Origin of the sequence: Streptomyces sp. NPDC126499 (assembly GCF_040302485.1) — a bacterium.
GTDB lineage: Bacteria > Actinomycetota > Actinomycetes > Streptomycetales > Streptomycetaceae > Streptomyces.
On the sequence record NZ_JBEOUO010000009.1, the window covers coordinates 111,506 to 217,730 of the forward strand.

A 106,225-nucleotide genomic window follows, 5' to 3' on the forward strand; every position below is an offset into this window, starting at 1 on the left:
GTCGCCGGGGCGGATGTCGCGCAGGAGGCTCTTCTTGTCGCCGCGGGTGTCCTTGTAGACGGGCTTGAGGGCCATGATCGGGTTCTCCTTCGAGGGGTGGTTTCTGTCGGTTTGCACCCCGGACGGGGGCATGGTTTGTACCGGTATGCACCCTGGACGGGGGCCGGACGCTGGGTGGACGTGCCCCGGGTCGCGTCCGGGGCCTGTCCGGCCCCTGACCAGGGGATATACCGGGGTAAAGGGGGCGTTGTCCGGGTGGTCAGGCGCCCTTCAGGAAAGCCAGGGCGTCCTTCAGGTCTGCTCGGCGGTAGCCGTTCACCCGCCCCGTCTTGTGCGGCACGGTGATCTTGACGGTTCCGCCGGCGCCGGCCTTGCGGAGGAGCTCGCCGAGTTCGTCGGCGGTGACCCCGTTCGCGATGAAGCGGGCCATCTCGTCGAGCTGCGCCTCGTCCCGCCCGAAGTGATCCATAGCCATGAGGGCACCCTGCAGGGCTCCGACCTGGTCACGCTGGGTTTCCGTCATCTCGTGAACTGCCCGACCGGGGACACCAGCGCGCTTCGGACCGCCGGACGCCGAGGACAACCCGGTCACGTCGAGCAGGTACTTCTCGATCGGGTCGTCCCACTGGCCTGCGAGACGGCCCGCGGCCTGCCGGAAGCCGGCTGCCCGCTGCAGCAGCTCTGTGATCTCGCCACGCTCGTCCTCGTCCAGGTCGAAGGAGCGGGCGAGGTCGGTGACACCGGCGAACGGGTCGACGAGCCAGCCGAGACCGGGGCGCGGGGGGTCGAACTTCGACGCATCCCGTCCGGCGCCGGCCTGGCCGGATCCGAGGATGGCGTTGGACTGGCTGGCGTTCTCAACGAGCATGGCCCACTTGGTGCCGCAGTTCATGCTGATGGCCTGCGGCAGGACATCGACCTCCGGGTACTGGGTGATGAGCACAAGGAGGATGCCGGCGCCGAGGGCCACCTGTGACAGTTCCTCGATCGCAGCGAGGATCTCGTCACGCAGCGGCTTGCCGGGCCGCGTGTAGGTGGCGAGCTCGTCGATGACGAGCACTTCGACGCCGCCGATCTCGCCGATGAGGCTGTGAATCAGCTTCGACTTGGCGCGCTTGCCCAGGTCGCGCTCACGGCGGTCCTTGTCTGACAGCAGGGCCTTCAGCAGTGCCAGGAGGCGCTCCGGGCTGGGCTTGAAGTAGGTGGATGCGATGCCGGCGCGGGCGTAGGGGTCCCACTCACCGTTGTGCTTCCCTGCGACAATCCGCAGGTTGACCATCGGGTCCATGGCGGCGCCCACGATCAAGTTGGAGGCTCCGACACCCTTTCCGGAGCGGCTGCGGCCGCCGATGACCGTGCTCTGGTTCGTAAGGAGCAGCCGGATGGCGTTACCGCGCTTGCCGTAGGCGACGGGGATGCCGTCGCGCCACGAGTCGAGCGGCGTTGTCTGCGTGAGGAGGGGTGAGCGGCGGGCGGTCTCGAAGGGGTCGCTGTTGGCAAGCCACATGCGCGCCTGGCCGAGGTGGTCGCCCTTGGTGATGTCGACCATGGTGACGTCGCGCTTGAGAGCGGCGGCGATCGACTCGATCTTCTTGCGCAGTTCGGGGACGGTGGTGGCGCCGCCGAGGTCGAAGGTGATCTCTCGGCTGCCGTCCGCCCGGATAGGCGTGGCCTCGATGATGTGGATGGCGTTGGTGAATCCGGCTGCGGTGAGCGCCGCTCGGAGCTCTGCCTCGTCCTGCTCGGGGTCGGCGGCGACGCCTGCCGTGAGCTCGTCGATGTCAGCAGCGCCGGCAGCGAGGGCGATCTGGGCGGCGGGCCGGCCGTTCCAGGCGCCGATGCCGAGGGCGGTGAGGGCGAGGCCGAGGTCGACGAGGAGTCCGCCGGTGGCGGCACCGACGAGGGTTCCGGCGCTGGCGGTGGCTGCCCAGCCGCTGGTCTTCAGGCCGTGGAAGAGGCGGTGCCGGCGGTACTCGGCGCGGTGCTGCTGCAGCATGGCCCTCGCCTTGGCCTCGGCGGCGGAGTCGCCCTTGGCGGCCTTCAGGTCGGCCTTGGCGGTGGCGATCTGCTGCGGCCAGCCGTCGCGGTAGCCGTCGACCCAGCGGCGGGTCAGATGCCAGTAGCCGCGGCCGATCTGCGGGACGTACAGGCGGTGCTGCCGGGCGTGGTCCCACACGGCGGTCAGCCACGCCGGCCGGGCGGCAACGACGTCGCCCTGGTGCTCGACGACCGTGCCCTCGACGGGCTGCTCGGCGTTGTCCTTGACGAGGGTCAGCGCGGGCCGCTCAGCGGCCGGCTCGGAGTGCGGGGCGGTGGTCATGGCGGCGTACCTCAGCTCTGCTCGGACTGGATGGCGTCGCGGAGACGGATGGCGTAGTCGGTGCGGCAGCCGACGGCTTCCCGGACCTTGCGGGCGCTGAGTCGGTCGGCTCCGCCGAGGGCGTCGGCGAGCTTCCTGACCGTTTCCAGGTGGGCCGCGCCGAGGGGCTTCAGCGCCTCGTCTCCGGCCGATCCCCGATCGGGGCGCTTCCCTTTACCCCCAAGGGCTCCGGGCGTCTTGGAGGGCCCCTGAGGCCCCTTGTTGGAAACGGCTCCAGCGGGGCCGTCCTCGCCCCCGGTCTGAGTCGGGAACAGGTCGGCGAGGAGGTGCTCCACCGCGACCCGCTCGGGGGTCATCTCGGCCGCAGCCATCACTCCCGCGAGTTCGGCCTCGGCCTTCAGCCGTCGGTCGAGAACGTTCGCGGTGACACCGAGCGGCCCGCCGTACAGGTCCCGCCACGCGGCGGCGAACGCCTCGGCCCGGCGGGGCGCCCCGGGCAGGGACATGAGGGCCTGCATCCGGTCGTACACGTCGGGGAAGCGGACAGCTGCCGCAGCTTCCTTCCACGCCGCATCGCGGTCCATGGAGTCCGCGGGCGCCGAGGCCAGGATTCGCCGGTAGGCCTCGTACTCCTTCGGGAACATGGCCCGCCGGTCGCGGTCCTGCTTCTCCAGCTTCTTCGCCTGGGCCTGCTCCTCGCGGGCCTTGGCCTTGTCGGCTGCACGCTGGGCGGCGTCACGGTTGTCTCCGGCGGTGCGGGCGTCGATGAACTCGCGGACCTCGACCAGGGCGGGCCCGACGATCGATGTCGCTGCGAGCGCCAGGCCGGCGATCGGGCCGAACAGCTCGGCGCCCTTGCTGCCGTTGATGTAGCCGGCGAATCCGGCCAGCAGCCCCGTCATGATCCAGAACGGCCAGCGGGCGAAGCCCTTCCGCACCGCCCACTGGGTGCCCTTCACCGAGGTGAAGGCGAGCAGCTCCAGGAAGAACGGCAGCGACAGAAGGTACAGAGAGGGCTCGTCGGCGCCGCCCGGCGCCCGCAGCCCGAGGAAGTACATGGTCAGAGACGGCAGCGAGGTAACCAGACCGAGAACGAAGATGACGGTGACCAGGCGCTTGAACGTCTCGCCCTTGTCGAGGGCGGCCTCTCGGCGCTCGTTCTTGCGGCGCCTCTTCTCGTCGTCCGCGTCTTCCTGAACGGCATGGAGCTGCTTGGCGAGGCGGGCCTGCTTGACCTTCTCGGCCAGTTCGTCGGTCTTCGTCTTCGCTGCCCCGGCGGTCAGGCTCTGCGCGGCAGCCTGAGCCTGCGCTTCGAGGAACGCCGCCTCGGCGCGGGTCTTCGCGGCGTCGGCCTCGCGCTCCTCCCAGGAGCGGTAGCTGCTGCTCACGGTGATCAATCCCTTCAGGTTCCGGTGGTGCGCTGCTGCGTCGGGATGGTGGTGGGCTTGACGAGGCGGATGGTCGGCGGACCCGGCTCGACGCTGGACGCGACGACCGCGAGGGCGGCAAAGATGACGAGGGCGAGCCGCCACAGGAGCGACACCTGCGCGCCGAAGATGAAGGCCAGGCACCCGAAGACGGCGAAGGCGATGGCGGGTCGGCGGGCCTGCCGCCAGTCGACGATCACGACCACACCCAGAGCTCGTTGGCATCGGAGGCGCGGACGGCGGACTCTCCGATCCGGCGGGCGATCCGGTCCCAGCCGCGGGGAAGGCTTCCGGCGACCTTGAGGAGCGCCTTGCCGTACTTGACGGCTCGCGCAGGAGGGATCTCCTCGTAGCCGTCGCGGCGGGGAGAGAACAGCGGCCGGAGGGTCACCCAGGTGGTGAAGCTGGCTGCTCGCTTCACCTCCACGCCCAGCTCCATGATCTGGGTGGCCGACAGGGTCGACTCGGTGCCGTCGTGGGAGATGCGGTAGCCCATGGGGGCTCCTTCCGGTTAGTCGGTGGTCTTCTTGTCAGGGCGGCACCAATCGCAGCCCTCGTCGCACTCTTCGATGTGGCCGCCGAGGACTAGGTCGGACACGGTCGCGGCGATCCGGACGCCCACCTGCCTGCCAAGGGCCCAACCTGCGTTGTGGATGACGACGGCGGCCGTGTCCTTGGCGGCCCGCAGGCGGCTCACGCGGCGGCGGGCTGGGTGAGGCCAGCGAGCTGGTCGAGGAGACGGCCCTCCGGGTTGTGGGCGTCGTAGTCGGCGGCCTTCGCCTCGATCCGGGCCATGTCCAGCAGGTCGCCGGCACGAAGGGCGGTCAGGTACTGCTCGATCAGACGGTTCTCGAACTGCATGGCGGGTCTCCTAGGCGGCGTAGTTGCGGGCGGTGAGGTAGGCGCCGACCTGGTCGGCGGCCTTCGCGAGGTAGTGGTCGGCGGTGGCGAGCGACTGCGGGGTGGTCTCAGCGTCGAAGAGGTGGCCGGCGGCGATGTCGAGCAGCCCAGACCCTTCGATGCGGGCGTCGAGAAGCTCCTCGCTGGCCGCCATCACCTGCTCGGCGAACGCGACGAGTTCGGTGGCCGGCGCCTGCCGGACGACGGCAGCGATCGGGGCGGCGTAGGTGGCGAGGATCGACTGCGGGGTGGCGGCCATCGGTCAGCCCTCCATGCCGGCGACGAGCGCGTCGCGGGCGGCGGCGAGGGTGGCGATCTGTCCGGCCAGCCGCGGGTCGGACGAGAGGAGCGCGATCGCCTTGTTCGCCTCGGCGACCGCACGCTCCAGGACCGTCTTGGAGGCGCCCCGCGGGTCACGCAGGGCGGCGTCGAAGTCGGCGGTGGACAGGCCGGCCTCACGGGCAGCCTGCAGGAAGTCGTTGCTGGGCATGACGGATCTCCTCGCGGTGGGTCAGGCGGTGGGACGGGCCAGGGAGCGACACTTCTCCGCGTGCGCCTGGGCTTGCTCGTGGATCTCGGCGAGCGTGAACGGGTTGCCGAAGGGGCCGGTGTATGCGCCTCGGCTGGTGCCGGGACAGGCGGTGCAGTGCCAGTGCGGGGTGGCGCCCGAGGTGATGTCGACCGTTGCACCGCCGACGGTGACGTAGCGGCCGATAACACCTTCCGGCCAGGCGGGCGAAGCAGTTCCGGGCATGACGGATCTCCTCGTGTCGAGGTACGGAAAGGGAATGGGGTGCCGGGGCCGCAGGCAGGGGGTAGGACCGCCGACCCCGGCGGCAAAGGGGGGAGCTAGCGCTTGCTGCCGGAGCGCTTGTTCTGCTCGGCGAGCTTCTTCGACAGCTCCTCGCGCTCCTCGTCCGTCATCGCGGACGGGCTGACGAAGGAAGCGGCGGCGTGGGCGTCGATGTCGGCCTGCGACATCGGATACGACCAGGCGATGCGGCCGGCGCCGACTTTCTTGCCAGCGGCGATCAGGCGACGCTGCGGGACGGCGGCCTCGACCGTGGGGGCGCTCACAGGGCACCACCGAAGGAACGAGCCTCCAGGGATGCCGGCAGCGGCAGCATCGGGGTGCCGAGCAGGCGACCGACGAGGTAGCGGGCCATCGTGTCCCGCTCGCGGGCGCTCTGCTTCTTCGGCAGCACGACCTGGATCGGGCCGGCGCTCTGCCTCAGGGCCACGCCCTCGAAGTGCTCGTACTCGGTCGGCGCGTCGATGATCTCCGCGTTCGTCTCCGCCAGAAGCTCCGACAGCGGAGCCGAGAAGAGACGGGCTGGGGTGAGGGGCAGGGCAGGTGCTGCTTCGGCGCGCAGGTGCGCGCCGCTAAGCTTGGCGTTAGCCATCAGGGTCTCCCTAGCAGGTACCTGATCGGTCAGGGCCGGCACGCGAGGTGAGAGTCGCAGTGTTCGGCCCGCTTTAAGTTGTGGCTGCCGTCCGCGGACTGGGTCCGGTGAGAGTGAACGACGACTGACTTCAAGCGTTTGCTTGGAGCCCGCTGGTGAAGACAGTAGGCCGGTCTCGGATCCCCGTCAAGCAGAAGCTTGTAGCGAGTCGAAATGTTGCCTACGCTCTCCCCATGACCGAACTCCTCGAGCACCAGCGCGCGGCGCTGATCAGCGATCTGGCCGCCCTCGCCGATGGCCCTGCCGACCGCTTTCGGAAGCTCGACGAGCTCGGCAAGCTCCTTGCCGCCGACATCAAGAGGGCCAAGGCGGAGGCGGTCGTCGAGCTGCATGAGGGGCGCTCCTGGAATCAGGTGGGCGCACTCCTCGGCGTCACAGGCTCGCGAGCAGAACAGCTCTCGCGAGCCTCTAGATAGTCGCTGTAGATGCACGCCTGGTAGTCAAGCCGATGCAGCCAGAGGTAGCCATGAGCGCCCGGTGCAGTGTGAGCGCAGCGACAGTGCAAGATCCCGGATCCGATCAAGCGAGGGGCGGACAGTGGAAGTCATCGAGTGGACCGGCCGCACGGCGTGTGCTTTGCAGCAGGCCCTCCGAATGACCAACGAGCAGTTCGCTCAGCACCTCGACGTCGGGGTCCGCACCGTCGCCAGCTGGCACAGCCAGCCCGACATGGTCCCGAAGAACGACAGCCAGCAGCTCCTCGACACTGCCTACGAAAGGGCCCCTGCTTCGGTGATCCGCCGCTTCGCTGCCTTATGCCGGCCAGCCCCTGAGGCTGCTCAAGCTCAGGCCTTCCGCGTGGCGGTGGCAGTGGTGACCCGTGACGAGGACGTGCTGCTCGTCTGCCGCCGTGGTGACGACGCCCTGTCGTGGCAGTTCCCGGCCGGCACTGTGAAGCCTGGGCGGCCCGGCGCCGTCGTGGCGGTTGAGGAGACCCGGGCGGAGACCGGCGTCCGGTGCGCGGTCCGCCAGCGACTCGGCGAGCGAGTCCACCCCAAGACAGGGGTCCTGGTCGAGTACTTCGCCGCCGACTACCTGATGGGCGACGCCGAGAACTTGGACGTCGAGGAGAACATCGAGGTCGCCTGGATTCCCCGCCGCGACCTGACCCGCTTCATCCCTGAGCAGCAGATCTATCCGCCGATCCTGGAGGCGCTGGCATGACCGAGACCACGACTGAGCAGGGCATCTCCACGGCGATCATCACTCGCGGCGACGCCGTCTTGATGATCCGGCGCCGGGAGCGCGAGGGGAAGCTGCTGTGGGCGTTCCCGGGCGGCGGCATCGAGGCTGGCGAGACGCCGGAACAGGCCGCAGTGCGGGAGACCGCGGAGGAGGTCGACCTGGAGGTCAAGGCCGTCCGCTCTCTCGGTGAGCGCGTGCACCCGCAGACCGGCCGGCACATGTCCTATGTCGCCTGCGAGGTCGTAGGCGGCGAGGCCCGGGTCGCCGACGACGAGGAGCTGGCCGAGGTCGCCTGGATCCGGTTGGCGGAGATCCCGGCCTACGTGCCGTGGGGACTGTTCGGGCCGGTGCAGGACTACCTCGACGAGACGCTCGGCGCCTGACCGCAGACGCAGAGACGGCCCGCCACCAATCGAGTGGCGGGCCGTTCGTGTTACCCCATCAATCTGTAAGTGCTCTATGTGCAACCTGAGTTGTGTCCCTGGACACATTGCCCGGCCGTGCTGTTGTAGGCGCCCGGCGCAGCGGGCAGCGTTCGGTGGTTCACTGCCAGTGTTCAGGGGGTTGGTGTGGTCGTTTGTCCGCAGGGTGGATGTGGTTCGTCGAACGTTGTGGATCTTCCGCATTACTGGAAGTCGCTTCCGGCGGAGTCGCCGTTGAAGGGCGAGTACGCGCCGCCCGCGGGCGGCGAGGCGAGCTACTGGGTGTCGGTTGCTGTGGTGGTGCTGGGCATTGCGACTGCGGCATCGGGTGCGGTCGGGTTGGGGTTGGCTGTGATCGTGGCTGGGGTCGTTTGGGGTGCTGTCGTGTACCGGCAGGCAGCGGAGGCAGAGGCCCCGCTCGAACGGTTGCACGACTCGCGGGTCTGCCTCGCCTGCGCGAGCAAGTTCTGACGGCCTGACCCGTAGCGCCAGCGAGCCCTCCACCCGTTTGGGTGGAGGGCTTTGTCGTGTCAGTGGGTGCCGGCCCAGTTGATCTGTACTGGGGTGATGCGGCCTGTGTCTCGGTTGACGAGGAGGCTGATGAGGCCGAGGCCGTCTCCGAAGATGCCTTCGCGGGTGAGTTCGTCTTCTTCGCCCCACGGGTGGGTGGCGGCGATGGGGTCGTGTTCGAGTTGGTCGATGTACTCGAACAGGGCGACTTGCCCTTCGAAGGGCAGCCCTTCGATCATTTTCATCGTGTGTGGGCTGCGGCTGAACTGCCAGTTCACGCTGCGTTGTGTCCTTGACGGCGTTGGGCTTCGATCCGGGCCTTGATTTCTTCGTACCGGGAGACGCTCTCTCGGGTGTCCTGATCGTAGCCGTCTGGTAGCCGTCCGTGTTCCCGAACGTGGTCGCGGACCCTCTCGAGCTCGGCGTGACCTGCTTCGATGTCGGTGATGAAGCGGACCCAGCGCGCGAGGATGTCTGGCAGTTTGCTCACTTCTGTGAAGGAGACTTGCTGCTGGAAGGTGGCGCGGAGCTCGGGGTACGGCAAGGCGTGAGTGATGCTGTCGATGGTCCACGTGTGGCTGCTCATACCTCGACCTTTGAAATCACGAATCCCATAACCAGTGCAGTGGGTTCGAGGTTAGCGGCAGCTGTCCCAGGTTGGACGCCATCACCTCCGGATTTTCGTAGGTGCCTTGTGTGGTCTGTGGCCGTGTACGGCGTGTGATGCCGTGGCCTGAGGCGTGTCCTGACCTGCTGTTCGTCGGTTGTCTGGTCGTGGAGACTGCTGAGCCGATCACTGGCGACTACCCCGTCGAGCCTCGTCTGCCGTTGTTGACTGCTGCGGAGGCGCGGCAGGCGGTCGGGTTCCTGCAGCTGCTGGAGTCGTTGGACCTCACCCCGCGGGGCCAGGCCGCCGGCCAGCTGGCGGCAGACCTGGCCCGGCGGCTGCCTGCGGAGTAGTGCTGCTGAAAGTCGGCGTCGCCGAGCCCGTGCCCTGGACAAGCGCTGGCCGTTGACCCGGCATGGGGCGTAAGGCGCGTATCCGAGGCCGGTTGAAGTGTGGGCGCTGTGGGCGGTTGGCTCCGCGCGACTTGAGTTCCGCGGCTGCGGAGGACTGGAACGGCAAGTGGGAGGGTGGCCGTCTGGTTCTGGTGTTGTGTCCGCTCTGCCAGACGCCGGTCGATTCGGCTGAGGCGGAGGCGAATGCGGCGGAGCTGCGCGTGGGAGTTGAGGCTGGGGCGCATTTCGTTCCCGACCCGGTGGTCTGCCTGACGGGGACCTGGGACCTGCCCGGGACGCTCTTGTACGGCGCGGAGCATTTGCGGCGTGTGGTGCTCTCTGGCCAGTCGGCAGGCCTCCATGTGTTGGAGAACCTGCCAGTTGGCACTCGTTGTGTCGCCACGGTGGGTGGAGTGATGATCCACTTGCCTGGTGGGGCGGTCGGGCGGTAGGTCTACGCTGCGGCCCGCCTGTCTGTGAGGTTCATGCGCAGGATGTCTCCGCGGCCGTAGTCGGCGCCGCAGGCCAGGCAGGACTCGCCGCGGGTGTTGAGAGTGAACGGCACTGCATGCCCGCAGGGGCAGGCGACGTGGAGCTTCCGGGCCGGCTTTTCGCCGCCAGTGATGCCGGCGAGGGTGCGGTGGATGGAGCCGACCTCGTTCGCGAATTCGTCTGCTGCGGCGTGGTGTTCGACGGCCCAGGCGAGGTTGTACCTGAGCGTCCTGCAGGCGCCGGTGACGCGGTCCTGGAGGGTGCCCGTCTCGTGCAGCTCGGCGTGCCCGTGGTGCTCCCAGTCCCGGACCCAGGACTGCAGGGGGGCGAGGATGGGCCCAGTTTCGAGCTGCAGCTCGAGGACGTCTTCGCGGAGGGGGGCGGGGGCGGTTTTGCTGCCGGAGACGGAGGGCCCGGTGGAGGCGCCGCGGTACAGATGCTGGGACAGCTGGCCGTACATAGCCGGGATGGCGACGAGGGCAGTAGCGATGCGGTCCTCGCAGGGCCGGCACAGGTACCTGCCCCATTCGTGATCGCGGAGGTCGCGGGCGCAGCGGGTGCAGAAGGCGGACTCGTTCACGGCGGCTCTCCTTGCGGCGGTGCGGGTGCGGGCGGGGCCGGGTCAGGCGGTGAAGCGGCGGGTGGGGATGCCGGCTTTCTCGGCGAGATCGGCGGTGTGGGTGGCGCCGCGGCTGCCGTTGCGGATGAACGCGAGGCACAGGTCGGCGCCGAGCTGGACCATTTCGGCGTTGCGGCGGAAGCCTGCGGAGCGGTCGAGATTGCCTCCTGGCCGCCAGTTCGCGGGGTGGGCTTCCTCAATGACGTCGTCACCGAGGAAGGCGCGGTTGAAGGCCCATGCCTTGGCGATGGCGTCGGCTCCCTTGAAGCAGTCGCCGTGGACGATGACGAGCGTCCGGTCGGTGGGCAGGTCGGCGAGCGCGCCGTGGATGGCGGCCTCGTCGGTCCACTCTCGACTGCCGGTGATAAGGACCCTGTACGGATGAATCACGGCTGCTCCTTGGGTTGGTAGGCGGTGAGGGCGTCGAGTACGGCGTGGGCGCAGTCCGTGCCGTTGTGGTCGTCGATCCAGGTGCGGGCGGCGGCTTCGGCGAGTTCGAGGGTGTGTTGGAGTCGGCCGAGTTCGAGTCCGCGGTCGACGGCCTTGCGGCGCCACGTCTCGGCTTCGTCGTTGCGGAGGCCGGTGAGTGCGTGGGCGATGGCGTGTTGGCCTTCGATGGGGAGCCAGTAGCCGCTGGCGTTGAGGGTGCGGGCGATGGTGTCGCGGATGACGTCGCGGGGGTCGGGGCCCTCAGCGCCCGTCTGCGGGCCGTTCGGCGCCTCGTTGGTGTCGTTGGTCATTCGTTGGCTCCTTCGTCGCTCTGGTGGCTGCGGAGGGCTGTGTAGCCGCCTTCGGGGGCGGGCCAGCCCCACAGTTCGCCGTAGGGCTTGTGGCGGGCGATGAGGCCGACGTCGGTGGGGTTGTTGCAGCGGCCGCCTTTGCGGTGGGCGTCGAAGGCGCTGAGGCTGCTGAAGGTTCGGTGGCAGCAGCTGGCGTGGGAGCGTTCGGTGCCGGTCCACCAGCGTCCGCAGGTTCCGTGGGTGATGGCGTTCTTGGGGAGGGCGGTCTGTCGGTGTTCCACGGGGATGGCCTTTCCTGCTCGAAGAGTTTTGGTCAGGAGCGCTTGGGGGCTCGCGGCGGTCCATCGCTGAGTCCGGACCGCTCGCGCGCCGTCTGTGGCGTCAGGGGCTAGGCCGCTGCCTGTGGGATGTGGATCTGGTCGATGCCGAGTTCGCCGACGGCGAGGGCTATGGCTACGGCTTGGGCTCGGTCGGCGGCGCCGAGTCGGCGGTAGGCGACGGTGAGGATTTCGGCGACGCTGTTCGGGGTGATGCCGAGCCAGGCGGCAATGGCGGCGTTGGTGTTGCCGTTGGCGGCCAGGGCGAGGACTTCTCGTTGGCGGCGAGTGAGGTCTGCCATCACAGGCTCCTGATGACGTCGTGTACGGGTCGGTGGGTGGGGGTGTGGGGGCGGGCGACGCTGCGGCCGTAGTCGGCGAGGATGTGCCGGGGTTCGCAGCTTCGGCGCCAGGTGCCGTTGCGGGCGTCGGCTTCGGCCTCCCAGTCGTCCGGCCAGAGCGGGGGCTGGTGCATGGGTTCCTCCGTGTGGGGCGCGCCCGCTGGTCTTGGCGGACTGGGCGCGCCCCATCGCTGTGCGCAGCTACTGCTGGGGCTTCTGGTGGGGGCAGGGCTCGGGCGTGGGGGTGATCCAGGCGCTGGTGACGGGGAGTTCGGGGCCGTTGCCGAAGCGGACGTGGGTGATGTCGAGGCGGGCCCAGCTGGTAACGGTGAGGCCTTCGCAGTCGGGGCAGAGGGCGGGTTCGTCGCGGGTGTCGCTCACGTCTGCTCCTGCTGCTCGTCGAGGCGGGCGCGTAGGTCGGTCGCGACGCAGCGGTACAGGCGTCGATCGGGGGCGCTGGCGGTGATGTTGTAGAGGTGGTCGAGGAGGTCGGCGAAGGCGCGGACGCGTTCGATGGCGGCCTCGGCCCGCTCGGCGCGCTGGGTGGCGGTCTCCAGCTCGGGCACGATCTCCCGGACGTGCCGCCGGTTGCTGCGGGCGACGTCGGTCATGGTGGTCAACTGCCCGTCGAGCTTGTCCCGCTCCTCGATCAGGTCGTTCACGCGGGCCTCGGAGGCGTCGTACATGGTGCGGAACCGGTCCTGCTCGGCTCGCGCCTCAGCGAGTTCGGCGCACAGCTGGTCGAGGGCGTCGTCGGTCATGTCGTCGAGCGGGATGCGGTCGGTCACGGCTGGTCTCCGAGGATGGCGCGGGCGACGGTGAGGGCGTCGTGGGCGTTCTGATCGAGGGCGCCGTCCTGGAACTGCTCGCCGAGGTACTCCTGCATCTCGCTGGCGATGTTGGCCTGCCGTTCCAGAAGTACGGCGAGGGCGCTGCCGACGCCGGGGTGCATGGCGGCGATGTACGGGAGGTCGGCGTCCTCACCGGTGTCGGCGCAGCTGCGATCGGCCACGATGACGCCCTCGCCGTCGCCGCAGCGGATGACGCGCTCGGGGGTGATGGTCCAGGTGCCCGGCGAGGCGAGCGAGGCGGCCTTGGCGTATCCGCGGAGGCGGATGGCTGCGGCGCGGAGGGTGTCGGCGGGGCTGGGCTGGGTCACAGGTACTCCCCGGGGTCGATGGTGTCGACGGGCCGCTGCTCGGCCTCGTCGTCGTGGAGGTGGGCGTAGGGGTTGCCGTGGCCGGGCGCCGGCTCGGGCGGGACGGTCATCGGGGGCTCCGGCCACTGCCACCCGGTCACGACTCGGCCCCGGCGGCGGGCTGCTGTGCCCGCTGAAGTGCGGCGTCCCAGAAGTTGCGCAGGGCGTCGATGGCGGTGTGCACCTCGCGGGTCAGGGTGCCGCCGCTCTCGGTGATGGCGCGCTGCAGGGCGAACAGTTGGGGCATGTCGTTGGGCGGCTCGGTGGCGGTCTGGGTGTCCTGCCGCCCGACGGCGCGCTGCAGGTGCCACACGTCGCTGTAGCCGAGCCGGCCGCCCTGGCAGTCCATGTCCGGCGGACAGGCCGCGTTCGCGCCGACGAGGTTGAGGCAGAGGCAGCGGTGCCAGCGCTTCGAGCCGTGGTTGACGCCGTCCTCGCACTCGGTGCCCGGGGCGTGGGCGGCGTGCCCGCAGCCACAGCGCTCGTCGGCGGCCGGTTGTGCGGTGGCCTGGCGGGCGGCGGACGGCGTGGGCCAGACTGCCGGGCACGAGTGTCGCGTTGTCGTGCCGCACTGTCCGCAGACGTAGTTGACGGTGGTGGCGGTCATGGTGGTGCTCCTGTCGTGGGATGGTGGTGGGAGGCCGCCCCGCCATGCCCGCGGGGCGGCCGGCTTACGTGCTTAGGACGGGGTGTTATCGACAGCGGTGCGGAGCAGCCAGACGACGAAGGCGGCGTGCTCGTCACCGGCGCTGCCCGGCAGGGCCTCGATCTCGTCGGCCGCGCGCCGCAGGATCCCCCGGAGCGAACCGAGGCACTGCTCGCCCTGGTGCCACTCCATTGCCGGGTTCTTCCGCGTCCCGTGGTCGGGACAGGACGGGTCGGGGATGATCCCGCCGCACGCCTGCACCGGGCAGCGGCAGGACGACGACGCCGCGGCGTAGGGGATGGCGTGGCGGATCATGCCGGCCGCCCGGTGGTGAGGAGCAGGTGCACGCGGGCCGCGGTCTCGGTGATGGTGTCGGCGCCGAGGGGCTGCGGGTCGGGGACGTGTCCAGCGTGGCCGAGTCCCCAGTCGATGCCGGCGCGCTCGGACCAGCCGATGTACAGCTCTTCGCCGGGGTCGGCGCCGAGGGGCTGCATGGCGCGGGGGGTGAGGGCGATGGTGATGGCGGTCTCGTGGGCGTCGGTGACGGTGTGGTCGTAGGCCTCGATGGCGTCGGTGAGGGCGCGGACCCAGGTATCGGGCATCTCGTCGGTGATGGGCAGGTCGGTCACGGTGGTCTCCTGTGGGTGGTGGTGGAACCGGATGAGCGGTCAGGCGGCGGGCTTGCGGGGCTCGACGATCCAGCCGGGTCCGCCGTCGCGTTCGCGCTCGTCGCCGTAGGGGGGCCGGTAGCGGAGTCGGTAGGTGTGGTGGTCTTCGGCGGGGTCGAGTCGGACGATCTTGTTGGTGCCGAGCTGGTCGGCGAGGGCGAGGAGAGGGTCGGCGCCCCATTCGGTGAGGGCGTTGAGGGCGTCGGCGAGGTCCTGCCATCGGGTGTGTTCGATGGCGTCGTACATGCGGGCGATGGTGGTGTCGTCGTGCTCGGGCATGTGGGTCTCCTTCAGGCGGTGGGGGTGCAGAGGGGGCAGGTGGGTCCGGGGCTGGGTCCGGTGGCGGCGGTGCCGCAGGGCCAGGCGCCGGGGCGGGCGATGTGGTAGCACGGCTGCTCGTCGTGGGCGGCGGTCCGCTGCTTCGGTGCCTTAGGCGCGATGCCGGCGGCGAGGAGCAGGAGGCGGGTGACGTCGCCGTCCTTGCGGGCCTCGGCGAAGTCCTCGGGGGTCAGTTCGGTCATCGCAGCCTCCTAGGTCTGGGCCATGTCGACGAAGCGGGCGTAGTGGCCCTGGAATGCGGCCGTGATCGTTGCCGTTGGGCCGCCGCGGTGCTTGCCGACGATGAAGTCGGCCTCTCCAGCCCGCGGGGACTCGACCTCGTAGGCGTCCTCGCGATGCAGCAGGATCACGATGTCGGCGTCCTGCTCGATCGATCCCGACTCCCGCAGGTCAGACACCATCGGTTTCTTGTCGGTGCGCTGTTCCGGGCCGCGGTTGAGCTGGGCCAGGACGATCACGGTGATGCCAAACTCCTTGGCCAGCAGCTTCAGCTGCCGCGACAACTCAGAGACGGCGACCTGGCGGTTCTCCGCTTTCGGCGCCTGCATGAGCTGCAGGTAGTCGACGATGACGAGACGCAGGCCGGCGGTACGGACGAGGTGACGGACGCGGGCCCGGAGGACCGGCATGGTCAGGTGGGCGTTGTCGGAGATGTAGAGCGGCGCCTCTTTGATCGCCCGACCCCGCTTGGCGAAGCGCTGCAGGTCGTCATCGGTGGCAATGCCCTGCTTGATGTGGTGAAGGGCGACGCGGGACTCGGCGGAGACGATCGAGGTGCCGAGCTCGTCACGTCCCATTTCCAGGGACTCGAAGAGCGTGGTGATCCCGTGCTTCACTGCGGCGGCGCGGGCGAGGCCGAGACCGAAGGTGGTCTTGCCCATGGCGGGCCTGGCGCCGACCACCACCATCTGACCACCCGCCCACCCGCCGGTGAGCAGCGCGTCGAGGTCCATGAATCCGGTGGGAACTCGGTCGTCGGTGGTGGGCGGGGTGACGGCCCGTTCGAAGACTGCTTCGAGGACGTCGCCGACCTGGATGTAGCTGTCGTCGGCGGCCTGGCGGACGACGCCGTCGAGTTCGGCCTGCGCCTCGGCGATGTCGGCGTCGGGGTCGAAGGCTGCGGAGCGGGCTCGGGTGATGGACGCGTGGCCGTGGGCGTTGAGGCGGGCGGCGACGGCCATCTTGGTGATCCGCTGGGCTGCCCAGGGGGCGGTGCTGGGGGCGGCGTCGATGTAGAGCTGGGCCAGTTCGTTCTTGTCGGCGGGAACGGTCGGCATGCGGCCGTCTGCGCGCCAGGCCTGGAGCTGCCGGTCAATGGCCTCCCAGCGGATGGCGCCGGGCTGAAGGTTGGCGCGGATCTCTTCGACGGCGTACCAGATCCAGCGGTAGCGGTCGATGGTGAAGTCTGCGGGGTCGAAGCCCTGCATCGCCAGCTCGTCGACGAGGTCGGTGCGGGCCATGATCGCGGCGGCGAGGATCTTCTCCGCGTCGGGATCAGCGAGGACGAGGCTGGCGGCCGGCTGGTCGTCGAGGGGGGCGTCCCACATGTCGGTGCTCATGCGGCGGCCCCAGCCCGGCGGTCGGCGCCTTCGAGGAGGAGCACTCCGCCGCGGAACATCTCGCGGAGCCGGGACTGGACGCGGTCGCCGACGATGTCACCGGTCGCGCCGGGCAGCACATCGCAGGTGACGAGACAGGGGCGGCGGTTGATGTACCGCTCGTCGAAGATCTCGTAGAGGCGTTCCTGGGTCCAGCCGGTCGGGGAGACGCGGGCGGCGGCGAGGTCGTCGATGTACAGCAGGTCTGCCTCCTGAAGCTGGCGGGTGAGGGTGCGGACGTTCCAGTCGGGGTTGTCGTGGCGGAGGGCGTCGAAGAGGGCGGTGGAGCGCCACGTCTCGACGCGGGGGCGGCGGCTGGTGCGGGTGATGTGGGCGGCGACCCAGTTGCGGGCGGACTGCCAGGCGGTGTGGGTCTTGCCGACGCCGATGGGCCCGGTGAGGAAGAGGCTGGTGGCCGTGTTGTCGGTCTGGGCGGCCCAGGCGGCGGCGTGGGGGTGGATGCCGATGTCGCGGCGGTAGAGGGCGGGGGTGGCGCGGAGGAAGGCGTTGACGGCGTCTTCGCGGCGCTCGGCGAGCACGGAGTCGCGGCCGTCGTCAGAAGTTGAGGGCATTCTGGATTTCCTCTTCGGTCATGTGGCTCATGTCGCGGGGGGCGGTCTGTGCGCCCACAGCCCGAAGGCGGGGCCGACCGTTCGGCTGGGGTGCGTGCTTGTCGAGGTAGCCACGGGCCTTCAGCCAGTTGGCGGAGAACTTGATGTAGCGCCAGTCCTCACACGCCTTCTCCTTGGCGTAGGCGACGGCGGCAGCGGTGATCTGCTCGGGGTCGACGCCAGCGAGGACGGCAGTGGTCCATTCCTCGAGGGTCTTGTCGTAGTCGCGGCTCTTCGGGTACAGCGCCCAGAAGTTGCCGAACTCCTGCTTCTCGGCGGCGGTGATTTCCCGGGCCGAGTGGGAGGCGGAAGAAGAGTCTTCTTCTTCCTGGTCTACCTGGTACTGGTTATGGGGTCCGGTTTCCGGACCCCTAGGGGTCCGGTTTCCGGACCCCTGGGGTCCGGTTTCCGGACCACTAGCGTTTCCGGCAGGGGTCTGGTTTCCGGACCCCTGGGAACCGCTAGGGGTCTCGTTTCCGGACCCCTCGCCGTGGCGTAGTGGTCCGGATTCCGCACCCCTAGAGCCGCCCTCGGGTCGGACATAGCCCACTGCTCCCGGGATCCGGTACAGGGCCGACCGCGTTCCTCGGTGCCCTTCCAACAGCTGCAACTCGCCGGACTCCAGCAGCCCGTCCACAGCCTTGATCACGGAGGAGCGAGCCGCGTTGGAGAAGCGAACGAGCTCGGTCGTGCTGGCCCTCACCGTGCAATCGGGACCGGTGATCCAGTTGGCGCAGGCCAACATCACGTGCCGGCCGGTGCCTTTCGACTGGGAGTAGTTCCACACCCAGTACATGGCGTCGATGCTCACGGGGCCTCTTTCAGTGCGGTGGGTGTTCTAGGCGGCGAGTGCTGTGGCGGGCTCGGCGTGCCGGTCGAGTTCTTCGCCAGTGACGGCTTCGACGAGGGCGCAGACGAGGATCTCGGCGGCGTTCGGGGTGACGGCGTTGCCGTACTGGCGGACCTTCTCCCGCTTGTTGCCGAGGACGATGTAGTCGTCGCTGAAGCTCATGGCCCGGCCGATCTCGTGCGGCTCGAGCATCCGAAAAAGCACGTCCTCGACGCAGATCTCGCCCTGGACGAGGGCGTACCTGTCGCGTGTGGTGAGCGCGCCGATCGGCTCGTGCACGGACCGCGGGGCCCCGTTGCCGTAGTACGGGATGAGCATGTGCTCCCAGGTGAGGAGCGACTGGTGGCCGGCCGTGGTCAGCGTCCGGAACGGCTCGGCCGGGGTGGTGCAGTGCTCGCCACCGTCACCCTTGCTGCCGTTGTTCCGCATGACCATGGCGGCGGGGGCGACGAGGCCGTGGTGGTTGCCGGAGGCGGTGACGGTGGCCAGCGACTCGGACACCGATCGGGCAACGGAGCCTCCGCCGCGGAGTTCGGCGATGAACGGCAGCCAGGCGAGACCGGTCTCGTTCCGCGTCGTCATCGCGCGCAGTGGGCTGCAGGCAGACGCCGCGCTCTTCCCGTCCCGCCCTTCGACGGGGACCATCAGCGGCGGCACCATGAGCGCGTCGTTCTCCCGCGTGGTCCGGGCGGGCATCGGCTCCGCGACGGACACGGCCGCGTCGCGCCATGTCCCTCCGGCCGGGACCATCATCGGCACCGGGCGGGCGAACTTCTTCAGGCCGGCCTCGATGCGGGCGATCGTCTTCTCCGCGAGGGGCTTGGCGCGGTCGCCGATGCGCTGCCCGGGGATGGACCAGTCGATCGCCGCAGCTGCGGGGAGCGCTTCGGGTTCGACGATCTGGTTGCGGCAGGACGTGTTCGGGCAGCGGTAGACGTACTGCTGCCGGTAGCGGCCCATGTCCCGCTTGGGGTCCTTGAACACCTGCATGGCCTGCACGAACGTGTCGCAGCCGGGGCACCAGGCACGCGGGCGGAGCCACTTGTCCCAGTTGGGGGTGCGGCCGAGGGACTCGTGCCAGTAGCCGACGTACAGCCGGTCCCGGGACTGTGGTGCGGCGTGGACGGAGCGCGGGTTGGCGTGCATGGAGTTGAGGGCGATGATCCGGGTGCGGTATCCGAGCTTGTGGATCTCGCCGATCCACCGGTCCCACTGGTCCCAGGCGCGGACGTCGGTGACGTTCTCGACGATGCCGGCCTTCACCAGCCCGCCGCGTTCCTGCACGCCGCGCAGGTACAGCGGCACTTCCTCCATCAGTGCGCGGGATTCCTCCTCGGGGGACGGCTCGTCGTCCTCGTCGACCGTGGTGAGGAGGTCGAGGAGGCTGCCCTGCATGGCGCCGGCGAAGTCCCGCTTCTTGCCCTTGGCGACGGACCAGTTGGTGCACTCGGGGGACGCCCAGAAAATGTCGGTGACGGGCCAGTCCCATACGGGCGCCTTGCGGATGTCGCCCTGGTAGTGGCTGGTGGTGGGGAAGTTCGCGGCGTGCGATTCGATGGCGAGCTTCCAGTGGTTGGCGGCACGCTCGACCCGGATGCCGGGTACGGCGTGAACGCCCTGACTGCTGCCTCCGGCGCCGCAGAACCAGTCCATGACGGTGAGGGCGTCGTTGTCGTGGCGGAACATTAGGCGGCCCTCCTGTAGTCGTCGCCGAGGCCCCGACCGATCAGGTCTCCGATGTACTTCTCGTTGGCGTTCATCTGCTTGGCGATGGAGGCGACCGACTCCCCGCAACCGAGCAGGTGGCGGATCTCCTGGCGCCGGAGGTCGTCACGGCCGCCCTTGGGGATGGGCCTATACGGCTCGCTGATTTCGGGCTGCTCGTTCGGGTTGTCGATGTCGTCCCAGGCGAGGGGGCCGTGCCAGTTACGTCGGCGGGCGCTGAAGACGGCGAAGTGAGAGGGTCCGGGGCGTCCGCTCCACTGCCTGTAGATCACAGCCATGCCCTGGGCGACAGCAGCCGAGACGGTGGGCGGCTCGTGGTCCAGGAGGCGACCCAGGTGGTTCGTTGCCATCGGCACCTGGGCCGCGACGAGGTAGATCGGGTAGCCGATGGCGTGCAGCGCCCGTCCGCGTCGGATCGTGCCCGTGCTGTCGACTCGGGCGTGAGCGGGGAGCCCCGTCGGGCCGGGTGACTGGAGGATCTGAGTGGCGATGCGGGGTGCGACGGTGGGTTGCCCGTTGAGGAGCTTGGAGATGTCGCCCGACGACTTTCCTACGGCCGCGCCGATCTGGGTCTGGGTGTACCCCTGGTCGACCCACTGCTGGAGTCGCTGCCGCACCGGTGTTGCGTCGACCCGGAGGGGCTGGCGGATGGTCTGGACTCGGTACTGCTTGCAGTACCGCTTGTTGGCTTCGACGCATTCGGGGCGTCGGCAGCCCTGGAGGTAGCAGCGGCGTTCTCCGTGCTGGCGGGGTGTGCGGGTCACTGTCCGTTCTCCTTCCGGGGGTTGGGGATGGTGGGGAGTGCGGCGATGGCTTCGCAGGTGGCGTGGTCGCGCTGGGCCCGGTAGTGGGCCATGTCGGCCCGGACTTGTTCGGGGGTGCGGACGAGGTGGCTGTGGCTGCTGGCCCAGCAGACGAGCCCGACGCCGGCGAGGAGGATCGTGCAGGCGAGCGAGATGGCGATCACGCGGCTGCCTCCGTGGGGGTGTGCCGGGCGCGGCGCTGCTGGGCTATGACCCAGCCCTTGACGCTGAGCTTCCAGACACCGATCCGATGGCCGTGGGTGTTCGCGAGGGTGGAGGGCACGACCCGCCCGGTGTGCTCGATGACGCCAGCGGTCCGCAGGCTGTTGATCACGGCGCCGAGGAAGCCGTGGGCCAGCTCCGGCAGCACGTCGCGAAGGTCGTTGGCGGAAAACTCGTCGTGGCGGGTGCCGTAGTGGAAAACGGCCTGCTCGACGAGGAAGCGGTCCCAGGACGACTGGTCGGCGATGTCTTCGAGCAGCAGGTCCTTCTCGGCGGAGGCGAGGCGCTCGGCCGGGGAGAGGCGGCGGGTCATGGCGGTGTCCTTCCGTTCGTGCTGTCCTGGGTGGTGGCGGCCCGCGATTCGGGCGCGGGCCGCCTTGGCGCTACTGGGCTGCCTTGAGGGCGATGCCTCGGGCCTGGATGTAGTCGCCGAGCGTCGTGGCCTGGCCCGTCGCGGGGTCGAGGAACGGCGTGGCCTGCAGCCCGCGGGACTCGACCTCGGTGCGCAGCTGGCCCAGCTCGTCGAGCGTCGCGTTCTTGGCGGTGGCCCGGTCGATGTATGTGGCCGGGTCGACGCCGACCGCGCCGTCGTTCAGCCAGTCCAGGAGGGTCTTGGCGATGTTGATGCCGTCCGGCCGCTCGACGACGAGCGCGTGGAGCTGGGGGCAGCGGGACTTGATGATGCTGAGCGTGTTGTCGGTGTCCATCTGGCCGACGACGTCGAACTCGTACTCCACGCCGCGTCGCTGTTCGGGACGGGTGCCGACACGGACGGGCTCCTTGCGGCCGTTGGCGCTGGTCTGCAGCGACCACTCGGTATGGGCGCGCATGGTGGCGACGACGTGGCCCGGGTACGAGAGCAGCGCGTCGACCATGGAGTTCTGGAGTGGGGTGCCTTCCTTCCAGCCGGCGAACGTGTTGCCGCCGTAGCCCTTCTTCGCTGCGCGGTCGACCTGCTCGAGGGTGCCGTCGGTGCCGGACCAGAAGTGGGTGAGGGAGTCGACGAGGACGGCCTCGTAGCCGGCATTTGCGGCGGCGGCCAGGGCGCCGATGAGGTTGCTGGGGTGGTAGGTGTGGAGCTGGAGGGTGTCGAAGGTGACGCCGTTGATGCCGGCGTACTTGGAGGCGGCGCCGCGTTCGGTGTCGATGACGGCGAACCGCTGGGCGAGGCCGTGGGCGATGCGGAGTCCGGTCCACGTCTTGCCGCTGCCGGAGACGCCCATGAGGGCCAGGCGGGCCTTGGCCTTCTCGCGGGTGGCGGGGGCGAAGGTGAAGTCCGCCTGCGGCGCCGTGGCGGCTGTGGGGCGCTGGTTGACGTGGTCGCTGATGCGGGACACGGGTGGCTCCTATCGGGCGGGCTGGAGGGAGCGGGTGGTGCCGTCTTCGTGGGCGGTGCGGTAGGCGATTCGCCGGCCGAGGTGGGTGGCGTTCCGGCCGCCGCCGAGGGCGTCGAGGAGCAGCGACTTGGCGTGGGTGTGCTCGGTTTCGGCGGCCTTCAGCTGCTGGTGGGTGACCTCGTAGCGGGAGGCGATGGGGCCGGGGATCTCGACGTCTTCAGCCGTGAAGCGGTCGACTTGTCGGCGGAGCGTGTCGTAGGTGCTGGTGCTGGCGTCGATGTCGGGCCGCTGGCCGTTGCGGACGCTGTCGAGGAATCGCTCGGCGCGTTCCCGCATGAGCTTGGCGTCGGTCTCGTCGTACTCGACGACGTGCTCGCGGTAGTCGTGGCCGGAGATGAGGACGGCGACGTGACACCGCTGGAGCCCGAGGGTGTCGAGCTGCCACTGGATCTGGCAGTAGTAGTGGAGTGGGACGCCGTTCTCCCAGCCTTCGCCGGTGGGGCTGGTCTTGACTTCGAGGAGTTCGGTGACGGCGCCCTGGCTGGTGGTGAGGATCCGGTCGGGGGTGGCTCGCTGCCAGTCGCGGTGGCGGTGTCGCCATGTGCCCGTCGGTTCGACGCAGTAGCCCTCGTGTTCGTCCTGCCACTTGGCGGCGACGGCCGGCTCAAGGCGGTTGCCCCACTCGACCTGAGAGGTGACGACGAAGGGCGGGACGGGCAGGCCGCTCTTCTTGTGCCAGAGGACGAAGGGGTTCGACCAGGGCGACAGGTTCATGACGGCGGCGATCTCGGTGGCGGTGATGCAGAGTCCGCCGCGTGCCTGCTCCCATTCGGGGGTGCCGGGGGTGTAGCTGCCGAGGAGGACCCCGGTCGGCGTATGGATGGTCACGCGGCGACCTGCCCGGCGGCGATCTGCTGGAGGCGGGTGACGCCGGCGGGGTCGTACTGAATGGCGACGACGGCGGCGACGTAGTCGGGGAATCCGGCGGCGAGGCGGTCGCGGTTGCCGGGGTCGGCCATGTCGATGGTGGTGATGAGCTGTTCGGTGAAGCTGCCGGGCTGGTAGCCGCCTTCGCGGCCGTAGTGGAAGAGGACGTGCGCCGCGGTCTCGGCGGGGATCGTGTGGTCCATCTGGGGCTCCTTGAGGGTGTGCGGGGCCAGGGCCGCCCCGGGCGGGGGATAGGGTGGGGCGGCCCTGGCTGGCGTGGAGCCGGTGGCTCGACACGCCGTTTGTGGGATTAGGCGGAAGGTCGGGCGGTCTTCCAGTCCGCCGCGGTGGCGCTGGCCTCGTAGCTGAGCAGGAACTGGAGGCTCTCGCCATCGACCGCGATCTCGGATCGGATCGGATCGGCGGGCATGGTCCAGTCCACCCAGTCGGCGATGAGGTGGGCGGTGTCCTCGGCGTGCTGCTGGTTTCGGCAGTAGGCGAGAACGAGACCGGAGTGGTGGGCCAGGCGCCAGTCGTTGCTGCCGGGCTCCTGGTAGGCGAGGAGGCCGGGGGTGGGCTCGATGGTGTCGGCGGTGGGGCGGGTGCTGTGCATGGGGTCTCCTGGTGGTTGCTGCGCCGGGGCGGCAGGACGGGGCACCGCCGGCCCGGCGGGTCTAGGCGGCGCGGGGCGCCAGGATGGGAAGCAGGTGGCTGGCGGCGTAGCTGGCGCTGGCCTCGGGCAGCCCGTGCTTCTCGATGAGGTGGTCGGTCATCGCCTCGATGGAGAGGACCTGGGCCGGGAGACCGACGCGGTGAGGGCACTGCGGCATCGGGCAACGCAGGTACTGGTCCATCACGACTCCTTGGAGAGGTGTCGCCCGAGGAGGAGCAGGGCGAGGGATGCGGCGGCCGTGGCGGCGACGGCGCGGACGGTGAGGAGGCGGGTCACTGGGTGCCTCGCAGGTCGTCGGGGATGTCGATGAAGCCGGCGAGGATGCTGGCGACCATGTCCGGGTCGGTGACCCAGGCCGGGACGACCGTGCGCGGCGCGAGGTCGAGACCGGCGAGCAGCTGGTGGCCCGCAGCAGGCGGTATCTCCGGCGCCGACAACAGCGGCGACAAGACATCCACCACCGGGCGGGTCATGACACGGATCCCGGGGTCCAGCCGGCGTAGTCGGCGTCGGTGGAGCAGCGGTCTCCGTGCTCGCAGGCGAGGCGGGCGAACGCGGCGTCGATGGGGTCGAGCTGGTGGGCCTGCTCGGCGAGACAGGCGCTCTTCTCGCGGCGGGCCTGCTCCGACTTCAGGTCGGTCAGCAGCGCTGGCAGCGCGACGTCCAGGCGCTCGATCGGGTTGATGCTCATGCCGCCACCCCGTTCGGTCGGACCGGGAGCTGCGGGTGGTGCGCGGCGAGGATCTTGTTGGCGCGGTGCAGCTCGGAGAGCGCGTACTCGCGGGCCTCGGCGTACTCCGGCTTCCGGCAGAGGGAGATGCAGTAGGCCTGGTTCGTGGCCTCGACCTCGGCCTGCAGGATGTGCTCGGGGATCTGGGAGCCGATCAGTGCGGCCACCCGGTCCGGGATCGGGACGGGCACCAACTGGAGGTGCGCGTGGTTCAATCGAGACATGTGAAGCCTCTTCCTTGGTTTGAGTGAGGGGTGGATCTAGGGCCGATCGCCGGTGTGTCAGAGCCCGGCGGCGGCCCGCATACCGCGCTAGGCGGCGAGGGATGCGAGCGGCTTACGGCCCCGACCGCGTCGGCCGCTGGGCGGCTGCACCAGGCTCGACTCGATGAGAGCGGCCCGGTCGGCCTTGGTGGTGATGACCCGGCGGCCAGGCTTGCGGGTGAGCCCGAGCTCCTTGAGTCGGCGCCGGACGGTCGGGACGCTGCACTTGAGGACGAAGGCCGTCTCCTGCACGGTCATGAGATCCGCGTTCGGGTCGTCAGGGGCGGTGGGGGTCTCGTACTTGAGGAACCGCTCGGACCTGTCGTTGTCGGCAGGCATGTCACTCCTTCTCTTCTTCGCCCCTGAGTGGGGCGGTTCGGCCGTGTTCTGCTGCTTCGAGTGCGTCGAACAGGCGCTTGTAGCGGGTGGGTCGCATCCGGGTGCGGGACCCGGTCTCCAGGTGGCTGAGGTACGACCGGCTTATGCGTGCGGCCTTGGCGAGGTCGTTGATTTCGAGACCCGCAGCCATACGCCGTTTGCGCAGCTCCGGCCCGTCCACCGGGAGGGTGGTTGGGGGTTGGTGCATGCCTTGAAGTTAGACCTACCTAGACCGTCTTGTCCAGCACTAGTTGGACTCCAGCTGGTGCTTGTTGGTCAAAAGATCGGCCTACCTGGGCGTTCGGTCGCGGTTCGGCACCCTTAGGTGGGGGTTAAGGGCAGGTCAAGGAATCGTCCTTAGTCGCCCCTGGTCCTGGCTGGCCCTAGCTGGCCCTGCCAATATGGGCTCATGGCACCCCGTGACCTGGACGCCCTCGCGCAGGCCGTCAAAAACCGCCGCATCGAGCTCCACCTTGGCTACAAGACCGCAGCCAAGGCAGCCGGCATCGCCCCCGACACCTGGAAGCGCATCGAGACCGGACAGCCAGTTCGCGAGCTCACCTACGCCAAAGCTGACCCAGTGCTGCAGTGGGCGCCCGGTAGCTGCGTAGCCGTCCTCGAAGGACGGTCACCCGTCCCCGTGACACCCTCAGAGACTGCACCCGGTGTCTCGATCTCGCCCGTTCCACCCGAAGCCCTCGACGCAGCGAAGGACGTCGTGCAGCTCGCCGCCATCGCCACCACCAGTGGACTGACGGCCGATGAGATCCGCGCTCTCAGCGAGAAAGTGGTTCGCGACCTCAAGGAGAAGGGGCTCCTCGGCGGCTGAAACTCGTCCGATGGTCGTACAACCTTTTCCGTTGCTCAGATGGTGACAAAAAAGGCTTCACAACTTCCGCCACAAGTAGTTCCAACTTCCACTTCTCGTGGCAGAGTCGTCACACACCCTCGAAGGCTCCCGCACCAACCCGACAGGGGGAGCCATGTTGAAAACGGACGCACTCATAGTCGACTACGGGCCAACCTTCCACGGGACGGCCGTCAAGACCGACAACGGGATCGTCTGCGTCATCCCTCGGCAGCTCCACCCCCACAGCGAAGCCGGAAACGTCTTGCGGGAGTTGGTACAGGGACTCGGAGGAAACTGTGAGCAGTGCAGTGGTTGCCCTCTCGGCGGCCGGCACTGAGATCATGGGAATCGTGGTGGCCCGGCGGTTGGGGAACCTGCCGGGCGCCGCGTCCTCCAGCAGCACAGAGGGGATCGGCGCATGGCCCGGATCGATCAGCACGTCCACATTGAGTGGCGAGGCGGCACGTGCAGAGTCAAGTGGTGGAGCGGCGAGTACCTCCCGAACGGGCGCAAGCGCTATGAGTCCAAGGGCGGCTTCACTGACGAGGAAGAAGCCTTCCGGCATGGCCAGGACAAGCTGTACGAGATCCGGCACGGCACCCACGTCAAGAACCGCGACGGCGCCACGCTGATGACGGACTGGCTGGACGATTGGCTTGCCGCCATGGATCACGCCCATCTCACGGAACGCCAGTACCGTTCGGTGATCGAGAACCACATCCGCCCGTACTTCAAGAAGCAGAACGCTTCGGTAGCCGACATCGACGTCCTCGCTTACCGGGCCTTCAAGAAGCACGTTCACAAGACCCTGAAGGAAGGCAGCGCCAGAAACGTCATGATGGTGCTGGGGATGGTCCTGGACGACGCCGTTCCGCGCCTCATCAAGACCTCCCCTGTCGAGCGCACGAGACGACGCGGGAAGTTCAAGAAGAAGCCCAAAGAGCGTAAAAAGGACATGGCGCCTGAGGCCGTTGAGCAGTTGGCCCGCAACGGGCGCACCTACTTCGGCGATGCAGGCTACGCATTCTTTTGGACGATGGCGATGACCGGCATGAGGCCCTCCGAGTTGTACGGCCTGACGAGGGAGTACTGCTATCCGAACTGGCCGGCATCGGACCCGCGTCTCGACCCGGACGAGGAAGAGCGCTACGAGGACGACGCGGCTCGCTACGGCGCCGCCGACGGCCTGATGCCAGCGATTCGAGTGGAACGTCAAGTTCAGTACGAGGGCAGTGAACTAGGCTTCTTCCCGCCCAAGTACCACTCCTCTCGGTCGCTCGTCATCCCCCCGTTTCTGGCATCGCTCCTCGTTGACCTGCTCAAGTCGCATGACAGCAAGTGGGTCTTCCCCGCCATACAGGGGGGCTGCCTGGGTGCGGTGAACTTCGACTACAAGTACTGGCGCCCCATCGCGGACGGCGCTGAGGAGCGAAGTGGGCCCCGGGTACGCAAGCCGCGGCAAGCGATGCCAGCGGTGCCGACCTTCAAGGGCAAGCGCCTCTACCTATTGCGGCATGGCCACAAGTCGTGGCTCGACGAAGACGGGCACAGCAAGTTCGCGATCGAGAGCCGCATGGGTCACGAGGTGCCAGGCGTGGAAGGCATCTACTCAAGCGTGACGGTTCCGATGGAGCAGGCCATCATGAAGAAGCTGCAGGAGCGCTGGGAACTGCTACAGGAGCGCCTGCGGGAGGAATCCGGGTCCTAGATCATCTCCCACTCGTTTCCCACGCCCCCTCCCCCATCTAGGGAAACCGCAGGTCAGGCGGTCAATGGCCCCCGATGGACCGACTTCCAAATAAACTTCCAGATGAAGTTGAGGGCCGTGATGGCGAGGGCGACGGGCCGGAGCGCGGGCCAGGTCACCGTGCGGAAGCGGCGCCACGCTCCGGCGCCGTCGAGGGCGGCGGCCTCGTGGAGCTCGTGCGGGGTGTTCTGGACGCCCGCGAGCAGGGCGACCGTGGTCTGCGGCATGCCGGCCCAGACGCCGACGAGGATCACGGCGGGCAGCGCGGTGCCGAGGCCGCTGAGCCAGGCGCGCCCGTCGCCGAGGCCGAGGTCGCGCAGCGTCTCGTTGAGGATGCCGGCGTCCGGGTCGTAGACGAGCCGCCACATGATGCCGACGACGACCTCGGGCATCGCCCAGGGGACGATGGCCAGCGCCCGCGCGAGCCAGCGCAGCCGCAGCTTCTGGTCGAGCAGCAGCGCGAGGCCGAGGGAGAGCAGGAACTGCGGGACGGTGACGCCGACCGCCCACACCAGGCCGATGCGGAAGGAGTCCCAGAAGAGGGTGTCGTGGAGCAGGTCCTGGAAGTTGAGGGTGCCGACGAAGCGGGTGGCCTGGGTGCGGCCGGACTGGGCGTCGGTGAAGGCGAGCGCGATGCCGTAGAGCAGCGGGCCGACGCTCAGCAGCAGGATCGGCAGCAGCGCGGGCAGCACGAGGAACCAGGCGCCGTGCTCGCGGAGGGGGCGGGGGGACCGGGTCCGCCCGGGGCCGGTACGGCGCTCCGCGGACCGCTTCGGCGCGGTCGTCACACTCACCGATCGACCCCCTGTGCCCGGTTCGCGACCTTGCCTGGGACTCGGTCATCGTCCTGACGTGCCGTCGGTTCGTCAAGGCGACCTGCGTGGATGGGAGACTTTGGCGCAATCGCACCGGCTGTCGCCGGGGACGTGAGGAGAGAACGATGGACGAGGCCCGGGCCCGGGAGATCCTGGCCGCCGCGGGACTGCGGGCGGCCGACGCGGCGCTGCTCGCGCTGGGCGAGAACGCGGTCTTCGCCCTCGGCGACCTGGTGGTCAAGGTGGGGCGCGACCCCGAGCTGCTGCCGCGCGCCGAGCGGGAGATCGCCCTGGCCGGCTGGCTGGAGAAGGCCGGCATCCCCGCCGTACGGGCCGCGGAAGCCGCGCCGCGGACGGCCGAGGGACATCCGGTGACCCTCTGGCACCGGCTGCCCGAGGCCGTGCGGCCCGCGGAGCCCCGCGACCTCGCCCCGCTGCTGCGCGCCGTGCACGCCCTGCCCGAACCGGCCGGTCTCGACCTGCCGCGCCGCGAGCTGCTCGGCGGCGTCGAGCGCTGGCTGCGGCTCGCGGGCGACGCGATCGACCCGGCCGACGCGGCCTTCCTGCGCGAGCGGCGCGACTCCTTCGCACCGGCCGCGGCCCGGCTCACCCCGCATCTGCCGCCGGGCCCGATCCACGGCGACGCGCTCCCCCGCAACGTCCATGTGGGCCCCGACGGGCCGGTCCTGGTGGACCTGGAGACCTTCTCCTCCGATCTGCGCGAGCACGACCTGGTGGTGCTCGCCCTGTCCCGGGACCGCTACGGCCTCGAACCGGCCGCCTACGACGCCTTCACCGCCGCCTACGGCTGGGACGTGCGCGACTGGGAGGGCTGTGCGGTGCTGCGCGGGGCCCGGGAGACCGCGAGCTGTGCCTGGGTCGCCCAGCACGCGCCGACGAACCCGAAGGCGCTCGCCGAGTTCGAGCGGCGGGTGGCCTCGCTGCGGGACGGCGACCCCGAGGTGCGCTGGTACCCCTTCTGACCCCGCCGGAACCGCCGGGACCCGCCGGGACCCGCCATCATGGTCCGGCGTGACCTGACATCATGATCCCCTGGGGAAGTGACCTTCCGGAACGGGGTGTTGTCATGCGGATGGAGTTGTCCGACGTCACGCTGGACGTCGAGGTGAGCGGTGAGGGACCCGTCGTGCTGCTGCTGCACGGCTTCCCGGACTCGCACCGCCTGTGGCGGCACCAGATCCCGGCGCTGAACGCCGCCGGATACCGGACCGTCGCGCCGACGCTGCGCGGCTTCGGCGGCTCGGACCGGCCGGAGGGCGGCCCCGAGGCGTACCACCCGGCCAAGCACGCCGGCGACGTGCTGGAGCTGCTCGCCCGCCTGGAGGTCGACCGCTTCCACGTGGTCGGCCACGACTGGGGCTCGGGCATCGCGCAGGGCCTCGCCCAGGCCGTGCCGGACCGGGTGGCGAGCCTGAGCATCCTGTCCGTCGGCCACCTCGCGGCCATCTTCGGCGCGGGCGGCTGGGAGCAGCGCCAGCGTCTGTGGCACGTGACGATGTTCCAGCACGAGGGGCTTGCCGAGGAGTGGCTGTCCCGGGACGACTTCGCGAACCTGCGCACCATGCTCGCCGACCACGCGGACGCGGACGAGGTCCTTCAGGTGCTGCGCGCGCCGGGCGCGCTGACCGCGGCGCTGAACATCTACCGGGCGGGCCTGCCGATCGAGGTCCAGCTTGCCGCACCGTCGGCGGAGGTGCCCCCGCTCACCGTCCCCGTGATGGGCGTCTGGTCGACCGGCGACCGCTTCCTCACGGAACGCCAGATGACCGGCACCGAAGCGCATGTGAACGGCCCGTGGCGCTACGAGCGCGTCGAGGACGCCGGGCACTGGCTCCAGCTGGACCAGCCGGCGAGGGTGAACGAGCTGCTGCTGTCGTTCCTGAAGGAGAACGGCTAGGAGAACGACGGGGAAAGCGGTCAGACGGACGGCCGGCACCGCCGGGACAACGGCTAGCCGGTCACCGGTGCGTGCGTCGGCACCGCCCCGCGCACCGGCCAGACCGGGTCGACGACGGCCTCCGGGTCTCCCTTGCGGCGCAGGAAGGCCTGGAAGTCCTCGGCCCAGTCGCGGTACCAGCCGATCTGCCGCTCGTGCAGCTCGGCCGGGTCGAGGGCGGCGACGGAGGCGTGCCGCCCGGCTATCGCGACCGCCACCCGGACCGCGGCGAGCGCGTCGGCCGCGGCCTGGTGGGCCCGGTCGAGCACCACCCCGTACTCGGCGCAGACCGCTTCCAGGGTGCGCTTGCCGCGCCGGTAGCGGTCGACGGCGCGGTCGATGGTGTACGGGTCGAGGACCGGTCCTATGGAGGCGCCGCCGAGCCGCTCGCTCAGCGAGGGCAGTCCGTGGCGGTGCAGCTCGGCCGAGAGCAGGGTCAGGTCGAAGGAGTTATCCGCGCACGACCGTGTCTCACGATCTCCCTCGTCGTTGATCGGCCAGGGGGGTGCGATCAGATGGAGATCTTCTTCACGGACCCGGGAGCGCTAGAAGCGGCTGGGGTCACCGATGCACAGAGAGCACTGGAAAAGCACGGGCTACATGCCGGTGCGCCTTTCGTCCTCAGCGATGACGGCAGCTACGACGTTCACCTGAACCGCTTCCTGTGGTCCTTGCCCACCCTCGGAGTGAGGTCGGCAAACTCCTGGCGGGCGTACGCTCTCGACCTGCTGACGTGGGGGCGGTTCCTCCACGAACATCGCGGCAAGACCGTCTGGCAAGCCGACCGTGACGACGTGACGGCCTTCCACCGGGCCCGGCGCATCTCGCCCGACCCCACTCAGGTCGTCTCGGCCTCCACCTGGAACCGGTCCGTCGCGGCCTTGGACAAGTTCTACACATGGGCGGCGGACGAGGGCCTGGTCGCGCGGACGCCGTTCAAGTACTACGAGAGCTCACGGCGAGCGGAATCCGGCCGGCAAGTGCCCGTCCGTAGCAACCGCGCGGCAGAGAAAGCCGCCAAGCGCGGGTCCGTCAAGTTCCTCTCCGTGACTCGATATGCGGCTCTCCGTGACATCGGGCTCCGCGGTCAACTGCCGGCAGGAGCGGCCGATCCATCCTTCCGTGGCCGCAACGCGGAACGCAACGCCGTCATGGCGGAGCTGCTGGTCACCACCGGCTTGCGCATCGAGGAGGCCGCGTCGCTCTGCTGGCCCGAACTGCCTGCCCCGGACCGCCAGGACGGAAAGAAGAGCGTGCCGTTCGACCTGGCGCCGCCGACCGCAAAACGGGACAAGGGGCGCAGGATCCTGCTGCCGAATCGGATCGTCGCGGCCCTGGCCGATTACGTGGAGATCGAGCGGTCATTGGTGCTGGACCGCTGGAATGCCCGAGGCCGCCCACTGCCTGCCGATGCGGTGCTGGGGAGTCAGCCCGACCGCCGGGGCGTACGGATGCAGACGAAGGACGGTCGGCTGCGAAGAGTTGCCTGGTCACGTGTGCCGCCATCTATCCGGTCCCGGCTGTTCCTCATGGACGAACAGGACCGTCCTCTCGGTCCGGCGTGCGTATGGCTTGGGCAGGAAGCACGACCCGTGTCTCTGTCCGCTTGGGAGTCCGTCTTCGTGCGCGCCTCAGAGAGGTGCCAGACGTTCGGGGTCGATGTCACCACCACGCCTCATGTGCTCAGGCACACCTTCGCGGTTCATCTGTTGTCGGCGCTGATCCACGAGCAGATCGGCTCGGTGGACAGGCATGAAATGGCCGACGGCGTGTACCGCCGGGTCATCGGAGACCCCCTCGATCACCTGCGCCGATTGCTGGGGCACTCGTCGATCACGACGACGTACGTCTACCTCGACTGCACCGACCAGGCTCAGTCCTTGATCGACGGTGCGGTGGATGCTTGGACGTCCGAGGTCGCAGCCACGGCGACGCAGGTCTCACAGGAGGATCAACAGTCCGCAGCACGGGTACGGGGAGAATGGTCATGGTAGGGCGGGGGCGGCGTCGGGCCCGACTGAGTGTGCCCGATGAGCAGGCTGTTGCTCCCACTCCCACAGCGTTGGGACTGCTGAAGATCGAGGTCACATTCCCGGACAACCGATCGGCCGTCGTGGATTGGACCATGGAGCCTCAGCAGCGACTGCTGCGGGCCCTTGGCGCAGAACTGGCGGGTTCGTGCGCCGTGGGCCAGGGAACAGGGTCTCCGCACACGCTACGGAATCGCGCCCGCTCATGTCGCGAATGGGCACGCTGGATCGCATCGACGGAGCAGGCGGAACTACGCGTGGGTGATCTCCTACCCCACCACCTGGATGGGTTCGAGAGCCATCTACGCGAAAAACATCCGGAGTCTTCAAGGACGCCCTACGCACGCATAGCCGACATCGTATGGATCTTGCGGCGTCTGAACGACAAGGAGGGAGGCCTGTCGCCTGCCATGGTCCGGCGACTCGCCCATACCTCAGCAGGTCCGGTCGGCTCATACGCCCCTCGCGACGCCTATTCACCCCACATCGTGGAGCGGTTACGCACTGCCGCACGATCCGACATCGACCAGGCAGTTCGTCGACTGACGGTGAAGGGGCCGTCGCTCCTGGCGCAGGGGCGCGACCCTCGGGCCGCTGGATGGAGTTCCGATGCCAACGTGCTGTGGGAGATCCACCGGAGCCAGGGGCAGTTCACGCGTCAGGAGCTGGCCGACCGGGTCGGCCAGGCCTTGGCTGACGAACATTCCCCTGGCCGACTCGCCCCCCTCCTTTACCCCACCAGTCGCGACCTGTTCGCCCTGCTCCTTCTGTTCTGTCTCGAAAGTGGCATGGAGCTGGAGGCAGCCAGGGAGCTGACCTCCGACTGCCTCAAGAACCCGAACCGTGGCTATGTGCAGGTCGAGTACCTCAAGCGCCGTCGGCGTGGCCAGGAGTGGAACACGATCCGGGTAAGGGACGGCTCACCCAACTCGCCGGGCGGACTGCTGCGGCTGGCTCTTCGACTCACGGCCTCCGTCAGGGAGATCACCGGATCATCGGCCTTATGGCAGTTCCGGATGAAAGAAGGGGTGATGGCCACCGGCTTCAGTGCGAGTGCGGTGGCGCGCATGGCACGGAGTTTCACCTCGACACATGAGATCAGCGACGAGGGACGACCCGTTGAACTGCGTTTGTCCCGGCTGCGAAAGACCTACAAAGCGGCCGTATACAAGGTAACTGGTGGAAGGATGTCGGCCTTCGTGCAGGGACATTCTCCCGACGTCGCCGCAGCGCATTACGCGAACATCCCCTCCCTGCGCGACCTCCATGAGCAGGCCGTGGCAGACGGCTTGCAGGATGCGCTCGACGAGGCCCGTACTCCGTCGGTCCTCACACCGAAGGAGGAAGCACTGCTCATGCAAACGCCCTCTGAGGCACCGCAGTTACTCGGAGTCGCGCCCCAGGAAGTCGAGTCACTCCTGTCCGGCGCATCCGACCTGTGGCTGTCGTCCTGTCGCAACTTCTTCGACTCGCCCTTCGGCACCAAGGGCAAGGCATGCCCGGTGTCGTTCTTCGGCTGCCTCGGCTGCGGAAACGCTGTCATCACCCGGAGGAAGCTGCCGGCCATCCTGGCCTTTCTCAACCACATCGAGAACGAGCGGGCCAGAACTCCCGAAGCCGAGTGGACAGCGCGTTTCGGCGGAGTTCACCAGCAGATCCTGCGTCTGATCCTGCCAAGGTTCAGTGAGAGCGACGTCCTCAGCGCCAGGGCGGTGGCCGAGTCCACCGAGCCCCTCCTCTTCCTTCCCTCCAACCTGTTCGGAGGCCACTGATGCTCGCACAGCCGCTACCGCTTGGGCCCGGCGCTGATCGCCCTTGCGACACCACACCCGTTCTGTCCGGACGCCCTACCGTCGACGACCCATCCCTTATGCCACGGTTTGGAGACAATGTCTGGAACCTCGGTGTGGCCGGCTTTGCCGGAAACCGGTACGCCAGCGAGTTCCTGATCGACTTCAAATCCCTCGACCATCCGGTGCGACGCGAGGCCGCCCGCGAGTTTCTCTTCTGGAGGCTCAATACTCGTCCGGGCCGGGGCCCTCTGCCTTCCATCTCAACGGTGGCGGCAGAGTGGTGGAACCTGCGGTGCTTCTTCCGATTTCTCGACACCGAGCACGGAGGCCTACGCCTGGACGCGGTCACACAACCGGTTCTCGACGCCTACCTCGTTCACTGCCGAGGTGAAGGACTGGTCACGAGCAGCATTCGCCATCGGCTCCAGGTGATCTCACGCCTGCATCTCGCAGCACAGGCCGTCGTCACCGACGCATTGCTCATCAACCCGTGGAACGGCCGTCCCCTCACCCGTGTCATTGGCATCGAACCGACGAGCAAGCATGAAAACGAGACCCCCCGCATCCCACCGAACGTGATCGCTCCATTGGTACAGGCGGCACTGTTCTATGTCCGCATCGCAGCAAAGGACATCATCAACGCCCGTACCGAGCTCACGGAACTGGAAGCCTCCATCGAAGACATCCACGGTCTGTCCCTCAATCGGCTTGAGCACTATCTCCACGGCCTTGCCGACGACGGACGAGGAGTCCCCGTACTGGACGGGGTTGGGCGGTTGGTACACCTGGCCGGTTCGCCGGCCTACACATACGTCATGCGGAAGTCCGGAGCCGGCCGCGGAGTCGCCGGAGGCGTCTACGACGAGCGTATCGACCGAGCACTGGAGCTACTGGGCCCTGAGCCCGGCGGTATGGACACACCCGTCACTCCGCACCCCGAGACCGGCCTCCCCTGGCGGGGCAGATTCAGCCCCGCCGCCGTACCTCACGAGGAACGGCTTCTGCGAACCGCCTGTTACGTACTCATCGCCTATCTGTCCGGCATGCGCGACTCCGAGGTCAAGGAACTGCGAGACGACTGTCACTTCACCGAGCGGAGTGCGGATGGTGTCATCGTTCGCCACAAGGTGCGCTCGCAACTCGTCAAGGGCGGGCGTGGCACAGCGGAAAGCTGGGTGGTCATCGGGCCCGTTGCCGAAGCCATCGATGTGCTTCAGCAACTACCCCATCGTGACGCGCTGTTCTGCCGACCGGTCACCCGTGATCGGTATTCAACGGTCTCAGCCAACCGAATGAATGAGAACCTCAACAAGTTCCGAGCACACTGCACGCACATCGGCTTCCCCGTGCCCGACGTGGACGGGGAACCATGGAACCTCACCACCCGTCAGTTCCGCAGAACCGTGGCTTGGCACATCGCCCACCGCCCCTACGGCACGGTCGCGGGGATGATCCAGTACAAGCACCTCTCCGTGGCCATGTTCGAGGGATACGCCGGGACCTCAGCCTCCGGCTTCCGCGCGGAGGTCGCCGCCGAAGAAGCCATGGCGCGCTTGGCGGACGTCGTGGAGCGCTACGAAGACTTCAAAGCCGGTGTCCGCTCATCCGCACCCGGCGGCACGCGGACCGACAACGAATTCGCGCGCGTGCAAGAGGAACTCCAGGACTTCCCCGGGCGAGTGGTCGATGAGCGCCGCCTCCACGCCATGCTCAGAACCTCGGCGAACACCCTGCACGTCGGGACGCTGAACGACTGCTACTACCAGCCCGAAACCGCCCTCTGCCGAACCGCTGGCGGTGCGGACCAGCCCATGCTCAACAACTGCCGTCCCGATCGTTGCGGGAACTCGACCATCGCGATCCGCCACCGCCCAGGGTGGGAAGCCGCGCGCGGGGACACCGAGCGAGCCCTCGCCTTCGTCGGGCTGTCCGACCTCCAGCGCACAGCTCTGCGGCAGCACCTGAACGACATCAACAAGGTGATCGAAGGCGTCGACCATGCCAACAACTGAACGCATCGCGGCCGCCCTCCGCGCAGCCGGTGAACGCCTGCTCAAGGGAGAACCCATGCGTAGCGACGGTTCGCTCACCGTCGCCTCCCTGGCTGCCGAAGCGGGCGTCAGCAGGGCCAGCGCCTATCGCTGCCCCGATGTTGTGGACGAGTTCCGAAACCTCGTAGCCGAACGAGAAGACGCAGCCGCTCCCCCAGCGTCCCTCCGGCAGGAGGTCCAGGCCCTGAAGGCTGCCGAGCGTCGGCTCCGCCAGGAGCATGCGCGCGAGGTGCGGGAGCTACGCTCCTCGATCAACGTCCTCGCACAGCAGGTGCAGCTCCTCACACTGGAGAACCAGCGTCTCTCCGAGGCAGCCAACCGAAACGATCGCGTTACTCGCATCGATTGCCGCTGATCGATTCGGCCTGATGCGGCAAGCTATCCCGCTTGCAGATGGTGATCTCGATGGCCATCCTCGAAGGCGGCGATGTGCCAGCCCCGCCCTACGCTCCCGATCATGAGATCGGCCGCTGAGCAAGCATCGCCAACAACCACGGGGAGTAACGTGCCGCCTTTCGTCTACCGGATCACCAAGTACGACCCTGCCGACCGCGACGAGCACGGCAGCTACATCGGCGCCGAGGACTCGACCAGCGACCACGGACCGGTCGAGGCTGCATATCTGGAAGCGGTTGCCGCCTTCGCCGAGGACACCGGCATCGACCACCTGGCCATTCGCGAGCCGGGGATCTCCGGCCTTGCCCACTTCGGCCTGGAGCCGGCGGTCGACGGCCACGGCCTTTCCGGGCTCTTCCCACCCGACCTCAGTGGGTTCCACGACGGTGCGGAGGTGCCCCTCTCTGTCGGTCTGGAGCTGGTCCGTGTCATGCTCCGCGAAAACGGTGCCTGGTGCCGTCTGGCGGTGGAGGACAAGTTCGAGGTGCAGGTCGGCTGGGACCAGTACGTCTACGTCAGCAGCGACAAGCCCTGCGAGCGCGCCGTTGCCCGCACCCGGGCTCTCGGTCTCTTCCCGGAGCGGCTGGAGACCTCGCCCTACGACGCGGACTCCGACGAGCCCGGCGTGCAGCGGCCCGCCGACGAGGACTTCTGGGCCCGTCTGCGCTGGTCCATCGCCATGCGGCACGCAGCGATATTGGAGGAGGGGTATCTCCACAATGCCTCCCGCTGGCACCGCCTCACCGAAGACACACTCGATGCGGTACGCACCCGACTCACCCCGCGTGCCCAGTTGACCGTCTGGCCTGACCTGTCCACCGATGTCGACGCGGTCCTCGCCTCGCTTCCCGACGAAGGTCCGGTGGAGTTCGTATGGGAGGACGAGAACGCGGCTCTCTCCAGCACGATGGCCGACGAGTCCGACTACGAGGAGCTGGCCGCCCGCGTGGCAGGCGCCCGTGCTGCCATGGCCCTGTCTGTGACCCTCGACGAACGTCACCCGCTGTTCACAGCGGTCATGCCCGACAGCGACGGCGTCTTGCGAGCCCGGTGGAGGACCGAGCCGACGCCGAGTGACCGGAACTGGGCCTTTCTGAAGACTCTCCACCGCGGGCAGATCTGCACCGGCACGGTCACGGAGATCGCCAGCTTCGGTCTGACCTTTGTGGACATCGGCGGCTTCACCGCGATGATCAACATTCCCGAGTTGTCCTGGCGCCGTTTCGATCACCCCTCCGACGTCGTCAGTGTCGGCCAGGAGATCTCGGCCGAGATCCTCGACGTCGACCTCGTGAGGGAGCGCGTGTCGCTGTCCCTGAAGGCATTGCAGGAGGACCCGATGCCGCAGTTCATTCAGCAGGTCGGCCAGATCACGAACGGCGTCGTGACCAAACTCGTCCCGTTCGGAGCCTTCGTCCGTATCGAAGACAGAGAGGACGGCCTCGAAGGCCTGGTGCATCTCTCCGAGCTGACAGAAGGACATGTAGACCGACCCGAGGACGTAGTACAGGTCGGAGACATCCTCACCGTGAAGATTGTGGACGTCGACCTTCCACGGCGCCGAATCACTCTCTCCCACCTACAGGCGCTCGCCCCTGGAGAGCACTGACCGGTGCGGTCATCGCATCCGGGGAATGAGCGGCCAGGCCGGCTCGACAACTGCCGCCGGATCCGCGGTACGCCTCAGATAAGCCTGCAAAGAGACCGACTGTTCAGCCGCCGCGCGCACCTGAAGGTCATGCAGGTCCGCCAATGGCATCAGGCCGACGGGCTGGTGCTTCTCACCCATGCGTCGCACCACGCGGGCGGCAGCCACGGCATCGGCCCTCGCGTTGTGCGCGTCGCCGAGCGACACACCGTAGTGAGCACACAACGCGTGGAGGGCCCGCTTGCCCTTCCGGTACTTGTCGACGTGCTTGTCGATCACCAGCGGATCGATGATGGGCGCAGGCACACTGCCCAGCCGCTCGCTGACCGACGCAACCTCGTAGCGCCGACACTCGCGGTCCAGCAGTGACAGGTCGTAGCGTGCGTTCATCACCACCAGCGGCGTCCCAAGACGCAGCCCCTCGGCGACGGCCTGCGCGATCTCCTCAATGGCGGAGGCAGCAGGTGCCCCGTGCTCGCGAGCATGGGCCGTCGAGATGCCATGGATCGCCGATGCCTCTTCTGGTATCGCCACTCCTGGATTGAGCAGCCAGGTCCGTTCCTCTGCGACGGTTCCGTCCGGATCCAGCTGCACGACCGCCGCCGTCACGATGCGGTCGGTCTCGACGTCGGTGCCCGTGGTCTCCAAGTCGAAGGCCATCAACGGCCCACTGATCCAGCTCATCGCGCGGCCCTCATTCCGACGTGGACTGCCGGCCGGCGTCGCACCTCGCCATGAGACGCCTGAGACGTGCCTGGCGTGCGGGGATAAAAGGAGGCGTTGTACGCCACGACCGGGACGCCGCCTTCCCAGTACCGCACGAGCGTGGCGGCGATCTCGTCGGCCACCTCGCGCACCGGGCGGCCCTCCGCGGCGGCGCGCTCGCTGCTGATGCCGTGGATCGCGGAGGCCTGCGCCGGGATGCGGATGCCCGGGTCGGCGAGCCAGTCGTGCTGCCGCACCACCCGCCCGTCGTGGACCTCGACGACCGAGGCCGTCACGATGCGGGCCTCCGTCGGGTCCGTACCGGTCGTCTCCAGGTCAAAGCCGGCCAGCTCTTCCCCGTACCAAGCCATCGGGTCCTCCTTCGCTGATCTCCCCCGTGGTGATGCACACCCTCGCACGCGCCACTGACAATCCGGCCGGCACCCGGGTGCGGAGGTCAGGAGACGGGGCGGGAGTCGAGCCACACCGACTCGAACTCCTCCCGGTATGTCGCGAAAAGTCCGTTGTCTCCGTCGCGGTCGTGCTGCCCGGAGCGCACCACGTTCCGGCCGCCGCCGCGCAGCACCAGGACGGGCGCCTCCATGCCGCGCGCCTTGCGGAGGTAGGACTGGACGACCGCGACGCCGTCGGGGCCGTCCCCGTCGACCAGATAGGCGGTGAAGCGCGGGGTCTCGTCGAAGACGTGGATCTGGAAGGCGCCCGGATCGCGCAGCTTGGAGCGGACGCGGCGCATGTGCAGGATGTTCATCTCGACCGAGCGGCTGAGCTCGCCCTTCTTCAGGCCGAGTTCCCGCTCGCGCCGCTTGACCGCGCTGCTGGCCGGGTTGAGGAAGAGCAGTCGTATGCGGCAGCCGGACTCGGCGAGGCGGACCATGCGCCGCCCGGAGAAGTTCTGCACGAGCAGGTTGAGACCTATGCCCGTCGCGTCCAGCCGCCGGGCACCGCCGAACAGGTCCTCGGCCGGCAGCTGCCGCTGGAGCCTGACCCGGTCGGGGTGGACGGACACCACGTCCGCGTAGCGGTCCCCCACCAGGTCCTCGACGGCGTCGACCGGCAGCCGGTCGGCCGACGGCACTGCCGCCCCGCTCCCCAGGATCTCCAGGAGCCGGGCGGAGGCCCGCTCGGACTGGGCGAGGACGGTCAGCGACAGGGCCCGGTTGCGGGAGACGACGTTGCGGGTCACCTCCAGCTCGTCCAGGGCGAGTTCGACCTCGCGCCGGTCGTCGAAGTAGGGCTCGAAGCAGGGCCAGTGCTGCACCATCAGTTCCCGCAGCTGCGGGAGGGTGAGGAAGCTGAGCACGTTGTCGTCGGCCGGGTCGAGCAGATAGCCCTTGCGCCGCGAGACCTCGCGGACGGCCACCGCCCGCTGCACCCACTCCTGTCCGGCCGGCCCGGCGGCGGCCACCACCCACTCCTCGCCGTGCACCGGCTCGTACACCGGCCGCAGCACCGCCGCGACGACGGCCCGCAGTCGCTGCTCGACGAGATTCAGCCAGATGTAGGCGCGGCCGGCCCGCTGGGCCCGGGTGCGCACCTCGCTCCACGCCTCCGGGCCCCAGTCGAGCTCGGCCCCGATCTCCACCGGCCGGGCGACGGACACCGCGCCGGGCGGCGCCTCCGCGGGCTCGGCCGGACCGCCGTCGTGACCCGCCTCACCTGGGGGCAGCTCCAGACCTCCCGAGCTCACCCACGCACCGCCTTCTGCTCCCGGACACCCGTTCCGGCCGACTGGACCACCATCTGACAATGATCGGCAACGATCAAGGAAGGGTACTCCGGGAGCGGGAGGCGATGCAGCAGGATCGACCGGCCCGTTGCTCAACTGCCCTGAGGCGGAGCCCCGTTCTGGCCGGCGAGATCGGCCGGAGTGAGCGGATTCATAGCGGTTACGTCCCGGGGCGCCAGCTGGAATCCCTGCCAGTGGACCGGCATCGGCTGCTGGTCCTCGTCGCGGGCGACGTGGTGGAACCCGATGTTGACCCAGACCGACGGGTTCTTCAGCGTCTCCCCGTTGACCCACTTGTCGACGCTGTCCGGGGCACCCTGACCGCAGTTGAGGATGTTGTTGCTGGCGAACTGCTCACAGGCCCGCGCCTGGGTGAAGTAGACGTCGTGCCGGGTGTAGGGGCGCCCGCCGTAGGTGTTGGTGTGGCCGGGCACGATCTCGTACGAGCGCGGGTGGCCGTCCTTGTTCTTGCCGGTCTCGCTCACCACCCGCCACCAGCGCATGTTCTTGGCGTCGCCGGCGAGCTCCTTGGTGACGGTGGTGCGGGTGGTCTTCACGGTCGGGCTGCCGCCGCGGGCGGGCGGGGTGACCTTGGAGTCGTACTGCTCGATCCGGCCCTTGGAGCTGCCGTCCAGGCCGAAGTCCAGCTTCCAGAAGACGTTGTGGGCGTGGCTGGTGGCGTAGTCGCGGGCGCCCTTGCCGATGGGCCAGCCGCGGCCGTCGGTGGCGTTGTAGTCGACCGGCGAGAGGCTGCCGGTGGCGCCGACGTTGGCGCCGATGGTGCCGTCGGAGGAGAACCGCCACTCGGTGATGTACTCGTACCAGCCGACCTTGTTGACGGTGTAGACGAGCAGGTCCTTGCCCTGGGCGGCCCAGACCTTGCCGCCCTCGTCGGCGGCCATGCGGTAGGCGTGGCCGCGGGCCCGGGTGGTGGTGCACAGGCCGTTGACCTTGCCCACCTCGGGCACCTTCACGGAGGTGATGGTGCCGCCGGGGCACTCGCCGGGCTTCAGGCCCTGCAGGCCCCAGCCGAAACCGGCGCCGGTGAGGTCGTCGTACTCGGCGTTGCCGTCGTCGTACGGGACGTGGATCTGGGCGAGCTTGGCGCTGTTCAGCACGCGGATGGGGGCGCGCTCGCCGGGCGGCTGGTAGGTCACCTTGTCCAGGATGAGCCCGGAGTCGGTGGAGTAGCGCCAGCACATGCGCCACACGGTGCCGCCGTCGAGCTTCTGCTCGATGCGGTACGCGGCGGAGCAGTCGGCCGGCGGCGGGGCGGGGGCGGCCGGGGCGGCGGCGCTCACGGGCGAGGCGCCGGTCAGGGCGACGGTGCCGAGCAGGGCGCCGGCGGCGAGGACGGTGCCCGGTGTGCGGGCATGCCGAAGTCGCGAAGAGGACATGGGTGCGTACTCCCTCGGTACGGGCGTGCGGGGTGGGCCGCGGCGGTGGTCAGCCGACGCGGGTGACGGTCCGGGCGCTCAGGTCGACGATCAGGTTGCGGGTGTCGATCCAGGAGCCGTTGACGACCTTGGTGACGAGGCGGACGCACCGGTGCTCACCGCACTTCGCGAGGCTCGCAGGGACGTTCTTCTCGCGGTAGGTGCGGTAGACGTCGCCGTTGAACCAGAGCTGGTCGGTGGAGGTGAGCTCCTTGCCGGTGGCGTCCTTGTAGTCCTCCTTGACGCCCTTGCCCAGCGGGCTGTCCAGGATCAGCCGCAGCGCGGCGCGCAGTTCCTCGGGATGGGCGGAGGGCTGCACCCCGCGCTGGGCGCCGCTCTCCTCGACCTTGCCGGTGTCGAGGTTGACGGTGCGGGTCAGCAGCGTGTCGCTCGTGTAGTCGTAGAAGCGGACCTGGGCGCGGCGCGGGCCGCCGGCCGTCTCGCCGGGCCGGGGGTCGGCCAGCTCGGTGGCGAGGTGCTGGGGTCCCCGGCCGCCCTCGGCGTTCCTCCCCCGGGCCTCGGCCGGGGGCTCCCCCGCGGCCGAGGCGGCCGGCGGGGTCAGCGCCAGGGCCTCGGCCCGCTTCAGCTCGTCGTCGGTGAGCGGGTCGGTGCCGATGCCCTTCTTCCCCTCGGGCGGCGCGGAGGCCAGGGTGGCGGGGCCGGGCGGCTGACCGCCGGCCGAGGGCTCGCCCCCCGGCGTGCCGGACGCGGCCTGTCCGGTGCCGCCCGGCGTGGCGCCGGGGGCCTCGTCGGCGCCGGCGCTGCCCGGCAGGGTGACCGCGACGGCGACGGCCGTCCCGGTGACGGCCATGGCGGTGCCCGCCACCACCTTCCCCAGGTGACGGCGCACTATTTTGAACACACTTCCCCCCATATGTTCACGTTTTCCCCCTATGGAGCGATGGTCACCCGGTAGGACGGGTCGAAGTCCTAGGAGGTTGCTCATGTTTCGGGCAGGATCTGGCCGAAGAAGGACCCTTGCCCGCGGATCGGAAATGGAAGAGTTTCGTCTATGCAGGTCTGGCCGGGACAGGCGTACCCCTTGGGCGCCACCTACGACGGCGCAGGAACGAATTTCGCGGTCTTCTCTGAGGCCGCGGACAGGATCGAACTGTGCCTGCTCCATGACGACGGCTCGGAGACGGCGGTGGAGCTGCGCGAGACCGACGCCTTCGTGCGGCACGCCTATCTGCCGGGCGTGATGCCCGGCCAGCGTTACGGCTTCCGGGTCCACGGCCCGTACGCGCCGGAGCGCGGGCTGCGCTGCAACGCGGCGAAGCTGCTGCTCGACCCGTACGCGCGTGCGGTGTCGGGCTCGGTCGACTGGGGCGAGGCGGTGTACGGCTACCACTTCGGGCGGCCGGACTCGCGCAACGACCTGGACTCGGCGCCGCACACGATGTCCTCGGTCGTGGTCAACCCGTACTTCGACTGGGGCGACGACCGGCGGCCGCGCACCGAGTACCACCACACGGTGATCTACGAGGCCCATGTGAAGGGCCTGACCATGCTCCACCCGGACCTCCCGGAGGAGCTGCGCGGCACCTACGCGGGGCTCGCGCACCCGGCGGTGATCAACCATCTGAAGGAGCTGGGCGTCACCGCGCTCGAGCTGATGCCGGTCCATCAGTTCGTCAACGACCACCGGCTGGTCGACGCGGGCCTCGCGAACTACTGGGGCTACAACACGATCGGCTTCTTCGCCCCGCACAACGCCTACGCGTCCTGGGGCGACCGGGGCCAGCAGGTGCTCGAGTTCAAGTCGGCGGTGCGGGCGCTGCACCGGGCCGGCATCGAGGTCATCCTCGACGTGGTCTACAACCACACCGCCGAGGGCAACCACCTGGGGCCGACGCTCTCCTTCCGGGGCCTGGACAACCCCTCCTACTACCGGCTGACCGACGACCCGCGCTACTACATGGACACCACCGGCACCGGGAACTCGCTGCTCATGCGGTCCCCGCACGTGCTCCAGATGATCATGGACAGTCTGCGGTACTGGGTGACCGAGATGCACGTGGACGGCTTCCGCTTCGACCTGGCGGCCACGCTCGCCCGCCAGTTCCACGAGGTGGACCGGCTGTCGTCCTTCTTCGACCTGGTGCAGCAGGACCCGGTGGTCAGCCAGGTGAAGCTGATCGCCGAGCCGTGGGACCTGGGCGAGGGCGGCTACCAGGTGGGCAACTTCCCGCCGCAGTGGGCCGAGTGGAACGGAAAGTACCGGGACTGCGTGCGGGACCTGTGGCGCGGCGAGCCGCGGACGCTCGCCGAGTTCGCCTCCCGTCTGACCGGCTCCTCCGACCTGTACCAGGACGACGGGCGGCGGCCGCTGGCCTCGGTGAACTTCGTGACCTGCCACGACGGCTTCACGCTGCGGGACCTCGTGTCGTACAACGAGAAGCACAACGAGGCCAACGGGGAGGGCAACCGGGACGGCGAGAGCCACAACCGGTCCTGGAACTGCGGCGCCGAGGGCGACACGGACGACATCGGGATCCGTGAGCTGCGGGCCCGCCAGATGCGCAACTTCCTGGCCACGCTGATGCTGTCGCAGGGCGTGCCGATGCTCAGCCACGGCGACGAGTTCGGGCGCACCCAGGGCGGCAACAACAACGCCTACTGCCAGGACAGCGAGATCGCGTGGGTGCACTGGCCGAAGGCGGGCAGCGAACCGGAGGCCACGCTGCTGCGGTTCACCCGGGCGATGGTGCGGCTGCGCCGGGAGCACCCGGTCTTCCGGCGGCGCCGCTTCTTCCACGGGCGTCCGGTGGAGGGCACCCACGACGAGCTGACCGACATCGCCTGGTTCACTCCGCAGGGCGAGGAGATGACGGCGCGGGACTGGCAGGCCGCGCACGCCAAGGCGCTGACGGTCTTCCTCAACGGCAACGCGATCTCGGAGCCCGGCACGCAGGGCGAGCGGATCTCGGACGACTCCTTCCTGCTGATGTTCAACGCCTCGTCGCAGGAGCTGGAGTTCGAGGTGCCGGACAGTCACGGCGAGTGCTGGAAGGTCGTCGTGGACACCTCCCACCCGGAGGGCATGCCGCCGGAGGACGGCCCGCGGGTGACGGCCGGTGAGCGGGTGACGCTCCCGCCGCTCACGCTGACGGTGCTGCGACGGCCGGCCTGACCTCCTCCGCCGGGGCCGTGCGGACGCGCACGGTCCACGACAGCACGGCGCACGCCACGGCCGCCCCGGCCGCCACCCCGAAGGCGGCCGGGGCGCCGTGCGTCTCGGCGAGCCGGCCCGACACGGCGAGCGCGAGGGCCTGCCCGCCGACGATGCCGCTGGTGAGGAACGCCATGGACTCGGCGAGCCGGGCGGGCGGCACGGTCCGCTCGGTGAGGCCGAAGACGGTGATGAGGTGCGGCGCGTAGGCGACGCCGAGGACGACCACGCCCGCGTACAGCCACCCGAGGCCCTCGACGAGGACGAGGGGGGCGGCGAGCACGACGAGCAGGGCGGTCGAGGCGCGCCAGCGGGCGGTGAGACCGATCCGGGCGGGCACGGCGGCCATCGCGAACCCGGCGGCGGCGCTGGTCACGCCCATGGCGGCGTAGACGAGCCCGGCCTGGTCGGGCGCGCCGAGGCGTTCGGTGAGGGCGGTGATCCCGGCCTGGGAGGCGCCGAACATGGCGCCCTGGAGGACCATCGTGACCCTGAGGGCGTACGTGGAGGCGGGCAGCCTGCTCCGTTCGGCGGCACTCGTTCGGGTGGCCTTGCGCACGGCTTCCGGGTCCGTCTCCGGCGTCCGGGCGGTGGGGTGCAGCGCGAACGCGGTGCCGCAGCCCGCGAGGAGCGCGGCGGCGGTCAGCAGCGCCGCCGCGGGGTGGGCGACGGCCGCGGCGAGACCGACCAGGGCGGGGCCGAGCACGAAGGAGACCTCGTCGAGGGTGCCCTCGAAGGACAGCACGGTGGACACGGCCCGGTCGTCGGCGCCGGCCGCGCGGGCCAGGCGCACCGAGCGGGTCCGGGCGAGCGGGCCGATCTGCGGGACGGTGGCCCCGGCGAGGGCGCCGAGCAGCATCAGCAGGCCGGTCGCCGCCTGGGCGAGGGCGGCGAGCACCAGGGCGGTGACGGCGACGGCGTTGGCGAGGGACGCGGCGAGCACCACCGGCCGCTGGCCGCGCCGGTCCGCGAGCCGTCCGACGAGCGGCCCGGCGACGGTCTGCCCGGCGGCGAGCGCCCCGCCCGCGAGGCCCGCGGTGGTGAGGGAGCCGCTGGTCTCGGCGACCAGCAGGAGGCTGCCGAGCTGGCACATGGCGGTCGGCAGCCGGCCGAGGAAGGAGACCACCGGAAGGACCGGTCCGAGCAGGGAGAGGGTGTCGCGATACATCCGGAGCATCACGCGAACGTAACGCGATGCACACGAACGGGTGCATGGGGCGATGACACAGAAGCCTCCGCGCGGGGTACGTACGTTCGCATGACGTCCTCTTCGCCGGGCTCCTCCTCTGAGCGGACGCTGCCCACCGCCACCTACCGGCTCCAGATGCAGCCGGAGTTCCCGTTCGCCGCGGCCGAGCGGGCCGTGCCCCACCTCGCCGCGCTCGGGGTCTCGCACCTCCACCTGTCGCCGGTCCTGGAGGCGGTCCCCGGCTCCACACACGGCTACGACGTGACCGACCACCGCAGCGTACGGGCCGAGCTGGGCGGCGAGGCGGGCCTGCGGGCGCTCGCCGCCACCGCCCGGGCGCACGGACTCGGCCTCGTCGTCGACCTGGTGCCCAACCACATGGCGGCCTCGCCACGGCACAACCACGCCCTGCGGGAGGTGCTGCGCGAGGGTCCCGACTCGCCGTACGCCCGCTGGTTCGACATCGACTGGGCGGCGTGCGGCGGGCGCATGCTGCTGCCCGTGCTGCCCGGCCGGCTCTCCGAGGTGAAGGAGCGGATGCGGGTCACGGACCGGGTGCTCAGCCTCGACGGGCAGGAGTTCCCGCTGCGGGAGGGCACCGAGCGGCTGCCGCTGGACGAGCTGCTGGACGCCCAGTGGTACCGGCTCGCGTGGTGGCGCCTCGCCCGCACCGAACTCAACTACCGCCGCTTCTTCACCATCTCGGACCTCATCGGGGTGCGGGTCGAGGACCCGGAGGTCTTCGAGGCGACCCACGGCAAGATCCTGGAGCTGGTGCGGGACGGGATCGTCGAGGGCCTGCGGATCGACCATCCCGACGGCCTCGCCGACCCGGACGGCTATCTGGAGCGGCTCGCCGAGGCGACCGGCGGGCGGTGCTGGACGGTGGTGGAGAAGATCCTCACCGGCACCGAGCCGCTGCCCCCGTCCTGGCCCGTGGCCGGCACCACCGGCTACGACGCCCTGCGGTACGTGGACGGCCTGTTCACCGACCCGGTCGGCGCCGACGAACTCGCCGACGTGTACCGCGAGTTCGTCGGCCGGGCCGGGGACCGGGGCGGCTACTGGGAGGCGACCGCCCGGCGCGCCGCGTACAAGGTGGTGACGCATGAACTGGCCGCCGAGACCGCCGCGCTGACCCGGATCGCCGAACGGATCTGCGCCGCCGACCCCGCCCTGCGCGACCACGCGCCCTGGGCGCTGCACACGGCGGTGCGCGAACTCCTCGTCCGGGTGCCGGTCTACCGGCCGTACCGCACCGGCGGGGAGCGGGTGCTCACCCCGGAGGCGGCGCGGGGCGCGAAGGCCGCGTTCGCGGTGCCGGAGGAGGCGACGGCGGTGGACGTGGTCCGGGACCTCGCTCTCGGCCTCCACGGCGACGGGCCGCAGCACCGCGCCTTCCGGGCCCGCTTCGCGCAGACCTCGTCCGCGCTGCGGGCCAAGTCCGTGGAGGACACCGCCTTCTACCGGTACACGCCGCTGCTCTCCGCGAACGAGGTGGGCGGCGACCCGGGCCGGCCGGCCGTGGCGCCCGACGAGTTCCACGCCTTCTGCGCCCGGATCGCCCGCGACTGGCCCGGCACCGGCACGGTGCTGACCACCCACGACACCAAGCGGAGCGCCGACGTACGGGCCGGGATCGCGGTCCTGTCCCAGTGCCCGCAGCGCTGGGCGGAGCTCCTGGAGGAGGTCGCCGGGGTGCCCGCGCCCGATCCGCATCTGGCGTGGACGGCGTGGCAGACCGCGTTCGGCCTCGGCACCCCGGACGCGGCGCGGCTCGGGCCCGCCGTCCTGAAGTCCGTACGGGAGGCGGGGCTGCACACCAGCTGGACCGAGCAGGACGCCGGGTACGAGCGGGCCGTGGCCGAGTTCGTGGCGGCGGGGCCCGGCCGCATCCCGCTGCGGACCGCGTCCGAGGCGGCCTTCGCGCTGGAGCCCCACATCCGCTCGCACGTCCTCGGCGCCGCCCTCGTCCAGCTGACGATGCCGGGCGTGCCGGAGCTGTACCAGAACACCGAGCGGGAGTACCGCGCGCTGGTCGACCCGGACAACCGGGCGCCGTTCGCGATCGGCCCCGACGACGACAAGACGGCCGTGGTGCGGGCGGCCCTGCGGCTGCGCCGCGCCTACCCGGAGCTCTTCGGCCCCGGGAGCGGCTACGCCCCGCTGACGGCGACCGGCCCCGCGGCCCCGCACTGTCTGGCCTTCACCCGCGCGGACCGGGTGCTGACCGCCGTGACGCGGCTGTCGCTGCGGCTGGCGGAGGCGGGCGGCTGGCAGGACACGTCGCTGCGGCTGCCGGAGGGCCGGTGGACCGATCTCCTGGACGGGATCCGGGAGTTCACGGGCGGGGCGGACACGCCGGTGAAGCTCGCGGAGCTGTTCGAGGAACGGCCGGTGGCGCTGCTCGTACGGGCGTGACGCGGTGCGGACCGGCGGAGAGCTGGGTGGGGCGAGGAGAGCGAAGGGACTGTGGACGATGGGTTTCGTGAGAAGGAAGCCCCTTCATGGCCTCGCCCCGTCAGGACCGTAGCACTCAGGCGGGGATCAGGTCGCGCAGATTTTCGGGTGTGATCACGCGCGAGCCGGGGGCCAGACCGTCGGGGCGCTCCAGACCGATGAACGTCACCGGGCCCTCGGGCATGGTCCGGCCGTCCCAGAGCGTCGTCCGCGCTCCCGCCCCGGCCATCAGTTCCGTCAGGTGCCGGACGGTCAGCGGGGTCCGCTCGACGAGGGCGCGGACCAGCACCCCGAAGGTCACCAGGTGCCCTTCGACCCGGTTCTCCGCCGGCTGCCCCTTGAGGTACAGGTGCAGCCAGCGGGCCTGCCAGCGGCCCTCCTCGTCGCGCCGGAAGGCGAGCGGCAGCGCGATCCGGCCGGGGCCGCGCAGATCGGACTTCATGCGGACGGTGCGCGGCTCGAAGGGCCGGCCCCGCTGGTCGGCGTCGCGCAGCATGAAGCCGAAGAACGACTCCTGGACCCGGTCGAAAGGCTCGCCGCTGAAGACGTGCACCTGCGGGACGACGAAGGCGCCGCGCACGGCCCCGAGGCGCAGGTCGATGAACTCCGAGGCGCCGTCGGGCGCGTCGGTCATGTCACCGGAGTGCACGCCCTCGACGGTCGCGAGGGAGGTGTACGAGAGCCAGGTGACGGCCTCGTAGTCGTCGTCCAGCACGAGCGCGGACAGGTCGTGGTCGGTGCTGCGCTCGGTCTGCTTCCAGTACGTGAAGAAGCGCAGCAGGTCGCCCTCGACCGGCGAGAGCGAGCCGCGCGGCAGGACGCCGAGGCCCGCCGTGCTCGCCCGGCCGCTCAGGGGCAGCGCCACGTCGAGGACGGCGGGGTCGACGAGCAGCCGTTCCGGCACGTCCAGGCGGCGCTGGGTCTCGGCGTCGAGCAGCGCCGCGAGCCGGTCGGTGACGGCGGGCGGAAGGGGATCGCGCGTGTCGCCCGTGACCCAGGCGCCGCCCGTCCGGTTCACGAACACACGGCTCGGGCCGCCCCGGCCCGTACGGTTCCGCAGGTGTTCACGGACGGAGAGGACCACCCGGCCGGACACGCGCGGCGCGGCCCGCTCGGCGGCGGCGAGGACGCCGCCGAGCTCCTTGTCGTCGGCCGCGGTGCGCAGCAGGCGGTCCAGGGAGCGGAACAGCATGCCGGGCGCGGCGTCGGCAAGGAGTCCGGCCGCCCCGGCGACCTCGTCCCGGGCGAGCAGTTCCTCGACGCGTCCGGCGAGCGTCGGCGCCTTCCGCTCGCCCCGGGCGACCGCGAACACCTGGGCGGCGTGCGGCCACTGCGGGTACTCGTGCGGGTGCAGCCGTTCCCCGAGCCGCTTCCACGCCTCGCGGTGGGCGGTGACGTCGGCGAGCTTGGCGGGGTTCGCGGCGACCACCGCGTCGAGACCGGCGAGCAGGGCACGGCGGTGGGGCCGGGAGGGCGCGCGGAAGCGGGTGCGCTCCCGCAGGGTGACGTCGCCGTCCGACAGGGCGCAGGCGAGGCGCAGGACGTCGGTGACGGTGTCCAGGAGGAGGTCCCGGCCGGCGCGGAGCCGGGCCATGTTGACGACGGCCCGGTTCTCGCGGACCGGGATCCGCTCGGGCTGGGGCCCGTCCGCGCGGTGCTCGGCGAGCACGGCCAGGTCGGCCAGGTGCTCCGGGCCGAGCGGGGTGACGCTGCCGGCGAGGGCCAGATAGAGGGCGGTGGCCTCCTCGTCCAGGGGCGCGCCGACGTGCAGCACGGTGACGCGGTCCCCCGCCGAGGCGATCAGCTCGTCGTGGGCGGCGGCCATCTCCTCGTAGGTGTGCCGGTAGCAGCCGTACGCCGGCAGGGTCAGCAGGTTCACGTGCCCGGCGCGCAGTTGCGCGAGGGTCCGGGCGCGGGTCGTGTCGTCGGCGGACAGGGCCTGGGCGACGCACTCGGTCCAGAAGTCGGCGGTGTCGGGGACACCGGCCGGGAAGTCGGCGAAGTAGACGTTGTGCCGGACGTGGTCGCCGACCAGTTCGCGGACGGTGTCCAGGGTGCGGGCCGCCGTCGCGACGACGGTCTCCTCGGTCCGTCCGGACAGCTCGGCGAGGAGCCGGGCCGAGAGCTTGAATCCGACGGACATCAGGGCGACGTCGAACTGCCGTGCCGCGGCTGCCCCGTCACCGGCGGTCCGGTCACCGGCCGCCGCGTCACCGGCGGGCCCGGCCGGGGCGGGCAGGCGGAGGGTGTGCCGTACGACCAGACGTTCGAGTGCGGAATTCATGCGCGCATGATCGCAGGCGCCCGCCTCCGGCCGCACACGGTTTTCGTCCCGCTTTCGGACCCGCTGTCCGTCCCGCCGGCCGGCTCGCCTCCGGCCGTGCCCGTTTCCCTCTCGTCCATTTGGCTTGCGGACGCATACGTCGGGCCGCAGCGGTTACGCGCACAGGAGGCGAGAGCAGGCGGAGAAGGGAGAGCGAGATGTCCGAGCCGCGGCGACGCGACGAGAGGGCGGGGCGCACGGCGGTGCCTCCGGTCGTCCCGTGGCGGACGACGGGACACCGGGTGCACGGCGAACTGGAGGTCCCCATCGAGGTGGTGTTCTCCTACGATCCGGCCGACCCGTGGGCGGTCCGGGCCAGCTTCGGGCAGCTCGGCGGGGCGGTCGACTGGACGCTCTCCCGCGAGCTGCTGCATTGCGGCACCCGGACCTCGTGCGGGCTCGGCGACGTCCAGCTGTGGCCGATGCGGCGCGGCGGCCGACAGGGCCGGCTGCGGATCCGCCTCGGCGGTACGGGAGTTCCGGTCCTGGTCGACGTCGACCGCTCCGCGCTGCGCAACTGGCTGTCCACCACCTTCCACGCGGTCCCGGCGGGCACGGAGTCGTCGCGGATCGACTGGGCGGCGGAGGCGGAGCACATCGGCCCGGGGGTCGCGCCCGATACGGAGCGGGAGGCGGGGTACGGGGACGAGTGAGGCCGGGGGCCTGAGGTTTCCGATGAGTGTGTCCCGCGCGGGAGGAGCGCCAGTCCGGCCGAGCGGAGGGCCTAGCCGGCCGGGCGGACCAGGAGGCTTCTGGGCGCGCGGGTGACGAGGCCCGTGCGTTCGGGGCGGAAGCCGTCGGCGAGGCGGAGCCGGGGCATGGCGCCGAAGAGGGCGCGCACGGCGTACTCCGCCTCCAGGGCGGCGAGGGTGACGGCGGGGCAGTAGCCGGAGCCGAAGGTCAGCTGGCCGGGGTCGTCGCGCAGCAGGTCGTAACGGTCCGGGTCGCGAAAGCGCTCGGGATCGCGGCCGGCGGCGCCGATGAGGAGGGCGACGGGGGCGCCTGCGGGGATGGTGCCGCCGGTGACCCGGATGTCACCGCGGGCGCGGCGCATGACCATCTGCACCGGCGGCTCGCGCCGCAGGGACTCGGTCCAGGCGCGGGCGACGAGGCCGGAGGGCGCGTCGCGGAGCGCGGCGACCAGGTCGGGGTCGGTGAGGACGTCGGCGAGGAAACCGGCCAGGGCCTTCTCGCGTACGGCGATCTGGCCGGTGCACTGCCCGGCGAGGGCGGACGCGGCGCGGCCCCGGACGAGCCGCATCATGTCCCGGTAGGGGACGCCGACGGCGGCGGCGACGGTGCCGGCGGGCAGCCAGTGGCAGAAGTCGGCGACCAGATCGGCCTGCGGCCGGTCGGCGATGCGGCGGGCGAGGACGAACGCGGTGCGTTCCGCGACCTCCCGCAGCTCGGCCTCGTCGACGTCGGTATGGGTATCGGCGCACGGCGGGTCGCCGGGCCGGTGGCCGTGGGTGAAGCGGGCGTCGGTGAGGGCGCTCGCCACGTCCGCGTACCGGCTGAGCACCCAGGCGCGCAGCAGCGGGTCATGGGTGAGCGGGAACTCCTCGCGCAGCACCCGGTAGGTGCGGTACGGGTCGCGGCTGGTGCCCGGTTCCAAGGGGCTGGGGGCGACCCGGCGGGCCGTGCGGTCCGCCGCGGCGGTGGCGGCCGGGCTCCCGGCGGAGGCCATGGCGGGCAGGGCGGCCCAGTGGTCCCGCCAGGGCGGGCGGTACGGCTCGTCGCTCATCTGGCCCCCTCGTCGGTCAGCGGCGTGTGTCACCCCAGCCCACCACCGGGATGCGGGGGTCGCAGCAGGACACCGCCGAACGGGTGAATTCGGGCGCGGTGAAGCGCGCGGGATTCGCCCCCGTAGCGCGCGCCGTCAGTTCAGGGACAGCCGGAACGCCATCTGGCCGAACCCGACCGCGTCCCCGGCCCGCACCACCACCGCGCCGGTCACCCGACGCCCGTTGACCGTCGTGCCGTTGGTGGAGCCGAGGTCCCGCAGCACCCACATGCCGCCCTGCTGGAAGAGCTCCGCGTGCAGCCGGGAGACCGTCTCGTGGCTGAGCCGCAGGCCGTTCACGGGGTCGCGCCCGATGCGCAGCGGGTGCGGGCCGGGCTGGGGCAGGAGCAGCTTCGGCAGCCGCTCGGCCTGCCAGGCCCGGCCGAGCCTCGCCGTGAACGCGGACATCTTCTCGACGGCCCCCACCACCCGCCGGGTCCAGGTGGACTCGGTGGTGAGATCGGCGGTGAGCAGCGCGAGTTCGTCGGAGCGGCGGGCGACCAGCGCCCGCTCCATGCGGAAGAGGAACGTGTCGTGCGACAGACGTCCCTGCGCGGCGCCCTCGCGCAGCACCGCGAGCGCGCGCTCCCGCTCGGCGTCGGTCAGCCGAGGGGCGTCCGGCGGGCCCGCCGGGAGCTCGAATGGGGTCGTCACATCCAGGATTGTCGGCCGGAAGGCCCGGGAGTGTCCAGAAGGGGCCTCGACAACCGCCTCGGGCCCGCCGGACAACTCCCGTGCCCCTCGCCGTGATCGCTGCTACGGTCGGCCGTCTGTTCGACTACCTGGGGGAACCCTTACATGACGCATGACCCTGCGCCGCTCGTCGTCCGGCCGCTGTCCGGACCGCAGGAGCTCGACCTCTTCAACCGCCTCGACTACGTGCTCGACCACGAGCTCGCCGACGACCTCGCCACCGGCCGCCGCCTTCCGCGGTGGCTGTGGGTGGCGCTGCGCGGTGACCGTCTGGTCGGCCGCATCGGCTGGTGGACCGGACGGCCCGGCGCCGAGCCGCAGGCGCTGGACTTCTTCGATCTGGATCCGGAACTTCCCGCCGAGGAGGCCGCCGAGGTCGGCCGCCGTCTCCTGGAGACCGCCACCGCCGCCGTCCTTCGGGGCGGACCCCGTCCGGAGTTCGGGCGGTTCATGCCGGCGGACTGGCGCGAGGTACCTCAGACCCGGGCGCGGCTGGAGACGCTGTTCGGTGTCCTCGAGGCCTCGGGCGCGCGCCCGCTGGTGGAGCGGCTGCGGCTGGAGTGGCGGCCGGGGACGCCCGTCCCGGAGCCGAGCGACCGTCTGGTCTTCCGCCCGGTGAAGGACCGCGAGGACCTTCTGGCGCTGATGACACCGGTGATGGAGGGCACTCTCGACGCCCACGGCCAGGCCGATCTGAAGTCGGGTCTGTCGCCGCGCGAGGCGGCCGAGCTGCACTACGACGAGGAGCTCGCGCACTACACCACGCCCCGCGACTGGTGGCGGATCGCCGAGCTGCCGGGCAGCGGGGAGCCGGTCGGCTTCGTGGTCCCGGCGCGGAACAACTACCACGCGATCATCGCGTACATCGGTGTCCTGCCGGCGCACCGCGGCCGGGGCTACATCGACGACATCCTCGCCGAGGGCACGCGTGTCCTCGCCGCGCAGGACGTGCCGCGGATCAGGGCGGCGACCGACGTCGGCAACGTGCCGATGGCGAAGTCCTTCGGCCGGGCGGGCTACGTCACCTTCGAGCGGGCGGTCAACTTCGTCTGGGACGCGCCAGGCACGTCCGGCGACTGACTGTCAGGATGGTCCCGTAGCCGTGATCCAGGTGTGCGGATATCGGATCCCGGATATTGGATCCGATGGATGGATCCCATATCCAGAAGATTGGATCCAATATCCGCTCGCTCTCGACGAGGGGACCGTCGCGTGCTGTTCGAAGTGTGGGCGCCGCACGCCCGTGACCGGGTGACGCTGGAGCTGAACGGCGCCCGTCATCCGCTGGAGCGGGACGCCGAGCGCCCCGGCTGGTGGACCGGGACCGCACCCGCCGCCGACGGCGACCGCTACGGCTTCGCCCTCGACGACGGGCCGCCGCTGCCCGACCCACGGGCCCGCCGCCTCCCCGACGGCCCGGACGGCCTGGCCGCGGTCGTCGACCACGACACGTACACCTGGCGGAACGACACCCCGCGGCTACGGCTGCGCAGCGCCGTCCTGTACGAGCTGCACGTCGGCACCTTCACCCCCGAAGGCACCCTCGACGCCGCGGCGGAGCGCCTCGGGGAGCTCGCGGGCCTCGGCATCACCCATGTGGAGCTGATGCCGCTGTGCCCGTTCCCCGGGGTGCACGGCTGGGGGTACGACGGGGTCGCGCCGTGGGCGGTGCACGAGCCGTACGGCGGCCCGGAGGCGCTCAAGCGGTTCGTGGACACCGCGCACGGCCTCGGGCTCGGGGTGGTCCTGGACGTGGTGCACAACCACCTCGGCCCGTCCGGGAACCACCTGCCGTCCTTCGGCCCGTACTTCACCGACACCCACCACACGCCGTGGGGCGCCGCCGTGAACCTGGACGCGCCCGGCTCGGACGAGGTGCGGGCGTACTTCCTGGGCAGCGCGCTCGCCTGGCTGCGGGACTACCGCGTCGACGGCCTGCGCCTGGACGCGGTGCACGCGCTCGCCGACAACCGCGCCCTCACCTTCCTGGAGGAGCTGTCGGCGGCCGTGGACGAGCTGGCCAGGGAGCAGGGCCGGCAGCACTTCCTGATCGCCGAGTCCGACCAGGGCGATCCGCGCACCACCACCCCGCGCCCGGCCGGCGGGCTGGGCCTGCACGCCCAGTGGAACGACGACTTCCACCACGCCCTGCACACCGCCCTGACCGGCGAGTCCCAGGGCTACTACGCCGACTTCGCGCGCGCCCCGATGGCCGCGCTCGCCAAGACCCTCACCCGGGTCTTCTTCCACGACGGCACCTACTCCTCCTTCCGGGGCCGCCACCACGGCCGCCCCGTCGACCGCGAACGCACCCCCGCACACCGCTTCCTCGGCTACGCGCAGACCCACGACCAGATCGGCAACCGCGCCACCGGGGACCGCCTTTCGGCCACCCTCTCCCCCGGCCTCCTCGCCTGCGCGGCGACCCTCGTCCTGACCGGCCCCTCGGTGCCGATGCTCTTCATGGGCGAGGAGTGGGGTGCGAAGACGCCGTGGATGTACTTCACCGACCACACGGACCCGGAGCTCGCCGAGGCCGTACGGCGCGGCCGCCGCCGGGAGTTCGCGTCCCACGGCTGGGCGGAGGAGGACATCCCCGACCCCCAGGATCCCGCCACCCGCGACCGCTCCGTCCTGGACCGCGCCGAACGCGAACGCGACCCCCACAAACGCCTGCTCGCCTGGCACCGCGAACTCATCGCCCTGCGCCGCACCCAACCCGACCTGACCGACCCCGACCTCGCGGGCGTGAAGGTCGCCTACGACGAGGACGCCCGCTGGCTGGTCTTCCGCCGCGGCGACATCCGCGTCGCCGTCAACCTCGGCAAGGAACCCGCCACCATCCCCCTCGGCTCCAACGGCCGCGACCGCCTCCTCGCCACCTGGACCCCCACGGACCCCCCGGGTCCGGACGGCCTGCTGCACCTCGCGGCGGAGTCGGCGGTGGTCCTGACGGACGGCTGAGCACGGCCTCCTCAAGGGTGTGTCGCCCCCAGGAGTCGCATCATCCGGCATGGGATCCCCGGGTGGCCACACATGCCATGCTTGAAGTATGGCAACTCGGAAGATCACCATCACCGTGCCGGAAGAGCTGGTGGAGTCGATCAAGGAGCGCGTCGACGCACGCGGGGTGTCCGCCTACATCGCGGCCGCCGCCGCTCACCAGGACGCCATGGACCGCCTGCGCGAGCTGGCCGAACGCCTTGAGGAAGAACACGGCGCCGTGACGGACGACGAGCAGCAGGCCGCACTGGACCGCATCGCCGCCGTTGACGGCTGGCATGACGAGCAGCGATCACCTTCGGACGAGGCCGCGTGAGCCGCACCGCCCGGGCGAAGCCGCACCGGCCGCGACAGCGTGTGTTCGTGTTCGCCTCCGAGGCCCTCTCCAAGGCAGTTCAGGGCGATCGGGAGATGACCGCGCTGATCAAGACGGCTCCGCGGCTCGACATCCCGATCGTCACCTCAGCGCTCACGACCTTGGAGGCATGGGACCCTCGCGACACGTCGAGGCAGGCATTGTGGAACTGGACGCTGTCCCGGGTCCGCGTCGTACACACGGACGACCAGGTGATCGCCATGGCACGCGACATGCTGAAGACAGCCGGCCTGCATGGGCACAAGTACGCCATCGACGCGATTCTGGCGGCTGTGGCCGGGCGGGAGGCCGCGCAGGGAGCTGAGGCAACCGTCTTCACGTCCGACACCGACGACATGAATCAACTTCTCGCGGGACGCTCCGTGCGAGTCGAGAAAGTCTGACGAGGCGCCGCCAACAGCTCACTTTCGATACGGGCCTCGGCGCGAGCTGATCTAGAGAGATCCCGGCACGCCGTCGGCGATGAATTGTGTCAGTGCTCGCTCAAGCAGTTCCAGGAACTGCCGCAGGTCATCGGCCACCTTGTCGAGTTCCGGTTCGTCCAGCGACGCGGTCCGCGTCCGGTGAACCGACCCATCAGGGGCCGCGACGTAGGAGAGGCCGCCTCCATCCGAGCCGATCACCAGACCGTGGGACTGATGATCCGCGCCGATGGCGACGGCGCCGTCCTCCTGGAGTCGCAGAAGGACGTCACCTGCGGTGTCGAGGAAGTAGCCGTTGCCGACGTCCGCCCAGGTGACTTCACCGATGCTCCCGTAGAAGGTCGACAGGTCAACCGAGATGAGGCTCTCTCGGGCAAGGGTGCGAGCCGCGGCTTGGTCCTCGCGGTCGGCGGTCCGGACCTGATTGATGCCAGGAGGAAAGCCGTACCGACGTTCGAACTCGCCTGTCATTGCCGAGAGCGTCTCGGAGACTCTGTCCGTCCACGAGGCCAGCCAGGCGGGTGAAAGCGCAGGGCGACTCATGAGCGGATCATGGCATGAGCGACGGACAGTCACGAGGTCGTGCAACCCCACGTTCGCGCAACGCTTCCGCGCCCGGTTGGCCCGGGCCGTGGAGGTCACTCGACGATCGCCATCTCGCGCGGCGTGTTGTTGAAGCGGTGGCCCGTGCCCTCGGCGGTCAGGGTGACGATGTCCTCGATGCGGACGCCGAAGCGGCCGGGGAGGTAGATGCCCGGTTCGATGGAGAAGCACATACCGGGGACGACGGGGCGCTCTTCGCCCTCGATCATGTACGGGGGTTCGTGGGTGGTGACGCCGATGCCGTGGCCCGTGCGGTGGATGAAGTACTCGCCGTAGCCCGCGTCCGTGATGACCGCGCGGGCGGCGCGGTCGACGTCCTGGCAGGCGGCGCCGGGGCGGACCGCCTCGAAGCCGGCCTGCTGGGCCTCCCGGACGATGTCGTGGACGAGGCGTTCCTCGGCCGTGGGTTCGCCGACGTGGACGGTACGGGTGGTGTCGGAGCCGTAGCCGTGCTTGAGGCCGCCGAAGTCGAGGACGACCATGTCGCCGGGTTCGATGACCCGGTCGCCGGCCTCGTGGTGCGGATTGGCGCCGTTGGGGCCGGAGCCGACGACGGTGAAGTCGACCTGGGAGTGGCCGTGTTCCAGGAGCAGGCGGGCCAGGTCCGCGGCGACGTCGGTCTCCTTGCGGCCGGCGAAGCGGACCCGCAGGATCTCCTCGTACGCCCGGTCGGCGGCGGCTCCCGCGGCGGCGATCCGGGCCAGTTCGTGTGCGTCCTTCACGGCCCGCAGCATCGGCAGCGCCTCGGTGAGCGACACGTACGAGGTGCCGGGCAGGGAGCGCTGGAGGCCGAGCAGGTGCATCGCCCAGGCGTTGTCGCTGACGCCGAAGCGGCCGTCGATGTCGAGCAGCGGTGCGGTGACGGCGTACGGGTCCTTGCCGTCGGTCCAGTCGCGCAGCGTGAGCGCCGCGGCGCCCGGGGCCTTCTCGGCGTCCGGGGCCTCCAGGGTGGGGACGACGAGCACCGGGTCCCGTCCGGGGGCGACGACGAGGACGGTGAGCCGCTCGGTGATCGCGGTGGGCTGGTAGCCGGTGAGGTAGACCAGGTCCGGTCCCGGTGCGACGAGGATCCCGGCGAGCCCCGCCTCGGCGGCGGATTCGGCCGCGCGCGTCATCCGGGCCCGGTAGTCATCGGCGGTGAACGGGGCGGGGGCGGTGTTCTCGGGCATGGGGTCCTCGGGTGTGGGGTCCGCAGGCATGGGGTCCTCCGGCATGGGTCTCCTCCTCGACGTACAGCATCCTGCCGGGCGGTCAGGGCGGCCGCGACCCGCAGCGCCGGGCCGCGCGAGGCCCGGCCGCGCGAAGCCGGGCGTCACAATGCCGGGGCGCGGGCCAAGGCGGCCGGCCCCCGTGGTGAGCTCAGGACGCCTCCGGGTTCTGCACGATGAGCCGTTCCAGGAGGGCCTGGAACTCCTCGCCCACCACGATCCGCAACCGGCCGTCCTCCTCGTCGTGCTCGCTGAGCTGGGTGAGCGTGCCGGCCCGCCACCAGAAGACGTACGGGCTGATGGCGCCCGGCGTGTCCTCGTACCCGGACGCGGCGAAGGAGGCCATCGCGCCGAGCGCGGGCACGATCGTGGTGTCCCGGATGGGGTGGAAGGCGAGCTGGTGCCGGAACGGCAGGGCGACGAGCGCGCCGTCCTCGCCGAGCGGGCGCCCGGTGACCCGGCGGACGACGGCGTCCAGGTCGAGGACGCGGCTCGCGGTGTAGAAGGAGTCGCCCAGGATGACCTCGAAGCGCATGCCGTCGGCGTCCTTGACGGTCTCGTGGCCCTCGACGGGCAGCCCGCGCAGGTTGTTCAGGGCCCGCTCGCGCAGCCGGGCCGGGTCACCGAGGCGTTCCAGGGCCTCGTCGGTGAGGGTCATGACGCTTTCCGGCAGGTCGAGGGCGAGCACCTCGTACAGCCCCGGCGCCACGGTCCGCGCGTACGCGAAGGTGCCGGGGTCGATGCCCTCGCCGCTGACGACCCGCGGGTACAGCTGCGCGCGGATCTGCTCGGGCGGCAGGGTGTCGAGGGCGGACGGCCCGTCGAGCGCCCGGACCACGAGCCGGACGTGCCGGGCGATCAGCTGGGGCCAGATGCGGGTGCCACGCGGGTCCTGGTGGCAGACGGCGGCGAGGTTGCCGAGGCCGAAGCGGCGGCCGGAGTCGTCGATGACGGAGTCGGCGTAGACGGTGACCTCCAGGCCCTGTTCCGCGAAGGCCGCGCGGACCCCGCCGCGGAAGAGGGCCGCCTCGCGCTCGGAGAAGTACGAGAACTCGGGGTCCCTCGGCGCGTCCTCGCCGTCCCGCCTGGGCCCTCGCCGGAACCACCCCACGTCACCCCGCCTTTCGTCTTCGCGTCCGCGCCGCCGTTCTCTCCGCCTTCCCCCGCAGCCTAGCGACCACCCTCCGGGCGGGTGGTGAGTCGGCGGACCAACTCGACGGCCGGACGAGGCGGTTCGCCGCCCGCGTGGAGCAGTTCGACGCGGTGGACCAGGCGCGGCGCGGCGAGCGGCACCAGGACTCCGTCCCACGCCCTTCCGACGGCGGAGACGGAGGCCGGGGCCGAGGCGGCCGAGAAGGGCAGCAGCGCGAGGCCGTGGCCCGCGGCGGCGAGGGCGGCGACGGTACGGGCGTCGGTGCCCTCGAAGCGCAGCGCGGCCCGGAAACCGTGCCCGGCCGGTCCCCCGTGCGCGGCGCGCAGCCGGTCGAGCGGGATGCCGGCGTCGGGGGCGTCCAGCCAGCGGGCGTCCACGAGGTCGGCGAGGTCGAGTCCGCCACGCCCGGCGAGCGGGTGGCCCGCGGGCAGGACGACGGCGAGAGGTTCCTCGGCGACTCTGCGGGCGGTGAGCGGGGCGACGTCGGGGAGCCGGAGTGGGTCGCTGGGCGCGGCGGCGCCGTCGACGAGCCCCAGGTCCGCGGCTCCGGTGGCGACGGCCGCCGGCACCTCGTCGCGCGGCAGGGTCCGCAGGGTGACACCGGTGGCGGGCAGGGCGGCGAGCGTACGGGGGTGGAGGGCCAGCGGGGAGGCGGCGACGGTCAGCGTCTCCCGGGGCGCGGCGGCGAACCGCGCGAGGTCCGCGCGCGCCGCGTCGAGCCGCAGCAGCAGCGAACCGGCGTGTTCGAGCAGCCGCTCGCCCGCCGGGGTGGGGACGACGGGCCTGCGGGTCAGCAGCGGCACGCCGAGGTCGCCCTCCAGGGCGGCGATGTGCTGGGAGACGGCGGACTGGGTGTAGCCGAGCGCGCGGGCCGCCTCCGAGAAGGAGGCGAGCCGGGCCACCGTGACGTACGTACGGAGGAGGTGCGGGTCCATGGGCGGGGTGCGGGCTGCTCTCGGGCGGGCGGGTCTCGGGCGGGAGCTTTGAGGCGGGGGGCCACGGGGCGGGCGGCTCCGGGCGGGTCGGCCTCGGGCGGGCGGCTCTCGGCCGGGCCGCTTACGGGCGGGCGGCCCCGGCCGGGCCGCTCACGGCGGTCGTTCGGCGTCGCCGCCGGGGTCGTCAGGAAGCGTCCGGGCCGGCCAGGAGGTCCTTCGCGTAGTGGGCGAGGGAGCGGTTGTAGCGGGGCAGGAGCGGGGCGAGGGCGCCCAGTGCGAGGGACACGGCCTCGCGGTCGCGGCCGGTGTCGGCGAGGGCGAGGGCGAGGAAGGCGTCCACGGCGGCGGACAGCGCGGCCTCGTCGGCGTCCAGCCGGTCGGCCGGAAGGGCCCTTTCCTCGGTGAGGAGTTCGACGCTCCGGTCGGGCCGGCCGAGGTTGCGCAGGCTGCTGGCGAGCTGGATGACGGCCCGGCGGCGGCGCAGTCCGGCGAGTCCGCCGTCGAGGGCCCGCTGGTAGAACCGTACGGCCTCCTCGGGCTGCCCGGTGGAGTCGTGGGCGGCGCCCTGCTCGAAGAGGCCGACGGGGTCGTCGGCGGGACGCTCGCCGGCGAGCTCCGCGACCCGGGCGCGGAACACGGCCGGGTCCTCGTACGTGTCGAGCTCGTCCCACAGGGCGGCCAGCCGCCGCTCCCAGTCCTCGATGTCGCTGGTGGTCATGGCGGCACCCTATCCCCGAAGGACATAAGCGTTCCTGATGGCGGATGCAGTCTTCATCGTTGGACGTGAACGCCGGTCCCGCCAAAGATGGTGCCCATGAACACGCACATCCCCACCAGCAGCGCCCGCCTGTCTCGTATCCCCCGTATCGCCCTGGTCGGCGACCGCTCTCCGCACGTGAAGTCCCACGTCCGCATCCCCATGCTGCTCGACGCGCTCGGCGAGCGCGACGGGCTCGTCCTCGACGCGTACTGGATCCCGAGCGGGGACGCGGAGGAGCCGGGCGCGGTGCGGGGGTTCGACGCGGTGTGGCTGATCCCCGGCAGCCCGTACGCCAGCGAGGCGGGGGCGCTCGCCGCCGTCCGGACCGCCCGTGAGGACGGCATCCCGTTCCTCGGCACCTGCGCGGGCTTCCAGCACGCGCTGATCGAGTACGCCCGGGACGTGTGCGGTCTGACCCGGGCCGCGCACGCCGAGAACGACCCGGCGGCCGACACCGGCGATCTCCTGATCGCCCCGCTCGCCTGCTCGCTCGTCGGCCACGAGGGCGCGGTGCGGGTGACACCCGGCTCGCTCGCGGCCTCCGTGCTCGGCGCCGAGCGGACGACCGAGCGCTACCACTGCAACTACGGCCCGGACAGCCGCCACCTGGACACGCTTCGGGCGCATGGGATGCGGTTCACGGGCGAGGACGAGGACGGGCAGGTACGGATCCTGGAACTGCCCGGCCACCCGTTCTTCATGGCGACGCTCTTCCAGCCGGAACTGGCCGGCGACGGCACCCGGCCGCACCCGGTGGTCCGTGCCTTCGCGCGGGCGGCTGCGGAACGGGCGGCCGCGGAACGGGCGGGGGCGGAACGGGCGGGGGCGGAAAGCGCGGCGGAAGGGGCGGCCGCGGAAGGGGCCGCGGCGCTCACGCGAGCGACGGTCACGGACGCGAAGGCCCCGGTGGGCTGAAGTCCACGTCCGCGCCCGGCAGTACGCGGATCGACCGGCCCGGGAAGTCGAGGTGGCGGAAGATCTCGTTGTGGTGCTCGACGGACACGTCGGGTGCCGCGTAGGGGCCGGTTGCGTCCCGTACGGAGGTGGTGTGACCGTCGGCGACGAGCACGAGGTCGTAGCGGCGGCTGAGGGCCTGCCGGGCGGTGGTGTCGACGCAGATCTCGGTGGCGAAACCGGTGACGACGAGCTCGGTGGTGCCGAGGGACCGGAGGACGGAGTCCAGGTCGGTGTCGAGGAAGCTGTCGGCGCTGGTCTTGGCGACGACCGTCTCGCCGTCCGCCGGGGCGAGTTCGGGCACGATCCGCCAACCGTCGGTGCCGGGCTCCAGGCCGCCGCCGTGGTGCTGGACGGTGACGACGGGGACGCCGGCGGAGCGGGCACGGGCCCGGAGGGCGGCGATGACGGCGATGGTGTCGCGGGCGCGGTGGGCGAGGGCGGCGAGGGCGTTCTGCATGTCGATGACGAGGAGCGCCGGCGCGTGGGTCATGGCGTCACGCTACCGGCTCGCGGTCGGATGAGGTCCGGACCGGCTCAGGTCATCCGTACGACGAGGTCCGCGCGGTCCCTGCCGCGCGCCACCAGGCGGGCGTTGGCCTCGTCCGACTCGGCGACCCAGCGTTCGGCGTGGGCGGGCTCCTTGCCGAAGCCGACGTGCCGGGCGACGAGCCGGGGCACCCGGCTCCGGTCGTCCAGGTCCAGATACCAGACCTCGTCGAGCAGCGCCCGTACGGCGGCCCAGGGGCCCTCGTCGTGGAGCAGGTAGTTGCCCTCGGTGATCACCAGGGGGACCTCGGGCGGGACCGGGATCGCCCCGGCGACGGGTTCCTCCAGGGCGCGGTCGAAGACGGGGGCGTAGACGGTGACGCCGGGTTCGGGCGCGCGGAGGCGGGTGAGCAGGGCGGCGTACCCGGCCGCGTCGAAGGTGTCGGGCGCGCCCTTCCGCGCGGCGCGGCCGAGCCGTTCCAGCTCGGCCTGGGCGAGGTGGAAACCGTCCATCGGTACGAGGACGGCGAGCCCGTCGAGCCGGTCGGCCAGCCGCCCGGCGAGCGTGGACTTGCCGGCCCCGGGCGGCCCGGCGATCCCGAGCACCCGCCGCCGCCCGTCACCGGCGAGCGCACGGGCCCGCCGGGTGAGACCTTCCATGTCCCGCGCGTCCATGCGGGTCATTGTCCCACCGGGAGGCGGGCGGGCGGCGGCGAACGCCGTACGGGCCCGGTGTGGCCGGGTGTGGCCGGTCGGCGCGGCTGGGGCCCCTGGGGCGGGTGGGGCGGGGGCGGATGTGCCGGGTGTGGCCGGAGGTACCCGTGGTGCCCGTGGTCGACCCCTCGGGCGCTCCGTGCCATCGTGGTGTCATGACCATCGAAGTCCGCCCGGCCTCGGTCTTCGAGGACGTCCGCGCCGTCATCGGCCCCAAGTCCCCCACGGCCAACGTCTGCTGGTGCCTGAGCTACCGGATCCCGTCCAAGGAGAACAGGGAGCTGGTCGGCCCCGCCCGGGGGGCGTACGTCGCCGAGCTGTGCCGCGCCGAGACCCCGCCCGGGGTGCTCGCCTACGACGGTGACGAGCCGGTCGGCTGGGCCGCCGTGGCGCCGCGCGCGGACACCACCTTCGCGCGCAACCGGAAGATCCCGCACGTCGACGACCTGCCGGTCTGGTCGCTGTGGTGCGTCCGGGTGCGTCCCGGTCACCGGAAGCAGGGCGTGTCGCACGCCCTGATCGCCGGCGCGGTCGAGTTCGCCCGCGCGCACGGCGCCCCGGCGGTCGAGGCGTATCCCCTGGACAACGGCGACGCCCGGGTGGATCTGACCATGGCCTACCCCGGGCTCCGGAAGAACTTCGAACGCGCCGGGTTCGTGCACGTCGCCGACACCACGTCGGTGCTCGCGGGCCATCCCCGCGTTCTGATGCGCCTCGACCTGCGCTGACGGCGCGCCGCCGCGCGTCACCGCCCCGCCTCGCCTCCCACCGCGCCACCGCCACCGCGCCACCGCGCCGTCGTACCGTCGTGCCGTTGGCCGCTCGGCCGTCATACGTATTACGTTGACCCCATGACCTCCTCCACCCCTCCGGCCGCTCCCCCGCTGCCCGCCCTCGCCCTCGTCACCCTCGTCGTGCGCGACTACGACGAGGCCGTCGACTTCTACACCCGCGCCCTCGGCTTTGAACTGGTCGAGGACACCGACCGCGGCGACGGCAGCCGCTGGGTCGTCGTACGGCCCCAGGGCAGCGGGCAGGGCACCGGGCTGCTGCTCGCCCGAGCCAAGAACGAGTCGGAGGCGGCCGCCGTCGGCGCGCAGACCGGCGGGCGGGTCGGGTTCTTCCTCCACACCGACGACTTCCGCCGCGACCACGCCCGGATGACCGCCGCCGGGGTGCGGTTCCTGGAGGAGCCGCGCCACGAACCGTACGGCTCGGTCGCCGTCTTCGAGGACCTGTACGGCAACCGCTGGGACCTGCTCCAGCCGGCCGCCGGGGCCTGAGCACCCGCCAAAATCCGTGGTCCCGCTCCCGCGTCCCGCTAACGTCCCCGCTCCCACCGGCATCGGATCCCGGATCCAATATCCAATGTCCGGATCCAATGTCCTGGATCCAACATCCGGATCCAACATCCAGGGGATCTAACGTCCGGGATCCAATGTCCAATGTCCGGGATCCGCCGGATCCAATATCCCGGATCCAATATCCCGGATCCCGTACGAGAGAGAGCGAAGCCATGACCAGCCGCCGCGCGACCACCACCCTCTGGCGCCCCACGGGCCCCGAGGAGCTGGAGCTCGTGCGCGCGCTGGACTGGCGGGCGTGGCCGCCGCGGTTGCCCGAGCAGCCGATCTTCTACCCGGTCCTGAACGAGGACTACGCGGTCCGGATCGCCCGGGACTGGAACGTGCCGCACAGCGGCGTCGGCTACGTGACCCGTTTCGAGGTCGACACGGAGTTCCTGGCCCGCTATCCGGTCCGGCAGGCCGGCGGCGAGACGATCCTTGAGCTGTGGGTGCCGGCCGAGGAACTCGATGCGTTCAACGCGCACATCGTGGGCGTGATCGAGGTCGTCCACGAGTTCCGCTGAGCCCCGCCTCAGGCGGTGCGCCGGGCGAGGAAGTCCTCGAAGGTGACGCGACCCTCGGCCCGTTGCGGCGCCAGGTGGCCGCCGTCGCGGAAGCCGCGGTACGCCTTCCCGGCCAGGGGCACGTTCAGCAGCGCGCGGCGCCGGCCGGTGGCGCGCAGGTAGGCGCGGGCCAGTTCGGGCAGCGGGCGGACCGCGGGGCCGCCCAGGTCGGGGACGTGGCCCGCGGGGGCGCCGAGGGCCAGTGCGCACAGGCGGTCGGCGACCTCGGAGACCTCGACCGGCTGGTCGCTGACGCCCGCGGGGAGCAGCATGAGGGGCAGTTTCGCCGTGGCCTCCAGGACCTGGAGGACGAGGTCGTGGAACTGGGTCGCCCGCAGGATCGTCCAGCCGAGGCCCGACTCCTCGACGATCCGCTCGACGGCGAGCTTGGACCGGTAGTAGCCGAGCGGCACCCGGTCCACGCCGACGATGGAGATGTACACCAGGTGGCGCACCCCCGCCCGTCGGGCCGCCGCGACCAGGTTCCGGGCCGCCCGCTCGTCCCCGCCGCGCGGCGAGCTGGCGCAGTGCACGACGGTGTCCACGCCCGCCAGGGCCTCGTCGAGGCCGGGCCCGCCCGCGCGCAGGTCGACGGCGTAGGGGTGGGAACGCCGGCTGAGCACCCGCACCTCGCGCCCGGCCCCCTCGTCCGTGCGCCCCTCCCCCTCCCCGTGCGCGCGCAGTCGCTCGGTGACGAGCCGGCCGAGGGTGCCGGTGCCACCGGTCACCAGGATCGTGGTCGTGGTCGGAGTCGTCGTCATCGCGGTCGCCGTCCTCTCTCGTGCCGCACGACGCTCGTACGACACGCGTCCCGTACGCGTCCCGTACGCGTCCGGTACGAAGAGGACCGGCGACGGCTCAGGAATGTGACAGCGCGGCGAACTGCCGTTCCGCGTAGACCAGCTTGTCGGGGTTCGTCACGGCCCGCACGCCGGTGACGACACCGTCCCGCAGCTCGAAGGAGGCCACGGCGACCAGCCGGTCCGCGCGGTGCGCCACCAGGGCGGGGGCGCCGTTGGCCTCGACGGCGAGGAGGGCGACACCGCCGAGGCCGCCGTCCGGCCGCATGATGCCGGCGAGGAAGCGCAGGACCTTCTCCCGGCCGAACAGCGGCCTGCGGGCCGCGGTGACCTTGCCGCCGCCGTCGCTCCACCACACCACGTCCTCGGCGAGCAGCTTCTCCAGTCCCGCGAGGTCGCCTTCACGGGCGGCCGCGACGAAGGTCTCGACGAGCGTGCCCCAGCGTTCCTCCGAGGGCGCTTCGAAGCGCGGCTCCTCCTCCGCGATCCGGCGCACCGCCCGGCGGTACAGCTGGCGGCAGTTGGCCTCGCCCAGGTCGAGCACCCCGGCGATCTCCCGGTGGCCGTAGCCGAACGCCTCGCGCAGCACGTACACGGCCCGCTCGGTCGGGGTGAGCCGTTCGAGGAGGACGAGCAGCGCCGTCGAGACGGAGTCGCGCAGCTCGGCCGACTCCAGGGGGCCGAGCGCGCCGGGCCGGCCGTCCCGGTCGGCGCCGGTGAGGACCGGTTCCGGCAGCCACGGACCCGGGTACTCCTCGCGGCGCGCGCGGGCGGAGGTGAGCCGGGTGAGGCAGAGGTTGGTGACGACCTTCGCGAGCCAGGCGCCCGGCCGTTCGATCGCCGTCCGGTCCGCCCCGCGCCACCGCAGATAGGCGTCCTGGACCACGTCCTCGGCCTCCTCGGCGGACCCCAGCATGCGGTAGGCGAGGCCGAACATCCGGGCACGGTGGGAAAGGAACTCCTCGGCCCGGACCTCCTCGGCCCCGACCTCCTCGGCGGAGGTCTCGTCCGAACCTGAGGAGGGCAGCGCGTGTGACGTCACACGGGAAGAATTCCACACGCGCCGCAGGTCGGCGCATGCGGAGGCCGGCGCGTGCGCAGGTCAGCTCAGCCCGTACGGACGTCAGCGCACGCGCAGCTCAGCTCAGCCCGTACGGAGGTCAGCGCACGCGCAGCTCAGCTCAGTTCACGCGGTCGGCGAGCCGGGCGAGGGCCTCGGCGTCCGGGCTGCCGTCCGCCGCGCCGTACACGTGCACGACGAGGCCCGGTTCGCCGGGCCCCGCCGGCACGTGCAGGATCTCGAAGTCGAGGGTGAGGAGCCCGGCCTGCGGGTGGCGGAGCCGTTTGCGGCCCGCGGTGCACATGACGACCTCGCCGGTGGCCCAGATGGCGCGGAAGTCGGCGCTGCGCTCGGAGAGTTCGGTGATCAGGGCCGTGAGCCCGGCGTCGTCGGGGTAGCGCCCGGCGGCGACCCGCAGCTGCCCCACGGCCTCGGCTGCCCGGTCCTGCCAGTCGGGCTGGACGTGGCGAGCGGCGGGGTCGAGGAAGAGGAAGCGGGCGTTGTTGCGGTCGCGGCGCCCGGGGGCGCCGACGCCGCCGATGAGTTCGCCGCCGAGGGCGTTCCACGCCACCACGTCGAGCCGGTGGTCGGTCGCGAAGGCGGGCAGCCCGGCCATGCCGTCCAGGATCCGCCGCAGGAGCGGGCTCACCCGCGCGTCGGGAGCGGATCCGCGCCGGTCGCCGGCGAGGGTGGCGAGATGGGCACGCTCGGCCGCGTCCAGGCCGAGCGCCCGCGCCAGCGCGTCCAGCACCTCGGGCGACGGCTGGGTGGCCCGGCCCTGCTCCAGGCGTACGTAGTAGTCGACGCTGATCCCGGCCAGCTGGGCCAGTTCCTCGCGCCGCAGCCCGCGCACCCTTCGCCTGCCGCCCGCCTTGATGCCCACCCGCTCCGGCGCCATCCGCCCCCGCCGGGCCCGCAGGAAGCCGCCGAGCGCCCGCCTGGGGTCGCCCACCCCGTCCACAGTCTCCATGCGGCAAGTATGGGTGGCCCTGTCAGTACCAGGACTGCCGGTCCTGTGGTGGCGGAGGGTACTGGTTACGGGCGTGCGCCCGCGAGAGCGTGACGTCATGCAGAACGCACCGAAGAGCGCGCCGGGAACCACACCCACCGCACCCACCACCACACCCACGACCGCACCCGCCGCACCCACCACCACACCCGCCACACCCACCACCGCACCCACCGCATCCACCCCGCCCAAGAAGGTCCTCGTCGTCAGCGCCCACCCCGAGCCGCGCTCCCTCAACGGCGCCCTCGCCGGCTTCGCCGTCGACCGCCTGCGGGTGGCTGGGCACGAGGTGCGGGTGTCGGACCTGTACGCGATGAAGTGGAAGGCCGGGCTCGACGCCGACGACTTCCCCGACCGCCTGCCGGACGACCGTCTCGACGTGCTGGCCGGCCAGGAACGGGCCACCCTGGCGGGCCGGTTGACCGACGATGTCGCCGCCGAGCAGGAGAAGCTGCTCTGGTCGGACGCGCTCGTGCTCCAGTTCCCGATGTGGTGGTTCTCCGTGCCCGCGATCCTCAAGGGCTGGATCGACCGCGTCTTCACCAACGGCTTCGCCTACGGTCCCTCCGTCCCGCCGCCGTACAGCGAGGGTGCCCTCGGCGGCCGCCGGGCCCTGGTGTCGGTGACGATCGGGGCGCGCGGGACCGCGTTCTCCGACCGGGGCATCCACGGGGACCTCGGCAGCGTGCTGCACCCCGTGCAGCACGGACTGCTGTGGTTCACGGGCATCCGGCCGCTGGAACCGTTCGCCGTGTACGGCACGGTCGACCTGTCCGAGGAGCGCTTCGCCGCCGCGAAGGAGGCGTACGCACGGCGCCTCGACGGCCTGTTCACCGACGAGCCCGTCCCGTACCGCTCCCTCACCGGCGGCGACTACGACCACGACATGCGGCTTCTCCCGGGCGTGGAGGAGGCGGGCACGCGCGGCCTGGACCTCCATGTGCGCCCGGTACCGCCGACACGGGCCTGACCGGGGTCACCGCCTCCGGGCCCGGTCGAGGTCGGCGATCTCGACCGCCGTCGCCGTCGGGGGCCGGCCCGCCTGGACCTGCTGGAGGCGCTTGATGGTGGCGGCGAGCACATGGCGGGCGTCGGTGGGGTCGCCGGCCGCGTCCTCGACCTCGACCCGGGCGATGACGGTGCCGGAGCGGGTGTAGCCCCAGACGATGCCGCTCGATCCGGTGTGCACGAGGAAGAGGGACTCCTCGCCGACCGGGGTCGGCGCCTCGGAGGGCGGGGCCGTCTCCTCCCGGTCCGGCCACAGGGCGTACGCCGCCTTCGCGTGCGCGACGGTGTCGAACTGGCAGACGTCCACGTCGATCCCGCGCGAGATCGTCGACCCCTGGTAGTCGTAGTCGCCGCTGACCGACCGCTGCCACCCCGGCGACGCCGGGCCCTTCCGGGGAGCGCAGTCGTCGGCCTCGCCCGGCATGCTCTTGTGCAGGCTGCCGGGGTAGTAGCCGGGCAGGATGTCCCCGGCGTCGGGGACCGCCCGGGTGAGGTCACTCTGGCGGAACTGCTCGGTCAGCGGGACGTCGGAGTCGTCCTTGAACGGCTGCGGTTCGCCCTTCGCGCCGCCCGACGGCTTCGCGGTGACCGAGGTCGGCGTCGCCGTGGCCCCCGGGGCATGGTCCGTCGAGCAGGCGGAGAGGGCGAGGCAGGCCATCAGGGCGGCCGTAAGCGTCACGTGGCTGCGTGTCATGTGACTGCGTGTCATGTGATCAACACTAGCCCGGCAGGCCCGAACGTGAGATCGAGTTCCGCGCGGACCGTCTTGCCGACGGGGAGGCGGTCCAGGGTCTCCCAGCGGGAGGCGAGGGCGTCGACGATGAGGAGACCGCGACCCGTCTCGGAGAGCGGGGCGGCCGACGGGGACAGGTCGGGGCGGCGTTCGGTACGGGTGTCGGAGACGTCGATACGGAGTCGGTGCTCCGGCTCGTACGCGAGGGCCAGCTCGAAGTCCCGTCCGGGGACGCGGCCGTGGGTGACGGCGTTCGCGGCGAGTTCGGCGACGATCTGGGCGGCGGATTCGGAGACGGCGGTGCCGTGGGCGATGCCCCACCGGTCGAGCTGGTGGAGGGCGAGCCGGCGGGCGAGGCGGGCGCCGCGCGGGGTGGAGCTGAAGCGCTGGGTGAACACACGTACGGTGACCGGCTCTTGGTGCGTCTGCGGGGGAGTCATGAGGCCACTGTGACGGCGCGCGGGGCGGTCTCCCAGGTCAGAAACTCGTACGCTCCGTAAGCGTACGAGTGCGAACAGTGGACAGTACTCATCACGGGCCGTGACCATACGGGGTGGGAGGTGTGCGTGATGACAACGGACGACAACGCGGAACCGGAGACCTCGGACAGCCTGAAGACCTTCGGGGAGGTGCTCAAGGCGTTCCGCAAGCGGGCGCGGCTCACACAGGAGGAGTTCGCGCCACAGGTGGGCTACTCGGTGGAGACGGTCTCCTCCGTGGAGCAGGGACGGCGGTTCCCCTCGCCGAAGCTCGTGGACAAGTCGGAGGAGGTCCTCGACGGATTCGGGGCGATCAAGGGCGCGGCGAAGCACCTGTCGCGGGAGCCGGGCCTGGCGAACTGGTTCCGGCGGTGGGCGGCGCTGGAGAGGAAGGCGTTGTGCCTCTACACGTACGAGAACCGGCTCGTGCCCGGACTGCTCCAGATCGAGCCGTACCAACGAATCCTCTTCGAGCAGCAGTTGCCGCCCATGGGGGACGCCGAGATCGAGGAGAACCTCGTCGCCCGGATGAAGCGGCAGAAGCTTCTGACCGAGCGGCCCAACACCTCGTACAGCTTCATCATCGAGGAGCACGTGCTGCGGAAGCCGACGGGTGGTCCGGAGGTGCACCGGGCACAGATCGAGCACATCCTGCGGATGTCGGAGCAGCGGAACATCGAGATCCAGGTGATGCCGCAGAGTCACACCCATCATGCGGGACTTGCCGGGCCGATGCAGTTACTGGAGACGCCCGACAACCGCTGGCAGGCGTACTGCGAAGGCCAGGAGCACGGCATGCTGATCTCCGACTCCAAAGTCGTCGGCATCCTCCAGATGGGTATGCCAGGATGCGGTCACAGGCTCTTACCCTTGAAGACTCCCAGAGCCTGTTGCGGCAGATGCGAGGAGCGACATGAGCACCACAGACCTGGCCTGGTTCAAGAGCAGTTACAGCAGCAGCGGAAGCGGCGACTGCGTCGAAGTGGCGCTCTCCTGGCACAAGTCCAGCTACAGCAGCGGCGGCGACGGCGACTGCGTCGAGGTCGCCGCCTGCCCCACCACCGTCCACGTCCGTGACTCCAAGCGGCCCGAGGACGCGCAGCTCTCCCTCGCGCCCGCCGCCTGGGGCGCGTTCGTGGCCGGGTGCGAGCGCCTGTAATGACTTATCTGGACGACCTGTTCTCCCTCTCCGGCCGCACCGCCCTCGTCACCGGCGGCAGTTCCGGCATCGGCAAGGCCATCGCCCGCGCGCTCGCCCTCGCCGGGGCGTCCGTGGTGATCGTGGCGCGGCGTGAGGCCGAGCTGAAGGCCGCCGTCGACGAGCTGACCGCCGGCGGTGCCGAGGCGAGCGGGGTGAGCGGGGACCTCTCCACCCGGGACGGCATACGGGCCGCGGCCGAGGCCGCCGCAGCCGTGTACGGGGAGCCGGACATCCTGGTCAACTCGGCCGGGATCAACCTGCGTCCGCCGCTGCCCGAGCTCAGCGAGGACGTGTGGGACCGGACGATGGCCGTGAACCTGGAGGCGCCGTTCCTCCTCGGGCAGCGCTTCGGGCCCGGCATGGCCGAACGGGGCTTCGGGCGGATCATCCACGTGACCTCCCAGCAGGCGCACCGGGCGTTCGTGCAGTCGGGGGCGTACGGGGTGTCGAAGGGCGCCCTGGAGTCCCTGGCCCGTTCGCAGGCGGAGGCCTGGTCGCCGTACGGGGTCACCGTGAACACCCTCGTACCGGGCTTCGTGATGACCCCGCTCAACGTCCGCCTCTCCTCCGACCCCGACAAGGTCGCGGAGCTGGCCGCCCGCACGATGGTCGGGCGGAACGGGCTCGCCGAGGACTTCGAGGGGGCGGCCGTCTTCCTGGCGAGCCGGGCCTCCGCGTACCTCACGGGGCAGGCGCTCTTCGTGGACGGCGGCCTGTCCGTCCACTGAGGCCACGGACGGCTACGGCCGCGGTTCCTCCTCCTGCGGGGGGAGCGCCGCGGCCAGCCGGGCCTTCAGGTCGGCGTTCTCCGCCTCCAGGGCGTGGATCCGCTTCCGGGCGAAGTAGAGCTCGACGACGGCGTCCTGGAACTCGCCGACCAGCTCCTCGGGGGTGAGCTGCACCATGATCCGGTCCCTCCCCTAGACGAGTGCGATCCGGCGCGGGGTGCCGCCGCTCTCGCGCCACCACAGGTCGCCGTCCTGGGAGTAGAGCACGCCGCCGCCCGAGGCGGAGACGGTCCCGGTGGGCGGCGTCGTCACGTTCCCGATCTCGACGGTGCCCTCCACGAGGAGGCCCGGCTTGTCGGTGCGCTGCACGATGTGGACCTGGGCGCGCGGGTTGGCGCCGCGGTCGATGCCGATGCCGATGAGGCCGTTGCCCTCGACGGTGAGGTCCTCGCGACCGGCGTTGTTGCGCAGGACCAGCAGGGCGCCGGTGGTCGGGCCCGTGGTCGCCGTGACGAAGATGCCCTGGGAGGCGGTGCCCGCGGTCTGGAGGTCGATGGAGAGGGCGGAGGCGCCGGCGTCGGAGCCGTCGGCGTAGCCGACGTGGGCGATCTTGAGGGTGCCGCGGTCGGTCCGCTCGTGACCCTTCAGGTACATGGCCGAGTTGTCGGCGTTGTTCGAGCTGACGTTGAGGGCGGAGCCGGCGCCCGAGGTCGCGTCCAGGAAGACGGTCGCCGCGTGGCCCGTGGTGTTGGTCGACTTGACGTACAGGCCCTCGCCGGGCGCCGCCGCGTAGTACCGCGGTGCGGTGACCTGGCCCTGGGCGACGACCGGACCGGTGAAGGTCGTGGTCTCCCCCGCCGCCTCGGCCTCGGTCGCCGTCCCCCCGACGGCGACGGTGACGGCCCCCGCCGTGAATCCGCCCATGAACAGCCTTCTCGTGACGGCCATGCGCCCCTCCCCTTGATCGTTCGGCTCGATGAGGGCGCCATTGTGCCAGGGCGGGTTCATGTCATGCCCTGATGTCATGTCTTGATCATTTCCCCGTGGCCGAATGGAATCGTACCGTCCGGTTTCAGCCCCCACGCTGGCCGATTGGTGCCTGGTACAGCAACTTCCCGCATGCAACCGTTCGTGATCCGTCCGTGCGGCCCGTCCGCTTCGCTCTGCCTGTGCCAGGTGATGAAATGACGTTGAAGGTCCTGCTCGCGAACGCCCCCAACCCCACGGCCAACAGGAACGCGTCGAACTACGCCTGTTATCCGCACATCGGGATCGTCCAGCTCGCCACGGCCACCCGCGACGCCCTGGGCGACCGGGTCGACATCCGCGTCGTCGACGGCGGCATCAGCAACACCGAGACCGTGCGGCAGGCCGTCCGGGACTACGCGCCCGATGTCGTGGGGATCAGCGCGCTGACCCCGACCTACTCGGAGGCCCTGAAGATCGCCGAGACCGCGAAGGCCGGCGGGGCGAAGGTCGTCCTCGGCGACGATCACGCGATCTTCTTTCCCGAAATGATCCTCCGCAACAGGCCGCAGATCGACTACGTGATAGCCAACGACGGCGGCGAGATACCGTTCGTGCAACTGGTCCGCGCTCTGGTGGACGGCGCCGACGTGTCGGAGGTGTCCTCGCTCGCCTACCGGAAGGACGGCCGGATCCACCTCAATCCGGCACCGAAATACGCGCTTTCCCTGCGCAACACCATTCCGGACCTCTCCTTCATCGACGACGTCCTCGACGTCTATGCCGACAATTACCGTGAGCAGTTCGGCCACCTCCACGGCCACACGGTCCGGCCCGTGACGGTGAACAACGCGCGCGGCTGCGAGAACGGCCACAAGCGCTGCACGTACTGCTCCATCGCCGACCTGACGGTCAACACCGGTGACCCGCGCGGTTTCTGGACGGCGATCGACCAGTACAACCGCGAGCACGGCATCAACCTGTTCTTCGAGGTCTACGACAGCTTCACCGCCAGCCCCCGCTATGTGGACGCCCTCATCGACGCCATGCCGCCGCATCTGAAGCGCCGTATCGACCACGGTGAACTGCAGGTCATGGTCTACGCGCGCGCCCTCGGCCTGACCAAGCGCAACAACGTCGACAAGCTCCGGCGCCTCGGCGTCACCCGCGCCAACATCGGCCTGGACGCCGCCGACCCCGAGATGCTGGAGGCCCAGCGGAAGAACAAGACGACGGGCGAGACCAACCTCGAAGCCATCCGCATGCTCAACAAGGCGGGGATCTCCGTCCACGCCTCGTTTCGACAGCTACCTGGCCGCTCTCGGAATCACGGTGACACGGGAGGACCGCAAGGAGATGTTCGCCAGGTTCGGTGATCAGGACCTGCTCGACATCGACGAGCTGGGAGCCTTCTGGGCGGACAACCTCACCCACATCAGCGAGAAGTACGCCCTGGAGCGCATCGGCGAGGTCGACGAGATGGTGAGCGCGCACAACGTGCGTACGGGAAACAACGTCGGTTAGCGGCGAACCCGCCGGGGTTCCAGGAGGAAGGTGCCGGAATGCTGGGAGTCGAGAACCTGCTCACGTACACCGCGGGCGCTCTGCTGATCATTCTGCTGCCGGGGCCGAGTTCCCTGTTCACGCTCTCGGTCGCCGCGCGGCTCGGGGTGAGGGCCGGATACCGTGCCGCGGCCGGGGTGTTCCTCGGTGAGACGCTGCTCATGACGGCGACGGCGGCCGGCCTCGCCTCCCTGCTCCAGACGAACGATCTGCTGTTCGCCATCGTGAAATACGCCGGCGCCGGCTATCTCACCTGGATCGCCGTGGGCATGATCCGGGCGGCCTGGGCGATGTGGCGGCGTCGTCAGGAGAAGAGCGAGACGGACGCCCCGGAGCCGTCGCCGGCTCCGGGGCGGCTGTTCCGGCGCTCGCTGCTGATCACCGTCCTCAACCCGAAGGCGATCCTGTTCTTCATCTCGTTCTTCGTGCAGTTCGTCGACCCCGACTACGCCCACCCGGGCCTGTCGTTCGTGCTGCTCGCCCTCGTCTACCAGGTCATCAGCGTCGCGTACGTGACCGCGCTGATCCTCGGCGGCACGTACCTCGCCGCGCAGTTCCGCCGCCGCCGGAAGCTGTCGGCCGGGCTGACGACGGGGGCGGGGGCGCTGTTCCTCGGCTTCGCGGCGAAGCTGGCCACGACGAGCAACTAGCGAGGAACAACCGACAGGGCCCCGGCGGAAAACCGCCGGGGCCCTGTCTCACTCAGCCCGATCAGACGACCCGATCAGACCAGGTCGAACCGGTCCAGGTCCATGACCTTGCTCCAGGCCGCGACGAAGTCCTTCACGAACTTCTCCTTCGCGTCGTCGGAGGCGTACACCTCGGCGAGCGCGCGCAGCTCGGAGTTCGAGCCGAAGACCAGGTCGGCGCGGGTGCCGGTCCACTTGACCTCGCCGGTGGCCGCGTCGCGGCCCTCGAAGGTGGTCTGGTCGGCGGAGGTGGACTTCCAGGTCGTGCCGAGGTCGAGCAGGTTGACGAAGAAGTCGTTCGTCAGCTTGCCCGGGGTCTCGGTGAAGACGCCGAGCGAGGTCTGCGGCTGGGTCACGCCCAGGGCGCGCAGGCCGCCGACGAGGACCGTGGTCTCCGGGGCGGAGAGGGTGAGCAGGTTCGCCTTGTCGAGCAGCAGGTACTCGGCGGGGAGGCGCTGGCCCTTGCCCACGTAGTTGCGGAAGCCGTCGGCGGCCGGCTCCAGGGCGGCGAAGGACTCGACGTCCGTCTGCTCTTGGGAGGCGTCCACGCGGCCGGCCGTGAACGGGACCTCGACGTCGAGGCCGGCGTCCTTGGCGGCCTTCTCGACGGCCGCGGTGCCCGCGAGGACGACGAGGTCGGCGAGGGAGACCTGCTTGCCGCCGGTCTGGGCGGAGTTGAAGGACTCCTGGATGCCCTCCAGGACGCGCAGCACCTGGGCGAGCTCGTCCGGGTTGTTGACCTCCCAGTTGCGCTGCGGCTCCAGGCGGATGCGGCCGCCGTTGGCGCCGCCGCGCTTGTCACTGCCGCGGAAGGAGGAGGCGGCGGCCCAGGCGGCGGAGACCAGCTGGGTGACGGTGAGCTCCGAGCCGAGGATGCGCTCCTTGAGGGAGGCGATGTCGGCGTCGTCGATCAGCTCGTACGTGCGGGCCGGCAGCGGGTCCTGCCACAGGAGGACCTCGGAGGGGACCTCCGGGCCGAGGTAGCGGACGACCGGGCCGAGGTCGCGGTGCGTCAGCTTGTACCAGGCGCGGGCGAAGGCGTCCTCGAACTCCTCCGGGTTCTCGTAGAAGCGGCGCGAGATCTGCTCGTAGACCGGGTCGAAGCGCAGCGACAGGTCGGTGGTGAGCATCGTCGGGCGGTACTTCTTCTCCGGGTCGTACGCGTCCGGGATGACCTCCGGAGCGTCCTTGGCGACCCACTGGTGGGCGCCGGCCGGGCTCTTGGTGAGCTCGTAGTCGTACTCGAAGAGGTGCTTGAAGAAGTCGTGGCCCCACTTGGCCGGGGTGGTGGTCCAGGTGACCTCCAGGCCGGAGGTGATCGTGTCGGCGCCCTTGCCGGTGCCGTACGAGTTCTTCCAGCCGAGGCCCTGCTGCTCCAGCGGGGCGCCCTCGGGGTCGGCGCCGACGTTGTCCGCCGGGCCCGCGCCGTGGGCCTTGCCGAAGGTGTGGCCGCCGGCGATGAGGGCGACGGTCTCCTCGTCGTTCATCGCCATCCGGCGGAAGGTCTCGCGGATGTCGCGGGCCGCGGCGATGGGGTCCGGGTTGCCGTTGGGGCCCTCCGGGTTGACGTAGATCAGGCCCATCTGGACGGCGCCAAGCGGGCTCTCCAGCTCGCGGTCGCCGCTGTAGCGCTCGTCACCGCCGAGCCAGGTGGTCTCGGGACCCCAGTAGACGTCCTCCTCGGCCTCCCAGACGTCCTCGCGGCCGCCGGCGAAGCCGAAGGTCTTGAAGCCCATCGTCTCCAGGGCGACGTTGCCGGTGAGGATCATGAGGTCGGCCCAGGAGATGCTCTGGCCGTACTTCTTCTTGACCGGCCACAGCAGACGGCGGGCCTTGTCCAGGTTGCCGTTGTCCGGCCAGCTGTTCAGCGGGGCGAAGCGCTGCTGGCCGGCGCCGGCGCCGCCGCGGCCGTCGCTGATGCGGTAGGTGCCGGCGCTGTGCCAGGCCATGCGGATCATCAGCGGGCCGTAGTGGCCGAAGTCGGCCGGCCACCAGTCCTGGGAGGTGGTGAGCACCTCGGCGATGTCCCGCTTGACGGCCGCGAGGTCGAGGGCCTTGAACGCCTCGGCGTAGTCGAAGTCCTCACCGAGCGGGTTCGCCACGGCGGGGTTCTTGGCGAGGATCTTCAGGTTCAGCCGCTCCGGCCACCACTGGCGGTTGCCGCCGCCCTGGGTGGGGTGCGGGGCGCGGTCGTGCGCGACCGGGCAGCCGCCGACGCCCTTCGCCGCCTCGTCTTCGGTGACCAGCGGATCGTGATTCTGCTCAGACATCGGGTCTTCCTTCCGAACCATTCGGATCGCGAGCTCGGGTAATGACTGCCGAGGCGCCGGTGTGGGTATCGGTGTGGCCGGTGCACACCCTCTTGGCTACTACTGGAGTAGATCCTATGGTGGACTCAGTCCAAGTCAATACGACGGTCAGACCTTGCCACGTTCTTCGTGGCTGATTCGTCTACTGTCGCCGTGCGAGGCTGGGGGACCAGGACCATGAGCAACCTGCTGGAACGGCTTCGCCGTCGCGGCTGGCGGATGACCGCCCAGCGCCGCGTGGTCGCCGAGGTCCTCGACGGCGAGCACATCCACCTGACGGCCGACGAGGTGCTGGCGCGCGCGACGGAGCGGCTGCCGGAGATCTCCCGCGCCACCGTCTACAACACGCTGGGCGAGCTGGTGTCGCTGGGCGAGGTGATCGAGGTCTCCAGCGTGGGCCGCGCCAAGCGCTACGACCCGAACGCCCACCGGGCCCACCAGCACCTGGTCTGCGCGGGCTGCGGCACGGTCCGGGACGTCCACCCGGAGGGCGACGCGCTGGTCGGCCTGCCGGAGACGGAGCGGTTCGGGTTCACGGTGACGGGCGTGGAGATCACGTACCGGGGGCTGTGCCCGGTGTGCGGGACGGCGGCGGAGGAGAGCCCTGAACCCGGGAACGGCTGAGCCGGCCCGCGCGCGGGTGCGCGGGCCGGCTCGGGGTCCGGTGGGTGGGGCCGCTCAGCTCTCGTCCGGCTCCAGCCGGAGCGAGATCGAGTTGATGCAGTAGCGCTGGTCCGTGGGGGTCGGGTAGCCCTCGCCCTCGAAGACATGGCCCAGGTGGGAGCCGCAGCGGGCGCAGCGGACCTCGGTGCGGATCATGCCGTGGGAGGTGTCGGCGACCAGTTCGACCGCGTCGCTGTCCTTCGGGTCGTAGAAGGACGGCCAGCCGCAGGGCGACTCGAACTTCTCGTTCGACGTGAAGAGCTCCGCTCCGCAGGCGCGGCAGGAGTAGACGCCCTTCGTCTTGGTGTCCGTGTACTCACCGCGGAAGGGGGGCTCGGTGCCGGCCAGCCGGAGCACCTGGTACTCCGCCGGGGTCAGCTGGGCCTGCCATTCCTCGTCGGTCTTCTCGACCTCGTACGCCATGAGCTCGCTCCCCTGTCGTGCCTACGTCGGCGGCTTCCCCGCTTCGGCTCGCTCGCCTACTGCGCGAGCCGGTCGAGCCGGTCGAGGATCTTCGGGCCCAGGTCGGTGACGTCGCCCGCGCCCATCGTCAGAACCATGTCGCCGGGCTTCACCATTCCCGCGATCACCTCGGGGACGGCCGCCTTGTCATGGACGGGCGTGACGTCGGCGCCGGCGGCGACGGCCGCGGCGATGATCAGCTCGCTGGTGACGCCCGGGATCGGGTCCTCGCGGGCCGGGTAGATGTCCAGGACCACGGAGGCGTCGGCGAGCGCGAGGGCCTCGCCCATCTCCCGGCCCAGCTCCTGGGTGCGGGAGAAGAGGTGCGGCTGGAAGACGACGAGCAGCCGGGAGGCCCCGGCGGCGCCGCGCATGGCCTCCAGGTCGGCGGTCATCTCGGTGGGGTGGTGCGCGTACGAGTCGATGACCTGGACGTCCGCGGCCTCGCCCTTGAGCTGGAGGCGGCGGCCGACGCCGGTGTACGCGGTGAGGGCCCGGGCCAGGTGGTCCGGGGCGATCCCGGCGTGCACGCCCGCGGCGAGGGCGGCGGCGGCGTTGTGCGCGTAATGCCGGCCGGGGACCGAGACGGTGAAGGTGATCGCGTCCCCGCCCCAGAGGGAGACGGTGACCTCGCTGGTCATGCCCTTGGGCTCGATGGCGAGGATGCGGACGTCGGCGTCCTCCCGCTCTCCCACCCGGGTGATCTCGATGTCCTCGCGGCGGCGGGAGACCCGGGCGGCCAGCTCGCGGGCGCCCTCGTGCTCGCCGACGACGAGTGCGCCTCCGGGACGGATCTTGGCGGCGAAGGCCTCGAAGGACTCGTGGATCTCGTCCATCGACGCGTAGTTCGCGTGGTGGTCCAGTTCGACGTTGAGGACGATCGCGACGCTCGGGTCGTACTTCTGGAAGCTGCGGTCGCTCTCGTCGGCCTCGGCGACGAAGATCTCGCCGTCGCCGTGGCGGGCGTTGGTGCCGGGGCCCGCGAGGTCGCCGCCGATGGCGTACGACGGGTCGAGACCGAGCTCGCTCAGGGCGACGGCCAGCATCGAGGTGGTGGTGGTCTTGCCGTGGGTGCCGGCGACGGCGATCGCGGTCAGACCGTCCATGAGGGAGGCGAGCGCGTCGGAGCGGTGGACGACCGGGACGCCGAGCTCGGCGGCGCGGGCCAGCTCGGGGTTGTCGGCGCGGATGGCGCTGGAGACGACGACGGCGGTGGCGTCGTCGGCGAGGTGCCCGGCGGCGTGGCCGATGTGCACGGTGGCGCCCAGGGCCCGCAGGGACTCGGCGGTCGCCGACTCCTTGGCGTCACTGCCGGAGACCTTGGCGCCGCGCTGGGCGAGGATCTTCGCGATGCCCGACATTCCGGCACCGCCGATGCCGATGAAGTGCGGCCGTTCCATGGCGGCAGGGATGGCGGGTGCCATGCGGTTCTCTCCCCGGGGGTGCGTGCGGATGCTGCGGCGAACTGTCGCGGTCCAGCCTAGTGGCTGGGGGCGGCCGGCCCGGGCGGGCGCCCGGCCCGGCCGCCCGGGGCGGTCCTGCTCCTCGTCTACTCCTCGCTGTGCGCGAACAGCTTCAGCACCGGAACGCCCACCTTGTGGCGGGCCCGGGACGCCCAGTCGCGGTGGAAGAACTCCTCCACGTAGTGCGGGGCGGTCAGCACGATCACCTCGTCGGCGTTCACCTCGTCGACCACGGACTTCATCTTGTCCAGGGGGTGGTCCTCGACCACTTGTCCGACCGCCTCGCAGCCGGCGTCCCTCAGCGCCTGGAGCGAGTGCTCCAGGGCCTGCTCGGCGAGCGGCCGGGCGGCCTTGCCCTCCGGTTTCTCGCCCTCGCGGGCCGCTTCCTTCAGGTCGCCCATGGCGACGTCGTCGATGGCACGCAGCAGTACATCGGCCTGGTCACCGCGCGGCTGCATCAGAACGATGAAGGACACGCCCTCGTCGCCGTGCAGGGTGGTGACGAAATCCACGTCGACGGACGTCAGGGGCTTCTCGATCATCAGAACGCTTGTGAACACCTCAGGAGCCCTTCTGCGGAAACCATCCTTCCCCGTGCCCGCACGGGGACTGCGAGAGTGATTGTGCCCAGCTGACGCTAAGCGGAACGACAAATTCCGCCGATTGTCAGATCCGACGGTAGCGGGTGAAGAGGAAGCCGTCCTGCTCCAGCACCGACGCCACGGCGAAGCGTTTCGGAACCTCGACGAAGGGGCCCCCGGCGATCCGCTGGGCGCTGCCCGCCGTCATGGTCGGCGAGATCGTCAGACACAGTTCGTCGAGCACCCCCGCGGCCACGAACTGGCCGAGCAGACGGGGCCCGCCCTCGGTCAGCTGGCGCCGCAGACCACGCTCCGCGAGCGCCGCCACGGCGCGCTCCGGCTCGACCCCGGGGCCGTCGCCGGCGATCACCACCTCCGCGCCCGCCCGCTCGGCCTCCGCCCGCCGCTCCGGGGAGGACGCGGCACCCGTGAGGACGAGGGTCGGCACCAGCGGCTCGGTGAAAAGCGGAAGCGAGAAATCCAGGTCCAGCGAGGCCGTCACGACGGCGATCACCGGCGCCGGACCCTGGCCCGCCGCCGCCCGGCGGGCCGCGAACGCCTCCCTCGCCCGCGCCGGGCGGTAGCCCTCCAGACGTACGGTCTCGGCGCCGACGACGACCACGTCGGCCAGGGCCCGCAGGGTCCCGAAGATCCGCATGTCCTCCTCGGAGGACAGCGGCTGCGAGCGGCCGTCGTGCTGGCCGGCCCCGTCGAGCGAGGAGACCATGTTGGCGCGCAGCCAGGTGGCGGAGGCGGCCTCCGCGGGATAGGCATAGGCGTCGGCGAGCTCGTCGAGGGACCACTCCCTGTCCGAGGCGGCCGTGGTGTCGGGGGCCGGCGTACCGGCGGCTGTCATGTCCGTCACAGGGAACAGGCGTCGCATCCCCGCAGTCTGACATGGCGCTTACAGTGGGGAACTGTGTCGACCCGTGCCATCACCGAAGCGGCTTCCACCGAAGCGGCCCCGCTCTCGCTGTGCTCCCGAGAGCCCCACGTCCCCGCCGACCGGCTCGTCGCGGAGATGGTGCCGCCGCCCCGGTTCGACTCGGTGCGCTTCGACACGTACATCCCGGACCCCCACCAGCCGAGCCAGATCGACGCCGTCAAGGTGCTCAGCGGCTTCGCCGAGGGGCTCGGCGGGGCCCACGCCTCCGGCGCGGGAAAGCGCCGCTGGTTCTCCCGGACCCCGAAGAAGTCCGCCGCGCCGGCCGGCCCCCGCGGGATCTACCTCGACGGCGGCTACGGCGTCGGCAAGACCCACCTGCTGGCCTCCCTGTGGCACGCCACCCCGGCCGAGCCCGCGCTCAAGGCCTTCGGCACCTTCGTGGAGCTGACCAACCTGGTGGGCGCCCTCGGCTTCCAGCAGACGGTGAAGACCCTCAGCGGGCACCGGCTCCTGTGCATCGACGAGTTCGAGCTGGACGACCCCGGCGACACGGTCCTGGTGTCCACCCTGCTCGGCAAGCTGGTCGACGCGGGCGTGGCGCTCGCCGCCACCTCCAACACGCTGCCCGGCAAGCTCGGCGAGGGCCGGTTCGCCGCCGCCGACTTCCTCCGCGAGATCCAGGGCCTCTCCGCGCACTTCCGGCCGCTGCGGATCGACGGCGAGGACTACCGCCACCGCGGCCTGCCCGAGGCCCCGGCCCCGTACAGCGACGACGTCGTCACCAGGACCGCGTACGCCACGCCCGGCGCCTCGCTCGACGACTTCCCGCATCTGCTCGAACACCTGGCCAGGGTTCACCCGAGCCGGTACGGCGCGCTCACCGACGACCTGACGGCGGTCTGCCTCACCGACGTGCGGCCGGTCCCCGACCAGTCGACCGCGCTGCGGCTCGTCGTCCTCGCCGACCGGCTCTACGACCGGGAGATCCCGGTGCTCGCCTCCGGGATGCCCTTCGACAAGCTGTTCAGCGACGAGATGCTGAACGGCGGATACAAGAAGAAGTACTTCCGGGCGATCTCCCGGCTCACCGCCCTGGCACGGGACGCGAAGGGACTCGTGGCGCAGTAGCTTGGGGGCCGTACCCGATGAGAAGGGAACCACCATGGCCGCTACGCGTTCCGCCCGCAACGTCTGGGAGGGCGATCTGTTCAAGGGGTCGGGCACCGTGTCGCTCGACTCCTCCGGCATCGGCTCGTACCCGGTGTCCTGGCCGGCCCGCACCGAGGAGCCGAACGGGGTGACCAGCCCCGAGGAGCTGATCGCCGCCGCCCACTCCTCCTGCTACAACATGGCGTTCTCCAACGTCCTGGCGAAGAACGACACCCCGCCGACCCGCCTGGAGACCACGGCCGAGGTCACCTTCGTGCCGGGCAAGGGCATCACCGGCAGCCACCTCACCGTGCGCGGCGAGGTGCCGGGCCTGGACGCGGAGGAGTTCCGGCGGCTGGCCCAGGAGGGCGAGAAGAACTGCCCGGTGAGCCAGGCACTGGCGGGAACGACGATCACGCTCGACGCCGAGCTCGTCTGATCCTCCGTAACCCGAGGCAACGCGTGTCCCGCATGTTCACGTGTCACCACCCTGCGTGATACACACATGCGGGTCACACGCGTCACACCCGTACGTAGTCCTGTCCTCCCCCATGGCCTTCGGCACGGGGGTACTCCCGCAGGAAGTGGGTTGCTGCCTCATGTCCGCAACACGACGTCAGATCCTCGCCCGCACCGGCGCGTCCGTCGCCGGGATCGCCTTCACCGGCGCCGTCTCCGAACTCTTCGCCGGGACCGCGGCCGCCTCTCCCCTCGGCGGCGCCGGCTACGGCCCGCTGCTCCCCGACCCGGACGGCCTGCTCGACCTCCCGGCCGGCTTCTCCTACAAGGTCCTCTCCCGGCAGGGCGAGCACCTGCGCTCCGGCGAGGGCCCCGTCCCCGGCAACCACGACGGCATGGGGGCGTTCGCCGGACCCCGTGGCCGGATCCACCTGATACGGAATCACGAGAACCGGGCCACCGCCAGGACGGGCGTCCCGACCGTCGCGGGACTCACCTACGATCCGGCGGCCAAGGGCGGCTGCACCGTCCTCACCCTCGACGGGCGGAACAACGTCCTGGACGAACGGGTCGGCGTCGCCGGCACCGCCGTCAACTGCGCGGGCGGGCCCACCCCTTGGGGTACCTGGCTGACCTGCGAGGAGACCGAGGACAAGGCCGGGACGAACGGCTACACCAAGGACCACGGCTTCGTCTTCGAGGTCGACGGCGCCGACCCGCGCCGCACCGGCGCCGTGCCGCTCACCGCCATGGGCCGCTTCCAGCACGAGGCCGTCGCCGTCGATCCGAAGAGCGGGATCGTGTACGAGACGGAGGACGCCTTCCAGCACCCGTTCGGGCTGTTCTACCGCTTCCTGCCGAACAAGCCGCTCGGCGGCACCGGTTCGCTGCGCGCGGGCGGCGCCCTGGAGGCGATGCGGGTGCCGGGCGTGCCGGACCTGTCGGTGGTCCAGGAGACGGGCGCGTGCTTCGAGGGCGTCGAGTGGGTGCCCGTACCGGACCCGCAGGCGGTCGCGACCCCCATCCGCCTCCAGGACTTCGGCTCGAAGGGCATCACCCACGCCCAGAAGCTGGAGGGCTGCTACTGGGGCGGGCGCGGGGACGGTCCGGGCGCGGTGTACTTCGTGTCGTCCTTCGCCCGCACCAGGGACGGCTCCGGGGCGACCCACTTCGGCCAGGTGTGGAAGTACGAGCCGCACCGGCGCCGCCTCACCCTCGTGGTGGTCTTCGGCCCGAGCACCGACATCCAGCTCCCGGGCGAGTCGCCGGACAACATCTGCCTGGCTCCGACCGGCGGCCTGATGGTCTGCGAGGACGGCGACGGCGGCCAGCACGTGTACGGCGTCGACCGGAAGGGCCGGGTGTACCCGGTGGCGCGGGGCGCCCAGAACATCGGCACGCCGGAGGCCCCGGAGTGGGGCGAGTTCGCGGGCGTGACGTTCTCGCCGGACGGCTCAACGATGTACGTCAACTGCTATACGCCGGGGACGACGTTCGCGGTGACGGGGCCGTGGCGCTGATCGGGTCAGCTGGTCGGGCCGGCTGGTCGGGCCGGTGGGGCTGATCGGGCACGTGGTGCTGGTCAGGCTGAGCTGGTCGGGCACGTGGTGCTGATCGGGCCCAGCCAGTCGGGCACGTGGTGCTGATCGGGCACGTGGTGCTGGTCAGGCCCGTATCTCGTACCGCACACCCGTGAGCGTCTCGGACAGCTCCCACAGGCGGCGGCCGGTCTCCGGATCGGCCGCCGTCGGCGCGAGCGCCACCCGCGTCGGCGCGCCGCGCAGCTCGCCCCGGCCGTCCGGCCCGGTGAACGTGCCGCCCTCGGCGTCCGGGGCGGTCGCCGCGTAGAGCTGGGGCAGCGCGCCGGCCTCCGGGGCCTGGGCGAGCAGCGGGCCGAGGACGCGGCCGAACACCAGCCGGACGAGGGCGACCGGGGTGTCGTTCTGGAGGTTGGTGGCGGTGTAGCCGGGGTGGGCGAGGAGGCTGCGCACGGGACTGCCGGCGGCGGCAAGGCGTCGGTGGAGCTGGTGGCCGAAGACTGCGTTGGCCAGCTTGGACGCGTTGTAGGCGCCCATGGGTGCGTAGCGGCGCTCCCCGTGGAGGTCGTCGAAGTCGATCCGGCCCTTGCGGTGCTGGAGCGAGCTGACGGTGACGACGCGGGGATCACGGCCGGCCGCGAGGCGGTCGAGCAGCAGCCCGGTGAGGGCGAAGTGGCCGAGGTGGTTGACGGCGAACTGCAGCTCGTGGCCCTGCGCGCTGAGGGTGCGGGGCGGTGCCATCACGCCCGCGTTGTTGACGAGGACGTCGATCCGGTCGTGGTCGGCGCGCAGCTTCCCGGCGAACTCCCGTACGGAGTCGAGGTCGGCGAGGTCGAGCCGCCGCACGTCCAGGAGGGCGCCGGGCACCTCGCGGGCGAGGGCCCGGGCCGCCTCGCGTCCCCTGCGCTCGTCGCGGACGGCGAGGACGACGTGTCCGCCGTGCCGGGCGAGCTCGCGGGTGGTGGCGAGGCCGAGGCCGCTGTTGGCGCCGGTGACCACGAAGACGCGACCGGTGAGATCGGGGATGAGATCGGCGTTCCAGCGCTGCTGCTCGTTCAAGGTCATGCGTCACACGCTGCCGCCCGTGTCACTCGGCGTCAAGCACTTCTCCGAGTGACAGGGGCGGGGTTAGGATCACGGCATGTCCACCGACGCCACCACGCCCGCTCGGACCGCTCCTACCGCTCTTGCCGATCCCGTCGGCCCGAAAGCTTCCGCCGGACCGAAAGCCGCCGCAGGCCAGGCCGGCCCCACCGGCCCCGCCCTCAGCGCCGCCGACTCCGCCCTCAGCCTCGCCGAGCGCAAGCGCCTCCTCGTCGCGACCGAGCTCACCGAGTCGGCGCTCCAGCTCCTGGCCCTGAAGGGCTTCGACGCGGTCACGGTGGACGAGATCGCGACCGACGCGGGGGTGTCGAAGCGGACCTTCTTCCGCTACTTCGCGTCCAAGGAGGACGTGGTCGTGCAGTTCCTGTCCGGCATGGGCGCCGACATCCACGCGGCCCTCGCCGGGCGCCCGGCCGACGAGCCCCCGTCCGTGTCGCTGCGGCACGCCGTCGCCGTACCGCTCGCCGCCTGCACCGACCGCCACGCCGACCACGCGGCCCGCGCCCTGCGCGTGGTGCAGCTGATCCTGCGCACGCCCGCGCTCCTCGCCCGCTTCCTGGAGCGGCAGGCCGACTGGCGCGAGGCCCTGGCGGCGGAGCTGGCCGGGCGCCGGGGGCTGGACGCGGCCCGCGACCTGTATCCGGGGCTGGCGGCGGGGACGGCCCTGGTCGCCTTCCACACGGCGCTCCAGCACTGGGCCGACAGCGAGGCGGCGAAGGACCCGCTGGAGCTGCTCGACCGGGCGTTCGCGGTGGTGGCACCGGCGCTGGACGCGCAGGATCGGTAGCAGCGACAGCGAAGCGACACCGGACGGGCCCCGGACGGATTCTGGACACGTCCCGGAAGTGGCCCCGGACGAATCCAGGACGGGTCCCGGACCGATCCCGGACAGGGAAGGCGGGCGGCGGATGTCGGCAAGAAAACCCTTCGCGGGGCAGGGTCGGCTGCGGGAGGTGCTGAAGCTCCCGGTGGGCGAGCGGGTCGACCTGCGCGCGTACGACGCCGCCGCGACGCCCGGCGGCCCGCCCGGCAAGACGGCCGGCGTCGCCGCCACGACCGCGCTCGGCCCGCGGCTGGCCGACCTCCAGGAACGCCTCTTCGCGGCGAGCACGGCCGGCGACCGGCGCCGTCTGCTCCTGGTGCTCCAGGGCATGGACACCAGCGGCAAGGGCGGCACGGTCAAGCACGTGATCGGCCACTTCAACCCGTCCGGCTGCCGGGTCCGCGCCTTCAAGGCCCCGACGGAGGAGGAGCGCGCCCATCCCTTCCTGTGGCGGATCACCCAGGCGCTCCCCCGGCCCGGCGAGATCGGCATCTTCGACCGCTCCCACTACGAGGACGTCCTCATCGCCCGGGTCCGCGGCCTGGCCCCGCCGGCCGAGCTGGAGGAGCGCTACGGCGAGATCGACGCCTTCGAGAGGTCCCTCGCCGACGACGGGGTCACCCTGGTGAAGGTCTTCCTCCACCTCTCGTACGAGGAACAGCGCGTCCGCCTCCTGGAGCGGCTGGACGACCCGGACAAGCACTGGAAGTTCAGTCCGGGGGACATCGACGAACGCGCCCTGTGGCCCGACTACCGGGAGGCGTACGAGATCGCCCTCGCGCGCTGCGCGACCGAGCGGACGCCGTGGTTCCTGGTCCCGGCCGACCGCAAGTGGTACCGCAACTGGGCGATCAGCACCCTCCTCCTGGAGCATCTGGAGGAGCTGGACCCGCGGTATCCGACGGCGGACTTCGACGTGGCGGAGTGCCGGAGGCGGCTGCTCACCCAATGATCGGTTAATTTCCGTGGGTGACCATTCCTGTACGAAGACTGTCGGCGCTTGCTCTGTTGGGTGCCGTTCTCGTCGGCTGCGGCGGGGGCGCGGCCGAGCGGCCGGCATCGGCGAGCGCCACGACGCCTGCCGCGAAGGCGGCCCCGCCCGCCCCCGGGCACCAGGCCGCGCCGGCGGCCCGGCCCGCCCGTAAGGTGCCGACGCTCGCCCCGGCGGCCGGCGGTCTCACGCCCGTCTACACCCACCGGACGACGGGCGCGGAGAAGGTCGTCGCGCTCACCTTCGACGCCGACATGACGGCCGACCAGGGCCCGCGCGCGGCGCGGGGCGAACGCTTCGACAACCCGGAGCTGATCGCGACCCTGCGCCGTCTGAAGGTGGACGCGACGGTGTTCATGACGGGCCGCTGGGCCGAGGAGTACCCGGACCAGGCCCGCTCCATCGGGACCGACCCGCTCTTCGAGATCGCCAACCACTCGTTCAGCCACTACGCCTTCGCCACCCCCTGCTACGGCCTGCCGACCGTGCCCGCGCCCGACATGGCCGCCGACGTCCAGCGCGCCTTCGACGCCTTCCGCGACGCCGGCGCCGTCAACGTCGTCCCCTACTTCCGCTTCCCGGGCGGCTGCTACGACGACGACGCCCGCCGCGCCCTCGCCCCGGCGGGTGTCACCGCCGTGCAGTGGGACGTCGTCAGCGGCGACGCCTTCGCCAAGAACGCCGACGCCGTCGCCGACCAGGTCCTCGCCGGAGTGAAGCCGGGCTCCCTGGTCGTCCTGCACTGCACCCGCAGCGCCGCCCCGGTGACGGAGGCGGCGATCCGCCGCATCGTCCCGGAACTGCGCGCGCGGGGCTACCGCTTCGTGAAGGTGTCGGAGCTGATGAGCCGCTGAGGCGGAACGGGCCCACCTCGGATATTCGTTTGCGCTCCTTCGTCACTCGGGTCAACGTCGCGTGACACCTGACGAAGAAAGCGGAATGACCACGCAGCCCCCTCCCGTCGACCACGAGCTCATCCAGGCGGCGGCGCACGTCGCCCGCACTCGCTCCGCTGCCGCCAGGTCCTCCTCGACTACTTCCCGACCCTCACGGTCATCGTCGGCGAAGCCGATCGCGTACGAACCGTCCCCGTCACCGACCTGCTGCCCGAGACCTACGTCTGGGCCGACCACCAGCTCGACGCCGAGCAGCCACGCTCCTCGCCCTAGATGATCAATGCCAAGGGATGTGTGCGGGGGGTGTGAGGTGGGGCGTCCGGCAAGCCGCCGCAGGGCGCTCAGACGATGGACTGCAAACCTGGTTGTCGAGGTGGCAGCGAGCGGTTTCAGGCGTCTGGGTCGACTTCGCGGTGTGTGAACCGCAGGGGCTTGCCCAGCGACCGGGCGTAGGCGATCTCGGCTCGGGTGCTGTCCCCGATGTAGTCGCCGGTGCTCGGTGAGCCGATCCGTAGTCAGCCGTCTTCAGGTACCACGCCAGGCGGAGCAGACTCCTCCGCGGTGACATCCCGGATGTGGCCTACCCACGAGTCCGGCGTCAGGGAGGACCACTCGACGTCGATCTCGACGCCGTGGAACATGCGGGTGAGGTCCGCAAGCTGCGTGAAGATCGCCGTCTGTACCTCCTCAGGGGCCGCGTCGGACGGCATCGAGACCTTGCCGCATCCGCCACCTGAGTCGTCGGCGATGAACCTGTAGGGCCACACGTCTTGCCCGGTCAGCAGGACGATCTCCTTCGGGATGCCGAAGGGGGGCCGCTTCTTCTTCGTCTTGGGTCGCCTCGCCACCGTGCCATCCAACCTGACGGACCGCGGGGTCAGGCACCCGCCGTACACACCTCAGCCACCACGACCACGCCTGACCGGAGCCGCATGACGCCACCCACCCAGTTAAGGCAGGTTGATCGCCAGTTGGCTAGGGGTTCGTGAGCAGCTTGACGACGATCGAGCCGTCCTTGCGGGCCTTGCGCCACGGGAACTCGCAGACCATGCGGTCCACCTCGACCGGCTGCTCCACGTACGTGCGCTCGGGGAACGGCTTGCACTTCCCTCGGTCCGCGTATTTCGGGCAGTCGCCGTCGGGCTTGGCGAACTGGTGGGCGCGCCAGGCCAGGGTGCCGGCCAGCTTCTCGTCGGGGTGGGTCGGCAGGTACTGGTTGCTGAAGAAGGAGCCGATCATGCCGCCCGCGAGCGCCATGGCGAGCAGCACGCCGACCGCGGTGAAGCGCCGCTCCCCGGTGTCACCGGCTCGGAGCCGGCGGAGAAGCGGCACGAGCCGCCCGGCCGCGAGGACGCAGGCGAGGACCGTGAGCGCGGTGAGGGTCACCTGGATCTGCAGGATCGTGCGCGGGAAGAGCTGCACCTGCTGGTCGGCCTCCATGCGACCGGCCAGGAAGAAGCGGATCAGCCACGCACTGCCGAAGCACGCGAGCGGGGCGACCACCACGGCCTTGCGCAGGCCGAGCGCCACGGCGAAGCCGAGGCCGATCAGCACGATCACCGCGTACATGTGCAGACCGGAGAACTCACCGAAGCCCGGGTACTCCCCCGGCTCGTCCCAGGCGAGGCCGCTCAGCGGCGTGGTGCCGATGTAGGCCGGCTCGGTCAGCGTGTAGCCCGAGCACCACTGGTCGCGCGTGCTGGTCGCACCGAGCAGGACCCGCAGGTAGACCCCCGCCACCAGCAGGAAGCCGAGCAGCGAGCTGCCGAGGAAGAGCAGGCCGCGCAGCCGGCCGGTGTGCCACGGGTAGAAGAAGAGGACGGCGACCAGCACGCCGGGCAGCGACCACAGGTGCCAGCCCGAGTAGATCAGGAACAGCAGCCCGAAGAGCAGTCCGAGGAATCCGCCGCGCAGCGCGGTGCCGCGCGTCGAGAAGCGGGGCGAGGCCCGCAGCCACATCAGCAGCTTCGCGATCAGCGGCAGCAGCAGGACGAGCACGAGCGGGCTGTACGGCTTGTGCGGCAGCGTCTGCTGGAGCGCGGGCAGCAGACCGACGGCGAGCGCGGGCAGCGGCTTCAGACACATCCGCCACAGCAGGTAGGCGGCTGGCCCGGTCAGCGCCACGAACGCGATGAACACCCACTTGAACGCCAGCGCCGGCTCACCGTCGAAGAGCCCGACCTTGGCCACGTACCCGATGACGTACGGCACCGCCGGCGGATAGAAACCGTCCATCGCACCGGTGTGCAGCACCTCCTCCGCCCAGCCGAGGATCCGGTTGTTGTCACCGAACGGCCCGTTCAGTGGCCAGGGCGTGCCCCGCAGCGCGAAGACCTGGCCCGCTCCGAGGAAACCGGTGCTGAGCCCGGCGATGGCCGCGGCCGCGAGCCGGGTGGTGAGCCGCCGCACGCGCGGGGTGGCGCGGACGGTCGCCCAGCCGACGACGGCGAGGACGACCAGGGTGAGGACGGCGAACCTCAGCTGGAGGTTCGACAGGCCGCTGACCTGCCCCACGCGGGTGATGGGGCTGTTGCCGACGGACAGCCCCCACACGGTGAAGCCCAACGCGGCGGCCACGGCCACGATGATCTCGCCGCCGGCCGGCCCCCAGCGGCGTGCGGTCCGCCGGAGGAGTTCGCGGGGCGGTGTGCGCTCCGCCGTCGGCTCGGGGGTCGTCGCTGTGGTCAACTGTCTGTCTCTTCCGGAACGGCTGCGGGAGCGCGCGAGGGCGCCAAAAGTCAGATGATCCCTCACCGCCCCCGGTTGCCCGGCACCGGGGTGAGATTCACCCCGGCGGGACCGACGGAGAGGCGACCGGCCTCCCTCAGCGGGTGCGCTGGCGCGGCACCCGTATCGCGCGCCCCAGCTTCCGCTTCACCCGTGTGAGCGTCGACGGCGGCGCCGGCTGCACCTTCAGGGTCAGCGTCAGCTGACCGCCCTGCGGGCCGACGCTCACGGTGTACGGGCGGGCTCCCGCCGGGTCCAGGGGCAGGGTGCGGCGATCGGTCTGGCGGGGGATCTCGGGGGCGAGGGCGCCGGCGAGGGCGCCCTCCGCCGTGAGGCCCTGGGCGGAGCAGCGCAGACGGAGCTCCCAGGTGCCGGGGTCGAGCGGGGTGCCGGCGTCGAGGGTCGCGAGGTCGAGGGCGACACGGAAGCCGGCCCGGCCGTAGTCGTAGGTCTCCCGGCCGCGGCTGACGGTGAGGTGCGGGGTGTCCTCGGGGGTGACCGGCACGGTGATCTCGCGCCCGGTGTCGCGGTGGCGCAGCACGGCCTCGGTGGTGAGCGAGCCGGTGTCGACCTGGTCGAGGTACGCGTATCCGGCCAGCTCGACCACGCTGCCCCGCCAGGACAGCTCCTCGACCCGGCGGCGGGGGCTGGAGCCGAGGGCGGCGTCGGTGATGTCGCACAGCTCGGCGTACGCGGCGGAGCCGGCCGGCGGGTACGGCGCGGCGGCGTAGAGCCGGCCGTCGCGGACGACCGCCTTGCCGGGGCGGCCCGCCACGTCCCAGGCGACGACCTCGGCGAGTTCGTCGAACAGCCCCTCCTTCAGACAGTGCACGCGCAGCCGCTCGGCCAGGTCGAGCCGGGCGAGGACACCGGGGGTGACCCAGCGCGCGGCGTACGGGCGGGCGAGTTCGGCCAGTGCCTTGCGCTCGTCCTCGGAGTCGTTCACGAAGCGGCGGTCGAAACGGCGCAGCAGCTCGACCTTGACGTGCCGGGTGATCAGCCGGTCGCGCAGGTCGCCCGGTTCGGTGAGTTCTTCGATGACGTCGACCAGTTCGTCGGTCTGCGCCAGCATGGTCGGGTAGTCGAGGCCGCCGTGGGTGATGTTGCCGTGGTCGCCGCGTCCGACGAGGTAGTAGCAGTCGTAGTCGGCGAGGACCGAGATCACGGAGCTGTGCAGGTAGGCGCGGACGACGAAGTGCTGGTCCTCGCTGATCCGCATGTGCTCGGGGAAGCGCAGCCCGTGCTTCTCGATCATCTCGCGCCGGAACAGCTTGAACGGCATCAGAGTCCAGTGGACGACGGCCGGGTCGGCGCGGTCGACGTTCTCGCGGAAGACGTCCTGGACCGTCTTCCGCACGGTCCGGCCGACGCCCACGAGCTTGGCGAGGACGGTGTCCGCGCCGGTGCGCTCCGCCATCGCCACCAGGCGTTCGAGCGCCTGCGGCCCCAGGCAGTCGTCCCCGTCGAGGAAGAAGACGTACCGGCCGGTGGCGTGGTCGAGGCCCACGTTGCGCGGCCGGCTCGGCCCGCCGGACGCCTCCTGATGGATCACCGTCACCGCGCCCGGGTGCCGCGCCGCGAACGCGTCCAGGAACTCCCCGCTGCCGTCGGTGCTGCCGTCGTCGACGGCGATGATCTCGACGGCCTCCATGCCGATGCTCTGGCACGCGACCGAGGCGAGGGTCTGCTCCAGATACGGCATCGCGTTGTACACCGGGACGACCACCGAGACGGTGGGCATGCGGGCTTCGGTCATGGTGCGGTGGCTCCCGTGCGGAGTGAGAGGGGCGCCGGCGAAGATGATCGGCGAGGACACGGTACGGCACTTCCGCCGCTCTCCGTAGGCGCTGCGCAGGGCAGTTCAGCCCGAACAGGCCGTGCGCTCGGCCTCCCGCCACTCGCACACGGGGCAGAGCGTCACGCCCTTGGTCGACTCCGGGTACTCGGTGGGCTCGCGGCACAGCACGCACTCGGCGAAGGGGCCGTCCGCCGACGTCGCCGGCTCGGGACGCTCACTCGCGGGTTCGCAGTACGAGCGGGGCTTCTCCGACATGTCGTCCATACCGTCGAGCGTACTCACATCCGCCGGGCCGTGAGGCGGCACGCGACCGCCGCCGCGACGGCGGCCAGGAGCACGGCGCCCACGAGGGCGGGCCACGGCAGGGGGACCGTGGCCGTGCGGTCGCCGGTGACCAGGGAGGTGACGGCGGCGTGGGCCGGGGAACCGGTGGTGACGAGGGCGAGGAGGGAGCCGAGGAGGAGGGCCGCGAGGGACCAGCCCCGCGGGGCGATCAGGGGGCGGCTGCTGAGGGTGCCGACGGCCGTGCCCGTCAGGACGCACACGGCGGCCGCGAGCAGGCCGGCGGTGCCGGCGGTCAGGGGCGTCACCCCGCGGTGGTCGCTCACGGCCGTCACGCCCAGGACCGTGACGGCGGCGACGAGCAGGACGGCCGCGAGCGCGGTGAGGATGCCGGCGAGGTGGGCCCGGGCGGGGCCGGCCGCCGCCGCGATCACGGCGCGCGCGGCGGGCGGCTCCTTCCCGAGGCAGATCCGCACCCCCCAGGCCGCCACCGGTACGAGCCCGGTCACCGCGTACCCGAGCGCACCGACCACCGGCTCGCCCGGCCGGAGCCCGACCCCGACGTAGGCCGCGTAGAGGAGGAAGGGCGCGAGCCAGCGCTGGGAACGCAGGAGGAGGGCGGTCTGGTAGCGGAGCAGCGCCGTCATGCGCGTACGCCTTCGGTGGTGTCGGGGGTGGTGCCGGGAGTGGCGTCGGTGCGGTCGCCGGCGCCTTGGCTGTCGCTGTAGCTGTCGCCGCCGCCTGCGCTGTCGCCGCCGCCTGCGCTGTCGCTGTCGCCTGTGCTGTCGCTGCCGCCTGTGCTGTCGCTGCCGCTGTCCAGGCTCTCGATGTGCCAGCCCGCGTCGAGCAGCGCCCGCAGGACGGCGTCCGAGCGGGCCGCCTCGACGGTGACGGTCAGCCGGCCGCCGTCCCGGGCGGATACCCCTGCGCCGGGCAGACCAGCGGGGACCTCCGCGCCGCCGGAGGCGGCGATACGGGCCCAGGGCCGGGGCCGGGCAGGCGGCAGGGCGCTGGGCTCCGCCCGCCCCCGCCCGGCAGACGGCAGCGCGCTGGGCTCCACCTGCTCCCGCCCAACAGACGCCAGGCCGCTCGGCTCCACCCGCCCCTGCCCAACAGACAGCAGGCCGCTCGTTCTCTCCGCCCGTCGGACCCCGCCCGACGTCACCGCGTAGACGGCATCCTCCTCGCCCGCCAGCCGGCGCGGGTCGTGGTCGACGAAGACGACGCGGGCGCCCGCGGCGACCCGGTCGCGGACCGCCTGGTCGAGTTCGGTGCGGGCGGTGGTGTCGAGGCCGGTCCAGGCCTCGTCGAGGACGAGGAGGCCCGGCTCGGCGAGGAGTGCCTGGGCGACGGCCACCTTCTGGCTGGTGCCCTTGGAGAGCGCGGCGAGCGGGGTGTCGCGGTGGTCGCCGGCGCCGAAGCGTTCGAGCCACTCCCCCGCCCGCGCCCTCGCCGTCCGGCCGTCGAGGCCCTGGATCCGGCCGAGGTGGACGAGGTAGCCGCCGGCCGTCAGCGGCAGGGCGGCGGGAAAGCGCTCGGGGACGTACGCGGTGCGCGCCGGACGCCCGGTGATCCGCCCCTCGCCGGGCGCGTCGATGCCCGCGACGAGCCGCAGCAGGGTCGACTTCCCCGTGCCGTTGGCCCCGGTGATCCGCACCAGGGTGCCGGCCGGCAGGTCGAGCCGCACCGCGCGCAGCACCCAGGGCCCGCGCAGCCCGTAGCGGCGCCCCACCCCTTCCAGTCGCATGGCGGTCGGGTCCGTCCGGTCAGTTCGCCGGCTTCTGCGGAGTCGCCTCGCTCGGGCGGACGATGACGAAGCCCTGCCCCTCCAGCTTCAGCTGCACCGCCTCGCCCGAACCGCCCCGGATCATCGACCCGAAGGACTGCGAGCGGTGCAGCGAGGTCTGGAGCTGCTCGCTCCAGCCGACGACGGCGTCCGTGTCGACGAAGACCGGCTCGTGCAGGGCGACCGGGATGACGATCGGGGTGCCCTCGCAGACCAGGGCGATCTTGCCGTGGCCGGTGAAGACGCTGTTGAACAGGCCGCCACCGGTCATGCCGGCGCCCTTCACCGTCTTGATCTCGTAGCGGAGGGTGGGGTCGAAGCACAGCACGTTGCGGCCGTTGACGGTCAGGGCGTCACCCTGCTCGACCTCGACGATGAAGCAGTTCTGCGCCTCGTGGGCGAACCACGCCTCGCCCTGGCCGCGTACGGCCATCAGCGCCAGCCCCTCGCCCGTCACCGCCCGCTTGAGCAGACCGCCGAGGCCCTGGCCCTTGTGCTCGAACTGGAGGTTCCCCCGGAAGGCGATCATCGAGCCCTGCCGGGCGTGCATCTCCCCGTTGACGGCGTACTTGACCGACTTGGCGTTCTGGAGGGTCATCCCCGGAAACGTCGCCGCCTCGGCGAGGTGCTCACTGGAGAAAAGATCACTCTTCATGGGGGCATCCTGTCCCGGAGGCTCCCATTCCTCCAAGGAACGCGCACCGGCCGGGTGTCCGGGCGGTGGCAGACTTGCCGGGTGAGCAGCAACGACACCGACACCGACGTCCGTGACGACCGACAGGACAACGACCGACAGACCAACGGCCGACAGGACCACGACCGACAGGACGACCGACGGGACGACCAGCGGGATCAGAAGCCGCAGTTCGTCCTTCCCCTCGTGGTCCGCATCGAGCGGGCCGCTCCCCCGGCCCGTACCGACGCCCTGGAGACCGCCGCCCGCGCGGTCCTGGAGATCCTGGCCGACGAACGCGCGTCCGGCGAGGGCGAGTGGGCCCAGGCCATGACGGACTGGCAGGACGCCCGGATCCGCAAGGTCGTCCGTCGGGCCCGCGGCGCGGAGTGGCGCCGGGCGGAGGCGCTGCCCGGCATCACGGTGACGGGCACGGGCGGCGGGGGCGACGAGGCTGTGTCCGCCGCAGAGGTACGGGTCTTCCCGCCCGTCCCGCTGGACGGCTGGCCCAGGGAACTGGTCAAGCTCCAGGTGTCCGGCACCGACCTGGACGATCCCGCCGAGCCGGGCCCCGTGCCGGAGGGCGCCGCCGTGCTGTGGCTGAATCCCGAGCTCGACATGTCGGCGGGCAAGACCATGGCGCAGGTCGGCCACGGCGCGCAGTTGCTGTGGTGGGAGCTGTCGGACGCCGACCGGAAGACCTGGCGGGAGGCCGGATTCCCGCTCGCGGTGCGGACGGCAGGCCCGGAGCGCTGGGCGCGGCTCACGGCGGCCGGGCTGCCGGTGGTGCGGGACGCGGGCTTCACGGAGATCGCGCCCGGCTCGTGCACGGTGGTGTCGGAGTTCCCGGCGATGGGCTTTTGCGCCGCTCCCTGACCCGGGGGCTGCCCGGGCGGTGCGCGCCGGTCGCCACCCGAACCTCAAATCAACCTCTGAACGTCTCCGCGTCCGGATTCGAACGGACGCTTCCGGGCCATCACCTGGGGGACTGAAGGAGGGGGACATGACGAAACTCGGTGTCGGCATCGGCTGGCGGCCCGAGATCGCGGACGCGATCGAGGGGCTGACGGGCGTCGACTGGGTGGAGGTCGTCGCGGAGAACATCTGCGTGGGCCATCTGCCGGACTCCCTGGAACGGCTGCGGGCGCGCGGCGTGACCGTCGTCCCGCACGGTGTCTCGCTGGGCCTCGGCGGCGCCGACCGGCCGGACACCGGGCGGCTGGCCGCGCTCGCGGAGAAGGCGGAGGCGCTCGGCGCGCCGCTGGTGACGGAGCACATCGCGTTCGTACGGGCCGGGGGGCCGCTGACCGCGACGCCGCTCCTGGAGGCCGGGCACCTGCTGCCGGTGCCGCGGACCCGGGACGCGCTCGACGTGCTGTGCGAGAACGTCCGGATCGCCCAGGACGCGCTGCCGGTGCCGCTGGCCCTGGAGAACATCGCGGCGCTCGTCTCCTGGCCGGGCGAGGAGCTGACGGAGGGTCAGTTCCTCTCGGAGCTGGTGGAGCGCACGGGGGTGCGGCTCCTGATCGACGTGGCCAACCTGCACACCAACCACGTCAACCGGGGCGAGGACCCGGCGGAGGCGTTGTCCTCGCTGCCGGTCGAGGCCCTCGCGTACGTGCACGTGGCGGGCGGTCTGGAGCGGGACGGCGTCTGGCACGACACCCACGCCCACCCGGTCCCCCGCCCGGTCCTGGACGTCCTCGCGGACCTGGCCTCCCGGGTCTCCCCGCCGGGCGTCCTCCTGGAGCGGGACGACCACTTCCCGGCGGCGGACGAGCTGGCCGCCGAACTGGAGACGATCCGCACGACGATCGCCACCGCCCGCCCCCGCCCCCTCCTGATCGGCGCGGGCGCCCGCGTGTCGGGCGGCCCGATGCCGACCCCGACGCCGATGCCGACCCCGACGCCGATGCCGATGCCGACGTTGGTGCAGTCACCGACACCGACGCCGACGGACATACGGACGGCCTCGCGGGAGCCGGCGGCCCCGGACACGGCCGCCGCGACGCCCCCGGCCGCCCCGGTCACTCCGACCGCCCCGGCCGCCGTCCGGCAGCCGGCCGTCCCGGTCGCTCCCGCCGCCCCCGCCGCGCGCCAGCGGCTCGGGCTCGCCCAGGCGGCGTTGCTGTCGGCGCTGGTCGCCGGGACGCCCGCGCCGGAGGGATTCGATGTGCGGCGGCTCGGGGTGCAGAGCCGGGCGCTCGTGGCGAAGCGGGCGGACGTGGTGGCGAAGGTGGCGCCCGAGCTGCCCGAGATCCTGGGGGACGGCTACCGCTCCGCGTTCCTCGCGTACGCCAGGAGCCGCCCCATGACGGACGGTTACCGCAGCGACGCCCTCGACTTCGTCGAGGGGCTGCTCGTCGCCGGGCGGCCGGAGGACGTGGAGGCCCGGCGACGGCTCACCGCGTGGTGGCGTGAGCGGGCGGGCGTACGGCCGCCGGGGCCGGCCGCGCGTCTGGCGCACCGGGTCCGTACGGCTCTGGGACGGGGGTGAGGCGGCCGTGGACACGCTCGTGGTCTTCTTCTACGTCTTCGGCGGCGCCGCCATGGCGTTGCTGTTCGTCAAGCGGGGCCGGGCCGGGCGCGGGCCCGGCGGCCCGGTGCACGACCGGTACGAGGCGGCGTTCCTGAACGGGGGCCCGGCCCGGGTCGTCGACACCGCGCTCACCGCCCTGGTCCATGACGGCCGGCTGGCGGTGGGCGGTCCCGGGATCGTGCGGGTCGTGCGGCCGACCGCGCACGACCCGGTCGAACGGGCCGTGCTCCAGGAGCTGTCGGCCGCCCCGCACGGAGCACTCGCGCCGCTGCGGTTCGCCGTGATGCGGCACCCGGCGGTGCAGGAGATCGGTGACGGGCTCGCGGCCCGGGGCCTGATCATGGAGCCCCCGGCCCGGCGGTCCGCGATGACCTGGAGCTCGGTCCTGGGCGCCCTCGGGGTCATGGCTCTGCCGTTCTCACTGATCATGACGGTGCAGGACCTGATGGGGCCGGGCGCCAGGCTGCCGTTCATCGTGAAGGTGCTGCCGGTGATCGCCGGGGTGCTGGTCGCGGCGGTGCTGTGCGCGGCGGCGGCGAAGCGCCGGGTGACGCCCGCCGGGCAGATGGCCGTCACGGCGTTCGTCCGGGCGCACGCGCACCTGACGGGCCAGGGGATGCCGGTGGCCCTGTACGGGCTGCGGGCGCTGCCGGACCCGTTCCTGCGGGAGCAGCTGGCCACGGCGGCCCGGACGCGCCTGCCGTCGCCGGTGCGCCGCGCGTCGTCGTCCCCACATCCGTCCCCGCATCCGTCCCCGTACGGGCACTCCCCGCACGACGCCGCCGTGCTGCCGGTCCTGTGGTGCGCGGCCTCGGCCGGGGGCACGGGCGGCGGCTGCGGGGGCGGGAGTTCCTGCTCCGGCGGCAGCTCCTGTTCCGGGGGCGGGAGTTCGTGCTCGTCGGGGTCCTCCGGCTCGTCCGGCTCGTGCTCGTCCTCGTCGTCGTCGAGTTCGTGTTCGTCGTCGTCCGGCGGGAGTTCCTGCTCGTCCAGCAGTTCCTGACCCGCCGGACGCGGTCGCGGGAGTCCCGGACCTGCGGGAATGCCGTGGCGGGAATCGCGGACGCCGGAATGCCGTGGCGGGAATGCCGTGGCGGGAATGCGGTGGCGGGCCGGTGAGCCGTCCCGTACAACCGGACCATGCTCTGGGTCCCGCTGCTCCTCGTCGCCCTCGCCGTCAGCGGTCTCGCCTGCGCGCGGGTGTGCCGGGACGCCGTCGCGGCCGACACGGTCACGGCCGGCACGGTGGCGCCCGAGGCGGTCCCGACGGACGCCGGGCACCCGCGACAAGGGCTCGGGGACAGGCACGGGCACAACGGAGCGCTGACGCTCCGTGAGGTCGCGTATCTCGCGGGCGGGCCGCCGCGGGTCGCCGACCTGGGCCTGGTGGCCCTGCACCGCTCGGGCCGGGTGCTGCTCGCCCGCACCGGCTGGGTGACCGTCGTGGACGCGACGGGCGGCCGGGACGACCTGGAGCGGGCGGTGCTGGGGGCGATCGGGCCCACGGGGCAGGCGCGGATCCGGGAGGTACGGCCGCGGGTGGCCGGCGCGGAGAGCGTACGGGCGCTCGGGGACGGCCTGGTGACGCGCGGGCTCGCCCTCCCGGAAGCAGAGCGGCGCGCGACGGCGGCGGGGGCGCGCGGGGTGCGGGTGGCGTTCCTGCTGACCCTGGCGCTCGGGACGGGTGCGGCGCTGCTGGTGTCCGCGCAGGAGCGGGAGCAGGTGGTGGCGTGGTTCTCGCTGCCGCTGGTCGCGGCCGGGCTGTGCGCCCTGATCGCCCGGACCGACGGTCCGGGCTACGGCTGCTGGGCCTCCCCGGCCGGCCGCCGGCTCCTCGCGCGGCTCGGCGCCGGGCGCTCCGCGACCGACCCCCTGACGGCGGTGGCCCGGCGGGGCACGGGGGTCCTGGAGCCCGACCTGCGTGCGGCCTTTCGGGGACATGACAGCCGACACCCCTCGTAGATCCTTTACAAGGGCGCCGCTCGCCCGAAACATCCCCCTTGTCGCCCTGCCCGTCGTCCCGCCCGGTCGTCGCCTTGTCGCCCTGCCCGTCGTCCCGCCCGGTCGTCGCCTTGTCGCCCTGCCCGTCGTCCCGCCCGGTCGTCCCCAGGTTCTCTGCCTGTCGTCCCGCCTTGTCGTCCCGCCTCCGCGGCTCCGTCCGAAGGGAAGCGCCGATGCACTCCGTCGCGCTGCACGCGCTCGTGCTGTCCGCCCTCGTCCTGCCCACCGCCGTCGTGCCCGCCTCGGGTGCCGCCGCCGCCCCACGCCTCGACACGGCACGCCTGGAGGCTCCGCCCGCCGAGAGCCGGGGCGTCCAGGCCGCCGCGTGGGCCGCGGCGGCCCGGGGCATCCGGTTCGGGCCGTGCCCGGCGGTCGAGAGGCTGCCGGCGCCGGTGGAGTGCGGCACCGTACGCGTCCCGCTCGACTACGCGCGCCCCGACGGCACCCTCATCCCGCTCACCGTCAGCCGGGTGAGGGCCTCCGGCCCGGCGGCCGGACGGCAGGGCGCGCTCGTCTACAACCCGGGCGGGCCGGGCGCCTCCTCCACCTTCTTCCCGCTCGCGGCCACGCTCCCCGTCTGGCAGCGGATCGCCGCCGCGTACGACCTGGTCGGCTACGCCCCGCGCGGGGTGGGCCGCTCCGCGCCGGTCTCCTGCCAGGACCCGGCCGACCGGGTGACCGGGCCGACGCTCGCGCCGACGATCCCGTCGGAGGTCTACAAGAAGGAACGCGTCGCCCGCGCCCGGACGTACGCGCAGGGCTGCGCGACCCGCACCGGCTCCGCGCTGCGGCACTACCACTCGCTCAACAACGCCCGTGACCTGGAGGTGCTGCGGGCGGCCCTCGGCGAGCCGCGGCTGACGTACATGGGAGCCTCGTACGGCGCGTACTTCGGCGCGCTGTACGCGACGCTCTTCCCGCACCGGGTGCGCCGCATGGTCTTCGACTCGCCCGTCAACCCGGCGCCGGAGCGCGTCTGGTACGTCAACAACCTCGACCAGTCGCTCGCCTTCGAGCGCCGCTGGGCCGACTTCCGCAGGTGGGCGGCGAAGCACCACGCGGTATACGGGCTCGGCGCGACGGCCGCCGAGGTGGGCGCGCACTACGAGAAGGTGCGCGTGGAGCTGGCCGCGGCGCCCGCGGGCGGCCGGGTCGGGCCGGGGCAGCTGCACGGGGCGATGCTCCAGGCGCTGTACGACGACCGGTTCTGGGCGGCGCGGGCGGGCGCCCTGGCCGCGTACCTCAAGGGCGATCCGAAGCCGCTGATCGCCCAGGCCGCGCCGGCCCGCAGCGGAGAGCCGGCGGCCGCCGACCCCGGGAACGGGGCCGCGGTGTACACGGCGGTGGAGTGCAACGACGCGCCCTGGCCGGAGGACTTCGCGCTGTGGGACCGGGACAACACCCGGCTCGCGCGGCAGGCGCCGTTCGAGACCTGGGACAACGTGTGGGCGAACCTGCCCTGCGCCTACTGGCAGGCGCCCCGCCAGAAGCCGCTGGACGTGCGGACCGGGCCTGGAGTGCTGCCGCCGGTGCTGGTCCTGGCGGCGGAGCGGGACGCGGCGGCGCCGTACGAAGGGGCGCGGGAACTCCAGCGGAGGCTGGCGGGTTCGGCGCTCGTGACGGAGCGGGACGCCGGGACGCACGGCACCGGGGGCGGCGCGAACGCCTGTGTGAACGGCTATCTGGAGCGGTATCTGCTCACTGGATCCGTGCCGGCGGCCGCGGCGACCGGCGGCCCGGGAGGGACGCCGGTGCGGCGCGCGTCGTGCGCGCCGCACCCGGAGCCGGACCCGGTGTCGCTGGAGCGGCAGGCGGAGTTCCGCAGGCCGTCTGATCTTCCGGGTCAAGGGATCACCGCCCGGCTGGGCGCCGGGCGGTGACCGGGTCGGGGGTGCCGGGCCGTCAGGCCAGGCCCGCCACCAGCTCGGCGACGCTCTTGCGGCGGCCGGTGTAGAACGGCACCTCCTCGCGGACGTGCATCCGCGCCTCGGAGCCGCGCAGGTGACGCATGAGGTCGACGATCCGGTACAGCTCGTCGGCCTCGAAGGCGAGGATCCACTCGTAGTCGCCGAGCGAGAAGGAGGCGACCGTGTTGGCGCGCACGTCCGGGAAGCCGCGGGCCATCTTGCCGTGGTCGGCGAGCATCCGGCGGCGGTCCTCGTCCGGCAGCAGGTACCAGTCGTAGGAGCGCACGAAGGGGTAGACCGAGACGTAGTCGCGCGGGGTCTCGTCGGCCAGGAAGGCCGGGATGTGCGACTTGTTGAACTCGGCGGGGCGGTGCAGCGCCATGTTCGACCAGACCGGCTCCAGGGCGCGGCCCAGCCTGGTCCGGCGGAAGAGGTTGTACGCCTCCTGGAGCTCGTCGCTCGTCTCGGCGTGCCACCAGATCATGACGTCGGCGTCGGCGCGCAGACCGGACAGGTCGTACGTGCCCCGGATGGTGACGTCCTTGGCCGCGAGCTGGTCGAACAGCTCCTGGACCTCGTCGGCGTAGCCGCCGCGGTCGGCGGGCAGGACGTCGCGCAGCTTGAACACGGACCACAGGGTGTAGCGGATGACCTCGTTGAGGTCCTTCGCCTTCTTGCCGGCGTTCGGGATCTTTTCGGGCGCACTCATACGCCTATTCTCGCCCGTCACGGACAGTGCCCCGTACCCGGGTCGGCCGTTTTCGACGTGGTGATGATCTCGTTCGGCGCGGCGGCGATCGCGTCGAGGATCTCGTCGGCGGCCCGGCGGCCGGAGGCGACGCAGGCGGGGATGCCGACGCCCTGGTACGCGGCGCCCGCGAGGCGCAGTCCGGGCAGGGCGGCGACGGCGGCGCGGACCCGCTCGACGCGGGCGAGGTGACCGACCGGGTACTGCGGCAGGCCGCCGGTCCAGCGGGTCACGACGGAGGCGACGGGCCGGGCGGCGAGGCCGGTGGCGGCGGCCAGGTCCTTGAGGGAGACGTCGACGAGGTCGGCGTCGTCACGGCGCAGCTGCTCCTCCTCGCCGTGGCGGCCGACGGAGGTGCGCAGCACGAAGAGGTCGGGGGCGGCGTCGGCGACCCAGCTCCACTTCTGGCTGGAGAAGGTGGCGGCCTTGATGGTGTGGCCGTCGACGGGCGGGACGAGGAACCCGGAGCCGGGAAGGCCCGTGCCCGGCAGGTCGGGAAGGTCCGTGCCGGGCAGGTCGGCGCGGCGGAAGGCCAGGGTGACGAGGGCCATGGAGGCGTACGCGATCTCGTCGAGCTCGCCGGCGGCGGCCGGTGCGTGGGCGGCGAGGAGGCCGGCGGTGACGCCGGCCGGGGTGGCGAGGACCACGGCGTCGGCGTCGAAGACGCGCGTCCCGGTCACGACCCGCCAGCCGCCTTCGCCGGTACGGCCGCCGATACGGTCGCCGGTGCGTCCGTCGGTGCGGTCGCCGGTACGGAGCAGCGCGCTCACGGGGGTGCCGGTGAGGATCTCGCCGCCGGCGGCGCGGACGGCGTCGGCGACGGCGCCGGGCAGGGTGCCGATGCCGCCGCGGAGGCCGGCGAAGGCGGTGCCGCCGAGGCCGGTGGCGGCGCCCGCCGCGTCGGCCGGGGTCGCGGCGCCGGCCCGCTGGACGGCGTGGACGGCCTCGGCGAGCGTGGGGTGGCGGCGGGCGGCCTCGAAGAGGGCGGGGACGGCGGCCTTCATGGAGATGCGGTAGGCGTCGCCGGCGTAGACGCCGCCGAGGAGGGGTTCGACGAGCCGGTCGACGACCTCGTGGCCCATGCGTTCGGCGACGTACGCGCCGATGGCGATGTCGTCGCCGATCTCGGTCGGCGGGAGGTCCCGGTCTCGGCCGATCCGGCGCAGCGCCTCGTCGGACAGCAGCCCGGCGACGGCGGAGGCGTCGCCGGGGACGCCCATGACGTGGCCCTTGGGCATGGGGACCAGCTCGCCCCGGGACCAGACGGAGGCGGTGGTCGTGGCGGGGGCCTGGAGCCGGTCGCCGAGGCCGACGGCCTGGGCGAGCGCGATCGCCTCGGGGCGGCGGGCGAGCAGGGACTCGGCGCCGAGGTCGACGGGGGCGCCGGCGATCTCCCCGGCGAGCAGCTTGCCGCCGACCCGCTCGTCCCCTTCGAGCAGGGTGACGCGCGCACCGGCCGTGACGAGCCGGTGGGCGGCGGCCAGTCCGGCGATGCCGCCTCCGACGACGACGACGTCCGGTGCGGCGGCGGCCGGGGTCTGCGGGTCCGCGTTCTTGGGGCCGTTCATGGGACCACTCTCTCAAATCGCCCGCGCGCTCCCGTTCCGAGGCCCGACCGTGACCGCTTCGCGACCGCCGGAGCGAAACCCGCTCCCCCACCCTTGGCGTCCAAGGGGCACGACACACCGGCTTGGGGGTTTTCGGATGCACAGAACGCGTACGGCGAGGACACGCGCGGCCGCGGCGGCGGCGCTGCTGACGGCCGCGCTCGTCCTGACGGGCTGCGGCGCGGGGGACGAGGGTTCCGCCGCCGAGAGCAAGGGGGGCGGGTACGCGGCGAAACCCGCCGGGACGGGGGCGCCCGAGGGCACGGCGGACGGAGCATCGGGCCCGGAGCGGGCCCCCGAGCGGACGCCGGGGAACCAGAACCGGCCGGCCCCGCAGCACGTCATCCGTACCGCCGAACTGTCCGTCGAGGTCAAGGGCGCGACGAAGGCGCTGGCCTCGGCGCGCCGGATCACGGCGGCCTCGGGCGGCCACGTCGAGAACGAGACGACGGAGCGGATGGACGGCACCCACATCAGCTCCCGGATCGTGCTCCGCGTCCCCCAGGAGCGCTACGACTCCGTCCTCGCCGAACTGGCGGGCGCGGGCAAGCTGCTGTCCCGCACGGCGAACGCCAA

At 71.4% G+C, this 106,225-nt stretch carries 125 protein-coding genes and 5 pseudogenes (2 of these 130 cut by a window edge); 46 read left to right on the top strand and 84 right to left on the bottom strand.

From position 1 onward, the window contains the following. The 11 genes from ABTZ91_RS15670 to ABTZ91_RS15720 all read right to left on the bottom strand — a co-directional run. Positions 1-75: the 5' end (the start) of a hypothetical protein gene (locus ABTZ91_RS15670; RefSeq protein WP_352077690.1), read on the bottom strand. The gene continues 240 nt to the left of window position 1, outside the view; only the first 75 of its 315 coding nucleotides appear in the window; its start codon is at positions 73-75; its stop codon lies off the left edge, out of view. A gap of 184 nt (positions 76-259) precedes the next feature. Then, positions 260-2,320 (bottom strand): hypothetical protein, encoded by a 2,061-nt coding sequence (locus ABTZ91_RS15675; protein ID WP_352077691.1) that lies wholly within the window; start codon positions 2,318-2,320, stop codon positions 260-262. Positions 2,321-2,331: 11 nt separating this feature from the next. Continuing rightward, complete coding sequence (locus ABTZ91_RS15680; protein ID WP_352077692.1) at positions 2,332-3,708, bottom strand: hypothetical protein; 1,377 nt, start codon at positions 3,706-3,708, stop codon at positions 2,332-2,334. A 14-nt stretch (positions 3,709-3,722) separates the two neighbouring features. Continuing rightward, complete coding sequence (locus ABTZ91_RS15685) at positions 3,723-3,953, bottom strand: hypothetical protein (RefSeq protein WP_352077693.1); 231 nt, start codon at positions 3,951-3,953, stop codon at positions 3,723-3,725. Further along, positions 3,944-4,243 (bottom strand): hypothetical protein, encoded by a 300-nt coding sequence (locus ABTZ91_RS15690; protein ID WP_352077694.1) that lies wholly within the window; start codon positions 4,241-4,243, stop codon positions 3,944-3,946. The genes ABTZ91_RS15685 and ABTZ91_RS15690 overlap by 10 nt, the downstream gene beginning before the upstream one ends. A gap of 197 nt (positions 4,244-4,440) precedes the next feature. Beyond that, complete coding sequence (locus tag ABTZ91_RS15695; protein ID WP_352077695.1) at positions 4,441-4,608, bottom strand: hypothetical protein; 168 nt, start codon at positions 4,606-4,608, stop codon at positions 4,441-4,443. 10 nt (positions 4,609-4,618) lie between these two features. Further along, positions 4,619-4,906: a hypothetical protein gene (locus ABTZ91_RS15700; RefSeq protein ID WP_352077696.1), complete on the bottom strand. Its 288-nt coding sequence runs from the start codon at positions 4,904-4,906 to the stop codon at positions 4,619-4,621. A gap of 3 nt (positions 4,907-4,909) precedes the next feature. Then, positions 4,910-5,137 carry a hypothetical protein gene (locus ABTZ91_RS15705; protein ID WP_352077697.1) on the bottom strand — a complete coding sequence of 76 codons (228 nt, stop codon included), beginning with the start codon at positions 5,135-5,137 and terminating at the stop codon, positions 4,910-4,912. 21 nt (positions 5,138-5,158) lie between these two features. Continuing rightward, positions 5,159-5,401 (bottom strand): hypothetical protein, encoded by a 243-nt coding sequence (locus ABTZ91_RS15710; protein WP_352077698.1) that lies wholly within the window; start codon positions 5,399-5,401, stop codon positions 5,159-5,161. A 95-nt stretch (positions 5,402-5,496) separates the two neighbouring features. Further along, positions 5,497-5,724, bottom strand: coding sequence for a hypothetical protein (locus tag ABTZ91_RS15715; RefSeq protein WP_352077699.1), 228 nt, complete (start codon positions 5,722-5,724; stop codon positions 5,497-5,499). Next, positions 5,721-6,050, bottom strand: coding sequence for a hypothetical protein (locus ABTZ91_RS15720; protein WP_352077700.1), 330 nt, complete (start codon positions 6,048-6,050; stop codon positions 5,721-5,723). Before ABTZ91_RS15720 ends, ABTZ91_RS15715 begins: the two co-directional genes overlap by 4 nt. A gap of 233 nt (positions 6,051-6,283) precedes the next feature. Between ABTZ91_RS15720 and ABTZ91_RS15725 the strand changes: the two genes are divergently transcribed. The 4 genes from ABTZ91_RS15725 (at position 6,284) to ABTZ91_RS15740 (ending at position 8,188) form a co-directional block, all read left to right on the top strand. Continuing rightward, positions 6,284-6,526, top strand: a complete 243-nt coding sequence (locus ABTZ91_RS15725) for a hypothetical protein (protein ID WP_352077701.1) — start codon at positions 6,284-6,286, stop codon at positions 6,524-6,526. A gap of 121 nt (positions 6,527-6,647) precedes the next feature. Beyond that, entirely contained in the window at positions 6,648-7,274 is a 627-nt protein-coding gene (locus ABTZ91_RS15730; RefSeq protein WP_352077702.1) for an NUDIX hydrolase, read from the top strand. Next, positions 7,271-7,678 carry an NUDIX domain-containing protein gene (locus tag ABTZ91_RS15735; protein WP_352077703.1) on the top strand — a complete coding sequence of 136 codons (408 nt, stop codon included), beginning with the start codon at positions 7,271-7,273 and terminating at the stop codon, positions 7,676-7,678. Before ABTZ91_RS15730 ends, ABTZ91_RS15735 begins: the two co-directional genes overlap by 4 nt. Positions 7,679-7,906: 228 nt before the next feature. Beyond that, on the top strand, positions 7,907-8,188 hold the full coding sequence (locus ABTZ91_RS15740; protein WP_352077704.1) for a hypothetical protein: 282 nt from the start codon (positions 7,907-7,909) through the stop codon (positions 8,186-8,188). A 59-nt stretch (positions 8,189-8,247) separates the two neighbouring features. Here ABTZ91_RS15740 and ABTZ91_RS15745 read toward each other — a convergent pair whose 3' ends face one another. Both ABTZ91_RS15745 and ABTZ91_RS15750 read right to left on the bottom strand, forming a co-directional pair. After that, positions 8,248-8,505, bottom strand: coding sequence for a hypothetical protein (locus ABTZ91_RS15745; RefSeq protein ID WP_352077705.1), 258 nt, complete (start codon positions 8,503-8,505; stop codon positions 8,248-8,250). Continuing rightward, the gene (locus ABTZ91_RS15750) at positions 8,502-8,813 is read right to left on the bottom strand and encodes a hypothetical protein (RefSeq protein WP_352077706.1); all 312 of its coding nucleotides are present in this window, start codon (positions 8,811-8,813) and stop codon (positions 8,502-8,504) included. The genes ABTZ91_RS15745 and ABTZ91_RS15750 overlap by 4 nt, the downstream gene beginning before the upstream one ends. 245 nt (positions 8,814-9,058) lie before the next feature. On the opposite strand from ABTZ91_RS15750, the gene ABTZ91_RS15755 reads away from it, so the two are divergent. Then, complete coding sequence (locus tag ABTZ91_RS15755; protein ID WP_352077707.1) at positions 9,059-9,187, top strand: hypothetical protein; 129 nt, start codon at positions 9,059-9,061, stop codon at positions 9,185-9,187. A gap of 493 nt (positions 9,188-9,680) precedes the next feature. Here the strand turns inward: ABTZ91_RS15755 and ABTZ91_RS15760 are convergent, their stop codons facing one another. From ABTZ91_RS15760 to ABTZ91_RS15910, 31 genes are all read right to left on the bottom strand, one after another. Further along, positions 9,681-10,298 (bottom strand): hypothetical protein, encoded by a 618-nt coding sequence (locus tag ABTZ91_RS15760; protein ID WP_352077708.1) that lies wholly within the window; start codon positions 10,296-10,298, stop codon positions 9,681-9,683. Between the two features lie 42 nt (positions 10,299-10,340). Then, a complete protein-coding gene (locus tag ABTZ91_RS15765; protein ID WP_352077709.1) occupies positions 10,341-10,727 on the bottom strand; it encodes an SLOG family protein in 387 nt (128 codons plus the stop codon). Next, complete coding sequence (locus ABTZ91_RS15770) at positions 10,724-11,077, bottom strand: hypothetical protein (RefSeq protein ID WP_352077710.1); 354 nt, start codon at positions 11,075-11,077, stop codon at positions 10,724-10,726. Before ABTZ91_RS15770 ends, ABTZ91_RS15765 begins: the two co-directional genes overlap by 4 nt. Further along, positions 11,074-11,358 carry a hypothetical protein gene (locus ABTZ91_RS15775; RefSeq protein WP_352077711.1) on the bottom strand — a complete coding sequence of 95 codons (285 nt, stop codon included), beginning with the start codon at positions 11,356-11,358 and terminating at the stop codon, positions 11,074-11,076. The genes ABTZ91_RS15770 and ABTZ91_RS15775 overlap by 4 nt, the downstream gene beginning before the upstream one ends. Before the next feature lie 107 nt (positions 11,359-11,465). Then, a complete protein-coding gene (locus ABTZ91_RS15780; RefSeq protein ID WP_352077712.1) occupies positions 11,466-11,696 on the bottom strand; it encodes a helix-turn-helix transcriptional regulator in 231 nt (76 codons plus the stop codon). Beyond that, positions 11,696-11,869, bottom strand: coding sequence for a hypothetical protein (locus tag ABTZ91_RS15785; RefSeq protein ID WP_352077713.1), 174 nt, complete (start codon positions 11,867-11,869; stop codon positions 11,696-11,698). Before ABTZ91_RS15785 ends, ABTZ91_RS15780 begins: the two co-directional genes overlap by 1 nt. 67 nt (positions 11,870-11,936) lie before the next feature. Continuing rightward, entirely contained in the window at positions 11,937-12,116 is a 180-nt protein-coding gene (locus tag ABTZ91_RS15790; RefSeq protein ID WP_352077714.1) for a hypothetical protein, read from the bottom strand. After that, a complete protein-coding gene (locus tag ABTZ91_RS15795; protein WP_352077715.1) occupies positions 12,113-12,523 on the bottom strand; it encodes a hypothetical protein in 411 nt (136 codons plus the stop codon). The genes ABTZ91_RS15790 and ABTZ91_RS15795 overlap by 4 nt, the downstream gene beginning before the upstream one ends. Beyond that, the gene (locus ABTZ91_RS15800; protein WP_352077716.1) at positions 12,520-12,894 is read right to left on the bottom strand and encodes a hypothetical protein; all 375 of its coding nucleotides are present in this window, start codon (positions 12,892-12,894) and stop codon (positions 12,520-12,522) included. Before ABTZ91_RS15800 ends, ABTZ91_RS15795 begins: the two co-directional genes overlap by 4 nt. 136 nt (positions 12,895-13,030) lie before the next feature. Continuing rightward, entirely contained in the window at positions 13,031-13,540 is a 510-nt protein-coding gene (locus ABTZ91_RS15805; protein WP_352077717.1) for a hypothetical protein, read from the bottom strand. 72 nt (positions 13,541-13,612) lie between these two features. Further along, positions 13,613-13,771: a hypothetical protein gene (locus tag ABTZ91_RS15810; protein ID WP_352077718.1), complete on the bottom strand. Its 159-nt coding sequence runs from the start codon at positions 13,769-13,771 to the stop codon at positions 13,613-13,615. Between the two features lie 119 nt (positions 13,772-13,890). Then, positions 13,891-14,208, bottom strand: a complete 318-nt coding sequence (locus ABTZ91_RS15815; RefSeq protein ID WP_352077719.1) for a hypothetical protein — start codon at positions 14,206-14,208, stop codon at positions 13,891-13,893. A 39-nt stretch (positions 14,209-14,247) separates the two neighbouring features. Beyond that, positions 14,248-14,526, bottom strand: coding sequence for a hypothetical protein (locus ABTZ91_RS15820; protein WP_352077720.1), 279 nt, complete (start codon positions 14,524-14,526; stop codon positions 14,248-14,250). A gap of 11 nt (positions 14,527-14,537) precedes the next feature. Then, positions 14,538-14,768, bottom strand: a complete 231-nt coding sequence (locus ABTZ91_RS15825; protein WP_352077721.1) for a hypothetical protein — start codon at positions 14,766-14,768, stop codon at positions 14,538-14,540. 9 nt (positions 14,769-14,777) lie between these two features. After that, positions 14,778-16,145, bottom strand: a complete 1,368-nt coding sequence (locus ABTZ91_RS15830) for a replicative DNA helicase (protein WP_352077722.1) — start codon at positions 16,143-16,145, stop codon at positions 14,778-14,780. Then, positions 16,142-16,756: a DnaA ATPase domain-containing protein gene (locus ABTZ91_RS15835; RefSeq protein WP_352077723.1), complete on the bottom strand. Its 615-nt coding sequence runs from the start codon at positions 16,754-16,756 to the stop codon at positions 16,142-16,144. The genes ABTZ91_RS15830 and ABTZ91_RS15835 overlap by 4 nt, the downstream gene beginning before the upstream one ends. Next, positions 16,740-17,606 (bottom strand): hypothetical protein, encoded by an 867-nt coding sequence (locus tag ABTZ91_RS15840; RefSeq protein ID WP_352077724.1) that lies wholly within the window; start codon positions 17,604-17,606, stop codon positions 16,740-16,742. Before ABTZ91_RS15840 ends, ABTZ91_RS15835 begins: the two co-directional genes overlap by 17 nt. Before the next feature lie 27 nt (positions 17,607-17,633). Then, positions 17,634-19,331 carry a DNA cytosine methyltransferase gene (locus ABTZ91_RS15845; RefSeq protein ID WP_352077725.1) on the bottom strand — a complete coding sequence of 566 codons (1,698 nt, stop codon included), beginning with the start codon at positions 19,329-19,331 and terminating at the stop codon, positions 17,634-17,636. Then, a complete protein-coding gene (locus ABTZ91_RS15850; RefSeq protein ID WP_352077726.1) occupies positions 19,331-20,134 on the bottom strand; it encodes a hypothetical protein in 804 nt (267 codons plus the stop codon). The genes ABTZ91_RS15845 and ABTZ91_RS15850 overlap by 1 nt, the downstream gene beginning before the upstream one ends. Then, entirely contained in the window at positions 20,131-20,337 is a 207-nt protein-coding gene (locus ABTZ91_RS15855) for a hypothetical protein (protein WP_352077727.1), read from the bottom strand. Before ABTZ91_RS15855 ends, ABTZ91_RS15850 begins: the two co-directional genes overlap by 4 nt. Continuing rightward, positions 20,334-20,708: a hypothetical protein gene (locus ABTZ91_RS15860; RefSeq protein ID WP_352077728.1), complete on the bottom strand. Its 375-nt coding sequence runs from the start codon at positions 20,706-20,708 to the stop codon at positions 20,334-20,336. Before ABTZ91_RS15860 ends, ABTZ91_RS15855 begins: the two co-directional genes overlap by 4 nt. 70 nt (positions 20,709-20,778) lie before the next feature. After that, positions 20,779-21,732: an AAA family ATPase gene (locus ABTZ91_RS15865; RefSeq protein WP_352077729.1), complete on the bottom strand. Its 954-nt coding sequence runs from the start codon at positions 21,730-21,732 to the stop codon at positions 20,779-20,781. A gap of 9 nt (positions 21,733-21,741) precedes the next feature. Next, positions 21,742-22,620 carry a lambda-exonuclease family protein gene (locus ABTZ91_RS15870; RefSeq protein ID WP_352077730.1) on the bottom strand — a complete coding sequence of 293 codons (879 nt, stop codon included), beginning with the start codon at positions 22,618-22,620 and terminating at the stop codon, positions 21,742-21,744. Beyond that, entirely contained in the window at positions 22,617-22,862 is a 246-nt protein-coding gene (locus ABTZ91_RS15875) for a hypothetical protein (protein WP_352077731.1), read from the bottom strand. The genes ABTZ91_RS15870 and ABTZ91_RS15875 overlap by 4 nt, the downstream gene beginning before the upstream one ends. A 107-nt stretch (positions 22,863-22,969) precedes the next feature. Beyond that, positions 22,970-23,272 carry a hypothetical protein gene (locus ABTZ91_RS15880; protein WP_352077732.1) on the bottom strand — a complete coding sequence of 101 codons (303 nt, stop codon included), beginning with the start codon at positions 23,270-23,272 and terminating at the stop codon, positions 22,970-22,972. Between the two features lie 61 nt (positions 23,273-23,333). Continuing rightward, positions 23,334-23,513, bottom strand: coding sequence for a hypothetical protein (locus tag ABTZ91_RS15885; RefSeq protein ID WP_352077733.1), 180 nt, complete (start codon positions 23,511-23,513; stop codon positions 23,334-23,336). Between the two features lie 91 nt (positions 23,514-23,604). Further along, positions 23,605-23,793, bottom strand: coding sequence for a hypothetical protein (locus ABTZ91_RS15890; protein ID WP_352077734.1), 189 nt, complete (start codon positions 23,791-23,793; stop codon positions 23,605-23,607). A gap of 8 nt (positions 23,794-23,801) precedes the next feature. Beyond that, positions 23,802-24,023, bottom strand: a complete 222-nt coding sequence (locus ABTZ91_RS15895; RefSeq protein WP_352077735.1) for a hypothetical protein — start codon at positions 24,021-24,023, stop codon at positions 23,802-23,804. Continuing rightward, on the bottom strand, positions 24,020-24,286 hold the full coding sequence (locus tag ABTZ91_RS15900; protein WP_407077963.1) for a hypothetical protein: 267 nt from the start codon (positions 24,284-24,286) through the stop codon (positions 24,020-24,022). Before ABTZ91_RS15900 ends, ABTZ91_RS15895 begins: the two co-directional genes overlap by 4 nt. 87 nt (positions 24,287-24,373) lie before the next feature. Further along, on the bottom strand, positions 24,374-24,664 hold the full coding sequence (locus ABTZ91_RS15905; protein WP_352077736.1) for a DNA-binding protein: 291 nt from the start codon (positions 24,662-24,664) through the stop codon (positions 24,374-24,376). A gap of 1 nt (position 24,665) precedes the next feature. Further along, complete coding sequence (locus ABTZ91_RS15910; RefSeq protein ID WP_352077737.1) at positions 24,666-24,911, bottom strand: helix-turn-helix transcriptional regulator; 246 nt, start codon at positions 24,909-24,911, stop codon at positions 24,666-24,668. Between the two features lie 201 nt (positions 24,912-25,112). Here ABTZ91_RS15910 and ABTZ91_RS15915 point away from each other — a divergent pair, with 201 nt between their 5' ends. Both ABTZ91_RS15915 and xerC read left to right on the top strand, forming a co-directional pair. Then, entirely contained in the window at positions 25,113-25,532 is a 420-nt protein-coding gene (locus tag ABTZ91_RS15915) for a hypothetical protein (RefSeq protein WP_352077738.1), read from the top strand. Positions 25,533-25,971: 439 nt separating this feature from the next. Beyond that, on the top strand, positions 25,972-27,261 hold the full coding sequence (gene xerC / locus ABTZ91_RS15920) for an integrase (protein ID WP_352077739.1): 1,290 nt from the start codon (positions 25,972-25,974) through the stop codon (positions 27,259-27,261). A gap of 92 nt (positions 27,262-27,353) precedes the next feature. On the opposite strand, the pseudogene ABTZ91_RS15925 reads toward xerC, so the two are convergent. After that, positions 27,354-28,094 (bottom strand): annotated as a pseudogene (locus ABTZ91_RS15925) (carbohydrate ABC transporter permease); the annotation flags it as partial. 146 nt (positions 28,095-28,240) lie between these two features. Here ABTZ91_RS15925 and ABTZ91_RS15930 point away from each other — a divergent pair. Beyond that, positions 28,241-29,098, top strand: coding sequence for an aminoglycoside phosphotransferase family protein (locus ABTZ91_RS15930; protein WP_352077741.1), 858 nt, complete (start codon positions 28,241-28,243; stop codon positions 29,096-29,098). A 104-nt stretch (positions 29,099-29,202) separates the two neighbouring features. Beyond that, positions 29,203-30,033, top strand: coding sequence for an alpha/beta hydrolase (locus ABTZ91_RS15935; RefSeq protein ID WP_352077742.1), 831 nt, complete (start codon positions 29,203-29,205; stop codon positions 30,031-30,033). A 53-nt stretch (positions 30,034-30,086) separates the two neighbouring features. On the opposite strand, the pseudogene ABTZ91_RS15940 reads toward ABTZ91_RS15935, so the two are convergent. Beyond that, a pseudogene (locus ABTZ91_RS15940) lies at positions 30,087-30,521 on the bottom strand (3'-5' exonuclease); the annotation flags it as partial. Between the two features lie 66 nt (positions 30,522-30,587). Here ABTZ91_RS15940 and ABTZ91_RS15945 point away from each other — a divergent pair. The 5 genes from ABTZ91_RS15945 (at position 30,588) to ABTZ91_RS15965 (ending at position 37,951) form a co-directional block, all read left to right on the top strand. Beyond that, positions 30,588-32,066 carry a site-specific integrase gene (locus tag ABTZ91_RS15945; protein ID WP_352077743.1) on the top strand — a complete coding sequence of 493 codons (1,479 nt, stop codon included), beginning with the start codon at positions 30,588-30,590 and terminating at the stop codon, positions 32,064-32,066. A 653-nt stretch (positions 32,067-32,719) separates the two neighbouring features. Then, positions 32,720-33,874, top strand: coding sequence for a hypothetical protein (locus ABTZ91_RS15950; RefSeq protein WP_352077744.1), 1,155 nt, complete (start codon positions 32,720-32,722; stop codon positions 33,872-33,874). 134 nt (positions 33,875-34,008) lie between these two features. After that, positions 34,009-35,907 carry a hypothetical protein gene (locus ABTZ91_RS15955; RefSeq protein ID WP_352077745.1) on the top strand — a complete coding sequence of 633 codons (1,899 nt, stop codon included), beginning with the start codon at positions 34,009-34,011 and terminating at the stop codon, positions 35,905-35,907. Further along, positions 35,894-36,301, top strand: coding sequence for a hypothetical protein (locus ABTZ91_RS15960; RefSeq protein ID WP_352077746.1), 408 nt, complete (start codon positions 35,894-35,896; stop codon positions 36,299-36,301). The genes ABTZ91_RS15955 and ABTZ91_RS15960 overlap by 14 nt, the downstream gene beginning before the upstream one ends. A gap of 102 nt (positions 36,302-36,403) precedes the next feature. After that, positions 36,404-37,951 (top strand): S1 RNA-binding domain-containing protein, encoded by a 1,548-nt coding sequence (locus ABTZ91_RS15965; protein WP_352077747.1) that lies wholly within the window; start codon positions 36,404-36,406, stop codon positions 37,949-37,951. A 9-nt stretch (positions 37,952-37,960) separates the two neighbouring features. Here the strand turns inward: ABTZ91_RS15965 and ABTZ91_RS15970 are convergent, their stop codons facing one another. From ABTZ91_RS15970 to ABTZ91_RS15990, 5 genes and pseudogenes are all read right to left on the bottom strand, one after another. Further along, positions 37,961-38,674, bottom strand: a complete 714-nt coding sequence (locus tag ABTZ91_RS15970; protein WP_352077748.1) for a 3'-5' exonuclease — start codon at positions 38,672-38,674, stop codon at positions 37,961-37,963. Positions 38,675-38,760: 86 nt separating this feature from the next. After that, positions 38,761-39,066 (bottom strand): annotated as a pseudogene (locus ABTZ91_RS15975) (exonuclease domain-containing protein); the annotation flags it as partial. 86 nt (positions 39,067-39,152) lie between these two features. Beyond that, positions 39,153-40,403, bottom strand: coding sequence for an SAV2148 family HEPN domain-containing protein (locus tag ABTZ91_RS15980; protein WP_352077749.1), 1,251 nt, complete (start codon positions 40,401-40,403; stop codon positions 39,153-39,155). Between the two features lie 131 nt (positions 40,404-40,534). Then, positions 40,535-41,839: a copper amine oxidase gene (locus ABTZ91_RS15985; protein WP_352077750.1), complete on the bottom strand. Its 1,305-nt coding sequence runs from the start codon at positions 41,837-41,839 to the stop codon at positions 40,535-40,537. Between the two features lie 49 nt (positions 41,840-41,888). Then, entirely contained in the window at positions 41,889-42,752 is an 864-nt protein-coding gene (locus ABTZ91_RS15990; RefSeq protein WP_352077751.1) for a Tat pathway signal sequence domain protein, read from the bottom strand. A gap of 138 nt (positions 42,753-42,890) precedes the next feature. Between ABTZ91_RS15990 and glgX the strand changes: the two genes are divergently transcribed. Then, a complete protein-coding gene (glgX, locus tag ABTZ91_RS15995; protein ID WP_352077752.1) occupies positions 42,891-45,011 on the top strand; it encodes a glycogen debranching protein GlgX in 2,121 nt (706 codons plus the stop codon). Here the strand turns inward: glgX and ABTZ91_RS16000 are convergent. After that, complete coding sequence (locus ABTZ91_RS16000) at positions 44,980-46,218, bottom strand: MFS transporter (RefSeq protein ID WP_352077886.1); 1,239 nt, start codon at positions 46,216-46,218, stop codon at positions 44,980-44,982. The two genes, glgX and ABTZ91_RS16000, sit on opposite strands and share 32 nt — an antisense overlap. 90 nt (positions 46,219-46,308) lie before the next feature. Between ABTZ91_RS16000 and treY the strand changes: the two genes are divergently transcribed. Further along, entirely contained in the window at positions 46,309-48,660 is a 2,352-nt protein-coding gene (treY, locus tag ABTZ91_RS16005; protein ID WP_352077753.1) for a malto-oligosyltrehalose synthase, read from the top strand. Positions 48,661-48,775: 115 nt separating this feature from the next. On the opposite strand, the gene ABTZ91_RS16010 is transcribed toward treY, so the two are convergent. Further along, the gene (locus ABTZ91_RS16010) at positions 48,776-50,983 is read right to left on the bottom strand and encodes a hypothetical protein (RefSeq protein ID WP_352077754.1); all 2,208 of its coding nucleotides are present in this window, start codon (positions 50,981-50,983) and stop codon (positions 48,776-48,778) included. Positions 50,984-51,180: 197 nt separating this feature from the next. Here ABTZ91_RS16010 and ABTZ91_RS16015 point away from each other — a divergent pair, with 197 nt between their 5' ends. After that, positions 51,181-51,675 (top strand): SsgA family sporulation/cell division regulator, encoded by a 495-nt coding sequence (locus tag ABTZ91_RS16015; RefSeq protein ID WP_352077755.1) that lies wholly within the window; start codon positions 51,181-51,183, stop codon positions 51,673-51,675. Between the two features lie 71 nt (positions 51,676-51,746). Here the strand turns inward: ABTZ91_RS16015 and ABTZ91_RS16020 are convergent, their stop codons facing one another. Then, complete coding sequence (locus ABTZ91_RS16020; RefSeq protein ID WP_352077756.1) at positions 51,747-52,766, bottom strand: cytochrome P450; 1,020 nt, start codon at positions 52,764-52,766, stop codon at positions 51,747-51,749. Between the two features lie 135 nt (positions 52,767-52,901). Continuing rightward, on the bottom strand, positions 52,902-53,459 hold the full coding sequence (locus ABTZ91_RS16025; protein WP_352077757.1) for a DUF1707 and FHA domain-containing protein: 558 nt from the start codon (positions 53,457-53,459) through the stop codon (positions 52,902-52,904). A 144-nt stretch (positions 53,460-53,603) separates the two neighbouring features. Here ABTZ91_RS16025 and ABTZ91_RS16030 point away from each other — a divergent pair, with 144 nt between their 5' ends. The 4 genes from ABTZ91_RS16030 to ABTZ91_RS16045 all read left to right on the top strand — a co-directional run bounded on the left by ABTZ91_RS16030 (position 53,604) and on the right by ABTZ91_RS16045 (position 57,260). Next, positions 53,604-54,578 (top strand): GNAT family N-acetyltransferase, encoded by a 975-nt coding sequence (locus ABTZ91_RS16030; RefSeq protein ID WP_352077758.1) that lies wholly within the window; start codon positions 53,604-53,606, stop codon positions 54,576-54,578. A gap of 132 nt (positions 54,579-54,710) precedes the next feature. Next, entirely contained in the window at positions 54,711-56,462 is a 1,752-nt protein-coding gene (gene treZ / locus ABTZ91_RS16035) for a malto-oligosyltrehalose trehalohydrolase (RefSeq protein ID WP_352077759.1), read from the top strand. Positions 56,463-56,550: 88 nt separating this feature from the next. Continuing rightward, the gene (locus ABTZ91_RS16040) at positions 56,551-56,817 is read left to right on the top strand and encodes a hypothetical protein (RefSeq protein ID WP_352077760.1); all 267 of its coding nucleotides are present in this window, start codon (positions 56,551-56,553) and stop codon (positions 56,815-56,817) included. Further along, the gene (locus tag ABTZ91_RS16045; RefSeq protein WP_352077761.1) at positions 56,814-57,260 is read left to right on the top strand and encodes a hypothetical protein; all 447 of its coding nucleotides are present in this window, start codon (positions 56,814-56,816) and stop codon (positions 57,258-57,260) included. The genes ABTZ91_RS16040 and ABTZ91_RS16045 overlap by 4 nt, the downstream gene beginning before the upstream one ends. Before the next feature lie 51 nt (positions 57,261-57,311). Here the strand turns inward: ABTZ91_RS16045 and ABTZ91_RS16050 are convergent, their stop codons facing one another. The 5 genes from ABTZ91_RS16050 to ABTZ91_RS16070 all read right to left on the bottom strand — a co-directional run bounded on the left by ABTZ91_RS16050 (position 57,312) and on the right by ABTZ91_RS16070 (position 61,916). Further along, positions 57,312-57,770: an SMI1/KNR4 family protein gene (locus ABTZ91_RS16050; RefSeq protein WP_352077762.1), complete on the bottom strand. Its 459-nt coding sequence runs from the start codon at positions 57,768-57,770 to the stop codon at positions 57,312-57,314. A 167-nt stretch (positions 57,771-57,937) separates the two neighbouring features. Further along, positions 57,938-59,071: an aminopeptidase P family protein gene (locus ABTZ91_RS16055; protein WP_352077887.1), complete on the bottom strand. Its 1,134-nt coding sequence runs from the start codon at positions 59,069-59,071 to the stop codon at positions 57,938-57,940. Positions 59,072-59,261: 190 nt separating this feature from the next. Further along, entirely contained in the window at positions 59,262-60,221 is a 960-nt protein-coding gene (locus ABTZ91_RS16060; RefSeq protein WP_352077763.1) for a hypothetical protein, read from the bottom strand. A 59-nt stretch (positions 60,222-60,280) separates the two neighbouring features. Beyond that, complete coding sequence (locus ABTZ91_RS16065) at positions 60,281-61,198, bottom strand: LysR family transcriptional regulator (protein WP_352077764.1); 918 nt, start codon at positions 61,196-61,198, stop codon at positions 60,281-60,283. Between the two features lie 184 nt (positions 61,199-61,382). After that, positions 61,383-61,916 (bottom strand): tetratricopeptide repeat protein, encoded by a 534-nt coding sequence (locus ABTZ91_RS16070; RefSeq protein WP_352077765.1) that lies wholly within the window; start codon positions 61,914-61,916, stop codon positions 61,383-61,385. Between the two features lie 96 nt (positions 61,917-62,012). Between ABTZ91_RS16070 and ABTZ91_RS16075 the strand changes: the two genes are divergently transcribed. After that, complete coding sequence (locus ABTZ91_RS16075) at positions 62,013-62,873, top strand: glutamine amidotransferase-related protein (RefSeq protein ID WP_352077766.1); 861 nt, start codon at positions 62,013-62,015, stop codon at positions 62,871-62,873. Here ABTZ91_RS16075 and ABTZ91_RS16080 read toward each other — a convergent pair. Beyond that, the gene (locus tag ABTZ91_RS16080; protein WP_352077767.1) at positions 62,845-63,405 is read right to left on the bottom strand and encodes an isochorismatase family protein; all 561 of its coding nucleotides are present in this window, start codon (positions 63,403-63,405) and stop codon (positions 62,845-62,847) included. The genes ABTZ91_RS16075 and ABTZ91_RS16080 overlap by 29 nt on opposite strands. A gap of 44 nt (positions 63,406-63,449) precedes the next feature. After that, positions 63,450-64,085 (bottom strand): nucleoside/nucleotide kinase family protein, encoded by a 636-nt coding sequence (locus tag ABTZ91_RS16085; RefSeq protein WP_352077768.1) that lies wholly within the window; start codon positions 64,083-64,085, stop codon positions 63,450-63,452. A 185-nt stretch (positions 64,086-64,270) separates the two neighbouring features. On the opposite strand from ABTZ91_RS16085, the gene ABTZ91_RS16090 reads away from it, so the two are divergent. From ABTZ91_RS16090 to ABTZ91_RS16100, 3 genes are all read left to right on the top strand, one after another. Then, entirely contained in the window at positions 64,271-64,843 is a 573-nt protein-coding gene (locus tag ABTZ91_RS16090; protein WP_352077769.1) for a GNAT family N-acetyltransferase, read from the top strand. 156 nt (positions 64,844-64,999) lie between these two features. Continuing rightward, entirely contained in the window at positions 65,000-65,398 is a 399-nt protein-coding gene (locus tag ABTZ91_RS16095; protein WP_352077888.1) for a VOC family protein, read from the top strand. A 233-nt stretch (positions 65,399-65,631) separates the two neighbouring features. After that, positions 65,632-65,985, top strand: coding sequence for a hypothetical protein (locus tag ABTZ91_RS16100; RefSeq protein ID WP_352077770.1), 354 nt, complete (start codon positions 65,632-65,634; stop codon positions 65,983-65,985). Between the two features lie 8 nt (positions 65,986-65,993). Here the strand turns inward: ABTZ91_RS16100 and ABTZ91_RS16105 are convergent, their stop codons facing one another. From ABTZ91_RS16105 to ABTZ91_RS16115, 3 genes are all read right to left on the bottom strand, one after another. After that, a complete protein-coding gene (locus tag ABTZ91_RS16105; RefSeq protein ID WP_352077771.1) occupies positions 65,994-66,785 on the bottom strand; it encodes an NAD(P)H-binding protein in 792 nt (263 codons plus the stop codon). A 97-nt stretch (positions 66,786-66,882) separates the two neighbouring features. Then, the gene (locus ABTZ91_RS16110; RefSeq protein ID WP_352077772.1) at positions 66,883-67,866 is read right to left on the bottom strand and encodes an RNA polymerase sigma-70 factor; all 984 of its coding nucleotides are present in this window, start codon (positions 67,864-67,866) and stop codon (positions 66,883-66,885) included. Positions 67,867-68,005: 139 nt separating this feature from the next. Then, a complete protein-coding gene (locus ABTZ91_RS16115) occupies positions 68,006-68,854 on the bottom strand; it encodes a helix-turn-helix transcriptional regulator (protein WP_352077773.1) in 849 nt (282 codons plus the stop codon). Positions 68,855-68,951: 97 nt separating this feature from the next. Between ABTZ91_RS16115 and ABTZ91_RS16120 the strand changes: the two genes are divergently transcribed. After that, on the top strand, positions 68,952-69,863 hold the full coding sequence (locus ABTZ91_RS16120; protein WP_352077774.1) for an NAD(P)H-dependent oxidoreductase: 912 nt from the start codon (positions 68,952-68,954) through the stop codon (positions 69,861-69,863). A gap of 6 nt (positions 69,864-69,869) precedes the next feature. On the opposite strand, the gene ABTZ91_RS16125 is transcribed toward ABTZ91_RS16120, so the two are convergent. Together ABTZ91_RS16125 and ABTZ91_RS16130 are read right to left on the bottom strand one after the other, a co-directional pair. Then, positions 69,870-70,610 carry a hypothetical protein gene (locus ABTZ91_RS16125; RefSeq protein ID WP_352077775.1) on the bottom strand — a complete coding sequence of 247 codons (741 nt, stop codon included), beginning with the start codon at positions 70,608-70,610 and terminating at the stop codon, positions 69,870-69,872. Next, positions 70,607-71,074: an ATP-binding protein gene (locus ABTZ91_RS16130; RefSeq protein ID WP_352077776.1), complete on the bottom strand. Its 468-nt coding sequence runs from the start codon at positions 71,072-71,074 to the stop codon at positions 70,607-70,609. Before ABTZ91_RS16130 ends, ABTZ91_RS16125 begins: the two co-directional genes overlap by 4 nt. A 129-nt stretch (positions 71,075-71,203) precedes the next feature. Here ABTZ91_RS16130 and ABTZ91_RS16135 point away from each other — a divergent pair. The 3 genes and pseudogenes from ABTZ91_RS16135 (at position 71,204) to ABTZ91_RS16145 (ending at position 73,042) form a co-directional block, all read left to right on the top strand. After that, positions 71,204-72,030: pseudogene (locus ABTZ91_RS16135) on the top strand (Scr1 family TA system antitoxin-like transcriptional regulator). Then, positions 72,027-72,272 carry a DUF397 domain-containing protein gene (locus tag ABTZ91_RS16140; protein ID WP_352077777.1) on the top strand — a complete coding sequence of 82 codons (246 nt, stop codon included), beginning with the start codon at positions 72,027-72,029 and terminating at the stop codon, positions 72,270-72,272. Before ABTZ91_RS16135 ends, ABTZ91_RS16140 begins: the two are co-directional and overlap by 4 nt. Continuing rightward, on the top strand, positions 72,272-73,042 hold the full coding sequence (locus tag ABTZ91_RS16145; protein WP_352077778.1) for an SDR family oxidoreductase: 771 nt from the start codon (positions 72,272-72,274) through the stop codon (positions 73,040-73,042). The genes ABTZ91_RS16140 and ABTZ91_RS16145 overlap by 1 nt, the downstream gene beginning before the upstream one ends. Before the next feature lie 12 nt (positions 73,043-73,054). On the opposite strand, the gene ABTZ91_RS16150 is transcribed toward ABTZ91_RS16145, so the two are convergent. Further along, positions 73,055-73,219, bottom strand: a complete 165-nt coding sequence (locus ABTZ91_RS16150; protein ID WP_352077779.1) for a hypothetical protein — start codon at positions 73,217-73,219, stop codon at positions 73,055-73,057. Positions 73,220-73,234: 15 nt separating this feature from the next. Continuing rightward, positions 73,235-73,990, bottom strand: coding sequence for a hyaluronoglucosaminidase (locus ABTZ91_RS16155; protein WP_352077780.1), 756 nt, complete (start codon positions 73,988-73,990; stop codon positions 73,235-73,237). Between the two features lie 236 nt (positions 73,991-74,226). Between ABTZ91_RS16155 and ABTZ91_RS16160 the strand changes: the two genes are divergently transcribed. Genes ABTZ91_RS16160 through leuE form a run of 3 tightly spaced genes read left to right on the top strand, consistent with a single transcriptional unit; the run spans position 74,227 to position 76,221 of the window. Beyond that, positions 74,227-75,384: a B12-binding domain-containing radical SAM protein gene (locus tag ABTZ91_RS16160; protein WP_352077781.1), complete on the top strand. Its 1,158-nt coding sequence runs from the start codon at positions 74,227-74,229 to the stop codon at positions 75,382-75,384. After that, positions 75,365-75,532 (top strand): hypothetical protein, encoded by a 168-nt coding sequence (locus ABTZ91_RS16165; RefSeq protein WP_352077782.1) that lies wholly within the window; start codon positions 75,365-75,367, stop codon positions 75,530-75,532. Before ABTZ91_RS16160 ends, ABTZ91_RS16165 begins: the two co-directional genes overlap by 20 nt. A 38-nt stretch (positions 75,533-75,570) precedes the next feature. Further along, positions 75,571-76,221, top strand: coding sequence for a leucine efflux protein LeuE (gene leuE, locus ABTZ91_RS16170; protein WP_352077783.1), 651 nt, complete (start codon positions 75,571-75,573; stop codon positions 76,219-76,221). A gap of 74 nt (positions 76,222-76,295) precedes the next feature. On the opposite strand, the gene katG is transcribed toward leuE, so the two are convergent. Continuing rightward, positions 76,296-78,530 (bottom strand): catalase/peroxidase HPI, encoded by a 2,235-nt coding sequence (gene katG, locus ABTZ91_RS16175; protein WP_352077784.1) that lies wholly within the window; start codon positions 78,528-78,530, stop codon positions 76,296-76,298. A gap of 216 nt (positions 78,531-78,746) precedes the next feature. Here katG and ABTZ91_RS16180 point away from each other — a divergent pair, with 216 nt between their 5' ends. Further along, positions 78,747-79,193, top strand: coding sequence for a Fur family transcriptional regulator (locus ABTZ91_RS16180; protein ID WP_352077785.1), 447 nt, complete (start codon positions 78,747-78,749; stop codon positions 79,191-79,193). Between the two features lie 54 nt (positions 79,194-79,247). On the opposite strand, the gene msrB is transcribed toward ABTZ91_RS16180, so the two are convergent. The 4 genes from msrB to ABTZ91_RS16200 form a co-directional block, all read right to left on the bottom strand. After that, entirely contained in the window at positions 79,248-79,655 is a 408-nt protein-coding gene (gene msrB, locus ABTZ91_RS16185) for a peptide-methionine (R)-S-oxide reductase MsrB (RefSeq protein WP_352077786.1), read from the bottom strand. Positions 79,656-79,711: 56 nt separating this feature from the next. After that, positions 79,712-81,118, bottom strand: coding sequence for a UDP-N-acetylmuramate--L-alanine ligase (gene murC / locus ABTZ91_RS16190; RefSeq protein WP_352077787.1), 1,407 nt, complete (start codon positions 81,116-81,118; stop codon positions 79,712-79,714). Positions 81,119-81,243: 125 nt separating this feature from the next. Then, entirely contained in the window at positions 81,244-81,717 is a 474-nt protein-coding gene (locus ABTZ91_RS16195; protein ID WP_352077788.1) for an indole-3-glycerol phosphate synthase, read from the bottom strand. 106 nt (positions 81,718-81,823) lie between these two features. After that, on the bottom strand, positions 81,824-82,621 hold the full coding sequence (locus tag ABTZ91_RS16200) for a pyrimidine reductase family protein (protein ID WP_352077789.1): 798 nt from the start codon (positions 82,619-82,621) through the stop codon (positions 81,824-81,826). Positions 82,622-82,657: 36 nt separating this feature from the next. Here ABTZ91_RS16200 and zapE point away from each other — a divergent pair, with 36 nt between their 5' ends. The 3 genes from zapE to ABTZ91_RS16215 all read left to right on the top strand — a co-directional run bounded on the left by zapE (position 82,658) and on the right by ABTZ91_RS16215 (position 85,752). Next, positions 82,658-83,752, top strand: a complete 1,095-nt coding sequence (gene zapE, locus ABTZ91_RS16205; protein WP_352077790.1) for a cell division protein ZapE — start codon at positions 82,658-82,660, stop codon at positions 83,750-83,752. Between the two features lie 34 nt (positions 83,753-83,786). Further along, on the top strand, positions 83,787-84,212 hold the full coding sequence (locus ABTZ91_RS16210; protein ID WP_352077791.1) for an OsmC family protein: 426 nt from the start codon (positions 83,787-83,789) through the stop codon (positions 84,210-84,212). Between the two features lie 160 nt (positions 84,213-84,372). Continuing rightward, a complete protein-coding gene (locus ABTZ91_RS16215; protein ID WP_352077792.1) occupies positions 84,373-85,752 on the top strand; it encodes an alkaline phosphatase PhoX in 1,380 nt (459 codons plus the stop codon). A gap of 144 nt (positions 85,753-85,896) precedes the next feature. Here ABTZ91_RS16215 and ABTZ91_RS16220 read toward each other — a convergent pair whose 3' ends face one another. After that, positions 85,897-86,835, bottom strand: coding sequence for an oxidoreductase (locus tag ABTZ91_RS16220; protein ID WP_407077964.1), 939 nt, complete (start codon positions 86,833-86,835; stop codon positions 85,897-85,899). Between the two features lie 76 nt (positions 86,836-86,911). Between ABTZ91_RS16220 and ABTZ91_RS16225 the strand changes: the two genes are divergently transcribed. The 4 genes and pseudogenes from ABTZ91_RS16225 to ABTZ91_RS16240 all read left to right on the top strand — a co-directional run. Then, the gene (locus ABTZ91_RS16225; RefSeq protein WP_352077793.1) at positions 86,912-87,661 is read left to right on the top strand and encodes a TetR family transcriptional regulator; all 750 of its coding nucleotides are present in this window, start codon (positions 86,912-86,914) and stop codon (positions 87,659-87,661) included. 121 nt (positions 87,662-87,782) lie between these two features. Further along, the gene (locus ABTZ91_RS16230) at positions 87,783-88,649 is read left to right on the top strand and encodes a PPK2 family polyphosphate kinase (protein WP_352077794.1); all 867 of its coding nucleotides are present in this window, start codon (positions 87,783-87,785) and stop codon (positions 88,647-88,649) included. Positions 88,650-88,666: 17 nt separating this feature from the next. Further along, the gene (locus ABTZ91_RS16235) at positions 88,667-89,542 is read left to right on the top strand and encodes a polysaccharide deacetylase family protein (RefSeq protein ID WP_352077795.1); all 876 of its coding nucleotides are present in this window, start codon (positions 88,667-88,669) and stop codon (positions 89,540-89,542) included. 156 nt (positions 89,543-89,698) lie between these two features. Then, positions 89,699-89,857 (top strand): annotated as a pseudogene (locus tag ABTZ91_RS16240) (cytidine deaminase); the annotation flags it as partial. Between the two features lie 242 nt (positions 89,858-90,099). On the opposite strand, the gene ABTZ91_RS16245 reads toward ABTZ91_RS16240, so the two are convergent. The 7 genes from ABTZ91_RS16245 to ABTZ91_RS16275 form a co-directional block, all read right to left on the bottom strand. Beyond that, complete coding sequence (locus tag ABTZ91_RS16245; protein WP_352077796.1) at positions 90,100-90,432, bottom strand: hypothetical protein; 333 nt, start codon at positions 90,430-90,432, stop codon at positions 90,100-90,102. A gap of 127 nt (positions 90,433-90,559) precedes the next feature. Then, complete coding sequence (locus ABTZ91_RS16250; protein ID WP_352077797.1) at positions 90,560-92,272, bottom strand: hypothetical protein; 1,713 nt, start codon at positions 92,270-92,272, stop codon at positions 90,560-90,562. Between the two features lie 136 nt (positions 92,273-92,408). Then, the gene (locus tag ABTZ91_RS16255) at positions 92,409-94,067 is read right to left on the bottom strand and encodes a glycosyltransferase family A protein (RefSeq protein WP_352077798.1); all 1,659 of its coding nucleotides are present in this window, start codon (positions 94,065-94,067) and stop codon (positions 92,409-92,411) included. A 105-nt stretch (positions 94,068-94,172) separates the two neighbouring features. Beyond that, positions 94,173-94,373, bottom strand: a complete 201-nt coding sequence (locus tag ABTZ91_RS16260; RefSeq protein WP_352077799.1) for a hypothetical protein — start codon at positions 94,371-94,373, stop codon at positions 94,173-94,175. A 14-nt stretch (positions 94,374-94,387) separates the two neighbouring features. Continuing rightward, positions 94,388-95,038, bottom strand: coding sequence for an ABC transporter (locus tag ABTZ91_RS16265; protein ID WP_352077800.1), 651 nt, complete (start codon positions 95,036-95,038; stop codon positions 94,388-94,390). Continuing rightward, positions 95,035-96,138, bottom strand: a complete 1,104-nt coding sequence (locus ABTZ91_RS16270; RefSeq protein WP_352077801.1) for an ATP-binding cassette domain-containing protein — start codon at positions 96,136-96,138, stop codon at positions 95,035-95,037. The genes ABTZ91_RS16265 and ABTZ91_RS16270 overlap by 4 nt, the downstream gene beginning before the upstream one ends. Positions 96,139-96,157: 19 nt before the next feature. Continuing rightward, on the bottom strand, positions 96,158-96,832 hold the full coding sequence (locus ABTZ91_RS16275) for an AIM24 family protein (RefSeq protein WP_352077802.1): 675 nt from the start codon (positions 96,830-96,832) through the stop codon (positions 96,158-96,160). 81 nt (positions 96,833-96,913) lie between these two features. Here ABTZ91_RS16275 and ABTZ91_RS16280 point away from each other — a divergent pair, with 81 nt between their 5' ends. The 5 genes from ABTZ91_RS16280 to ABTZ91_RS16300 all read left to right on the top strand — a co-directional run bounded on the left by ABTZ91_RS16280 (position 96,914) and on the right by ABTZ91_RS16300 (position 103,267). Continuing rightward, complete coding sequence (locus tag ABTZ91_RS16280) at positions 96,914-97,726, top strand: peptidyl-tRNA hydrolase (protein WP_407077965.1); 813 nt, start codon at positions 96,914-96,916, stop codon at positions 97,724-97,726. A 127-nt stretch (positions 97,727-97,853) separates the two neighbouring features. Then, the gene (locus ABTZ91_RS16285; protein ID WP_352077803.1) at positions 97,854-99,347 is read left to right on the top strand and encodes a DUF692 domain-containing protein; all 1,494 of its coding nucleotides are present in this window, start codon (positions 97,854-97,856) and stop codon (positions 99,345-99,347) included. 7 nt (positions 99,348-99,354) lie between these two features. Then, a complete protein-coding gene (locus ABTZ91_RS16290) occupies positions 99,355-100,389 on the top strand; it encodes a TIGR04222 domain-containing membrane protein (RefSeq protein ID WP_352077804.1) in 1,035 nt (344 codons plus the stop codon). Between the two features lie 137 nt (positions 100,390-100,526). After that, positions 100,527-101,348, top strand: a complete 822-nt coding sequence (locus tag ABTZ91_RS16295; RefSeq protein WP_352077805.1) for a TIGR04222 domain-containing membrane protein — start codon at positions 100,527-100,529, stop codon at positions 101,346-101,348. A gap of 212 nt (positions 101,349-101,560) precedes the next feature. Next, positions 101,561-103,267 carry an alpha/beta hydrolase gene (locus ABTZ91_RS16300; RefSeq protein WP_352077806.1) on the top strand — a complete coding sequence of 569 codons (1,707 nt, stop codon included), beginning with the start codon at positions 101,561-101,563 and terminating at the stop codon, positions 103,265-103,267. 22 nt (positions 103,268-103,289) lie between these two features. Here the strand turns inward: ABTZ91_RS16300 and hemQ are convergent, their stop codons facing one another. Beyond that, a complete protein-coding gene (gene hemQ, locus ABTZ91_RS16305; protein WP_352077807.1) occupies positions 103,290-104,003 on the bottom strand; it encodes a hydrogen peroxide-dependent heme synthase in 714 nt (237 codons plus the stop codon). Positions 104,004-104,020: 17 nt separating this feature from the next. Continuing rightward, on the bottom strand, positions 104,021-105,610 hold the full coding sequence (hemG, locus tag ABTZ91_RS16310) for a protoporphyrinogen oxidase (protein ID WP_352077808.1): 1,590 nt from the start codon (positions 105,608-105,610) through the stop codon (positions 104,021-104,023). A gap of 136 nt (positions 105,611-105,746) precedes the next feature. Between hemG and ABTZ91_RS16315 the strand changes: the two genes are divergently transcribed. Next, positions 105,747-106,225, top strand: partial view of a DUF4349 domain-containing protein gene (locus tag ABTZ91_RS16315; protein WP_352077809.1) — the 5' end (the start) only. The gene runs 592 nt beyond the window's last position; 479 of the gene's 1,071 nt are visible here — the first part of the coding sequence; the start codon lies at positions 105,747-105,749; its stop codon lies off the right edge, out of view.

Excerpts from the sequence above, each read along its gene's own strand:
- ABTZ91_RS16130 (WP_352077776.1), bottom strand. The coding sequence starts at position 71,074 with ATGACTCCCCCGCAGACGCACCAAGAGCCGGTCACCGTACGTGTGTTC.
- ABTZ91_RS15690 (WP_352077694.1), bottom strand. The coding sequence starts at position 4,243 with ATGGGCTACCGCATCTCCCACGACGGCACCGAGTCGACCCTGTCGGCC.
- ABTZ91_RS16230 (WP_352077794.1), top strand. The coding sequence starts at position 87,783 with ATGTCGGCAAGAAAACCCTTCGCGGGGCAGGGTCGGCTGCGGGAGGTG.
- ABTZ91_RS16140 (WP_352077777.1), top strand. The coding sequence starts at position 72,027 with ATGAGCACCACAGACCTGGCCTGGTTCAAGAGCAGTTACAGCAGCAGC.
- ABTZ91_RS15930 (WP_352077741.1), top strand. The coding sequence starts at position 28,241 with ATGGACGAGGCCCGGGCCCGGGAGATCCTGGCCGCCGCGGGACTGCGG.
- ABTZ91_RS15750 (WP_352077706.1), bottom strand. The coding sequence starts at position 8,813 with ATGAGCAGCCACACGTGGACCATCGACAGCATCACTCACGCCTTGCCG.
- xerC (WP_352077739.1), top strand. The coding sequence starts at position 25,972 with ATGGCCCGGATCGATCAGCACGTCCACATTGAGTGGCGAGGCGGCACG.
- ABTZ91_RS15945 (WP_352077743.1), top strand. The coding sequence starts at position 30,588 with ATGGAGATCTTCTTCACGGACCCGGGAGCGCTAGAAGCGGCTGGGGTC.
- ABTZ91_RS16225 (WP_352077793.1), top strand. The coding sequence starts at position 86,912 with ATGTCCACCGACGCCACCACGCCCGCTCGGACCGCTCCTACCGCTCTT.
- ABTZ91_RS16115 (WP_352077773.1), bottom strand. The coding sequence starts at position 68,854 with ATGGAGACTGTGGACGGGGTGGGCGACCCCAGGCGGGCGCTCGGCGGC.
- ABTZ91_RS15770 (WP_352077710.1), bottom strand. The coding sequence starts at position 11,077 with ATGACCAACGACACCAACGAGGCGCCGAACGGCCCGCAGACGGGCGCT.
- ABTZ91_RS16220 (WP_407077964.1), bottom strand. The coding sequence starts at position 86,835 with ATGACCTTGAACGAGCAGCAGCGCTGGAACGCCGATCTCATCCCCGAT.
- ABTZ91_RS15875 (WP_352077731.1), bottom strand. The coding sequence starts at position 22,862 with ATGGACCACACGATCCCCGCCGAGACCGCGGCGCACGTCCTCTTCCAC.
- ABTZ91_RS16070 (WP_352077765.1), bottom strand. The coding sequence starts at position 61,916 with ATGACCACCAGCGACATCGAGGACTGGGAGCGGCGGCTGGCCGCCCTG.
- ABTZ91_RS15695 (WP_352077695.1), bottom strand. The coding sequence starts at position 4,608 with ATGCAGTTCGAGAACCGTCTGATCGAGCAGTACCTGACCGCCCTTCGT.
- ABTZ91_RS15705 (WP_352077697.1), bottom strand. The coding sequence starts at position 5,137 with ATGCCCAGCAACGACTTCCTGCAGGCTGCCCGTGAGGCCGGCCTGTCC.
- ABTZ91_RS16030 (WP_352077758.1), top strand. The coding sequence starts at position 53,604 with ATGACGCATGACCCTGCGCCGCTCGTCGTCCGGCCGCTGTCCGGACCG.
- hemG (WP_352077808.1), bottom strand. The coding sequence starts at position 105,610 with ATGAACGGCCCCAAGAACGCGGACCCGCAGACCCCGGCCGCCGCCGCA.
- ABTZ91_RS15860 (WP_352077728.1), bottom strand. The coding sequence starts at position 20,708 with ATGACCCGCCGCCTCTCCCCGGCCGAGCGCCTCGCCTCCGCCGAGAAG.
- ABTZ91_RS15965 (WP_352077747.1), top strand. The coding sequence starts at position 36,404 with ATGAGATCGGCCGCTGAGCAAGCATCGCCAACAACCACGGGGAGTAAC.
- ABTZ91_RS15830 (WP_352077722.1), bottom strand. The coding sequence starts at position 16,145 with ATGAGCACCGACATGTGGGACGCCCCCCTCGACGACCAGCCGGCCGCC.
- ABTZ91_RS16155 (WP_352077780.1), bottom strand. The coding sequence starts at position 73,990 with ATGGCCGTCACGAGAAGGCTGTTCATGGGCGGATTCACGGCGGGGGCC.
- ABTZ91_RS16210 (WP_352077791.1), top strand. The coding sequence starts at position 83,787 with ATGGCCGCTACGCGTTCCGCCCGCAACGTCTGGGAGGGCGATCTGTTC.
- ABTZ91_RS16300 (WP_352077806.1), top strand. The coding sequence starts at position 101,561 with ATGCACTCCGTCGCGCTGCACGCGCTCGTGCTGTCCGCCCTCGTCCTG.
- ABTZ91_RS15905 (WP_352077736.1), bottom strand. The coding sequence starts at position 24,664 with ATGCCTGCCGACAACGACAGGTCCGAGCGGTTCCTCAAGTACGAGACC.
- ABTZ91_RS15990 (WP_352077751.1), bottom strand. The coding sequence starts at position 42,752 with ATGGGGGGAAGTGTGTTCAAAATAGTGCGCCGTCACCTGGGGAAGGTG.
- ABTZ91_RS15970 (WP_352077748.1), bottom strand. The coding sequence starts at position 38,674 with ATGAGCTGGATCAGTGGGCCGTTGATGGCCTTCGACTTGGAGACCACG.
- ABTZ91_RS15915 (WP_352077738.1), top strand. The coding sequence starts at position 25,113 with ATGGCACCCCGTGACCTGGACGCCCTCGCGCAGGCCGTCAAAAACCGC.
- ABTZ91_RS16090 (WP_352077769.1), top strand. The coding sequence starts at position 64,271 with ATGACCATCGAAGTCCGCCCGGCCTCGGTCTTCGAGGACGTCCGCGCC.
- ABTZ91_RS15935 (WP_352077742.1), top strand. The coding sequence starts at position 29,203 with ATGCGGATGGAGTTGTCCGACGTCACGCTGGACGTCGAGGTGAGCGGT.
- ABTZ91_RS15710 (WP_352077698.1), bottom strand. The coding sequence starts at position 5,401 with ATGCCCGGAACTGCTTCGCCCGCCTGGCCGGAAGGTGTTATCGGCCGC.
- ABTZ91_RS15780 (WP_352077712.1), bottom strand. The coding sequence starts at position 11,696 with ATGGCAGACCTCACTCGCCGCCAACGAGAAGTCCTCGCCCTGGCCGCC.
- ABTZ91_RS15725 (WP_352077701.1), top strand. The coding sequence starts at position 6,284 with ATGACCGAACTCCTCGAGCACCAGCGCGCGGCGCTGATCAGCGATCTG.
- ABTZ91_RS16065 (WP_352077764.1), bottom strand. The coding sequence starts at position 61,198 with ATGGACCCGCACCTCCTCCGTACGTACGTCACGGTGGCCCGGCTCGCC.
- leuE (WP_352077783.1), top strand. The coding sequence starts at position 75,571 with ATGCTGGGAGTCGAGAACCTGCTCACGTACACCGCGGGCGCTCTGCTG.
- ABTZ91_RS16015 (WP_352077755.1), top strand. The coding sequence starts at position 51,181 with ATGTCCGAGCCGCGGCGACGCGACGAGAGGGCGGGGCGCACGGCGGTG.
- ABTZ91_RS16055 (WP_352077887.1), bottom strand. The coding sequence starts at position 59,071 with ATGCCCGAGAACACCGCCCCCGCCCCGTTCACCGCCGATGACTACCGG.
- ABTZ91_RS16180 (WP_352077785.1), top strand. The coding sequence starts at position 78,747 with ATGAGCAACCTGCTGGAACGGCTTCGCCGTCGCGGCTGGCGGATGACC.
- ABTZ91_RS15805 (WP_352077717.1), bottom strand. The coding sequence starts at position 13,540 with ATGACCGCCACCACCGTCAACTACGTCTGCGGACAGTGCGGCACGACA.
- ABTZ91_RS16150 (WP_352077779.1), bottom strand. The coding sequence starts at position 73,219 with ATGGTGCAGCTCACCCCCGAGGAGCTGGTCGGCGAGTTCCAGGACGCC.
- ABTZ91_RS16100 (WP_352077770.1), top strand. The coding sequence starts at position 65,632 with ATGACCAGCCGCCGCGCGACCACCACCCTCTGGCGCCCCACGGGCCCC.
- ABTZ91_RS16080 (WP_352077767.1), bottom strand. The coding sequence starts at position 63,405 with ATGACCCACGCGCCGGCGCTCCTCGTCATCGACATGCAGAACGCCCTC.
- ABTZ91_RS16255 (WP_352077798.1), bottom strand. The coding sequence starts at position 94,067 with ATGACCGAAGCCCGCATGCCCACCGTCTCGGTGGTCGTCCCGGTGTAC.
- ABTZ91_RS15845 (WP_352077725.1), bottom strand. The coding sequence starts at position 19,331 with ATGTTCCGCCACGACAACGACGCCCTCACCGTCATGGACTGGTTCTGC.
- ABTZ91_RS15910 (WP_352077737.1), bottom strand. The coding sequence starts at position 24,911 with ATGCACCAACCCCCAACCACCCTCCCGGTGGACGGGCCGGAGCTGCGC.
- ABTZ91_RS16260 (WP_352077799.1), bottom strand. The coding sequence starts at position 94,373 with ATGGACGACATGTCGGAGAAGCCCCGCTCGTACTGCGAACCCGCGAGT.
- ABTZ91_RS16270 (WP_352077801.1), bottom strand. The coding sequence starts at position 96,138 with ATGCGACTGGAAGGGGTGGGGCGCCGCTACGGGCTGCGCGGGCCCTGG.
- ABTZ91_RS16085 (WP_352077768.1), bottom strand. The coding sequence starts at position 64,085 with ATGACCCGCATGGACGCGCGGGACATGGAAGGTCTCACCCGGCGGGCC.
- ABTZ91_RS15810 (WP_352077718.1), bottom strand. The coding sequence starts at position 13,771 with ATGGAGTGGCACCAGGGCGAGCAGTGCCTCGGTTCGCTCCGGGGGATC.
- ABTZ91_RS16050 (WP_352077762.1), bottom strand. The coding sequence starts at position 57,770 with ATGACAGGCGAGTTCGAACGTCGGTACGGCTTTCCTCCTGGCATCAAT.
- ABTZ91_RS16145 (WP_352077778.1), top strand. The coding sequence starts at position 72,272 with ATGACTTATCTGGACGACCTGTTCTCCCTCTCCGGCCGCACCGCCCTC.
- ABTZ91_RS15820 (WP_352077720.1), bottom strand. The coding sequence starts at position 14,526 with ATGCCCGAGCACGACGACACCACCATCGCCCGCATGTACGACGCCATC.
- ABTZ91_RS15675 (WP_352077691.1), bottom strand. The coding sequence starts at position 2,320 with ATGACCACCGCCCCGCACTCCGAGCCGGCCGCTGAGCGGCCCGCGCTG.
- ABTZ91_RS16075 (WP_352077766.1), top strand. The coding sequence starts at position 62,013 with ATGAACACGCACATCCCCACCAGCAGCGCCCGCCTGTCTCGTATCCCC.
- hemQ (WP_352077807.1), bottom strand. The coding sequence starts at position 104,003 with ATGAGTGCGCCCGAAAAGATCCCGAACGCCGGCAAGAAGGCGAAGGAC.
- ABTZ91_RS15885 (WP_352077733.1), bottom strand. The coding sequence starts at position 23,513 with ATGGACCAGTACCTGCGTTGCCCGATGCCGCAGTGCCCTCACCGCGTC.
- ABTZ91_RS15880 (WP_352077732.1), bottom strand. The coding sequence starts at position 23,272 with ATGCACAGCACCCGCCCCACCGCCGACACCATCGAGCCCACCCCCGGC.
- ABTZ91_RS15825 (WP_352077721.1), bottom strand. The coding sequence starts at position 14,768 with ATGACCGAACTGACCCCCGAGGACTTCGCCGAGGCCCGCAAGGACGGC.
- ABTZ91_RS15835 (WP_352077723.1), bottom strand. The coding sequence starts at position 16,756 with ATGCCCTCAACTTCTGACGACGGCCGCGACTCCGTGCTCGCCGAGCGC.
- ABTZ91_RS15900 (WP_407077963.1), bottom strand. The coding sequence starts at position 24,286 with ATGTCTCGATTGAACCACGCGCACCTCCAGTTGGTGCCCGTCCCGATC.
- ABTZ91_RS16010 (WP_352077754.1), bottom strand. The coding sequence starts at position 50,983 with ATGAATTCCGCACTCGAACGTCTGGTCGTACGGCACACCCTCCGCCTG.
- ABTZ91_RS16000 (WP_352077886.1), bottom strand. The coding sequence starts at position 46,218 with ATGTATCGCGACACCCTCTCCCTGCTCGGACCGGTCCTTCCGGTGGTC.
- ABTZ91_RS15985 (WP_352077750.1), bottom strand. The coding sequence starts at position 41,839 with ATGTCCTCTTCGCGACTTCGGCATGCCCGCACACCGGGCACCGTCCTC.
- ABTZ91_RS15700 (WP_352077696.1), bottom strand. The coding sequence starts at position 4,906 with ATGGCCGCCACCCCGCAGTCGATCCTCGCCACCTACGCCGCCCCGATC.
- ABTZ91_RS15895 (WP_352077735.1), bottom strand. The coding sequence starts at position 24,023 with ATGAGCATCAACCCGATCGAGCGCCTGGACGTCGCGCTGCCAGCGCTG.
- ABTZ91_RS16165 (WP_352077782.1), top strand. The coding sequence starts at position 75,365 with ATGTTCGCCAGGTTCGGTGATCAGGACCTGCTCGACATCGACGAGCTG.
- ABTZ91_RS16105 (WP_352077771.1), bottom strand. The coding sequence starts at position 66,785 with ATGACGACGACTCCGACCACGACCACGATCCTGGTGACCGGTGGCACC.
- ABTZ91_RS16215 (WP_352077792.1), top strand. The coding sequence starts at position 84,373 with ATGTCCGCAACACGACGTCAGATCCTCGCCCGCACCGGCGCGTCCGTC.
- msrB (WP_352077786.1), bottom strand. The coding sequence starts at position 79,655 with ATGGCGTACGAGGTCGAGAAGACCGACGAGGAATGGCAGGCCCAGCTG.
- ABTZ91_RS16285 (WP_352077803.1), top strand. The coding sequence starts at position 97,854 with ATGACGAAACTCGGTGTCGGCATCGGCTGGCGGCCCGAGATCGCGGAC.
- ABTZ91_RS16120 (WP_352077774.1), top strand. The coding sequence starts at position 68,952 with ATGCAGAACGCACCGAAGAGCGCGCCGGGAACCACACCCACCGCACCC.
- ABTZ91_RS15785 (WP_352077713.1), bottom strand. The coding sequence starts at position 11,869 with ATGCACCAGCCCCCGCTCTGGCCGGACGACTGGGAGGCCGAAGCCGAC.
- ABTZ91_RS15720 (WP_352077700.1), bottom strand. The coding sequence starts at position 6,050 with ATGGCTAACGCCAAGCTTAGCGGCGCGCACCTGCGCGCCGAAGCAGCA.
- ABTZ91_RS16040 (WP_352077760.1), top strand. The coding sequence starts at position 56,551 with ATGGCAACTCGGAAGATCACCATCACCGTGCCGGAAGAGCTGGTGGAG.
- ABTZ91_RS15735 (WP_352077703.1), top strand. The coding sequence starts at position 7,271 with ATGACCGAGACCACGACTGAGCAGGGCATCTCCACGGCGATCATCACT.
- murC (WP_352077787.1), bottom strand. The coding sequence starts at position 81,118 with ATGGCACCCGCCATCCCTGCCGCCATGGAACGGCCGCACTTCATCGGC.
- katG (WP_352077784.1), bottom strand. The coding sequence starts at position 78,530 with ATGTCTGAGCAGAATCACGATCCGCTGGTCACCGAAGACGAGGCGGCG.
- ABTZ91_RS16125 (WP_352077775.1), bottom strand. The coding sequence starts at position 70,610 with ATGACACGCAGTCACATGACACGCAGCCACGTGACGCTTACGGCCGCC.
- ABTZ91_RS16265 (WP_352077800.1), bottom strand. The coding sequence starts at position 95,038 with ATGACGGCGCTGCTCCGCTACCAGACCGCCCTCCTCCTGCGTTCCCAG.
- ABTZ91_RS16200 (WP_352077789.1), bottom strand. The coding sequence starts at position 82,621 with ATGCGACGCCTGTTCCCTGTGACGGACATGACAGCCGCCGGTACGCCG.
- glgX (WP_352077752.1), top strand. The coding sequence starts at position 42,891 with ATGCAGGTCTGGCCGGGACAGGCGTACCCCTTGGGCGCCACCTACGAC.
- ABTZ91_RS16295 (WP_352077805.1), top strand. The coding sequence starts at position 100,527 with ATGCTCTGGGTCCCGCTGCTCCTCGTCGCCCTCGCCGTCAGCGGTCTC.
- ABTZ91_RS15960 (WP_352077746.1), top strand. The coding sequence starts at position 35,894 with ATGCCAACAACTGAACGCATCGCGGCCGCCCTCCGCGCAGCCGGTGAA.
- ABTZ91_RS16275 (WP_352077802.1), bottom strand. The coding sequence starts at position 96,832 with ATGAAGAGTGATCTTTTCTCCAGTGAGCACCTCGCCGAGGCGGCGACG.
- treY (WP_352077753.1), top strand. The coding sequence starts at position 46,309 with ATGACGTCCTCTTCGCCGGGCTCCTCCTCTGAGCGGACGCTGCCCACC.
- ABTZ91_RS16020 (WP_352077756.1), bottom strand. The coding sequence starts at position 52,766 with ATGAGCGACGAGCCGTACCGCCCGCCCTGGCGGGACCACTGGGCCGCC.
- ABTZ91_RS16160 (WP_352077781.1), top strand. The coding sequence starts at position 74,227 with ATGACGTTGAAGGTCCTGCTCGCGAACGCCCCCAACCCCACGGCCAAC.